Raw genomic sequence first — 115343 nt, forward strand, 5'->3', positions numbered from 1 at the left:
GCACCTCATCACAAAAAGGCGCTACTCCCACCAGGGATAGCGCCTTCTGCCCTTGCTTTACCTTACTACTAAATCCATTTGCCTACATACGATTTTAGAAGTGTCCCAAGGAGCAGCAACGTAGTGGAGGGGGCGGAATCGATTCTGAAGAAGCGAAGCGTTCGCCTTTGTATCCTAATTTCAACTTATGAAAAGTTGTTCAAGAAATTAGGATACAACAGCGATCATAAGAACGATCCGCCACCGGAACGCCATCACTGCTCCCATCCAAACTTCTACCCGCCGTACCTAGTCAATAAATCCTTCCATGACAGCCGTTGGCATCATATTGGACTGCCATGCGCCTTTGCCATAGCCGCCGTTGTATCCAGGTGTAGCTTGAGGCTCCCAGTAGAATACACCTTTACCTTTGCCATTCGGCAAATTGCGGATTTGGTTTTTCATCGCCGCAACAAAACTTTTACCTGCCGCAGCCTGATTGTTGTCCATGCCAATTTCGGAGATGATGATCTCTTTACCATAACGGTTGATCAGATCCTTGGCGTTGTTTACCGTATTCGTGACAGCGGTGTTCCAGCCGGAAGCGGAAGGATAGAGGGACATGGCGATCATGTCAAAGTTAGCTCCGTTATTGATCAGACCACCAATATTCCATACATAAAGGGCATTATCATCTCCACCGGCCAGATGCACAATGGTTTTGGTGCCGCTGCTTAGGGATTTCACTGCGTTATGGCCTGTGTTCACCAGCCACGCATAGTTTTTCATGTTGGTGGATGCTTTGCCATCTTCCCATAACATGCCGTTGCTTGTTTCATTACCGATCTGTACCCAGTCAGGGGTAACGCCTTTGCTTTGCATCGCCGTCATCACATCACGAGTATGGTTCCATACCGCATCCATGAGCTGTTGGAACGTGTAATTTTTCCAGGCAGCAGGTTTGGTTTGTTGACCCGGGTCTGCCCAGGAATCGCTGTAGTGCAGGGTAAGCATTACGCTCATGCCAGCATTCTTGGCACGTTGGGCGAGTGTAGCTGCACGATCCTTATTCATGTAACCGTTCCCATAATCATTCGAAGGATTAACGAATACCCGAATACGAACGGAGTTAATTTGATAGTCTTTTTTCAAAATATCAATGATGTCGCGCTGAACCCCGTTTTTATCTTTCCATTTGTAACCTTGCGCTTCCATGCCGGGTACCCAACTGATGTCGGCTCCTTTGGCGAAACTTGGTGCTGCGCTGGCATGCTGACCTGCGGGCAACATGATGGAGGTGAATAACAAAACAAAAGCCAACATGATCGATGTCTTGAAACCCCTTACATTTTTGAACATTACAAGATGCCTCCTCGGATTTTGGTTGAGTTGCATCTTCATTATAGTCATCTTGGTTTGCGCTACTAAAGGGTCTATTTCCAATATTTTGGGTGTTTTCTCAACCTCTCTACAGAAAAAAAGACAAAACAAAAAGCCGTCCGAAGACGGCTTTTCTACCCGTGGCGCTTTTTGAAACAGTGATCCGTATCCCGCGCCTCCACCAGACTCTTTTAATTTGAGCTAGTGGATCGGGTAAGGGACACGTTCAACATGACATTAGAAATGTTGACGCACCTCCTTTCCTTGTGGCAAGAGTATACAACACCTTGTTTCGGAAAGCTAGTCTTTTTTACGTATTTATGCAAAATTATTTTTCAGTCTGGAACATCGTGATATCTCGTGCATAATGGCTCTTTGTTCCGTCATTATTTCGGATGCGTACACTGTCTTCACTGATCCGTTCCACAATGCCACAACCGACTTCGCAATAGACGCCTGCCGGGTCTTCCTGCCATGCGCTTACCATACATTGCGATAGTGCAGCCGTGAAAAACTCTATATTTTTTTGTAACGTTCTAGGTTTGTTGGATTTCATTATATACTCCTTTAATTCAATATATTTGGATTGAGAACAAGCAACCGGACCAAATCACACTGTACTTCACTTTACTCTGTCTATTGACCTTTGTAAAGGGATGGAAAAAGTTGCGGCCATGAGGTATCATTTACATAAATTTTACGTAGCGTTTACACTGCGCTGACGCTTGATGTTGATTACGAATAGTACAATTATAGGAGAACTTCTAACGAAGAATAGATATGCAACACATTCGGAGGCCATACATGCATAGAGACGTAAAAACAGGCAACTACGTTAATCGTGATTTGAGTTGGGTTGAATTTAATCGGCGCGTACTTCAGGAGGCCCAGGATCCAACAACGCCTCTGCTGGAACGCATGAGATTTCTCGGCATTGTCGCTAGTAATCTGGACGAGTTCGTCAGTGTCAGGGTGGCGGAGACCAAAGAGAAGATCAAGGCCGGATTCACGCAAAAAGATTTTACAGGATACACGCCTTCGGGATTGTATCGCAGACTGATCAAACGAACCGGGGCCATGGTCGCCGAACAGTATAAAACGTATCGTGAACTCATTCGTTTACTCGCCAAAAAAGGCGTGAACATTCAGGAATATACCGATCTCAATGTGACACAGCAGCGTGCAATGGACCAGTACTTTCATGAGATTATTTTTCCGGTACTCACACCGATGGCGATTGACCAGAGTCGTCCGTTCCCGTTAGTACACAACAAGTCTGTCTATTTGTCCGTGATGCTTCAGAAGGAAGGGGAGCAGGAGGGCGAACCGTTTATGGCTATTGTGCAGGTGCCTTCCAATCTGCCGCGAGTCGTGCAGGCTCCCATTCGGGCGAATAGCAAAAAGAAAACATTCATCCTGATTGAAGACCTCATCAAACATCATATTCATACGCTTTTCAGTGGATATGTCTCACTTGCTGCGCAGGAATTCCGGGTGACCCGCAATGCGGATCTGTTCATTAATGAGGAAGAAGCGGAAGACCTGCTTGAGGCCATTGAAAAAGAATTGCGACGCAGACGCCGAGGGGCACCTGTACGACTGGAAGTCTGCAAGGATTTTCGTCCGGATGCCTTATTGGAATTGCAGGAGGAATTCGATATCCAGGACCCGGTGTACGAAATTGATGGACCGCTCGATCTGAGTTTTCTGGCTGGATTCGTGGATAGTCTGGAAGGTTTCTCGCATCTGAAATACAGTCCGGTGAAGCCGGTGTATCCACTTGAATTTTTGCCACGAGAAAGTCATTTCGAATTACTGCGCAAACGAGATGTATTGGTGCATCATCCATACGAATCATTTGAACCGGTCACCGATTTTATATTGGAGGCTTCGGAAGATCCCAGAGTGCTGGCCATCAAGATGACATTATATCGGGTTAATGGCGATTCACGCCTTATCCCGGCACTTGCACATGCGGCTGAGAGTGGCAAGCAGGTCACGGTGGTGGTGGAACTGAAAGCCCGGTTTGATGAAGAGCGTAACATTGCTTGGGCCCGTAAGCTGGAGAAGGCGGGCTGCCACGTGGTTTATGGTTTGGTCGGGCTCAAGACCCATGCCAAGATTATTCTTGTCGTACGCAGGGAACAGCAGGGGTTGAGACGTTATGTTCATGTAGGAACCGGCAACTATAATGAGAGTACAGCCAAAGTGTACACGGACGTGGGACTGTTCACCTCCAATCCGGTTATCGGGGAAGACGCATCCGAGTTGTTCAATGAGATTACCGGATATTCCGGGCCGAAGGCATTGCAGGCGTTCCGCGTAGCTCCAGATGGTATGAAGGATGAACTGTTTGCCCTGATTCGTCGAGAAACGGAGCATGCGCTGAAAGGCAAACCTTCCAGAATCATTGCCAAGATCAACTCCTTATCCCATCAGGATATGATTGACGAGTTGTACGAGGCTTCTCAAGCCGGCGTGCAGATCGACCTGATTGTGCGAGGCGTATGCTGCCTGCGTCCGGGGGTAGAGGGGCTGAGTGAGAATATTCGGGTCATTAGCATTGTGGATCGTTTTCTGGAGCATTCACGGTTGTTTTATTTTGAAAATAGCGGCAACCCGGATGTATTCATCTCCAGTGCAGACTGGATGACACGTAACCTGAATCGAAGAATTGAACTGATGTGTCCCGTATTTGATCCAGAGCTGAAGAAGATGCTGGTCGATATTCTTAATCTGTCCCTGATGGATAATGTCAAAGCCAGAGAGCTCATGCCTGGTGGCAATTATGTATTTGTAAAAAATGAAAAGCCCCCGCTGAGAAGTCAGACGGAGGCCATGGGAATTATCCCTTGGAAGCCTGCTGAATGGAGTACGATAACGTAACTCCCCAGGCTTCCTGCAGATCCTTGACGGCCTCTTCCAGGCCGTCAAGTTCCAGTAACGGCTCGGCTGTACAGGTGAATAGCACCTGCAGCGAGTCGTTTTCTTTTGTTGCTTCGATCGCAGCGATGCTCTCGGATCGATTCATGGCTTCGGCTACGCGCAGCAGAGAGCCGATACGATGAGCATGTCGCTCATCCGAGTTTTTTAGAATGTCCCGATGCTTATTCAGCAGTTGGGGCGTTCTTTTTTTCGGATGATAATCGGCCGCACTGGCACTAAGGATCGTCTCCCGGTGAGAAAGTCCATAGATGCTTGCATTCATAATCCAATAGGCCGAGTGTTGCGTATAACGGAAATAGTTAATCTGCTTGCCTGCCATATGCAGCATGGAGGACGCATACAGGATTCGGGCATCTGCTTGATCAGGCGCAGTACCTTGCAGTGCAGTGTACAGGATAACCGCATCCTGATGAATCCGTTGCAGACGTTTCTCTGGAATAGGCGGACCAAAATGGATAAAGTTGCGGATACTGTCCTTCAGTGCGTCTGGAACGACCGGCTGCCCTCCAGCCAAGTAATCACGCAACAACCCGTCTCGCAGACCCGCACCACTAACCACATATCGATCTCCCTGTATTAACTGGAAGACGGTTCGCAGGATCAGTACGCCGGGCACAATGATGTCTGCGCGATCTTTGGCGAGCCCAGGTACCTTTTTACGCTGTGCGGAGGTGAGATGTGGCAAGGAACGAGCGATGTTCTCCATCGCTTCTTTACTGATCTCGTAATGATGAGTGACGGGCAGCGAATACTGGGTACGTTTCTGTTCCACTTTGGCGAGTGTACGCATTGTGCCGCCAAGTCCGATGAGTGGCAGGTCAGGATGCTCACGAATCCAATCCTGTCCACGGAGAGCTTCGATGACTTCGTTGCACAGCGCATTTGCATTCGCCTCAGTCCACTGATCTTCACCCCCATAACGGGCGTGTGAATTCACTGCACCAATAGGAAGGGAAATGCTATGTAACCTCTTCCGATCCCGAAAGACGGTGATTTCCGTGCTGCCGCCTCCGATATCTACGACGTAACCGTCTGCCAGATCAATGGATTGAGTGACACCAAGGAAACCATAATAGGCCTCCAGATCGCCGGATACACATTCAATGGTAAGCCCCGTCTCTGTCTCCAGCCATTCTATAATTTGCGAGACATTGCTTGCATTGCGAATGGCCGCCGTAGCTGCTGCACGGATCAGTTTGGTCTGATACGCTTCACAGGTCGCTTTGAATTGACGCAAGATGGTGATGGCTTTATCCAGAGAATGACGAAGGATGGTTCCATCCGGTTCAACAACGCTGCTCAGACGAGCGGCGTATTTGTCTTCATGAATGATACGATAGGCTGCGTCCTGATCCAGTTGATAGATAACCAGACGAATGGAGTTTGAGCCGATATCAATAATTCCTATGGTTTCATTAGTACGTGTCATAAGCATCTCCTTCTACAGAGGTTCAACTACCCGAAGTGAAGAAGGGCAGCCATGGCTTCCGGTGAACCCGGCGGTGTGGCAGAGAAGGGCGTAGTTAACATAACAACAATGATAAAAACGATGAAACAGGCAAATATAAGACAACTCACGGCAAAGCCGCGATTGCGCTTTTGAATAAACAGTCGAATACCTGTGACAAAGAGAAGTACCGTAACGGCTACCAGAACGATCGACATTGCAAAATAGGCTACGCCATACAGTGATTTGAAAAATGCTTCCATTTCTTCTGAACGCTCCTTAGATCCTCATATTTAAAACCCTTCCAAGCCATTCCTTAGTAGCATACGACAGATTGACTTGTTTGAAAAGCAAACTGGGCGCTTGTTCCCGTTTCCGCCGTCACCCTGGGACAGGTTACATGGAAAAGGGGCCCCTGCCGCGGACAAACATCCAAGAAAGCAAGGCTTCTGTTGAGTATGTATAAGGAAGGACTATTGTTTCAAGGAAGGAGATCAACCCATGTCGAGACAACTTGCAAGCAAATGGCGGAAGACAGCGGCACTGATGAAGTACCCGGTAGCGGCTGTCCATATTCCACAAACCAAAGCATTCAACTCGGGTAATCTGCTGCACATGCTCAGTCGTTATGGAATGGTGTATGTCAAACCTATTGTAGGAGGCGGAGGTTACGGTGTCATCCGGGTATCGGCGAGCGGTGGGGCTTATCGATACACCCATATGAAAACGACACGTTCTTTCGCCAGTTTCAGCCAGATGTATCGCTCTCTGGTGCGTGTGAAGGCTAGACGTAAATATTTGATCCAGCAAGGCATTCATCTGGCAACGATTCAAGGCAGACCTGTTGATTACAGAGTCAAGGTCGTCAAAACCGAACGAGGCTGGGTATTCCGTTCCTTGGTTGGACGACTCGCTCGTCCCGGATTATGTGTGACCAATCTGAGCAAGGGTGGCACCATGTTATCGGGAAGGCAAGCTCTTGGTTTATCCCTGCCCCATATATCCGGTCGGCACAAACGCAGGGAGATGCGTTCACTTACACTGACATGCACGCACATTATGGAACGTCAGTTCCCTGGTGTAGGCCAGCTTGGTTTTGATTATGGACTGGATTATTCAGGAAAGATCTGGATTTTGGAAGTGAATACCAGACCGCAATAGAAAATGAATGGGAAAGCTCAAGGAAATCCAAGAAAAACCGATAATATATAGAAGAAAACGTTATGAAAAACGTTTGAAATTTTACATTACTGGGTAATTTACTCGCAACAAGTCTTGAAACTATGAATTTATTCCAAAAAAAATATGCTGATAAACGTTCTGTACGTAGTACAACAATCCTGTGCATAAATATTGTCCACACTATACACGTTGGTTACTCAACATTTTTTCCATTTATCAACAAACTATGCACAGGATTTCCACATATCATTGTGGATAACAAGAACGCTTGTTCTCTATATGAATCTCTGATATGATAGTTTTGAGGAAAAAAAAGGAAAGGTTGTGGCGGGAAATGGCTATGTTATCCGATGAGATGTTGTTGGATTCCTACCATAAAGCGATTGAGTTGAATCTCGAACGAGATTTCATCGCACTGCTGTTGGCAGAAATCCATAAGCGCAAACTGGGTACCGACGTATCTGCCATTCTTCACTAGAGATCCTCATTGCAGGCAATGTTACAGGTTTCCGGACAAGTCCCACAGTGAGACAGGCCATGGCGTGCTCGTCTGACAATGGGAACAATACATCACATGATTGCAAACGTTTTCGGCTTCGTCTGCCGTGTCAGAGGAAGATTGGAATACGTAGGGGCTGTATGGTCCGGTGTAGTCGTCCAATTTGCCGCATTCTAACAGTCCCTGAAGGCAGTGGGGGCAAGCCTGCTCCGGTACAACCAGACCGTTACACAGCGGGCATATATAAGACAAGGGTATCCCTCCTGATATGGATTCACTCAGGAGTAAGATACCCTTTTTTGTATCAATATATGTTAAATCAGCGAAACTAGCGTTTCATGTTACTGCTGTGTCCTGGGGACAACTTGGCGTCTGGATCGAAGTATACCTTCGCATTGTTGACGGCTGTTGGAGCTTCGCCGAATCCGACAGCGATCAGCTTCAATTTACCCGGGTATGTTGTGATATCCCCAGCAGCGAAGATTCCTGGAATGGATGTTTCCATGCGGGAATCAACAACGATGGAGTTGCTGTCAATTTCGATGCCCCACTCGGCAATGGGTCCGAGAGAAGAGACGAATCCGAAGTTAACGATCACGTCATCTACTTCGATTTCCTGAGTTTCTTTCGTTTTCACATGGGAAAGGGTTACCTTGGTAATGGTATCATCCCCATGAAGTTCGGTAATTTCGGTTGGTGTAACGACATTCACCTTGGAATTCATCAGGTTTTCGACACTGTGTTCATGCGCACGGAACTTGTCCCGGCGATGGATCAGCGTCACTTGCTCAGCGATAGGCTCCAGCATGAGTGCCCAGTCTACCGCAGAGTCACCGCCGCCACTGATCAGTACTTTTTTGCCAGCGAAGGCATTCAGATCACTGATGAAATAATGCAGGTTGCTCTTCTCGAACTTGGCAGCACCTTCAAGCTCCAGGCGACGTGGTTCGAATGCACCTACACCAGCTGTAATAATGACAGCTTTGGCATGATATTCATTCTCATCCGTCTTTACGATGAAATGTTGTTCATCCTTTTTCTCAACCGATACAACCTTTTCTTCAAGACGGATGTTCGGGTTAAAATGACTCATTTGCTCAACCAGGTTATTCACCAGTTCCTGAGCGGTTACTTTCGGGAATCCGGCTACATCATAGATGTATTTCTCCGGGTAAAGAGCGGCAAGTTGTCCGCCAAGCTGAGGCATGCTTTCGACCAGTGTAACGGATGCCTGACGCATCCCACCGTAAAACGCGGCGAACAGACCCGCAGGGCCTCCACCGATAATAAGCAAATCAGTCATATCATGACTGGAATTCTGTGCAGTCAAGAATCAACAACACCTTTCATATTTTAATAGGTAGTTAACAGGAAGAATGTGCAGGCTACGGATCATAACCGGCATGGGTGCTGAACTGTCTTTCCTATTATAAACGGTGTATTCGGGGTTGCAAAGTTAGCTGCATCACGAATCTGAGAATAATTGATGAAGATCAGATGAGAATAGGATGAAATTGGAAATGAAAGGTTATGAAAAATAACAAAAAAAACCTTGATCTTTGCTAGAAATACAGATATCCTTGACCTGTACTATGTGTTTTTTTTGTCTAATTTAGAGTCAATATGTAATCTGAAGGCAGATCCCGTATTTTGTATAATCTTGTGGTTAATTTCACAACTTGAAACGATAACTTGCGTGGCAAACGAATCAATGGAATGAGCTATGAAATTGATGCAAACGTTTAAATAAATTCGCGAAGTTAACATTTGTCGTCATAATGGGCAAGACCTCATCAATATTTGTAAGTATGTGCATTTTGCATCTCACCCAGGATCGGACTGATGCAAGTGAAACCGGAAGGGGTATAGACATGAGCAGTATTCCCAAAATCGTCATCCTCGGCGCGGGCTATGGCGGGATTCTGACAGCCCAGCGGCTGCAGAAGGAATTGAACTATAACGAGGCCGACGTCACACTGGTGAATCGGCATGATTATCATTATATTACAACACATCTACATATGCCGGCAGCCGGCACGGATACCATTGAGCATGCAAGAGTTCCCATATCGAAGCTGATTGATGAGTTCAAGATTGATCTGGTCAAGTCTTCCGTGAAAGAGATTCGTCTGCAGGATCGGAAGATCATTCTGGAGGACGGCACGTTATCCTATGATTACCTGATTATTGGACTGGGCGGCGAGCCTGAGACCTTCGGTATTCCGGGTATGCTTGATCACGCCATGACAATTCGCAGTATTAACTCGGTCAGACTGATTCGGGAGCACATCGAATATCAATTTGCGATGTACAAAAACGATAACAAACGAAATCGTATTCGCTTTGTCGTAGGTGGAGCGGGTTTCAGCGGTGTTGAATTCGTAGCTGAACTTGCAGATCGTATTCCACAACTGTGCAAGGAATTCGACGTGAATCCAAAACATGTACACATCTACAATGTAGAAGCAGCGCCTTCGGCCTTGCCTGGATTTGACCCGGAACTGGTAGAACATGCGATGAACGTGCTGAAGAAGAAGGGCGTTACTTTCAAAATTGGTGTTCCGATCAAACAATGTCTCCCGGACGGGGTTATTGTGGGTGAGGGTGAAAAGCTTGATGCTGCCACAGTGGTGTGGACCGGCGGTATTCGTGGTAACTCCCTGCTGGAACAGGCAGGTCTAGAAGTAATGCGTGGACGTGTGAAGGTAGATGACTATCTGCGTGCTCCTGGACATGAGCATGTTTATGTCATTGGTGATAATTCACTTGTCTTCAACGCGGAAGGACGACCTTATCCGCCAACAGCCCAGATTGCGATGCAACAGGGTGTGAACTGCGCCAAGAACGTCGTGGCATCCATACGCAAAAAACAGCCGCAACCTTTTGTATTTACGAGTAAAGGCACGGTTGCCTCATTGGGTAAAGGTGAAGCAATTGGCATTGTTGGCGGCAAGAAATACAAGGGATGGAAAGCGGCTCAATTGAAGAAGCTGGTTGATCTGCGTTATCTGTTCATCATTGGTGGTATTCCGCTAGTCCTGAAGAAAGGGCGGTTTTTCGGATGAGACATTGCAGTGTGCAGGTCCGGGGATTATTAACGCGTGACGAACTGGATCGATACAACGCCCTGATGCAGGTCGGTGGTTATCTGGAGGAACAGGATCAATATGATCTGGCCTACATCGTGCAGAAAGAAGTGGATATTCTCATTATGCCAGCCATTGAGCGGCTTAAAGAGAAAGGTCGTGACCGTGACCGGGCCACAGCCGAATTCCTCGAATCACTGAAAGCGGTTGATGAAGAGCAAGATTAGAGACATAACCTTCCAATCGCTGTTATCCCCAGATTTTTTTGATTCCCTTTTGTTAAAGGGAAAATCCGGTGATAGCATATGCTTCCGATGCTGCTTTCTTGCAGAAAGCTTGTAGCTTCGCTTTTTCAGGTTTTTTCTGTCCTTTCCGTTTTTGTGTAAATAAATAGTTCAAACTATATAGATCTAAATCAAGCTTGAGGTAGTAGAATATTGATAAATAATAAAGCACCGCTGACAATATCCCTTACAGGAGATGTCGCGGTGCTTTTTTGTGCGGTGTACTATTTTACAGCTTGAGCATGTCTTCCAAAGTTTCTTCGTTCAACAGACTTCCCACGTAGAAGGACCCAAATTCACCGTATCGTGCACTTACTTCATCAAAACGCATCTCATAGACGAGTTTCTTGAACTGGAGTGCATCATCTGCAAACAGCGTAACGCCCCATTCCCAATCGTCGAAACCGACAGAGCCGGTAATAATCTGTTTCACTTTACCCGCATAGCTGCGACCAATCATGCCGTGACTGCGCATCATGGTACGACGCTCATCCATGGACAGCATGTACCAGTTGTCATTCAGCTCACGCTTTTTGTTCATTGGATAGAAGCAGATGTATTGCCGTTGTGGCAGAACAGGTTTCAGGCGAGCGATAATCTCCGGATTTTGCATCGGGTCTTCGCCTTCTTTGCCAAGGTAGTTACTCAGTTCCACTACACTGACGTAGGAATACGATTTGGTTGTATATTGAGCAAACATCGTTTTGTTAAACGCGTTCTCAACAGCCTTCAGATCTTCCAGCGTTTCACGCAGGTGCATCATGACAAGATCTGCTTTTTGACCTACAACCGTATACACGACCGTACTTCCTTTGGAAGAATTCTCGACTTCTTTCCATTCCTTCCAGAATTCCTCCAACTCGTCCAGTGCTACAGCTCGTTCTTCATCATCTGCTGCTTTCCAGGCGGCCCAGTTAATCGAGCGAAAATCATGCAGGGCATACCAGCCCTCCAGTGTTGATGCGGCTTCGTTCATTGGTTTTGTTCCTCCTGCAAGGTATATTTCCAAATCCCTATAAGAGGTTGTTCAAAAAGCTAACTTTTTGAACATGCATTATAAGGGACGGGTGAGTGCTTTATCGTTTACATTGTATCCCAACATGAAGCAGAAGGGCAAATGAACAGTGCATGAATATAGGGGAATTTGTCCAGAAAGTTCGTTGCTTCGCCACATTTTTTGCGGTACACTAACTACTATCCAGAAGTGAAACCCGAAAGTGTGAAAGAAGAGGTGAATGTCGCCCGATGCAATTTATACCTGTGTTGGTATTAATGGTATTATTTTTTGTTATGATGTTTGGTATCGGTTTCATTCTGAACATGTTGATGAAGACCACCTGGTTTCCTTCCTATCTGTTCATCATTGTAATTCTGCCTGTTGTTGTATACTCTCTATGGGATCATTCGTCGTCTCTGATGTCACATCTGGGTTCTTTCCAGCTTGTGGATTATATGACAGGCGTAGCGGGACTGGCTGGTGCGGTAATTAGTGGCTGGACGATCCAGAAGTTACGTTTGGGTGGGTACAGAATGTTTTAGATTGTTGGAACGAGGTAACACATGCCATGTAATCGCGTGAAAGTCTTGTCTTTGTCGTAAACGCTTACGAGTACAAAGGGAAGGCTTTTTTGCTATTCTTTTATATTGGAAGGATTATTGTACACTTGTACTTCATATACATCTGGAGAACATTCTCTTCAGATATTCCCTTGTATTCTGGGGCTATAGCTTTTATAGTATTCTAGCGGCTCTCGACATTTTTTTTTTACAAATTTGCTGAATTCGGCGAAAACGTGAATGATGTCGACCTAGGACGAAACGGAGCGAGAACGGGCCATCTTTTTACCTGTTTTTGAGCATTTGAGGATCAGACATTTATGATAGAATAGATAAACATACTTTTGGGGAGAAGGAGATCAGGCTATGCGCATGAAGAATCTGCACCATTATACTGAACATCATCGCTACTGCGTATACAGGGAGTTTGGACTTAGCGCCCTGGATGACCGCATGCTTACAGGAGCATATCAGCCCATGGTAGGTGCTTTTGCGGTTGGCTTGTATCGGCTGTTGTTTCAGCATCTTCCCGGTGAACAGGTCGGTTATTCGCCGCTTGAACAGCAACGGAGGTTGTTCATGACGCTTGGCTTGGAGCCAAGCGAAAAAGGGCGTAAATATCTGGTAGAGCAGGCATCCAAGCTTGAGGCAGTGGGGCTTCTTCAGACTTCACGGCTATATATACCGGAGAATGATGATTACATCTACGAATATGAGCTGCAGCCGCCGCTCTCTCCGGCAGAATTTTTCCGGACACAGCATTTGACACTGCTGCTTCGTGACAAGATAGGCAAATTCGCCGTGCTTTCCCTGCGTTCCGGTTTCTCGGCAGTGGAGAATGGGGATGCACCTTATCCGGCAGCCAATAAAGAAAATATTTCCGTTCCATTTTACGATATATTTGAATTGAATACCCATGTCATTGATTACGAGTTGGAGCAAGCTTTGTCGGAAGTATCCACTACGGCCCAGCGGACAGGCACGAACGATGCAGCGGAAGAAAACAGTTTGAACTATGCCGACATTATTTTGCGTTTCCCGCGTGAGTCGGTCAATCGCCGTCATGTAGAGCAGCTTCGGTTCGATCATGAACAACTGGGCATTGTGAATTATGTCGTGAACAAGTTTAACCTCAGTGTGCAGGATGTATGCCGTCTTCTGGATGAAGATGATATCTTCAGTCCACAGGGTCAGCTGATTCTGGATGATCTCCAGCATAAAGCGAGTATGCAGTTCAGACAGACGAAGAAGCGTCATGAGCAACAGACCGTACAGGCGGCAAAAGTCGTGGCACTGAGACAGCATATGGAGGAGCCTGAACGGAAAGAGAAAGAGGACTCGGGTGAACCACCTCTTGAACATGGGGTGCAGATGGAATACTACGTCGAAGTACCTCCACAATTTATGACCAAATGTGATATTCATCAATACAACATGATGTTGCGTAATGAGCCATATACGCGTCTGCTGCAGACGTTCTTCCCTGGTGCAGTACCGGACAATCTGATCGATATATTTGAGAAAATTGATCTGAGCTACAAGTTGCCTGGTGAAGTCATCAATGTATTGATTCATTATTTGATGGCATTGCTTGTATCCGGCGGGGAGCAGCGTATTAACCGTAACTTCGTTGAGGCCATTGCCTCCAACATGTTACTCAAGCAGGTAAATTCCTACGAGAAAGCCGTCCAATATATTCGTGATCAGGCCAAGGTCAAAGGCAAACAGGCTGCTGGTGCAGCTGGAACCCGTACCCGTACATACGGCAAAGGAACCAAAGCCAAGCCCGAAATTCCGATTGTACAAGACATAAGCACCGATGGAGATGCCGTATCTGAGGAAGAGTTCGAAGAGATGATGCGATTTGCCCAGCAGATGCAGGCGAGTAAACAAAAAGGAACTTCGTAACTTCCTGACAAAGAAGAAGGACAAGTCTACCTTTTACCGAAAAAATAAGATCCATTCGCCTAATTACTTTGCGAATGGATCTTATTTTTGAATCATGCATTTTATGTTGTGGCATTCTTACACTCCAAACAGAGAATGTTTTTTCCGATGGATCTATTCACGGGTTAGTGGATGTTCTAATTCTGCATGACCCATTAAACTGTCGGTTGCTTCTCCGTCCACAAGCAAGTCAATACTGGTTACTTCATCAAACTGAAAAAAGGTTCCTTTCAAAGCATCAATTGCTAAAATCTCTCCGCCAGACCCCAATCTGGCTTCATCCGGAATATGCACATCCAGCGTTAATTTCCCTTGATCAAAAGTAGCAGAAAGTAGTTCAATATTACTCCACAATGGAATTAGTTCGGTTTGATCACTACTTTGAAGGGCTGCATACGTCTTACTGTATTTTTCGGAGTCATCTATGAATGTAATTTCCTTCTGATGTCGCTCTATTTTTAACAGTTGATCATCCGCGTAAAAAACCCCAATGTCTTGAGATTCTTCATTTTCTTCGCTCGGATTAACGATTGGCGCTGGTGTCGTACTTGCCGGATCGGAACCCTGCAATGGACTGGTAGAAGCAGGTTTGGTACCACAACCTACCGCTAGTATGCTTATGGCACAAATGGTGATAGCCCAATAGATTCTTTTTTTCATAGAAGCACATCCTCTTAAATTATTCTCTAACCTATAGCTGCAAATACTCTTTTATCCCATCCACAATGGCTTGTGCCGCTTTATTTAGATTGGTTTCCGACATCATGGCCTCTTCTTCAATCTGGTTACTTAGGAATCCGATTTCTAGAAGAACGGCAGACATCGTGGTTTCTCTGATGACCTGGTAGTTTCCGTTCTTAACGCCACGATCTTTAAATCCCAAGGCATCGATCAGATTTTTATGAATGAGGGTCGCTAGTGCTTTGCTGCTCTCCCGTTGATAATAATATGTTTCCGTTCCCGATATCTGAGGAGCAGCAGGGACACTATTACCGTGTATAGATACAAACACATCTGCATTGAGATCGTTGGCGAGTTTAACACGTTCCGGTCTTGTAGGGTAGATGTCCGTTTCCCGAGTCATCATTAGTTCTATGTCAGGTTCCTTTTCCAAAAGAGCTTGCACTTTTAGGCCTAGAGCAAGGGCAAAATGCTTCTCTTGTTTTTTGGTAAAACTTATTGTACCTGGATCACTTCCTCCATGTCCCGGATCAATAACAACTATTTTTTTGCCGCTGTTCACAGGGATTGCAGGCGCAGGTTCATTGGCCATACTTAGATCAAGGATAAATTTGCCGGCGATATTCTGTTGTTTGTAATTCACCGAACTTATATTGTTTAATTCGATTACGATTCGAACTTGAGGAGGATTATTTTTGAAAAGAGAATACCGTATCTCAGTCACACTTGGAAATTCGTTAACATCCAATCTTCCCATGGATCCTCCAGAGGGGACTTGTCCCATATTTCCGAAATTGGTGGATGGGAAATCCACGATAATTCGTTCTGGATTTTTAAGGGTAGATATGACTGGAGCAACTTCACGGTCTAATGAGACGACGAGTTGATTATTGGCATAACTTATATCATGAACCAGGTTAGTGGCTACATCATTCCCATTCGAGGGGAGAGTTGGTTGCGAACCATTATTGCTGGTTAGCGTAACAATCTTGTCTTTGTTATTCCAGCCGACGCTCAGACCCATTTCTTCACTAACAAAACGCAGAGGAACAACAACCGTATTCTTGATCATTTGTGGAGCGATATTAAGTTGTACGGTGTTGTTTTGAACGGTAGCTTGATCTTTCCCAACGGTCAAAGAAATTGCATTGGAAGCTTGTTCGATATTTACATTTTGTGTCTTTTGGTCCCATTTCACGTTGAATTTTAAATTCTCGGCGACGACTCGAATAGGAATCATAATATTGCTTCTTACATTGACGACTTCAACATCATTAGGTAAAACTAGCTCCTGGCCATCTAAAATAATTTTAGTTTGATGACTAGCTGCATGGGTATGCATGGGAATTAGCATGAGTAGCAGCGTACTGAAAAGTAACAGGATTATGGATTTCTTCATTTTACACCTCGGTTTTAATTTGCGTAGTACTAAACTTCTAACAGGGAAAGACCATTCACCTCCTGTTTTTTTTATGAAAACCCAAATCTACAATAATATTCTGTTCATTAATATGAACGCTGCAAACGACATGAAAGTCGTAAAGAAAATGTGTTTTTTATTTATCTAACCTAAACCACTGCTGGAATTCTTTCTGGCCCATTTTTTTAACCGGTTTAACTTTGCTGCTTGCTGTATTGTATCTAAAAAATGCCCAAGGGAGATGAACAAAACGGTCTTTCTTAGTATGTATATTGCTAAAATGCTCTTCTCCGTATTTCCATAAGCAAATGCAATGATGTCTTCTTTTGGTGACCAATTATATTTAGCAGTCCCAACGTTCGAACAATTAGATAATGATACGCGGGATTTCGGTACGATGAAAGGTTTTGGTTCTCGTTCCTATTCGTGGAGTTTGTTGTTCAACAATATGGAATAGATTCGTTAAATCAATTGATCCGTAACTCTCAGGAGTTTAATGGTATCTTTCATGTTCAGAGGAGGAATTGCATCAGAAGATGGTAGAGTTTATAAGTAAGTGATCTATACAAAAGTGTATGTTTGCCCGGGTTTGAACCGGGCTTTTTTTACATGATTAGATATGTGTTTTTCTAATGTTTTTCAATACTCCAATTCATTCAGCTAACTAACTTCAATCTTTAACTTTAGAAAACGGAGAATTGATTTTAAAGAATTCCTTATATGACATTGGTTTTCGGCCAATCAGACGTTCAAGATCTCCAGACGTTTCCGAGAATTCTCCAGTGTTGATTGCTCGCATCCAACCTAATAAGAAATCATTCGTACCAGTAGGCCAGCCCATGACTTCAAGATAATCATCTTCGCTAATGGTCGCATAAGTGATGTTTTCCTCACTAATCTCCGAGAGGGTTTCAGCGATGTCTGCAAAAGAACTTGCCTCGCTGCCACTAAGATGATACGTATTATTTTCGTGCCCGTTTTGGGTGAGAACAGCCACGTTGGCTGCCGCCAAATCATCCAGAGATGCAGCGGCTACTTTACCGGAACCCTCGGGTACTCTCACACCTCCAAATTTAAGTGCATCTCCAGAGAACGAATTGAGGACTTCAAGATATGGTGGATTCCGCAGGATGGTATAGTCTAATCCGGATGCTTTAAGCGTTTGTTCAGCAAACAAGTCTGACATCGTTACTTCGGGCAAAATAAGATTTGAATTTTCTTTTCGTATGATCGACGTGAAGATCACTTGCTTAACCCCAGCTTGCTTTGCAGCAGCGATAACGTTGAAATGTTGTGTATTGCGATCGGTAAATGCTACCGCGGAAATGAGCATCACTTTTTCAACACCATCAAAAGCTCGTAGAAGAGAGTTATAATCAAAATAGTCACCCTGATGCGCTTCCACACCTTCTTTAATAAATCTTGCCACTTTATCAGATTCCGGATCACGGACTAATATAGCGACCTGACTTGACGGAACTTTTTTGAGAAGAAGTTCTAGCGTTCTGCTACCGAGATTACCTGTTGCTCCAGTAATAAGTATTTTCCCCATATTAACAACTCCTTTGAACGTCTATAAATACATGAAAATAGTTGTTTTACATTCTCATCTTGAAAAATTACCGTCTTACATTCGTCAGTGTACTACCCCATTCACCGACTGATTCACGCCAGCTTACGATTCTTACACACTCCTATTCTCAATTCTTTAGATTTTCTTTATATTACAAGGCTCATTATGTACCATGTAGCACTTTTAAAATAGTACGTACTTTTTGGTTATATAGTAACCAAAAAGTGATAATTGTGATGAATCAGATCATAAATTGATTTTTGAAATTACTCTATTCTACATTTAATCTCTGATATTCATCCTTGCTCAACGTCTTCTCTGCATAGATCTGACCCCAATCACAAAGAGTTCGCAAAGCGGGTTCAAGTGACATCCCCATTTCTGATATGGAATATTCCACTTTTGGTGGTACCTGATTGTACATTTTTCTTATGATTAAATTATTGCTCTCCAACTCCCGCAACGACTGGACTAGCATTTTCTGAGAAATGGTTGGTATGAGCCTTTTCAATTCACCCGTCCGTTTAGGACCTTTTATTAAGTAATACAGAATAAGAGGTCTCCACTTTCCGCCAATAACATCTAAGGTAATTTCAAGATCACAATAAAAAGTTTTCAATTAAGAAACACCATCCCTCATTTAATTCCCATTATTATAGTACATCTGTTATGAAGGCATCAAAATGCCTAATTATGCTACCAAGTAGGTAACGGTAAGGATCTTCTGTTGGCAGAAATGTAGTATCAGGAAAATTTATGGTTTTAATAGGGGATAGTGATTACTTATTATTCCAGATATATGCTACTCTCTCTTTATTCCATAGTTTTCTTAATGGAAAAAGTGGGAATTTAAATGTGGGGGTAATTTACTTGCTTCTATCCGAACGATTGCCGATTGCAGCAAGTCTATACCCTGAGGAACCTGCGTTAATACGACACGGCCAAACAATGAGTTATGGAGAACTTTACGGTCTAGTCGAAAGACTGGGTCACGCCCTGTATGTTGAAGGTCTCCGAGCGGGCGATCGGTTTGCCCTTTTAGGTGATCCAGATCCCCAACTTGTTATTGCGTTTTATGCAGCAATTGGAATCGGTGCTATACCGCTCGTGCCTTCTCCTTTGTTAACAGTGCATGAACTCACCGCCATATTTCAGGATGCAGAACCCCGAATGGTTATTCATGATGACCAACATGCTGAAGCCGCGTTAGCCACGGTAAAGCTTCTTGGGTATTGTCCAAAACTGTTCACGACAGACGGAAAAGGGACTAATGCCAGTTCGCTCGCTACTCTTTTACAGCAGGAATCCGCGTTCTCTCCAAAAGATCATCCCAAACGAAGTGTAGACGATACGGCAGTCCTGATTTATACGGGTGGGACAACCGGTCGGCCAAAAGGGGTGATGCATTCGCATCGTGGTATGGCTGCCTGGAATCAACTTACGCCTTCTGCAGGCTTCGGTCATGATCTCAAGCGTCGTGTGTTAGTGCTCAACCTATCCCATCTGGTGGGTCAGTTCCAGTTGTGGGCGACCATGGCTGCCGGAGGCTGTCTTGTATTCCTAGACGAATACCCGGCGGATGTACACCGCATTATGGAAGCTGTTGAACGTGATCAGATTACGCAACTCAGCACAGTAGGTCAACTGCTTCGTGATCTTACTCGTGAGGCATCCGTAGGGGAGAGAAACTTGAAGAGCCTAACACTTATTGGCTGCGGAGGGTCCATTATTTCTCCGGATACACTACTGGAGGTTGTATCGCAATTCCCTGAAGTTTTAATTGTTAACAACTACTCACAAGCAGAATGTGGAATGTCCATAAGCCGCCTATTTCCTGCTCAGCATGTGGGCAATCCTCATCGCCTTCGATCTGTAGGTCGTCCCGCCGACCTGGCTGCCCAGGGTGAGCAGGCCTTTGAAGTTCGGATATTAAATACGGACGGAAGTGAGACAATGACGGGTGAGGCTGGAGAAATCGTTGTTCGAGGTGCACAGATCATGATGGGGTATTGGCGCCAGTTGGAGGCTTCTGCCGAGACCATGCAGGATGGCTGGATCCGCACTGGGGATGTCGGTTGCCTGGATGTCGAAGGTTATCTTTATGTGTTTGATCGCTTGAAGGATATGGTTATTGTGGGCGGTTCCAATGTATTTTGTGCCGAAGTGGAGCATGTCATTATGAGCCATGAGACGGTAAGCGAAGCGGCTGTAATTGGACATTCTCTGCCCGACGAAGGAGAGGAACTCGTCGCTTTCATAGTGTTACGGGAGGGTGAAAGTTTAGATCTGACACAGGTGCGGGCGTTTTGTGAGCCAAGCCTTGCTCCGTACAAATGGCCGACTCAACTGTTCATTGTGGATGCTTTGCCCAGAACAACTGTGGATAAAATAGACAAAAAGCAGTTGCGGAAGTATCTATCCTCAATGTTATCCAACGGGGGAGAAATACGTTAGTTCAAAAAGCAATGAATGTTCAGCAGGTGGATGCGTTCCTATAAGAACAAACAGCCCTTCAACTTCCTTTGGGAAGTGAAGGGCTGTACATATCTCAACTAGCATACAGGCGTGCACGAAAATTAGAATTACCTCAGAATTGTCGTGGCTTGATTGCCTGCATAATCTTCAATGACCAATTTCAATGAGCTGTTGCTGGACGCAGGTGTGAAGGTCAGTTCACTCAGCTTCGTTCTTCCCCGAATGATATACGGGAATTTCTGCGAAACGTAAGTGACGCCGAATTCACGTGCTACCCCATTTTCATAAACATAGATCTTATACCAGTCCTCCAGATCAGGCAGGGCAAGGGTATATTTCCCATCTTTTTCCGTGACCTTTTCCTTGGCGTATGGTGTAATCTGAAGATCTGCGAGCTGTCCGGTATGGGTTACCGGATTCTGCGCGCCAATGGCAATGTTCAGTACGTAATGCTCACCATTGGTCGGAAGTCCGGTCAGAACGGCAGATGTTTTTCCTTTTTTGACCTGAAGCGACTTGGTGAAGGGCTCTTTCGTATATTCGGTTTCCAGTGTGAGCTGAATAGACTCATTGCCCTTACCCTTGTCTTTATCTTTACCGGTATTCTTATCTTTGTCTTTGCCCGTATCTTTCGCTTTCTTCGGGTTTTGCCAGCTTACGATAGCATCGCCATTCTTTTTGAATTTCACATCAATATTCTGAACGGCTGCATTCAGATCATAAGGCAGGACGGTTGCTTCGCTCTCGGTACCATCTGCACCAACAGCACGGATGGACAGTTCACCAGACGGCTGTTTCAGCGATTTGATATAAAAAGTGGAATCATACACACCGCCAACATAGGCACCATTTTCATATAAATTGTATTGCTTGACCTCTGAATAGTCCTTCATGTCCCATGCGACAACCAGTTCATTGGTGTTGGTCAGTGCTTTGGCAATATGGAACCCTGTCGGTGCATCCGGCACAGCCGCTGAACCATCGAACATGCGGATCTCACCAATATTCATCTGATAGTTCTCAATTTCCGCACCATTCGGGTCAAAGGATAATCCCATGGCGGCAATGGTCTTGCCTTGATAGGCACTCAAATCCAGTGTAGCTGTCTTCCAGCCTTCCGTATGCTGACCTGACTGAGGTACTTCTACGTTGACCACGTTAGATGGATCATTTTCAAAGATTAACCCAACATGCAGGGAGGAAGCATCGCTGGTGGACGGTTTGTTATACGTCAGTTCCATTTTGGAATGTCCATTGACGGACAGGTCGGTCTTGTACAGGCGCAGGAAGTTGTCCGCGTTCAATGTACCGTTGACCACGAGTGAGCTGCCGCCATTGAACGCACCAATGGAATCGTAGCTGTATCTTGCGCCTTTCTCATAAGAGGGGCCATAATCAAAATCAACACTTAATTTGTCGCCTTCGCTATCCATCCACCATTGCCAGGTGACAGGGATGTCCTGAATGTTGATATTGGACCATTCCTTGTCGTTCGAGACGGCGCCGTCTTCGTAATATTTCAGACCGTGGCCGGTATTGAAACTTGTCGCAAAATTGGAGCCGTTGATGACGGATCGCTCGGTAAGATATGCGGCAATCCCATCCCAGTTTGCACCGGAAGCATACACATCCGACAGATCGGCAGAAGCATTACGACGTGCATCTGTCGGGTCTTGATTCGGTCCAGACCACCAGGCACGATCGCGCACAAAGGTCATCCATTGGTACTTATCCTCGGCTCGGTGATTGGTGCTGCCATCGCCCATCTCTTCATCCAGTGCGTTGTGGGTGAAATCAGCACCCAGTGTTGCGATACTATTCATGGGCTGACCGTTCTCATCCAGGTTATGGCGCAGGTCGTAGGATTGCTTCCAGCGGCCGAATTTGTCATGACCACCTTCAACACCAGCAAATACGGTTTCCAGCGGATCAAGTCCCAAGCTAAGGGCATGGTCGCGGGAATCGCGGAGCATCTTGTGGTTCCATACATAGTTCAGGAAGATGGAATCCGAGACTCTGCCGAGAATGGAATCCTGAACAAAGGGGCTATTAAGGCCGTTAAACTGGTTCTGGTATTGAATCTTGCCTGTTGTATTGATGGTGGAATCATACCACTGAACGTACAGGCCTTTATCTCTTAGATATTTCATGAATTTTTTGTAGGAAGCGATATCCTCAGGGGCTACACCCCGGGTAACCTCTTCCTGATTGAAGAAGTATCCATCGTAGTTGTAGTATTCTGCCATCTCGGCAAGTTTCTCGGCTACAGGGAAATTGCCGTTTTCATCCTGAATCAGCATTTGTTTATAGGTTTGAGGCCCACGGTCATTGTCCGAGAAAAAGATGTTGGCAATGGACTTGACGCCATTTTTGTGGGCTGCATTGGTGTAGGCCGGATTCGGAATGTTGAGAATGCCGAACTCGAAGTATTTCTCCGTCCATTCCTTACTCGGGTCATACAGCTTCTCGGGTACTCCAGCAGAAGCCATGCCATGCCAATAGCTGTAGTAGTCCGTATACTGCCAATAATTGAACAGATACTGACTGAATTCATTGGTATATGGTGTGCTATCAAAGAATGCATTGCCGTAATCACCACTCATCGTGAACAGTTGGGTGTCCGGACTAAGCTCAGGATAAGCCTGTGTTGCAGCGAACGCTTCATTACGGGGCTGCAAGGGAACATGGGCACGAAGCAGATCGCCATGAATATCACTTTCGGGTGTCCAGTTCAGAATCTGTGCAGAGGTGTACCCGTGTTGATAGGGCTGATTCACCCCTTTGGCACTTTCACCAGTGTAAGGGAGTGTGTCTCCGGCATAAACGGATGATGCAACAACTTGTCCAAGCAGTGCCGCAGTCAGAACCATGGCAGTAGCCTTGGGAATGATGCCTTTCGGTTTGAGTTTGCGTGTCATGCTGTTCCTCCTTCAAGTGGAATGAATGGTTGGTATTCTTTTACACAAAGATAAAACTTATGGTTAACGATAGTGGATGAAAGCGTTTTTAAATAGGGTGAAATTAAAGAATCACGAGTACAAACTAAAGAAAAGTTACAAGTGACAAGTTAATGTCAGAAGCCTGATGGTATAATTCAAGTCAGGAAAACAGCATCGGAGGGAACATGCGACTTGAAAATTGTTAGCGTTTACAATAATTTCTTCAAAAATAATATGTTTATGAAAATGCTCCTGACCTTCTCGATGATATCGATTGTCACGATCATTACGCTGTCTTATATCATCTTTCTGTCGGTGTCCGACTCCACGATTCGCCGGGAACTGGCAATCCAGAAAGCAGCGATGGAACATGTGGACCGATATATGCATCAGCAGTATGAATCGGTGCAAAACATGGTGAGGGACATGCATCAGAATGAGGCACTGTCTGCCAATATTACGTATCTGATGAATCACTCCTACGCCGAATATGTACAGCACATGACGAATGGATATTACGCCAATCAGGACGACTATTCGGCCGATGTGTTGAAACATTTTCAGAACATTATGGATCGCAATTCGCAGATTAACCAACTCATGTTATATAGCGCTGAGCAGCAGGATCTGTCTACCTTTAACCAACACAAGCAGTTCCGCAAGCTGGACACCAATGTGGCTCATTCCTATATACCGGACGTAATGGCGATGGAAACGCCCAATATCAGTGCACCCAACTACTGGATTCGCAAAGAGATCAATCAATGGGACCCTGCGCTCTATTCCATCCGCGTACCGATTAACAATACACAGACCCTTCGTAATCTGGGGCAGTTTCTTGTGTTTTTCGACTCGCAGGGAATCGGTAATGCGCTGGATAACTACGATAGTAACTTGAAGGGAGAAATCGTGGTGTTATCGGCGAAAGGCACAGTGTTGTTTGACTCCAACAATCATTATTACGGGAAGAAATACCCCTACGTGAATGTGGCCGATTCCCTGTTTGATCAGACGGATATGGATGCGATGAAAAAGGAGCAGAACATGTATGTGAACAAGTTTGTCTCCGCGGATCAGGGTTATGTGGTTATCGGCACCGTTCCGGTGGAAGAGATGGCTGAAACCTATGCAGGCATTCGTAATACCATCATCTCGATCAGTATCGTATGTATTTTGTTTGCCGTGTTGGTCCCCGCGTTTTTCATTATTAATTTTGCCAAACGAACCCGTCGGATCATTCGATTCACGCAGAAAGTGAAATACGGCAACCTGACGGCTCGCATCGACGATCCGCGTGATGATGAACTGGGGCAGATCTCACACAGCTTCAACGATATGCTGGACGAGTTGAACCTGTATATTGAACGCGTCTACAAAGCCGAGATCAAACAGAAGGAGACCGAACTGGTTGCGTTACAGGCGCGGATCAACCCTCACTTTCTCTACAATACGCTTGAAGTGATTCGGATGAGGGCCATATCCCAGGGGGCGAGAGATGTCGGTGAGATGATCTATAGCTTATCTGTATTGTTCAAGAGCCTGGTGCAACAGAAGAAAAACTATACGTTGAAGGATGAGATGGAAGCTTGCCGGTTATATCTGGAGTTATTCCGAATCCGCTACAAGGATATTTTCATATATACGATCCAGATCGATGCTGCCTATTATCAACACCCTGTGGTGAAACTTTCGTTGCAACCCATCATTGAGAACTATGTGGTGCATGGCATTCAGACGGAACGTTCGGATAACCGCTTATCCATCATTGTAGAAGAGACCGATGATGTAGTGCAGGTGGAGGTCAGAGATAATGGCAAAGGCATTGAGCCGGCACGTCTGAGTGAAATCCTTGAAGAGCTCGAACGTCCCGAAGAGTCTGGTCAGATGTTCGGGCTGCGCAGTGTTCATAGTCGATTGCGCTTCCTGTATGGGCCAGAGTTCGGCATCACCATAGAAAGCACTCTCGGAGAAGGAACACGGATCAGGGTGCGTTATCCACATACAGAAGGGGCAGGTGTTTAATATGTACAAAGTGTTTATTGTGGACGATGAGCCGTTCATCATAGAAGGCTTATACGATATTGTGGATTGGTCTTCATTTGGTATGGAAATTGTGAACCATGCAGGTAATGGGCAGGCGGCTTTACAAGCGCTCTCCTCTCAGCCTGTGGATATCCTGATCACGGATATATCCATGCCACTCATGAATGGTCTGGACCTGATTCGGGAAGCAAGGCAATTGCAACCTGAGGTTAAGGTCATTATCCTGAGTGGTTTCAATGAGTTCGAATATCTGAAGGAAGGCATGCAGCTGGGGATCGAAAACTATTTGCTCAAACCGATTAATGTGGAGGAACTGGAATCCACGCTGAGTAACACGGCATCCAAGCTGGATCATACGGTGTCACCTCAAGCCGATGATGCCTATGGCATTCAGATTCTGAAAGATAACATTCTTCATCGATGGCTTACGGGACAGATTGCAGCTACAGAATTCGAAGAACGTGCCCAGTTTATGAACCTCTCGTTGGATGCACCCGACGTTGCTGTGGCCGTCTTGCGTGACAAAGAGCAGACAGCTGGCATGTTTGAACGCGTAGAAGAGATGCTGAGCGACAGACGCCATCTGAACGTATTTCATGATATCGATGGAGACATCGTCATTATTGCCAATATTCATGGTTCACGCGACGAAGAACAGGAGTTAATGGATGGCCTTCAGGCGTTATCTGATGCGATAACAGTAACTCATCCTATGGCACGCATTGGAGCAGGCAGGTTGATGAAAGGGCTGTACCAAGCGCCGACGAGTTATGCTGAGGCCAAAAAAGCACTCCAGTATGTGATGATTTATCCTGATCTTAAAGTCATCGACCATGCCATACTGGATAAGTGTGGAAGTTCAACGGCGACCTTTTTTATTGATTGGAGGGAATACGCCAAACTCATTCTGTCCCGCAATCCAGAACAACTTGCTGACCGGATTCGCATGGATTTTGAACAGCATCGGGATGGGCTTACGCCTGCAGAGCTGCAGAATACCGCATTGGAAGTTGTGATTCGCTTCAAGATGGAACTGGAGAGCATCAAACATTCGGATGAGTCTGCCATATACCAACAAGGGCTTCAACTTGTCCTGGACAGTGGCACTTTTGATGAACTCGTACAGGCACTTCAGCAAGTGGGGGCGCAGACGATCCAATCCTTATTGCAGGATCTGAAGAATCCGATTGTGAACCAGGTGCTCCAACATATCGACAACCATTACGCAGAAGAACTTTCCCTGAAGCTGCTTGGTGCTCACTATCATCTGCATCCGGTGTATTTGGGACAATTGTTCCATAAGGAGACTGGGGAGACGTTTGCCGAATATATCAACAAATACCGGATTGAACGTGCGAAGGAGCAACTGCGCAATACCAATCTGAAGGTACATGAGATCGCCCGAAATGTGGGGTATTGGGAGACAGGGTATTTCTATAAGCAGTTCCGCAAATATGTGGGGATTTCGCCGACCGATTTCAAGGTGTTTGGTTAATGCGGTGACGGGGAGATCCAACTGTGCGGTCGGAAATCCATGAGACATATCGGGAACAGGAAGGCATGGATGAAGATCATGCCATACGTTACCCGGCATGTCTCTTTCATGTAAGCGATTTATTTAAACAGGTACAAAATAGATGCTGAAGGATGATTTCTCTTTAATTTGTACCTCGAAAACTTAAGTTTATCTTCTTTTTGTAAATGCTTTCATTCGATAAGGTTAAAGCAGTTAGTAAGTAGAGCCTAAGGGAACACGAAAAGGGAGGATCAAAGAAATGAGTAAACAAAGAAAACGCTTCTCACTCGTTCTTGCATTGTTAATGGCCGTTACACTTGTACTTAGTGCCTGTGGAGGAAGCAAAAATGCTTCGGAATCCGGAGGAACAGGAGATGACGCGGTAGAGTTGATCTGGTATACCATCGGTACCCCTCAGAAAGACGTCAACAAAGTGATGGAAGAAGTCAGCAAGTATACCAAAGAGAAAATCAATGCCACTGTGACCATGAAGATGGTGGACTGGGGTGACTACCCGCAGAAGATGCAGGTTAACGTAGCCTCCGGTGAGCCAATGGACATTCTGTTCACTTCTTCTGGTGGATTCGATTATGTACAAAATGCCAGAAAAGGCGCATTCCTTGAACTGGATGACCTGCTTGCTGAATACGGTCAGGATCTTACCAAGACCATTGACCCTGCATTCCTCAGTGGTTCGAAGGTAGACGGACACAATTACGGAATTCCAGCCAACAAAGAGCTACCTCAACAAGAGGTATGGCGCTTTAACCAAATGCTGGTTGATAAATACAAGCTGGATATCTCTGGCGTTCGTACGTTAGACAGTCTGGAGCCTTTACTGAAAACTATCAAGGAAAACGAGGCAAGTGTAACACCTTTTGCCATGGATAAGAACTATGTTCCTTACGTGCCGTATGACTATGTCATTCAGAACCTGCCCATGGCAATCAAGCTGGATACAACGGACTACAAACTCGTAAACATCCTGGAAACACCTGAAATGAAAGAAGCACTTACGACGATGCACAAATACTACAAAGCCGGTTATGTATCGGCAGAAGCAGCTACAACAGGTTCCACGAACGACCTGACTACATCGGGCAACTGGTTCCTGGATCGTGCACAGACACAGCCGCTCGCGGACAACCAATGGTCTGCAAGTTACGGTTATCAAGTTGTTTCAACACCTGCAAGTGAAGCCATTATAACGAATACATCGGTACAAGGTTCCATTATGGCCATCTCGGCCAACTCGGAATATCCAGAGAAAGCGATGGAGTTCCTGAACCTGCTGAATACAGACCCGGTGCTGCGCAATATGGTGGACTCCGGTATTGAGGGCACACACTACAAAAAAGTGGATGACACGCATATGGAAAATCTGCCTGAATCGAAAAACTACGATATGCCTTCATACTCCCTTGGGAACAACATGCTGCTCTATCTGAACAGCAATGACCCGGATAACAAATGGGATGAGTTCAAGAAGTTTAACGCTGAAGGTATCAATTCCCCGATCCTGAGCTTTAACTTTGATGCAAGCAATGTATCTGCCGAACTGACGGCGGTACAGAACGTGAAAGAGCAGTATTGGGCAGCACTGATGACAGGTACACTGGACCCGGCAGCCAATCTGGATCAAGTGATTGAGAAATTCAATCAAGCCGGACTGGAGAAAGTAATGGCTGAAGCCCAAAGCCAGCTGGATGCCTGGAGAGCGGAAAACAAGTAACAGTACATCGTAAGGATCGGGCGGCTGCTTATCGCGTCCGGTCCTTTTTCATTCAAGCCTGAAGGAGGAACTCCACAATGACTACATTTTTGAAAAACCTGCTTAGAAACCGGGTCATGCTGCTCATGGTGCTGCCAGGCGCCATCTGGTTCTTCTTCTTCTCCTACTTGCCACTTGTGGGTACAGTGGCTGCCTTTAAGGAATATCGCTTCAGCCGTGAAGGGTTCTGGGCAAGTCTGATGAAGAGCGAATGGGTTGGCTGGGACAATTTCAAATTCCTGTTCAGCACAAGTGACGCTTGGCTCATTACACGCAACACCCTCTTTTATAACATCGCCATTATCTTCCTGGGACTGGTATTCGCTGTAGCATTGGCAATCCTGCTCTCGGAACTCGTGAATAAACGACTCGCCAAACTGTATCAAACCGGTATGTTTCTGCCTTATTTTCTATCCTGGGTTATCGTTGGTTACTTTGCTTTCAGCTTCCTGAGCATGGACCGCGGGATGTTGAATCAGATTATTGGCTGGTTTGGGGTAGAACCGATTCAGTGGTACTCCGAGGCAAAATATTGGCCGTATATTCTGGTGTTTGTAGCCTTATGGAAAACGATTGGTTATAGCAGCGTTGTCTATCTTGCTTCCATTCTGGGGATTGATAAATCGCTGTATGAAGCAGCCATGATCGATGGGGCAAGCAAATGGCAGCAGATTCGCAATATTACGATTCCGTTGTTATCACCCATCATTACAATCATGACCTTGCTGGCTGTAGGCCGTATTTTCTATGCCGACTTTGGACTGTTCTATCAGGTGCCAAGGGATTCGGGTACGCTCTATTCCGTTACCAATGTTATTGATACGTACGTATATCGTGGATTGAAAACAAGTGGTGAGATTGGCATGAGTACAGCTGCGGGATTGTATCAATCCGTCGTAGGCTTTGTACTTGTTATCATCTCCAACTATGTTGTGCGCAAAGTAGATAAAGACAGCAGCCTATTCTAGGACAGGGAAAGGAGTGAACCACCATGGCTCAAGCAGGGCTTGTTAAAAAACGCGACTTCCACCACGTATCCAGCGGTTGGAACGTAATCATGAACATCATTGCAGGTCTATTCGCTCTGATCTGTGTATTTCCTTTTATATTTGTAGTTATCATCTCGTTTACGGACGAGAAAGCACTGGCTCGTGATGGATACCGTCTGATTCCGGCAGAATGGAGTCTGGCGGCATATCAGTTTGTCTGGCAGAGTGGGGACACGCTGTTACGTGCGTACGGGGTTACCATCCTGGTAACGGTACTCGGAACCATCATCAGTCTGATTCTCATGTCGCTGTACGCGTATGCGATTTCCCGCAAGAGCTTCAGATATCGGAGATTTTTCTCCATCTTTGCAATTCTGACCATGTTATTCAACGGCGGAATGATTCCGACCTATATGGTTGTATCCCAGCTGCTTGGATTGAAAGATACGTTATGGGCACTGATTCTGCCGCTGGCGATGAATGCCTTCTACATTATGATCCTGCGTACATTCTACTCCACCAGTGTACCGGATGCAGTCATCGAATCCGCGAAGATTGATGGCGCCGGGGAGTTCTATACCTTTATGAAAATCGTTATTCCACTTTCCTTACCGGGACTGGCAACCATCGGGTTGTTCAGCACACTCGGTTACTGGAATGATTGGTTCAATGCGCTATTATACATCGATAATCCCAATCTGGTGCCTCTGCAATCCATGCTGATGCGGATTGAGTCGAGCATCCAGTTTATCCAGCAGAACTCCGCGAACAGTTCGATGAGTCTGGCAGCCATGCAGTCCATTCCGCAGGATACGTCCCGAATGGCGATGGTTGTGCTTGCCACGTTGCCGATTATATTCGCTTATCCGTTCTTCCAGCGTTATTTTGTACAGGGTCTGACGGTAGGCGCGGTCAAAGAATAGCCTGATCATGCTATAGGATTGGAGAGATGCAGATTGATGACTTACAAGGACCAGAGCAAATCCGTAGAGGAACGGGTACAACACCTGCTGAGTCTGATGACTACAGAAGAAAAGGTAGGTCAACTCACTCAGCCATTTGGCTGGCAGACCTATACGAATGATCAAGGGAACATCACGTTAAATGAATCCTTTAAGCAGCAAGTGGAAAAAGGGGGCATTGGCTCCCTATACGGGGCGCTTCGTGCAGATCCCTGGACTGGCGTTACGCTGGAAAATGGACTATCCGCCAGAGAAGGCGCGGAGGCGGTCAATCTCATTCAACGCTATGCAGTCGAGCATTCCAGACTGGGCATTCCCATCCTGATCGGGGAAGAGTGCTTGCATGGTCACATGGCGATTGACGGAACGGTCTATCCCGTTCCCCTTTTACTGGGGAGTACGTGGAATGTGGATCTATACCGGGAGATGTGCCAGGCAGTAGCAAGGGAGACACGTGCCCAAGGCGGTGCAGTCACCTATTCTCCGGTATTGGATGTTGTGCGTGATCCGCGCTGGGGACGTACGGAGGAATGTTTCGGAGAAGATCCGTATCTCATTGGGGAACTGGCAGTTGCCTCCGTGGAAGGACTTCAGGGTGAAAGTCTGGATCAGGACGTTGCAGTTGCAGCTACGCTGAAGCATTTTGTTGGTTACGGCAGCTCGGAAGGCGGACGCAATGCGGGACCTGTGCATATGGGCTGGCGTGAATTGCTGGAAGTGGATCTGTATCCTTTCCGTAAAGCGGTTGAAGCTGGCGCGGCGTCGATCATGCCAGCGTACAACGAAATTGATGGCACGCCTTGTACGGTAAATACGGAATTGCTGGAAGATGTTTTGCGTAAGGATTGGGGCTTTGACGGTCTGGTCATCACGGATTGCGGTGCAATCAATATGCTGGCAAGTGGGCACGATGTCGCGGCGAATGGACTGGATGCATCGGTGCAGGCGATTGAGGCAGGCATTGATATGGAAATGTCTGGTGAGATGTTTGGGCAATATCTGGTGAAGGCGGTGGCAGAAGGCAAGCTTGATGTGCAGGTTTTGGATCAGGCTGTCTCTCGCGTGCTGACGTTGAAATTGAGACTGGGATTATTCGAACAGCCTTATGTGGACGCTGATCGGGCAGCAGAAGTGATTGGCAGTGAAGCGCACGTTCAGCTGGCACGTCAGTTGGCGGCAGAAGGCGTTGTACTTCTCAAAAATGAGGCTGATACGCTACCTCTATCGATAGCAAATGTGGGCAGGATTGCCGTCATTGGGCCAAATGCGGATCAGGCCTACAATCAACTGGGTGACTACACGTCTCCGCAACCGAAGTCGAAAGTGGCGACGGTACTGGACGGGATTCGCAGTAAACTCGCTAGTCATGTGGATGGTCATACGGAGAAGAGTTCGGTTGGTCCTTTGACTGGTGACCGCAGTACAGATCAGGTACTCTATGCTCCAGGCTGCCGGATCAAAGGTGATTCGAAGGAAGGATTCGAACGTGCAATTGAAGTTGCCAGCCAGGCAGATACCCTCATTATGGTGGTTGGCGGCTCCAGTGCGCGTGACTTTGGAGAAGGAACGATCGATCTGAAGACGGGTGCTTCCAATGTGTCGGATAACTCTTGGAACGATATGGAGTGCGGCGAAGGCATCGACCGGATGACATTGGGTCTTGCCGGAGTGCAGCTGGAACTCATTCAGGAGATTCACAAGCTCGGCAAGAAGCTTGTCGTTGTCTACATCAATGGTCGTCCCATCACGGAACCTTGGGTGGATGAACATGCCGATGCGATTTTGGAGGCGTGGTATCCGGGCCAAGAGGGCGGGCATGCCATTGCAGATATTCTATTCGGTGATGTGAATCCGTCAGGCAAATTGACGATCTCCATTCCGAAGCATGTCGGACAATTACCGATCTATTACAACGGCAAACGTTCCCGCGGCAAACGTTACCTCGAAGAGGATCTGGAGCCACGTTATGCATTTGGATATGGACTGAGTTATACCACATTTGAGTACAGTGAACCGCAGCTGAGTGATGCGTCCATGACATCCGGTCAATCAGTTACGGTATCGGTGAATGTGACCAACACCGGCCGTTATGCAGGTGCAGAAGTAGTACAGATGTACATCTCTGACGTGGTCAGCTCACTGACTCGTCCCGCCAAGGAACTAAAAGGATTTGAGAAAGTGCATCTGGGGCCTGGAGAGACACAGACCGTCGAATTCCGAATTGGAGCGGAGCAGTTGCAGTATATTGGGCGTGATTTGAAGCCTGTCGTTGAACCAGGACAATTCCATATCCATATCGGCAGTAGCGTAAACGATACGCAAATGGCCGAACTGACTGTAAGGGAGGCGTAAAATTTTGGAACGTATCAGACGATTTATTCGCGAGTTGTCCGAACACCAGTGGCTGGAGCAATTGCAGCTGCGCAGCTGGGACATTACCCGTGCTTATTATAACGTACCAGGACAGTATGAGGATCAGGGTGAATACCCGGAAGGACAGGAATTTGAGCGTTTTCCGAGCAAACAGGGAACGACTTATTTCTTCAGAACACGTCTGGAGATCCCTGCGACGTGGCAGCAAGCACCATATGGGCTTGTATTTGAAACCGGCGGAGAAGGCTTGCTGCGGGTGAACGGGCACTCTTATCAGGGTCTGGACCGCAATCACACCTACGTCACGCTTGATCCGTCCAAAGTCGGGACCAATCCGGAACTGGAGATCGAGATGTTCGATCCGGTTCCTGAACCCGTGGACCCCTTGAATCAACAAGCGGTTATTCAGCCGCCAATCACTTCAATTACGAGCTTGCTGGTAAGACCAAATGAAGCCGTTCGCAGTCTCATGTACACGGTTATCATTGTGCGTGATTCGACTGTATTGTTGCCGGAAAGTGATTTCAGACGGGTACGCCTCGTAGAACTGGTGTATCGTGCAATGGATCAATTTGTAGGCATGTCAGCAGAAGAGATCCAGCAGGGAGAAGGTATTCGACAGATTGAGCATAATCTGAAGCATCATGTACGTGAGATTGGCGGTAACACGGAGGGTCTGGAGCATATGGTGGGACAGTCCCACATTGATATTGCGTGGCTGTGGCCTGTGCGCGAGACAGTGCGCAAGACGAGCCGTACCTTCTCCACCGTGGATGCACTCATGAATGAATATCCGGACTATGTTTATTCCCAGAGCCAGCCTTTGTTATATGCATTTCTGAAGGAACATGATCCCGAGTTGTATGCACGAGTGAAGCAGCGGATTACAGAAGGACGTTGGGAACTGGTTGGCGGCATGTGGGTAGAGCCGGATCTGAACATCCCAAGCGGCGAGTCTCTGATTCGACAGATGTTATATGGCCAGCGTTTCTATATGGAGGAGTTCGGGAAAACATCACAGATTGAATGGTTGCCGGATACATTCGGGTACTGTGCCTCCCTGCCGCAGATTTTGAAGCATGGCAACGTAGCGTATTTCATGACGACGAAGCTCGGCTGGAATGATACGAATGTGTTTCCATATGATCTGTTTCACTGGGTGGGCATTGACGGCACGCCAATTCTGTCTTATCTCAATCATGGTGTTAACGAGCACACGCTGCCGAAGGACATCCATGATCACTGGCAATCCTACCGTGAGAAAGCAGCGCATCCGGAGCACATGCTTCTGTACGGACACGGAGATGGCGGCGGTGGAGTAACACGCGAAATGCTGGAGTATGTGGATCGCGCTGACCTGATGGTGGGGCAGCCAGCCAGTCGATACAGCACAGCCGGAGCTTTCTTTGCCGGAGTTGAAAAGGAGCAACCTGTACTTCCGAAGTGGCATGGTGATCTGTATCTGGAGTTACATCGGGGAACCTACACGACACATGCGCGCAATAAGCGCAACAATCGGAAAGCCGAGGTTCTGTATCGTGAGGCTGAGCTGTGGAACACACTCGCTCTGCCAGCTATGGAGGCGAGTACCGAAGCTGAAGTGCGCGCAACACTGCATGACGGCTGGAAATTAATTTTGCTGAATCAATTCCACGATATTATACCGGGATCGGCGATTACGGAGTCCTACGTGACTTCGAATGAGGAATATGTAGAGGTATTTGAATTAGGGAAGAACGGATTGAACCAGGGTGTTACAGCATTGACAACGGGTATCAACACAGAGGGCCCGGAAGGTTCGGTAGCATATGTTGTATTCAATAGCCTGGGCTGGAAACGGATTGCAGTCGTTCAGTTGTCTGTGCAGGATGGTTTGGATCGCTATGCGATTGATGAAGAAGGCCAGCGTCTTCGGATGGATCGGGAGGAGGGCAACATGTCTGTTCTCGTGACAGACATTCCGGCGTTTGGATATAAGACCATTTGGCTGATTCCGGAAAATACAAGGGAAACGAATGTACGGGAAATGAAGAATCTTGCTGCACAACCAATCTTTAATGATACATGGGATACCGCCTTTTATCATGTGCAATTCAACGAACGCGGGGAGATCACCCGTCTATGGGATAAAACTGCGGAGCGTGAGATGCTGAAGCCGGGTGAACGTGGCAATCAACTTCATTTCTTCCACGATCGTCCAACGCTCTGGGATGCATGGGATATCGACAGTCGTTATGAGGAACAGATGGCTGGCGAAGTGGAACTGGTGGAGAAAAAGCTGGTGTTGGCGGGTACAACGAAGGATGTCCTCCGCTTCTACTGGAAGCTTCATCAATCGGTGATTACACAAGATATCGTCTTTTATCACGACTCACGGCGAATTGACTTCCAGACACAGGTGAACTGGAATGAAGATCACAAGCTTCTGAAAGTTGGCTTCCCGATGGATGTGGTGACCTCCAAGGCCACATTCGAGATTCCATTTGGCGCACTGGAACGTCCGACGCATCGCAACACAAGCTGGGAGCAAGCCCAGTATGAAGTCTGTGGACATCGGTTCGTGGATGTATCCGAATATGGATACGGCGTGAGCTTGCTCAATGATTGCAAATACGGGTATGACGTGCAAGGCAGCACGATTCGTTTGTCCTTGTTGCGTGCCCCGAAATGGCCTGACCGCACTGCCGATCTGGGAGAGCATGAATTCACGTATTCATTGTACCCACACGACGGAGACTGGAGAGCAGCACACACCGTACGTCAGGCAGCTGAATTGAACACGGAAGTGGTCGTGCAACAAGTAGAGCAGATGCAACAGTCGCAACAAGTTGAACAGATGGATCAATCACAACAAAGCGCAGGGGCTGAAGTGCATCCAACTGCAGATGCAACGGCAACTGCCGCACAATCTCGTCCAGCAACAGGCTCCTGGATTAACTTGAACAGCAATCACGTCATTCTGGATACCATCAAAATGGCAGAGGATGGACAAGGCACCGTGCTGCGTTTCTATGAATCCTCAGGCAAACGCGAAAGCATCACATTGCAATGGCCACATGCCTTTGAGCAAGCGTACCATTCCAACGCACTGGAAGAACCGATCAAACCACTGGCCCACACGAACGGCCAGATTACACTATCTTTTAAACCTTACCAAATTCAAACCGTGCTACTGCGGTAAACCTTTTTGAAATACTTTTGAGCTATATATGTCCAGCTCTTTATTCACACGTTAACGGAGAGGACAGAAATAACCAGAAGAAGCGAAGCGTTCGCCTCAAAGCTTTCTGAAAGAAAGCTACATCGGAAGCATACGCTATCCCCAGATTTTACCCTTTAGAAAAGGGAAACAAAAAAATCTGGGGATAACAGCGATCAGAAGGTTATTCTGTCATCGTAGTGGACTGGTGTGAATGTTCTCAGCTTGATCTTGTATAGCTACACCATTCAATTTGTTTAAGGAGTTGCACTCATCCATGGAACAGTTCAGATTACCCAAAATACCCATGCCATCGGTTGCTTTGCCGCAATCCATTCAGGCCGTGCTTGAAGAAGCGGAACAAAAGCTGGCTCACCGTCCAAAACTGCTTCAATTATTTAAAAATTGCTTCCCCAATACCATTGAAACAACAACCAAGTTGATGGAGGATGGTACCACTTTTGTCATCACAGGAGATATTCCGGCTTCCTGGCTGCGCGATTCTGTGGAGCAGGTGGTACATTACATTCCGTTTGCGAAGGAAGACGAGGACCTGCAACGCATTATTGGTGGGCTGATCAAACGTCATATCCAGTATGTTCATATCGATCCATATGCCAATGCCTTCAATGAGACGGCCAACGACTGGCACTGGAACACCACGGACGAGACCGACATGTCACCTTGGGTGTGGGAACGCAAATTCGAGATCGATTCATTATGTTTTGTTGTGCGGTTGGCCTATTTATATTGGAAGGAAACCGAGCTGACCGATATTTTCGATTCAAGCTTCAAGGCAGCGATGCGTAAAATCGTGGACCTGTTCAAAGTCGAACAGCATCACATGGAACAATCTCCGTATCGCTTCACTCGCAATAACGGTATACCGACAGATTCCCTGCGCAATCACGGGAAAGGCATGCCAGTCAATTACACAGGAATGATCTGGTCCGGCTTCCGTTCCAGTGATGATGCCTGTGATTTCCACTACAACATTCCAGGCAACATGTTCGCGGTGGTCGCTCTGCGTCAGATGCAGGAGTTTGCCGAGTGGGTGTTCCGGGACATGGAATTTTTGCAGGAATTGAAGGATCTGGAGCAGGACGTGGATCACGGCATTCAGCTGTACGGTATTTATCGCCATCCGGAATTTGGACCGATCTATGCGTACGAGACGGACGGCTATGGCAACCACTGTCTTATGGACGATGCGGGCACACCAGGACTGATGTCCATTCCATATCTGGGTTACGTCACAGCGGATGATCCAATCTACCAGAATACGCGTCGCTTCGCTTTGAGCAAAGAAAACCCGTTCTATTATGAGGGCAAGGTTGCCAAAGGGATCGGTAGCCCGCACACACCGCCGAATTACATCTGGCATATGGGATTGTCCATGCAAGGACTGACTGCGCAGTCTGCCGAGGAGAAACTGGAGATTATTCGCATGCTTGAAGCGACAGATGCAGATACAGGTTATATGCATGAAGGCTTCCACGCCGATGATCCGACGATTTTTACACGAAAATGGTTTGCATGGTCCAACAGCCTGTTCTCCCAGTTGGTCTACAAATCCATGAAGGATGGCCTGTTATGAGTATCCAACCTAATGATAAAAGGCTGATTATCTTCGCTGACCCTGCGTTTCCAGTGGAGGGAGCTTTTCCAACTCATGAGGCTCTAAGTGCATGGAAAGCAGTCGAAGAGATTCGGGTTGTAAACGCGGATGAACTTGCAGAGGCGCTGAAAGCGACGGCTGGCGAAGGATGTTTCATCAATCTGCATGCTCCGTATTTTCCCAAATCGGCTTGGATGGAAATTGCAGCTTATCTGCATCAGGGAGGGAGCCTGATCAGTGTTGGTGGTGCGCCTTTCAAGCGTCCGGTTCGATGTGAGCATGGGGCATGGGTTGTAGAGTCCGAGCAGACCGCATATCACCAGGAGCTCTATATTCATGAGGCGTTATACGTATCTTCTGCCGGGGTGCAATCATACACTTCATCTGAACAGATCCCGCTTCTGGCCGGCAAAGAAGGACTTTTTGAGATTTCAGATACATGGAATCTGGTCCCGCATACGACCAAAAACAGTGATTTGCCGCACCAGATGGGTTCAGCAGGCACGATGAGTACACAGATTCACTCTTTGCTTCGCGGAATCAGCAAAGACGATCGAAGCATTGCCGCTCCAATCGTCCTATGGGAGAACTCCCGCGGGACTTTCGTTGGTTCGCGTTGGATGTTCGTACATCTGCCGTTGACACCTGCATTCTGGAAGCAGGATGGTGCTGCTGAGATTGTGAAGTGGGCACTATTCTGTGCGCAAGGTGTAACCGAGTTATCCCTGAAAACGAATTATGCTTCGTATGAGCCAGATGAGCGGGCAGTACTCACACTTCAAGGTCAGATTGTACAGCGAGCAGGCAACAGGTGTACAGCGTCTGAACTGTGGACATTCGACGTAACAGTGGAGCATGAGGATCGCACAAGTGGCACGGCGGAGAAGGTATGGACCCATCGACTGGAGATGGAACTTTCCGGTGAACAGCGTTTCGAACGAATCCTTCTCCCGGTTTCCATTGAAAGTGGATTGTATCGGATCGTATGCCGCGCACAGGCACCTGACGGGGAAGTTCGGACCTTGCGCCAAGGCTTCTGGGGACAGGATGCCGTATTGCTGGCAGAAGGGGAAGTGATTACCCGCAGCAGAGATTATTTTGTTAAAGATGGACGACCTCTCCCTGTTGTGGGCATGACCTACATGACCTCGGATGTGGCACGGAAATTTCTGTTTCTGCCGAATGCAGATGTCTGGGATCGAGACATGGCTCAGATGGCGAAAGCCGGAATTAACTGGATTCGGACGGGAATCTGGACGGCCTATCGCAACATGATGCAGGTGGACGGACATATGGCAGAGGATGTACTCCGTGCCATTGATGCATTTATTCTAACGGCGAAGCGTCATGGGTTACAGGTCACGTTCACCTTTTTCTCCTTTACACCGGAGACATGGGAAGGAACGAATCCGTATCTGGACCCGCAGAGTGTGGAAGCGCAGAAACGTTTCATCCGCAGCATCGTCAGTCGTCACACGCATACAACACATGTGGATTGGGACCTGATTAATGAGCCGTCGATGTTCGATCCAGTGCGTATTTTCTCGGCTGGCCCACGCTCCGCGAGGGATTCGTATGAACAGCAAGCTTTTGTCGAGTGGCTTCAGCAGCGTCATGAGACGATTGAAGCATTGCAGGAGGCATGGAACATGTCACCGAAGCAGCTTCCCGACTTTGCAGCCGCGGTCATTCCGGAGGCGGAAGAGATTAATTTTGATGTACAGGATATGCACAAGGCCAAAAAAGGAACACGCTGGCTCGATTACTGTCTCTTCTCTATGGAGATGCACAATGTTTGGGCGAGAGAACTTGTAGGTACGATCAAGGATCTGGTTCCCGATCATCTGGTCACCGTGGGTCAGGATGAAGCCCTTGGGGCGCAGCGCCCTTCGCCGTTCTTCTATGAACGTGAAGTGGATTATACAACGGTGCATTCCTGGTGGTTGAACGATGATCTGATCTGGGACGGTATTTTTGCCAAAACGCCACATAAGCCCAATCTCATCCAGGAGACGGGTATCATGTATGTGGAAACCCCGGATGGACGAGCCAAACGTACGGAAGAAGAGCTGCGCGGCATTCTCGAACGTAAATACGCCTATGCCTTCTCGACAGGCGGTGCAGGTGCTGTGCAATGGATCTGGAACACCAACTTCTATATGGATAATGCCAATGAGTCTCATATCGGAGCTCTTCGTGCAGATGGTACGGAGAAGCCAGAGGCGGATGTATCTTATGATTTTGGCCGATTCATGCATGGCATTCGTGATCTTTTTGAAGACCGCGAGCTGGAGGATATTGCAGTGGTATTCCCGTATTCCAATGATTTCTCCAACCGTGCGCTTGCCTATGATGCCACAACGAGGCTGACTCGCGTGATGTCCTATGATCTGAAACTGCCATTCCGTGCATTATCCGAATATCATCTGGAAGCGCTGGAGCAGCAACCACCCAAGCTGATTATCGTGCCGAGTCCACATAATATGGACAGCGACGCACTGCATCAATTGCTCACGTTTGCAGAGAAGGAAGGCACGAGCCTGCTCATTACAGGGCCGCTAGGGCTGGACGCATATTGGAAAGCAACTGACCGAGCTGATCATCTCGTAGGCCAACGCAGTTTGGGTAACGTGCAGCGGGAAGAACTGCTGAATATTAATGGCGTGAATCACCGGGTGACCTATGGACGGCGTCGGATCGCCGAGGTGGCGAAGGAGACGTTGCTTCACAAGGATAAAGATACACCAGATGAAGTAACTGTTTTGCCTTTGGGTAAAGGGAAATTGATCTGGACCCCACTGCCGCTCGAGTTAAACGGACGGGATGAACCACTTGCTGAATTGTATCGTTATGCCACTGAAATTTCGGGCGTCGAACAGGAGCTGGAATGGCTATCCGGTGGGGATATCGCAGGGATTTATGGCCGGAAGTTGAGTTTTCCAAAAGGCAATCTGTATGTATTTGTATCGGAATTTGCCTTGAACCATGAGGTTCATGTGAGAGATCAACGTACAGGTGTATCGTATGCGTTCCAATTGGAGAAAAATCGTTCGGTGCTGTTTGCGACAGATGCTTCCGGAAAGCTAAATGGCGTGTATCGCCCGGATGAGGTTGAGATTGTACAACATGAGGAAAGAGGTGGCGTAAAACGATGACCAAACGGACAAACAAGTCGAAGAGAGCGCACATTATTTCGCATACCCACTGGGATCGGGAATGGTACTTGCCGTATGAGAAGCATCATATGCGGCTCGTTCAGCTCGTCGATTCACTGTTGGATCAGCTGGATGAAGGATCAGACTATAAAAGCTTTTATCTGGATGGACAAACGATTATCATCGATGACTATCTTCAGGTCCGCCCGGAACAGAAGGAACGACTGGAGAAGCATATCCGCAATGGCCGGATTGTGATTGGACCATGGTACATTCTGCAGGATGCCTTTCTGACGAGTGGAGAAGCCAATGTGCGCAACATGCAGGTTGGACATAAGGATGCCAAACGTTACGGCACCCCTTCGAAAATCGGTTATTTTCCCGATACATTCGGATTGGTCGGACAGACTCCGCAGTTGATGCAGCAATCCGGCATTGATAATGTGTTCTTTGGACGGGGTGTGAAGCCCACGGGATTCAACAATACGGTATCGGATGCCGGATATGAATCGAGTTTCTCGGAGCTGATGTGGGAAGGGCCAGATGGGTCGAAAGTGCTCGGCGTCTTGTTCGCGAACTGGTATTCCAACGGAAATGAAGTTCCGGTAGATGAGGCTCCAGCCCGCAAGTTCTGGGAAACCAAACTTGCCGACGCGGAGAAATATGCATCCACGAATGAGTTGCTGTATATGAACGGATGTGATCACCAGCCGATTCAGCGAGACCTGCCAGAAGCGATTCGTATGGCTGAGCAATTATATCCTGATGTGGAGTTCATTCACTCGAATTTTCCGGATTATTTGACCGCCCTGAGAGCATCGGCTGAACATGAGCTGTCCACGGTCAAAGGCGAACTGCGCAGCCAACGTACCGATGGGTGGGGAACTCTGGTGAACACCGCCTCGGCTCGTGTGTATCTGAAACAGATGAACCAGTTAGGCCAGACCATGCTGGAAAAAGTGGCTGAACCCCTGGCATCCTACGCCTATCTGCTTGGACATGCCTATCCACATGATCAACTGACATATGCCTGGAAAACGCTAATGCAGAATCACCCCCATGACAGCATCTGTGGATGCAGTGTGGATGAGGTGCATCGCGAGATGGTAACACGATTTGATAAGAGCCGTCATGTGGCAGAGGCCCTGATTGAAGAGAGTACAAGCCAGATTGCCACAGCCGTCGATACCTCCATATTCGAGCGTTACGGCGAAAGTGCCCGGCCTGTTGTGGTGTTTAATACAACGGGCTGGGAACGTAGTGGTGTGGTTCAGATAGAACTGGACGCGGCTCGGTTGTATTTCCGCGAAGGATATACGCTGGAAGAGATGGCGGCGCAGATGAACGCTGTTAACCTGTCAGGTCGCATACTGGTTGATGAAGAAGGTACGCAGATTCCATGTACGGTGGAGGATCTGGGCCTGCAATTTGGCTATGATCTGCCGGATGATCGCTTCCGTCAGCCGTATAGCTGTCGGCGAGTGCGTATTCGTTTTGAAACAGAGCATGTAGCTGCATTTGGTCTGAAAACCTATGCCTGGGTCAAGTTTATGGATGCGGCTACGAGCACTAATGCATCGAAAAAGACTACGCTATTGCGTGGTGAACGTGGTATGGAAAATCAACATATGATCGTTACGATTGCAGACAATGGTTCATTCACCCTCACGGATAAACGGACAGGCCGGACTTACAAGGACCTTGGCGTGTACGAAAATGTGGGCGATATCGGCAATGAATACATGTTCAAGCAACCAGAGAACGAAGTGGCACGGACAACTGAAGCGCTTCAGGCTGAGATTCGGGTCCTTGAGGACACATCATACTTGGCTTCGTTCGAAGTGGTTCACCATTGGGAGATACCGGAGTCAGCGGATGAGATGCTGGATCGGGAACAACGGGAGCTGATTTATTATCCACACCGCAAAGCCCAGCGTTCAGCGAAAATGATTCCGCTGCAGATTCGTACCGTGATATCACTCAGTCGTAGTGGAAAAGGCGTCCACTTGAAAACGACCTTCAACAATCAGGCGAAGGATCATCGGGTGCGAACACTCTTCCCAACGGATATTGTATCTGCAGTTCATCATGTGGATTCCATGTTCGAAATTGCAACGCGTGATAACACACCTGCACCAGAGTGGCAGAATCCAAGCAATACACAGCATCAACAGAGTTTTGTGGATGTGAATGAACAAGATGCGGGACTGGTCGTAGCCAATCTGGGTCTGAATGAATATGAAGTTCTTCAGGATGAACGCAACACCATAGCCGTTACGTTGCTTCGTGCTGTGGGTGAACTCGGAGACTGGGGATTGTTCCCGACACCGGAAGCACAATGCCTTGGTGAACATACATTTCAGATCGAGATTATCCCTCACGATGGCAATGGTGCAACGTCTGGTGCGTATATTGAAGCCTATCAGTTCCAGGTTCCTTGGACGCTGGCACAGACCGAAGTACACCCGGGTTATCTGACACCTAGCAACACACCGTTTGCATGGCAAGGGGACGGCTTGGCTTTTTCTTCACTCAAGGTGAATGAAGATTCCGGTGATGTGATGCTCCGCTGGTTCAATATGACTACCGACTCTGCGCCGTTGATGCTTGCAACATCGCAAGCAAATCCACAGCCATTCGAAACGGCATATAAGAGCAACATCCTCGAGGAAGAGGGTGAGGTGCTTCAAACCAACAGCATAGAAGAGGCATCGACATTATCATTTGCCAGCAAGGAATGGAACATACCAACAGGTTCATGTGAGATTATTACTGTGGGGTTGCGTCGCGAATAGAGGTTGAAGAACAGACTTTTGAACACGCACTAAAAGGTACAGGACTGTAAGTGTACTTTGCACGAGGCATTATGTACGGCGGTGGAAAGGTTACGCTATTTACCAGATGTATCTGTTGAGTTATTGGTTGTTTTTCTATAGAATGGACAGTAGAATTGCTAATGATCGAAAGTACCTATGCCATCAAGATGGCCATGGGTACACTTCAATTGTTCATTCTATATTGAAACATAAGGGGGCTTGAAGCCATGGAATCCTTGGGAGGACTGCTTCAGCAGCTGAACCCTGCCTTTCGTGAGCAATCGCGGCGGATTGCGGCGGAATTGATGGAAAATCCGTACGTACGCGAATTCCGTGCAGGTCATCCTGAACTGCAAGATGCACAGCTCATGACCGATCTGAGCAAGCTGTTTCAGTATGCCAAAGACTCTAAGAATTGTGCGAATTGTCCGGGACTCGACAACTGTCCTAACGATTTTCAGGGCCACTTTTGCAAACTGGAAGTAGAACATTTTAACGGTAAACCCGAAATTATAGATATAAAAGCACCTTGTTCCAAACATGTCGCCCGGCAAAATGAACATATCATTAAGCAACGCATTCGCAGTTTCTATGTGGATGAGCGTGCGCTCAGTGCCGGATACAACGATGTGGAGATCATGGGCAAGGATCGCATGCGTGCTCCGGCAGTGAATCAGGTGCTTCGTTATATTAGGGAGACCAAGGAGAACGGATTATCTCCGCAAGGACTGTTTCTGGAAGGGACATTCGGGACAGGCAAGACGTTTCTGATGTGTTACCTGCTGCATGAACTGGCGGTTGCAGGCCACACGGGTGTCATTATTTATATGCCTGACTTTGTGGAGGATCTGAAATCCATGATCAGTGAAGGGCAGAAGCTGAAAGAAATGACAGATGTTTTGAAAAGTTGTGATCTGCTTATCTTTGACGATATCGGGGCAGAAAATCTGAACCCCTGGGTTCGGGATCATGTGATGGGGTCCATTCTGAACTATCGGATGAATCGCAAACCCACGTTCTACACGTCCAATTACAATCTGGAGGGGCTTGAAAAACATCTTAGCTTCACCAATCGGGACGGCGAGGAAATGAACAAAGGCCAGCGTCTCATGGACCGGATTCGTCCATTCGTGGATGTCATCTCCGTTCGGGGTGAGAATCAGCGCGGCAAACGTTAATCGGTTCGTCTAGGGTCTGATCGTCAACATGTACTTTTTTTCAATCATTAAGTAGTCCCAAAAAAAGCCTGGCTTTCGCATTGTCGCGAAAACCGGGCTTTTCTGGTCCTGCGTGAGACCTGTGAGTGTCCTATTCGGTGATGAATTTGAAGATAACCATACCGAAAAAGATCACAGTCATCAGGCCGCCCATGCCGGCAACACCCGCGATCAGATCAAACAGATCGTTGCGGGGTTCCTCGTTCACATGTTCACGCGGGTCGCTGATCCGCACATTTGCATCCATGTTATTGCCTCCTTATAAGGAATGACAGCTTGCCCGTATGGGGGCTGAAACCCGGAGTAATTTTAGTATACTTGGAAAAGAAAGCGTTTGTAAAGATTTTGAAGTGGGCATGCCACATCCTGTAATTGTGAAGATTTGATGTTGGGAAGATGAACATTGCAGCGTTCAATTCACAAGTTTGACCTACCTGTGTTATACTGGAAGTGTCGTTCACGACGTTACAGGTTAAAATAAACCGTAAGTATATATAAGGAGGACAATTTCATGGCTATTGTTAACGTATCCGATCAATCCTTCAACGCTGAAGTAGAAAGCGAAGGAACGGTTCTTGTTGATTTCTGGGCGCCTTGGTGTGGTCCTTGTAAAATGCTCGCTCCAATCCTGGAAGAGCTGTCCACAGAAGTTGGCGATGCAGTGAAAATTGCTAAAGTTAACGTGGATGAAAATCCGGAATCTGCTTCCCGCTTTGGCGTAATGAGCATTCCAACTTTGATCTTCTTCAAAGATGGTCAACCGGTAGATAAAGTGGTTGGTCTGAACTCGAAAGATGCGCTCAAAGGAATTATCGCAAAACACCAATAATCTACAGGCTTACACATACGCCTCCGGTTTACATGCCGGGGGCGTTTTGCGTCGAATACCTTTATATAGGACAATATAAAGTGAAAATATTTTTTACACTTAAATGTAGAGTGCGGAACCGATTTGGAGAAGCGCTGTGCTCGCGTTTATCTATTTACACAGTAACGGAGAGGACAGAAAAAACCTGAAAAAGCAAAGCGTTCCCCTAAAAGCTTTCTGAAAGAAAGCTGCATCGGAAGCATACGCTATCAACAGATTTTTCCCTTGAGAAAAGGGAATAAAAAAAATCTGAGGATAACAGGGATTGGAAGGTTGTTCTGGCATCGTAGTGTCGGTGTGAATTGTTTAACGGATCGGAAGACGGTACTGTAATCGGAATGGCTTAGTGTAACCTTTTATTTATACTTTTTTCGGAAAGGAGGATTCACTGAAATATGGATCAATTCATGAATGAATTGCAGGATCAGGAGAAGGCATTGGAGCAGATTCGCCACAAGCTCGCTCTGTTGCCAGACATGTCTGGTTGTTACCTGATGAAGAACAGTGAAGGCACGATTATCTATGTAGGTAAGGCCAAAGTGCTAAAGAACCGCGTACGCTCTTATTTTATCGGCAGTCATAACGGAAAGACCCAGCGTCTGGTGTCCGAAATCCGTGATTTTGAATACATCGTGACAGGCAGTAACATGGAAGCACTCATTCTGGAATGTAACTTGATCAAGAAACATATGCCACGTTACAACGTGTTGCTCAAAGATGACAAGACATTTCCGTATCTAAAAATTACAAATGAAAAGCACCCCCGGTTGGAAGTAACCCGGCGAGTGCTGAAAGATAAAGCCAAATACTTCGGACCTTATCCGAACTCGTATGCGGCACACCAAACCAAAAAGCTGCTTGACCGGATGTATCCCCTGCGCAAATGCGGTGTAATGCCCAAAGAAGTGTGCCTGTATTACCATATGGGACAGTGTCTTGCCCCTTGCGTGAAGGAAGTGGGGAAGGAGCAGTACGACGAGATCTCACAAGAGATTGGTTCCTTTCTGAGTGGTGGTCACGAAGAGATCAAGAAGGATTTGCAGCGTAAGATGCAAGAGGCTGCGGAGGATCTTTATTTTGAACGTGCCAAGGAACTGCGTGACCAGGTTATCGCCATCGATGCGATGATGGAAAAACAGAAAATTACGATGGCCGATGCCAGAGACCGGGATGTATTTGGTTTTGCCATTGATAAAGGCTGGATGTGTGTCCAGATTCTATATATGCGTCAGGGTAAAATGATTGAACGTCACGTATCAACCTTCCCGTTTTATGGTGAGGCGTATAGTGATTTTATGTCCTACGTAACACAGTATTACAGTGATAATCCGGCATTGCCACAAGAGATTTTGTTGCCGGAAATGCCCAAGGAACTTGCAACGGATAACGACAGCTTGGATACGGGTTCTGATGCTGATGGAACAATATCTGCTGCGGTCACGGTGGAGTTCGAACAGACAGGGCAGGTAGAGCATGGCATCGCTTCCCAGCCACTGGTTGCGGAGTCACGTGCAGCATATGGAAGTTCCACTGAGGCAGTTGGTGAACAATCTGAGCGTATGCAGGAGGATGCTCCAGCAACGGATACAACTGCATCGGCTGAGAAACTCCCTACAGGTCTGGAAGACCCAACTCAGGTTGCGGCTGCTCTACAGGAGTGGCTGGAGATCAAAGTGCTCATCCCGCAACGTGGATTGAAACGCCAGATGATCACCATGGCCGTGGATAATGCACGTGTGGCATTGGAAGAGAAGTTCCGCCTAATTGAGCGAAATGAAGAACGTACATCCAAAGCTGCCGAAGGGTTAGGCCGATATATTGGACTGGATCAGCTTCACCGTATTGAAGCATTCGATAACTCGAACATCCAGGGGACGAACCCGGTATCTGCCATGATCGTATTTACGGATGGTAAACCGGATAAGAAGGAATATCGGAAATACAAGGTCCGTTCAGTTGAAGGACCGGATGATTATGAAACGATGCGAGAAGTCATCCGTCGCCGTTATGAGCGGGTGCTGAAAGAAAACCTGACCCAGCCTGACCTGATCGTAGTGGATGGTGGTAAAGGACAGATTTCGGCTGCGGTAGATATTTTGGAAAATGAGCTGGGGCTGTTTATCCCGGTATGCGGCTTGGTGAAGGATGCGAAGCATAAGACTTCACAGTTGATGATCGGTAATCCACCGGAAGTCATCTCCCTGCCTCGGGATAGTCAGGAATTCTACCTGTTGCAGCGGATACAGGAAGAGGTCCACCGTTTTGCCATCTCGTTCCACCGCGAGCAGCGCGGCAAATCGATGGTGACGTCACGTTTGGATGCCATTCCTGGGATCGGAGAGAAGCGGCGTAAGCTGCTGCTGAAGCATTTTGGCTCTTTGCGCAAAATAAAAGAGGCCAGCGTCGAAGACTTCCGGCCTCTATCTATTGGTGACAAACTGGCAAATCAGATTATTGCAGCACTTCGTGATGAGGAGTCGTAACATACGGCTTCTCTTTTTGTTTTGGATTGAATTTGTAGACCAGATAACCAACAATGGCCGGCAGTATAATCCAGAAGAGTCCGGCAGCCATATTCAGGGCATCCCCCATAAAGACCAGGCTGAGTCCCATCAGCAAGCTGTCGAAGATCACATGCGCGAATACAACGGCAATGAAGCCGTGACGCAGCATGATCAGACTGAACAGCAATCCAATCACCATTAACTCAATGGGACGGGTGATCACTGGATAGATTGGATACAATGTGTGTCCAAGTGCCCAAATGATGGTTGGGATCAGACAGGCAATAAACGTGTTCCGTACAATCTTCTGCATCATGCGAATGCCGAACAGTCGATAGACCGTTTCTTCACCAATACCGGCCATCCAGGCCATGATCGGGAAGAGCCAGGCATAGGTCATATTAAATGTAGATTGATCTGCTGACGTTGTTGACCATGTACCGATGCTGCGCTCCAGAATGAAGAACAGGATGGATTGCACACCCAGTAGAATGAATGCCCACAGGTAACCAGCAACCATGCTGTGAAGTACATATTTTCCGTATCCCGGTTCTTTGGCACGAGGCCACGGGTTCAGACCTATTTTACGCCACATGCCGTCACCTGCAACGAGGGACAGATAGATGGTTGCACTCATAACCAGTGTTATACCCGCCTGCATTAACATCAGGAATGCTAACATGAAGCTGGAGAGCCCTTGTGCCTGGAAAAGTGGAATCATGTTCAGTGTACCAATGACCGAAGCTGCGAAATACACCAAGGAGAGAATAATCCCTCGTTTGAAAGACGTATGTGCCCGGGTCAGGATGCTATAGATGATGGCCAGTACGCCCAGAACAAAGGTCAGGAATGCGTAGCCGCCATAAGTCATCCAGTTGGCTTGGCGTGTTTGAGCTTTCACATAGTCGGTATGGGATTCAGGGACCGAAAAGCCAGGATCGAACGATCGTACCGCGCCCTCTTCAAACGTGAAATTCAGTTCAAGCTTGGAGTCTCCGATGGCTTTTGCAGAATCTGTATACTTCAGTCCCGCTTCACCATCGCGAGTATCCAGTTGAAGTGTTGGCACGTCATAACCGAATTCGGTCAGAACGCCAGCCGCCAGCCGTTCTTTCTCTTCTAGGGACATATTGCCTTCGGCAAGCACTTGTGATGTGGTCGCTTTCCCCGTGCTTTGTTCCGCCTCAATGGCGGTATATAGAGAAGAAGGCAGTTCCCGTTTGAAGCCAACCACTTTTCCTGTTTTCATATGTACGTCAACGTTAAAGTAACCGCCCTTGTCCTGATCAGGCAAACGGACGCGGAATACATCGTAAGGATAGCTTGTTTCCCATTTCTGGTTATAGGTGTCCAATTGTTTGGTTTTGGCCATATATCCGTAGATATCGGAATGTGTCTGGTAGGTTACCAGGGGTTTTCCGCCATCATTTGGCAGTGTATAGTCATCCACAGACGCTGCGAATGATCGTGCGGATTGCGTCGCTTCTTCCTTGCTTATGAAGGACGTGGACGAAATTTCTGTCGTTTGCGATGAGGTAGCAGGAAAGATCTGAAATACAAAAAATAGAATCAGGCCAATCGCCGCAAGCAACCCCAGACGCTTGAAGTTAGCCTTGAGTAGCAAAGGCTGCCCTAAGGGATTCATATAATGGTGTTCCTCCTTATTAAATATGGATATTAAAATTAACATAGCACAGGGTAAGTATGGAATGCCAATTATGTAACGAAAACGGGTGTAAATCCTTGAAAATGAATGAAAAGGAACGAAAGAATCTGATCCATCCGTCGCCATATCTGAGTTTTTCCCTATTTGGCTGAATTCGATGCTTTTTACACAAAAAACGTTTTGTTTGTAAACGCCGTAACGCTTATAATTTTGAAGCAAATGTGCAATGATTCGCATGTCTTTCGCCCAACAAGGGAACGAATAGAATATATTCCAACTTCATTATATATGTCGTTTTGATCTGGATCATACATGTTTAACCGTTTGGTAACAGCATTTCAAATGAAGAAGGCTCCACGGGGTGTGGAGTTATTTTCATTTTAGAAGAGGTGGAAGATACTCAAGTGAAACTGAATGTTCAATGGATGCGATTATCGCCACCCCGTATTCTAGTGTTAGGGTTCGCTGGCATCATATTGGTAGGCACACTGCTCTTAATGCTTCCGGCATCCAGCCGTAACGGCGACAGTCTTGCATTTATTGATGCGCTCTTTACAGCAACTTCGGCTGTTTGTGTCACCGGTTTGGTTGTGGTGGATACAGGGACTCATTTCTCGGTACTGGGTCAGATTGTGATTGCGATTCTGATTCAGATCGGCGGACTGGGCTTCATGACGATGTCCACATTGGTTGCCATTGCGTTCAAACGGCGTATCTCGCTTAGAGAACGGTTGATTCTACAGGAAGCGATGAACCAGAGCACGATGGAGGGCATCGTCCGGCTGATTCGTAAAGTGGTGATCTACTCACTCATTATCGAAGGCATATGTGGCACGTTGTTTGCCATTCGCTGGTCATTCGACATGCCAGTCGGACAGGCGATTTATTATGGGTATTGGCATGCGATCTCCATGTTCAACAATGCGGGCTTTGATATGTTTGGGGATTTCCGCAGTCTGACCGGTTATGTGTATGACCCGTTGGTTAATTTTACAGCGATGTTCCTGATTGTCTCTGGCGGTATCGGTTTTGTGGTGTTGTCAGACCTGGTGGATTACCGCAAAACGCGGAAGCTGTCTCTGCACTCCAAAGTGGTATTATTGATGACCGGATTGTTAATTGTGTTTGGTGCACTCGTTATTTTCGTATTCGAATTCAGCAATCCCCGTACACTGGGTGGCCTAAACTGGGGTGGCAAAATTCTCGGTTCATTCTTCCAGTCTGTTACGCCCAGAACAGCAGGAGCCAATACGGTAGATATTGCCGGGCTTAGACAGGCAACACAGTTCTTTATGATCATCCTGATGTTCATTGGCGCATCACCAGGCTCTACCGGAGGCGGAATCAAAACAACGACATTTATGATTATGGCAGGAGCGGTCATCGCCATGATGCGTGGACGGGAAGACATCGTGTTTTTCCGCTATCGGCTTGTACAGGAACGGATTTTCAAGGCACTAACCATTACATTGCTGGCCCTCTTATTCATCATAGCCGTAACGATGGCGCTGAGTACCACAGAAGAAGCCAGTTTTATGATGATTTTATTTGAAACGACATCGGCCTTTGGCACCGTGGGATTATCGCTCGGACTGACGTTGAAGCTGACCACCATCGGGAAGCTCCTGATTTGTTTTACCATGTTTGCAGGAAGGCTTGGACCCATTACGTTAGCGTATGCACTTGGGCAGAAAAAGGGTAAAGAATTATACAGGTATCCGGAAGGCAAAATGATTATTGGATAAAATGTAGTGAGATATGAATTTGATTTGGATAAGGGGTTCGTGAAGAACAATGAAAACACAGCAGTTTGCGGTGATTGGACTTGGGCGGTTTGGCTCCAGTTTGGCACAGGAATTAATGGAACTCGGCTACGAGGTGCTTGGGATCGATAAAAATGAAGAAGTCGTCGAAGACATGAGTGAATTGGTCACCCATGCTGTTGTCGCCGATGCCACAGATGAGGAAGTGTTGCGCTCTCTGGGGATTCGCAATTTCGATTGTGGGATCGTAGCCATCGGGGATGATATCCAGACGAGCATTCTCACCGCGATTCTGTTAAAAGAGCTGGGCGTTAAGACGGTCGTGGCCAAGGCCATATCTGTCCTTCACGGACGAGCATTGGATAAACTGGGGATCGATCGTGTCGTTTATCCGGAGCGGGATATGGGCATTCGCGTTGCCCACCAATTGGTAACCCCGAACTTGCTGGATTACATTGAATTATCCAACGATTACAGTATTGTCGAGATGAAGGTTCCCGCCTGTCTGCACAACAAAACACTCTCAACCCTCAATGCACGTGTACGCTTTGGGTGCAGCATTGTGGCGTTACAGAAAGAAGCCGGGGTCATTATCGCTCCGACAGCGCTGGACTCGCTTCAGATGGGGGATATCATGGTCATTATTGGTAATAATGCAGATATCGACCGGTTTGAAGAAGAGGTTATCAGCCAGGAGAGCTGATCATTACAAGAAGTGAAAATGGAAGCCAGACGTTGTAGCCTGGCCGATTCAGATCAATGCTAAGGCGTCGTAGTCCTCCGTGAGGGCAATGGCGCCTTTGCTGTAAACAGCGCAGCCGTCTCCTTGATCCATTGTCTCGAGGTCTCGCTGAGGTCTTCCTTTTCCCCATAGATCATGCAGGTTGTTCTTCGGGTCTGCTGCAGTTGCGGCAAATGAACAGAAACAAGATCATTGTCTGCAAGCAATTGTGGACGAAGGTATGACTTGGGCAACAGTGCAGCAGCTTTGGCGGAAGGCAGAAGGCGGATGATTGCTTCAAAGGAATCGATCTCCATGCGAATATCCGGCATTACGGCACAGCGCTGGAAGAGGTCGTCCGTTAATTTGCGGTACCAGGTGCCTTTGGAGAACGTGATCATCGGCAGATCCTGCAAATGCTCCATTCCGGCTTCCTTGCCAGACAAGGGATGTGTGAGCGGCACAACCAGTTCCAGGTGATCGTCAAAGAGCGGTACACAGTTAAGCCCTACTTCGCTTATGGAGGAGGCGACAATGCCCACATCTGCTTTTTTGTCCCGCACAAACGAGACAATCTCATGTGTTTTTCCGGTCAACAGTTTCAGTTCGGCATTTGGATGTTTCTCCATAAAAGCATTGACGAGCGGTGGTAATGTGGTTTGAAGCGTCGTCAAACTGGCTCCAAGTGTAATGGTGCTCTGTTCTTCATCTTTATACTGGGCGAGCATGGTGAGGAATTTCTGTTGCTGCTGCTTCTGTTCTATCGCAAAGGTATAGGCGAACTGGCCCACGCTCGTCAGCTCCAGCCGTTTGCCACGGCGGTGGAACAGGGCAACCCCAAGTTCATCCTCCAATTTGGCAATTTTGCGTGAGAGTGCAGGTTGGGACAAGTTCAATAACTTGGATGCACGGTTCAAGCTGGACTGCTCCACAATCGCTGCAAATGCATTTAACTCCTCAAACATGAACAATGACCTCTTTTCCATGAATGTGATTCTTGCCCTTGCTTAATCGTTTTCCATGTTGTATAGCCTGTAAACCCAATGTTTCACTGCTTATACCTATAGGTTATAACATTTAATAATTATATTGCAATTCCATTATAAGAAAAAAAGGAGTAACATGAATCGTGACACAAGTTGTTCACACCTGGGGAAAACGGAACAATTTGTCGAACCTTTTCATGGAAAAGGATTCGTGTCATGATAAGTGAAATTATTTATGAAAACGTTGTATTTAGCGAAAGGGGATCGACATTTTATGAAAGGGTTTTACTCCAGAAAGCTGCACTCCTTGCTTGGCGTCATTCCGCTCAGTCTGTTCTTTGCTGAGCATTTGGTGACAAACTTCACAGCAGTTGAAGGCGGCAAAGAAGCTTTTTACGGTGCCGTTGCATTTCTGAACGGTTTGCCTCTTGTTATTGTGATTGAGGCGTTACTTATCTGGCTGCCGTTGTTCTATCACGGTGTTTATGGTCTTTATATTGCCTATCAGGCCAAGCCTAACGTGGGCCGTTTTGGCAATGAGCGCAACTGGCGTTACACGCTGCAGAGGATAAGCGGTATCATTACGTTTGTATTCGTCATCTGGCACGTATGGGAAACGCGTGTACAGATTGCGCTGGGTAATGTATCACATGAAGAGATTGGCGGCGTCATACATGATGCGGTGACGAATCCGATAACCTTTGCGATATATATGATCAGTGTGGTTGCGGCGTCATATCACTTTGCCAATGGTCTGTGGTCGTTCCTCGTTAGCTGGGGAATTACAGTTGGTCCGCGTGCGCAGCGTATATCCTCTTACGTATGTATGAGCTTGTTCGCGATTGTTTCCATCATGTTTATTGCTTCACTATTTGCTTTCCGGAGCATTGATTTCCAGGTAGCAACTTCAATGATTGACGCAGTAAAAACAGTTCTAATTTAAGCATTTAGTGTATAAATGCTGACTTATAAGGGAGTGAACAGCAATGGCATCATCGAATGTAATTATTGTGGGCGGCGGTCTCGCAGGATTGATGGCGGCGATCAAATCGGCTGAAGCCGGAGTCCATGTTCATTTATTTTCACTGGTTCCGGTTAAACGATCCCACTCTGTATGCGCACAAGGCGGCATTAACGGAGCGGTGAATACCAAGGGTGAGGGCGACTCCCCATGGGTACACTTTGACGATACGGTATATGGCGGTGACTTCCTCGCGAACCAACCTCCCGTTAAAGCGATGTGCGAAGCAGCACCTGGCATCATTCACCTGATGGACCGTATGGGTGTCATGTTCAACCGGACACCGGAAGGTTTGCTTGATTTCCGTCGTTTCGGGGGAACAAAGCATCACCGTACGGCGTTTGCCGGAGCAACAACAGGACAACAACTGCTCTATGCATTAGACGAGCAGGTACGTCGCTGGGAAGCAGCGGGCCTGGTTACGAAATATGAGAACTGGGAGTTCCTGCAGGCCGTTTTGGATGATGAAGGCGTATGTCGCGGGATCGTGGCTCAGGATTTGAAAACGATGAAGGTACAGACCTTCCCCGCAGAAGCAGTTATTCTGGCGAGCGGTGGTCCGGGGATCATCTTCGGTAAAACGACCAACTCGGTCATTAACACAGGTACAGCGGCAAGTGCGGTGTATCAGCAAGGTGTAAATTACGCCAACGGCGAGTTCATTCAGATTCACCCGACAGCGATTCCGGGGGATGACAAGCTACGTCTGATGTCCGAATCCGCGCGTGGTGAAGGTGGACGGATCTGGACGTACAAAGACGGCAAGCCGTGGTACTTCCTTGAAGAAAAATATCCTTCCTACGGAAACCTGGTTCCACGTGATATTGCAACACGTGAGATCTTCAGCGTCTGCGTGGATATGGGACTTGGCGTGAACGGCGAGAACATGGTTTATCTCGACTTGTCTCATAAAGATCCGAAGGAACTGGACGTTAAACTGGGCGGAATCATTGAGATCTATGAGAAGTTCATGGGCGATGATCCGCGTAAAATCCCAATGAAAATCTTCCCGGCAGTCCATTATTCCATGGGCGGCATGTGGGTAGATTACAATCAAATGACTAACATTCCGGGGCTGTTCGCAGCTGGTGAATGTGAATATCAATACCATGGTGCGAACCGTCTGGGTGCCAACTCATTGGTATCCGCGATCTATGGTGGGATGGTGGCTGGACCAAAAGCGGCTGAATATATCAAAGGACTCAAAAAGTCGTCCGCAGATATTCCTTCTTCCGTATTTGAGAAACACACCAAACAACAAAGCGACAAATACGAAGGCATCATGAAAATGCAGGGTACAGAAAATGCCTATGTTATTCATAAAGAGCTTGGAGAGTGGATGACAGCCAACATGACGGTTGTACGTTACAACGACAAGCTTGAAGCCACGATTGGCAAGATCAAGGAATTGAAAGAGCGTTATGGCAAAATCAACATGTACGACAGCTCTGGCTGGAATAATCCGGGTGCAGCGTTCACTCGCCAACTCTGGAACATGATTGAACTGGCAGAAGCAATGACTCTCGGCGCTCTGCTCCGTAACGAAAGCCGCGGCGCGCATTACAAACCGGAATTCACGGAACGTAATGACGAAGAGTTCCTGAAAACGACCATCGCAAGCTGGTCGAAGGAAGGCCCGAAAATCTCGTACGAGCCAGTAGACGTATCCCTGATCCCACCACGTATCCGGGATTACTCCAAGGATTAAGAAGTATCACACGATTCATGCAATGAATCGTTAAACACCTGAACGGAGAGGCAGGAGAACTTTGGAGAAGCAAAGCTTCTTCAAAGTTACTGCCATCAGAAATTGATCACAGTTTGAAGCAAAGTGACCACGTGCACAACGTAGCGGATAAAACAGAAATGCGCAGAAGAAGCAAAGCGCCTAGCGATGCTTCAGAACTTGAATACTGCCATCCAGCATGAATGGAGTGCAGTTTCCAGCAAAGTTACCTTGTGTGCACGACGTAGCGTAGGAAGTGGAAATGACCTGAAGAAGCGAAGCGCCCGCCTTTGATACCCCATTTTATTCAATACAGATTCATTCCTTAAAATGGGGGAGCAACAGCGGTCAGAAGGTCATTCCACTAACGAAACGTCTCCCGTGCACCCAAACAGTAACTTCGCGCATCAGCAACACCAATCATCGTCACCAGAGGAGGGGACAACGATATGGCGGAACAAGCTACAGCCAACAAAACCGTCAAGTTTATCATCACCCGTCAGGATAGCCCGGAGTCATCTTCGTACAATGAAGAATTTGAGCTTCCGTACCGTCCCAACATGAATGTGATCAGCGCCCTGATGGAGATTCAGCGTAACCCGGTCAATACAGATGGCAAAGCCATTGCTCCCGTGTGCTGGGATTCCAACTGTCTCGAAGAAGTCTGCGGTGCCTGCTCAATGGTCATCAACGGCAAACCACGTCAAGCATGTGCAGCCCTGATCGACAAGCTCGAACAGCCTGTTCGTATCGAACCAATGAAGACCTTCCCGGTGGTTCGTGACTTGGTCATCGACCGTAGCCGGATGTTTAGCGCCCTGAAACGCGTAAAAGCATGGATTCCGATCGATGGTACTTATGACCTCGGTCCAGGTCCACGGATGCCTGAGAAGAAGCGTCAGTGGGCATATGAGCTGTCCAAATGCATGACATGTGGTGTGTGTCTGGAAGCATGCCCGAACGTCAATGAGAAAACAGACTTTATCGGTCCGGCAGCACTCTCCCAAGTGCGCTTGTTCAATGCTCACCCAACTGGGGAGATGAATGCCGAAGATCGTCTGGAAGCGTTGATGGAAGATGGAGGCATTGAGGGTTGTGGTAACTCACAGAACTGTGTGCAATCCTGTCCAAAAGGTATTCCACTGACAACATCCATTGCCGAAATGAACAAACAAACGACCAAGCATATGTTCAAACGCTGGTTGGGTGTATAATCTCGTCATAATATGCGCAGAAGTGTAATCTGCAACTTAGAAGAAGTCGTGATCCCGTGCAGCAACAAGCCGGAGATCCCGGCTTTTTTTAATGAAGAAGCAGAGGAACCGGGCTACCCATGCAGAATATGGTATACTAAGGGGATGGATTAAGAGCGCAGAAGGAGGGGGAGAGATGGCAGAGACACCGCGGCAGGGCAGCAATAACTCGCCGTCCGAGCGCAAGCACAAGAGACCAGGTGCAGCAGAGTCTGTGTTTCCTGGAGAAGAAAAGGATCATGATCCCTCTCGCCGAAGTTTCCTATTGCGCATGATTTTGATGACGGCGGGTGCCAGTCTGCTCACAGGAGGTTATGCCTGGCTCTGGGAGCCGCGTCGTTTGGAAATCAAGCAAGTGGAGCTGAACCTTCCGAAGTTCCCAACGGCATTCGACGGTCTGCGTGTAGTTCAATTTAGCGATGCCCATCTTGGTTTTCATACCGGGGTGAAAGAGATGAAGAAGCTGGCAGCAACGATTGAGGAACAGCAACCGGACTTGATCTGTTTTACCGGAGATATCGTCGAGAGGGAAGCAGAGCCGATGCGCGAATGTATTCCGGTACTCGCCTCCATGCAAGCCAAGTTTGGCAAATTTGCAGTTTTGGGGAATCATGATTATCGGGGCGGACAGCAGAATGAAGTAGCAACCATGTTCCGTGAAGCTGGATTCACTTTGTTACGAAACGAACATGTCGTAATTGAACATGGGGGCGAACGTCTGGCCATAGCTGGTCTGGATGACGCACTTACAGGCAGCCCTGATCCTGCTCAAGCCATCAAGGGACTGGATCATGATGTGTGGAAATTACTGCTCATGCATGAACCGGATTATGCAGACATTGCCACTCCTTATGGTTTCGGATTGCAACTTTCCGGTCATAGCCATGGAGGACAGGTACGTTTCCCCTGGATCGGGGCAGTAACAACTCCGCGAGGCTCACACAAGTATGTGCAGGGATTGTATTACACGGATGTCCAGGGGGTATATTACACCACCCAGACACAGATGCCCGTGTATGTGAATCGTGGTTTTGGCATGACCCAACTGCCCATTCGATTTCTGTGCAGACCAGAACTAACAGTTTTAGAGCTTAAAGGATCAACCACATAAAAGTATAAGAGAAGAATGCAAAACATAAAGGATACAACATGAATGGAGGTTGTCCAGATGGAACGAATTGCGATTGTATCCGACATTCATGGCAACATGACTGCCTGGGAAGCAGTGCTGGAAGATATTCGAAATCGTGGTGTGGAGCGAATCTTTTGTCTTGGTGACCTCGTTGGCAAGGGGCCAGATCCGGTACAGGTTGTGGATCAGGTAAGAGCGACGTGCGAACTTGTCATACGGGGGAACTGGGATGAACTGGTTGCGGTTAACCAGGATAACGAGAACTTTACGTGGCAAGCAGAACGTCTGGGTGAGGAACGATTGGCATACTTGGCGAACCTGCCCTTCAGTCATCAATTTCAACTGAGTGGTCGCACCATCCGTCTGGTCCATGCTTCTCCTCAAAGTGTATACCATCGTGTGCAGCCATGGGACGGGATGGAAAAGAGGTTGGCGATGTTTGATCCGCCGGCGGATCAACCTGAACAAGGTGTTGCGGATGTTGTAGGTTATGGAGATGTGCATAATGCATACCTGCAGTACATGAATGGCAAGTTGCTGTTTAATGCGGGCAGTGTTGGTAATCCACTGGATCTTCCCCAGGCTTCCTACTGTATTCTGGAGGGTGAAGACAGCAACGATAACGATACCCCGTTCAATGTTCAATTTGTGCGGGTGCCGTATGATATTGAACAGGAAGTAAAGGTTGCACAGTCCGCGAATGTTCCTGCATTGGATTTGTATATCCGTGAGATTCGTACGGGCATTTATCGCGGGTTGCAGGAATAGTCAGCATCCAGGTTTTTAGCGTCAGGAATGGAATGATGCAATATATACACACTAAAATGCGAATACTACATTTCGTGGTTCAATTCAAATGGTATTACGCCGGATCACCTTCAGAGCATGCTTGTCTTACCGGACACAAGCCCGTTAGGCAAAAGGAGCGATTGTCATGCTTACCCGAAAAATGCTGGGTCAAGGTCTGCCAGCTTTGTGGACAGAGCGTCTAGTCCTGCGATCCTTGCGTCAAAGTGATTACAGCACATTATCGGAACTCTTTTCCGATCCTCAAGTCATACGATATGTGAACAGGGGCAGCCATCCAACGCCGATTAGGGCGAGACGGTTATTGAACCAGATTCGGAGCAGCAGTGCCAAGCTGGATTCGTTACATTATGGTATCTGCTGGAGAGGTAAGGAGCAGGTCATTGGGATAACCTCATTCCAGCACTGGAATGATCAGAGTGGTACCGCACAGATCGGTTATATTCTGAACAGGGCCTGTTGGGGCATGGGTGTGGCTACCGAGGCGGTACAGCGGCTGCTGCAGTTTGGATTTGACGATCTTCATCTGTGTAGGGTGGAAGCGCGTTGTTATGAGGCCAATGTTTCTTCAGAACGGGTGCTAAGCAAGATAGGAATGTCCTATGAGCGGAGTCTTCCCTCATTCGGACTGCATGACGAGGGTGACGAGGGATCAGAATCTCTGATGGATGTTAAGGTGTATAGCATGTATCGGGAGCAATACGTACGCCCGCTTCAGGAGAAAGACTTGCAAACAATGGTATCTGACAAGCCGCAATAACATAGAGTAAGAATAGGAAGACGTGAATGAATCGAACTTCAATCATTTGTTACACAATTGAAATATAGCTGCAATTGAACTCTAACAGACAGGGGGTAAACTTATCTCATGACCCCCTTTTTGATAATAGATAATGCTGTTGGGACCCGCGCGAGCGGGTTCATTTTTTTGCCTAAAAGGCCCCCACGGCGTGAACAAGCGCGCTGTGAGGGCCTTTGTGTTGCTCTATTTTACAGTGACACAATCTGCATCTGTTTCTGCTTGAAATACACCCAGTCGGTGAATCCGATCTCCAGCAGGCGTGTACGAACGTCATCCAGCTCATCTGCAACCCGCTGTGGTTTATGAGCGTCCGATCCAAATGTCACCTTCACTCCATAATGATGGGCGCGTTCCAGGATGGCATCCGAGGGATACCAGCCACCACTGAGTTTGGTTTTGCCAGATGTGTTAATTTCGATCGCTATGTTGGCTTCTGCAATGACCTGCAACGTTTCATCAATGGCCTGATCAGCGATAATTTCGGAGAACGGTGGATAATTTCCTTTCATCGCATCAATGTGTCCAAGAATTTGGAACATACCGCTGCGAGCCGATTGCCGGATTAATGAATAGTAGCTTTCTTTCACTTCAACTTTGCGAGCATCGCTCAATCCGTTCCACCGGGTTTTGTTGAAGATGCTTACATCCTCGGTATGATGAACGGAACCAATAATATAGTCAAAAGGATACTGTCCCAGCGTGGTACGGTACAATTCCGCATGAGCAGGGAAGTAGTCCGATTCAATGCCGAGCAGCACATCGATTTTACCAGCGTACTCCTCTTTCAGAGCAAGGACCTCTTCCACATAATGCTGCAATTCAGACTTGCCCATTGCGATCCGTGGAAATGCCTGTTCAAGTTCACTGCCAAAGTATGGCGTATGATCCGAGATACCGATGGCCTGAAGCCCTGCCTTCATACCTGCCTCTATATAATCGCGGATGTTGCCGTCTGCGTGACCACAACGAAAATGATGTGTATGAAGATCAAATTTCATATGGAATCCTTCCTTTCTCATGGCTCATTGTCATTCTGAACTGATGAATTGGGTTTCCGGCATGCCTTTGAGGTCACTTATGAATTGCTGCATCGCTGAGTTGAGGTACCGACTCGACTTATAGATGACACCAACAGGGTGACTGACCTCCAGCTCACTTAAGGGTATCATTCGCAATGTACCTTGACGCAACTCATGCGCAACCGATTGTTTGGAAATTACAGCTGCCCCGAGATCAATCTCGACCATCCGTTTCACTTCTTCGCTGCTCGACAACTCCATTACAATATTAGGTTCAATATTATGTTTCTTGAATATGGTTTCCGTAAACCGTCTCCCTACGGTATCAGGGGACAGCAGAATCAATGGGGTGCTCCGGAGCACATCCACTGCAGCATGTTTTTTCTTCGCCAGTGGATGGGAAGGCGATACCACGAGTTCAAATGTGTCATAGTACAGCACCGAAGTATTCAGGTTGGGATTACGCTCCGTGAGATAACCGATACCAATATCAACCAGACCATTTTCGACTTGGGTATAGATCTGTGATGACGGAAGGGATTGAATACTGGTTTTGATCAGCGGGAATTGATCCTGGAAATAGGATAACACCCTTGGCAGGATCTGAATAGCAATGGAAGTCGTTGTACCCAGCACGATCCGTCCCTGAGGCGTTTCATCGAGATCGGACAATTTTTGTTTCAGTTCATCGACGATGTCGAGCATGCGTTCGGCGTGCTCCAGAAATACCTGTCCACGATCTGTCAGGGTAACGGGTTGGTTACGATCTACAAGAACAGTGCTGAATTCGTCCTCCAGACTTTTGATCTGGGCCGAGACGGCAGGCTGAGTCAAGTTTAGAAGTTCACCCGCTTTGCGGAAGCTCATCGTTTTGGAAATGGTAATTAGTGTCTCCAGTTGGCTTATGTTCATAGGTGACCTCCTTGCAGGAAAAGTATCTTCGATATGTAGATGTGATGCGATGAACTCCCGTAACTGGTTATTGTTCCTTTATCTTAAATTATAGGTGATTCAGGACAGCAGAGCAATGAAGGTAATTGTCTGGAGTAAAAGTAGTTCAAGAGACTGTGAAAAAAATGCGAACACAAGAATTTGATTTTTTTAACAGTTGTGAGAAAGCAGTAATAAAGTCCTAAATAACTTTTGTCACGCACAATGATCGAAATCCGTTCTTCAAAAGAAGTGAAAAGCTCTGTTTATTCGCTAGAATCAGCTATAAACATTTGCCCCATGGATGACGATAAATTATAGTACACATGATTTAACGAATTCTTAATGAATTCTTGTACGTGATAAAGTATAATAAATTTAATGAATATGGGACTTTTGGTGTGTGACCAATAACCCAGTGTGAGGGGGACATAGACAGTGAAAGCGGAAGTGATTAATCCTTTCCTGGAATCGGCACGGAACGTATTCGAACAGCTCATCCAGGTTTCGCCTTCCACCGGGAGTCTTGGCGTGAAAAATGTAGAGTTCATTGCAGACCATGTCTGGATCGTGATTGGAATGACTGGACAACTTAGCGGAAACATTGTATTTGGAATCAATGAACAAGTTGCATTGAAAATTGTGTCTGCGATGATGGGTGGTTTTGTCATTACAGAAATGGATGAAATGAGCAAAAGCGCGATTTCTGAACTGGGTAACATGATCAGTGGTAATGCCAGTACTATCCTGTCGAACCAGGGTGTTGTAGTTGATATTACACCTCCACAAGTGATGAAGTCCGAACATCTGACTACATTCAGTGCAACGAAAGCATTAAGCATTCCTTTGCTGATGGACGGCATTGGTGAGATGGATATTCAGGTCATGATCTCGTAGAATAGAGCCATACGCCTCAAGAGGCAATATGTGTTCAATACGGGAGGACATCGGGTATGCTGAAAGATCAGGTAGTGTTTATCACAGGTGCATCGAGTGGTATCGGTGCGCTGTGTGCGCAGATGCTGATAGAAGAAGGAGCCATCCCAATTCTGGCTGCCCGTTCACGGGACAAGCTGGAAGAGATTGGTGCCTCGCTGAAAGGGCCGCATGAATTACTCACGCTTGATGTTACGGATAGTGAGCAGGTTCAGGCAGCTGTGGAGGCAATATTGCATAAATACGGACGAATCGATATCTTGTTGAACAACGCAGGTTATGGAAAATTCGCAGCGATGACAGAGATGTCTGTGCAGGAATTCGATGAGATGATGGACGTGAATTACATGGGCATTGTCCGCTGCACCAAAGCAGTGCTTCCGCAAATGCTGGAACGTGGCAAAGGCCAGATTGTAAACGTGGCCTCCATGGCAGGCAAAATCGGGACAGCCAAATCCGCTTCCTATACAGCTACCAAACATGCTGTACTCGGATTTAGTAATGCGCTGCGTCAAGAGCTTCGTAAGACCGGAGTCATGGTGACTACGATTAATCCAGGTCCGATTGATACACCATTTTTCCATCGGGCTGACCCATCTGGCAATTATGTGAATAATGTACGTTGGATGATGTTGAAACCGGAAGACGTTGCGGGTCATATGATTCGGGCGATGAAAAAGCGCAAGGAAGAAGTAAATCTACCGAGACTTGCTTCTGCTGGCATATGGCTGTATCAGCTATTCCCGCGTCTTGCAGATCGATTGTCGCACGGTGTCATGAATCAGAAGTAAATGTGATACGAGGCATCATATACGGATGAAAGAAAGGCTCCGCCGAGGGGCTTTTCTTTTTTTTGGCGTGTATACATACAATTCTGGAATAAGATTTGGTACGTGGGCTTTTTTCGCATATAATGAAAGGTAATGTGATGACAGGCTTCGGTTATATTAAGTGCAAGCAGGGCTAGCATCAAAATGAATAAACTAAAAGGATGGACATACATGACGAATCAAACATTTGCTTCAATTGGCGTGGAACAGGATCTGGAGGCCGTTTTGGCGAAACATGGCATTAACGAACCTTCACCTGTACAGGCTCAGACGATCCCGGTTATTTTGGAAGGCCGGGATGTTGTATCCAAATCCCAGACGGGAACAGGGAAAACCCTGGCATATCTGCTGCCAATGCTACAATCCATCAAAATGGATGTCAAAGGTACGCAGAAACTCGTTATTGCACCTACACAAGAACTGGCGATGCAGATTGTACGTGAGGCACAGCGCTACGGGGAAGAACGCAAGATCGGCGTATTGGGTCTGATTGGTGGCGCAGCAGCTAAACGTCAGATCGAAAAATTGCGTGAGCATCCACAATTGGTTGTGGGCACACCGGGACGACTGAAGGAATTAATTACACTAAAAAAATTGAAAATGCACAATGTTTCCACTATCGTCATTGATGAAGCGGATCAGGTATTCCAGCTTGGCGGTGTAAGTGACGTGAACTTTGTACTCAAGAGCGCATTGCGTGATCGTCAGCTGATCTTCCTGTCAGCAACAATTGATGAGCATACGGCTGGACTCGCGAAGCGTGAGATGAAAGAGCCTGTTCAGATCGGAATTGAGCCGGATCGAGCTACGGCTGCGGGCTTGGAGCATTATTACTTTGTGGAAGAAAACCGTAATAAAATTGACATGCTGCGTCGTCTGGTCAGACAGTACAATCCGGACCGGGCAATCGTATTTGTGAATGCAACTGAAGATATTGGTGAAGTGGAAGCCAAAATGAATCATCTGGGATTGTCCGCTGCTGCATTGTATGGGGATGCTGACAAAGTGACCCGCAGTAACGTATTGTCTGCCTTCCGTAACGGCAAACTGCAATTGCTGATCGCCAGCGAAGTTGCTGCCAGAGGACTGGATATCGAAGGACTTCCAATGGTTATTAACTATGACCCTGCCTTTGACTCGGAGCACTATGTTCACCGCGCAGGCCGTACAGGCCGCATGGGACGTTCCGGTATTGTACTGTCCATTGTGGATGAGACGCAGATCTTCATTATGCGCAAATTCGCGCGTGAACTCGGCATCGAGTTGCAGGAACGTGTACTCTTCGGCGGTAAAGTATTGGAAGCAGATCCGCGTCCGGACACGCGCCCGGAGGGGCATTCTTTCTCCAGAAAACCGGGACAAAACAGAGATCGAAAACCAGGTCAGGGCAGCCGCAATGGCGGTACCCGAGCTACCATCTCCAATTCGCGTCCAGGGGGTAGCAAACCAACTGGCAATACAGGCCGCACGGAGCGTGATCAGGATCGTAAGAACAAGGGAGCACCCAAGTGGAGTAAAGACAAAACGCCACGCTCCGAAGAATAGAATCTGACGAAAGGGGTGCAGGGATAGATGGAAAACGTTCAATCACCTGTTCTGCAAATCAGCGGACTAAGCGGAGGTTATAGTGCCAAACGACCGGTCCTTCACGGCATCGATCTGGAAGTCGGACGTGGGGAGATGGTCGGACTAATCGGCTTAAACGGTGCTGGCAAAAGTACAACGATGAAACATATTCTCGGCCTGATGACTCCTCAACAGGGCGAAGTGAGGGTAATGGGCAAGAAGCGTGACGAGGATGCACAGACCTACCAATCGGCCATGGCATTCGTGCCGGAATCACCAGAACTGTATGATGAGATGACGGTGATGGAACATCTGGAGTTTACGGCAAGAGCGTACAATGTGTCGGAAGCTGATTTCAAGCAACGGACGGAGAAACTGCTGGAACTGTTCCGTATGAATGAGAAAAGTACAAGTCTGTCGACTCACCTGTCCAAGGGGATGCGGCAAAAGGTCATGATCATGTGTGCTTTTGTGGCAGGACCGCCACTGTACATCATTGATGAGCCTTTCCTGGGGCTGGACCCGCTGGGTATCCGCTCTTTGCTTGATTTTATGCTCGAGATGAAAGCTTCGGGATCATCCATCCTGCTCAGTTCACACATCCTGTCCACGATTGAAAATTACTGTGACCGTTTTATCGTTCTGCACCGCGGGCAGGTTATTGCTCAAGGGACGCTGAATGAATTGCGCTCCCAATTTGGGGAATCGGATGCCACGCTGGAGCACATGTTCTATTCCCTCGTACAAGGCAGGGATTGAGCATGGATCTCAAGCTGCTATGGAAGCAAAGACGCACAGGATTCTGGAACGAAATCCTTCCTTATCTGGGATATGTAATCCAGAGCGGTGTAGCTATGGTCTTTTTATTTCTCGTCATTGCGTTCTCCGCCTGGTATACATCGTTTGTTCAGAACATTCCCGCCGAATTCCCGATTCGCTGGATTGCATTGTTACTGCTCGCGCCACTGGTGATGTTTAGCAGTTATCGTACATATCTGCTTCCGGCGGATATTGTATTTCTGCGACCTCAGGAATACCGGATGCAGGAATATTTGAAGAACAGCTTTGCCCGGGGCATCGTTTATAAAAGTCTGGGTTTGCTGCTTGTGTTTGTGACACTGTGGCCCCTGTATGTCAGAGCAGATCTGGATGCACGGCCGTTTGGCGGGTTCATCGTATTCCTGCTGCTGTGGAAAGGACTGTCCAGTTATGGAGCATGGCAAGAGCTAAGAATGGTTCAGGTCGGGGCAGCGAGAGGATATCGTCTCTTGCGATGGGCACTGGCTGTGCTGGCGGTTGGTGCATGGCTATGGCAGCCACCTCAGCGCAGCGTATGGTTCCTGCTGTTACTGGCTGTAGTATACATCGTCGCTTTGCGTGTACCAGTGAAACATCGGGTGGCGTGGGAGCGTCTGATTCAGGTGGAGCAGGGACAGGCTGGCAGGGTTATGCGCACGCTCGGCTGGTTCGTGGACGTACCTTCATCCGGACAGAAAGTAAGTTCGCGTCGTTGGCTTAGCAAATGGGGGAGCGGTCTCCCATGGAATGCGGGGAAAGCTTACCGTTATTTGATAACCAAAACGTTTATTCGAACCGAAGTGTTCTCCATCGTGTTACGCCTAGTTGTACTGGGCATGTTACTATCCTGGTGGACAGCAGGCAGCTACTTTGGTGTTGGTGTGTATCTGTTCTTCCTGTTGCTTGCAGGTGTTCAGCTTGGTGCGCTGCGTCGCAGTCATAGTGAATCGTTCTGGATTATGATCTATCCGATCTCGGGAGAGAGTCGTCGTTCTCAGGTGTTGGGATTCATATTCCATCTGCATGCGCTGGCTGCGTTGCTTATGTGGCTGCCTATGCTGGCTGCAGGGGCAAGTGGACTGACTGTCACAGGAGTAGCGCTTATTTTGGGCATACTGGTGATTGTGATCATGCGCCGTTCGCAAGGCAACAAGTGGTTGAAGGAAGAAGAAGACGAGTAAACGAGTGATTGAACTTGCGTAACTCTCTCCAGCCCGGATGGTCGTTCGAGTTGGACGGTGATCATTGTTATACAAACAACAAGAAGGGTATTCCGGGCTGTGTCCCGGAATACCCTTCTTCATGTTGCAATCAGATCACTTGGTACCCCGCGCATGTGTGTGCATTTAGTACTAACAGAGGAATGATTTCGTGATAATGACGAGCAAGATGAACAAAACGAGAATGGCACCTGTGTTAGTAAATCCTCCGTAACCGCCGCATCCATAACCGCCTCTTGTATCTTCAACTCCAGACATGGTCATTCCCCTTTCAAGTGGTTGTTTGGCACGCCCTTGCGTACATCGTATACTATGTGCGATGGGGGTGGGCTGATTGGGCCGATGCCCGGTAAAGCAGGATTTTGGAGGTTTTGGGCAGCTGTCCCGGTGAGGTGCGGGGTATCAGGCGTGTTGTGGAATACAAAAGAACCCTCTGTATAATCGGAGACATGTAACGTCGCCGGTAATACAAAGGGTTCTTATATCATTCAGGCTTCAAGTCTGTTTTAATTAAGTCGTCCGCAGATCCTGAACCCCACGATAGATGGTTTCATACAGATCTTCCAATCCGGCTTCTTCGATACAGGAGAAGGCGATCCGCAGATCCGATTCACCCAGCGCGATGGTACCCACACCATATTGGTGCAGCAAATGGCTTCGAAGTTCTTCAGCGCCAACTTCCTTCAGCTTCAGGCACATGAAGTAACCGGAGTTAAACGGATAATAGTCCCATGCATCTTCATACTTGCCACTATCGAGAATGGCCTTCACTTTGTTGGCGCGGCCTTTCATAATCTCGAACTTCTCCAGTTTCTGTGCTTCAAACTCCGGTGCTTTGAGCGCATCCAGTACAAAAGTCTGGGAAGGATGCGGGCCACTGGAGATCGTTGCCCGGATGATACCAAGAGTTTTCTGTTCCAAAGCGTGCAGAACAGCTGCATCTTCATGGGCATACGTAATGAAGCCAACGCGGAAGCCCCATACGAACTCTTCCTTCGTTGCACCATCCACTTTTACGGTCAATACACGTGGATGAATATTGGCAAGCTTGCCAAACAGGGATTCATGAATGGAATCTTCGAAGAACAGCCCGAAGTATGCATCATCTGTTACAGCAACCACGTTAACGCCTGCTTCAGCAGCCTGACGAATCGTGTTTACAATGGCATCTGCTTCTTCGGCTCCAGGCGTATAACCGGTAGGGTTATTCGGGAAGTTGAGCAGCACGATGGCTTTACCTTTGTCCTTTTGATCAAGCAACGCCTGAAGCAGACCGTCACTGTTAAAGTTCAACTGATCATCGAACAGGGGATAATGAACCAACTGGCCATGACGACGGATTCCGAAGGTCAGCTCGTAATTTTCCCAGTTTTTATCCGGATATATGACAGCGTCCCCTTCATCGGCGAACAGGTCGGCTACGATACTTAGTCCATGGGTTAATGCATTGGTTACAATCGGATTGCCGAACGTTTTGCCTTCCAGGGAAGGCGTTTCCTTCAGCATCTTGTCTCTCCAGACGGTCCGCAATTCTGGTTTGCCTGCAGGTGGAGCGTAAGGATACAGATCCTTTGGCTGGAATGCAGACAGCTTCTCCTGAATAACCTGAAGATGCATCGGCACACCGCCCTCCAGGGCGATACCAATTGTGGCATTATGGGTCTTGGCCAAGCTTGCTGCTTCAGCAGATTGACTCAAAATCCCCTCTTTAGGAAAATAAATTTCTTTGCCAAGCTGTGACAGCATGGAGTAGACGTGACTGCTGCCTGTCTGAATACTTTCGTTCAACTGTTCAGCCAGTGGATTCATTCTTTTCATCCTTCCAAGTCTTTGTGATTCAACTGCCTAACATTATATCACCTTGACATGCCCCCGTCACGGAAATTACGCAATATGACAGTTATATCGCTTTACCGCGTTGTTGCAGAGGGTTTTCAGGTAGGAATTAGCTGAATTTATCCTTGGCTGAATCCTCTGAAAATGAAATTTATTGCTGATGAAATGGACAATATTTCCGCATCATCTCAGCGGTTTCAGCATCTCGTCCCTCATTGCGCTGTTCCAACTGCCCACTGAGATGATCGAATCGTTCACTGGAGAGGTTTTGTCCAAATTTGAACTTGGCGCTGACCCGTTCTGGAATAATACGGACTACGGCTACAGCTTTGAGGTTGCCTATGTAACGCGAGTCAGTAGCATCAATGGGTACATATCCGCCTTGCGGCTGGAGTTTTTCCATAAATCGCTGCAGTACCTTGCCTTTTGTGTCCGGATCTTTAACCGGTTCAGCCTGACCGAAGGCCATAACACTCTTGAAGAATGAAGTCGCCGGACAAGCAAGCTCGGGATCACTGAAATAGGAGGGAATCAGGGAGAACTCTTCAGCTACCGTGAAACTAACCGAGGAATCCTGTTTGATCTGTTTCATCTTCTCTCCAGCCAGACTGCCGTGGAAGTAAAAGCAACCATCCATATAAACGAAATTCAGCGGTGTAACCCGTGGCTGTCCATCCGGGCTGACCGTTCCCAGAAACCCGAAGGAGCACTGATCCAGAAATGCCGTAATCTCTTGTTCTTCATCTACTGTGAATTCTTTCCGTCTCATGTGTATTCCCCCATCATTGAATGTATAATAGAACGCCATATCTTATGCATAACAATAGTTCATACATTGACAATGAAATAGATCCAATTTAGATTCACTTTAGTAGGCCAATTTGTCAGGATCACATAATGAAGACGAATGAAGAAGAGAGGTGCATGATGGAATTGTGGCTACCGATGGATACCTATGAACTTCAGCATCGATACAAGTATGAGGCATTGTACCATGCGTTACGTGATGCCATTCATGCAGGAACATTGGTGGGAGGCACGAGACTTCCTTCCACCCGTGAGTTGGCAAGACAATATGAGATGTCACGTGGTTCGGTAGCTCAGGTATACGACATGCTGCTTGCGGATGGTTATGTTCATGCACATCGGGGAAGAGGTACCTTTGTAACCGAAACATTATCCACTCATGAAAATGAGAAACAGGAAGCCATTCTCAGGCTGTCTCCCTGGGGCGAGCGGGTGCAGAGGTTGAACACGCAACATGATGTCCTGCGGACCCAGATGTCTTCACCGAACCCGTCTGTCATTAATTTTCAGATGCAGCGCATGCCTGCAGAACATTTCCCGCTGGGGGAGTGGAAGAGTGCACTCGCTGCGGTTCATCGCAGTGGTTGGCGAGAATCGAGCGGTGCAGCGGGGGATCCGGAGCTGCGGGAGGCCATCGCCTCCCATCTCAGATGGACACGCGGCATCCAGGCAGAAGCATCCCAGATTGTATTGTTCAGTGGTTCCATGCAAGGCATCACTCTCCTATCTCAATTGCTGATTACGGAGAATACAGCAGTTGTATTGGAGAATCCGGGTTATCCGGGTATTGCCCATGCCGTCAAGTCCTGTGGTGGGCATATCATCCCGGCAGAGGTGGATACTGCAGGCATTATACCTCAGCCTTGGGAGGCACAGACGTTATTTGTCACGCCTACCCGTCAGTTTCCAACAGGTGCCGTATTGGGATTGGACAGAAGACGAGCCTTGCTTGCGTGGGCCTCAAAGCGGAATGCGGTCATTATTGAAGATGATTATGACAGTGAATTCCGATGGGGCGGAAGACCAATTGAACCCCTCAAAGTGCTTGATCGTGAGCAGCGTGTCATCTATGTCGGTTCATTCTCACAAACGATGGTTGCTTCGTTCCGACTTGGTTATGCTGTACTGCCACCTGGTCTGGTGGAACCTCTGCTTGCAGCCAAAGCGCTGTATGAACCGGTACCTCCTGCGCTGTTGGAACAGCGCGCACTGGCCAAATTCATGACCAGAGGAGGTTACCTGAGGCACTTGCGGCGGTTAACCCGGTTATACGGGGAACGGCATGATTTTTTTGTCCGAGAGATGGAGTTACAGTTGCCGGAAGCATTCACCATGCAGATTGGTGATGCAGGACTGCATATCTATGCTACCTGGAATGGCGATGCAGACAGCTACCAGCGGTTTAAAACGCTCGCTCAGGCGGATGGCGTACTGTTTCGAGATGCAGAGCGATATTGGCTGACTTCAGCTCATCCGGCGGTCTGTTTTGGGTTTGCACATCTGGAGAAAGAAGAGATGACAGAGGGAATCCGGCGAATGCGGCTAGCCTGGGAGAAGTGCACATTTTCGTTTCGGTGAATTCCGCTGTATAATAGGATAAGACCATTTCGCTCCTATTGGAGCAGAGATCATATATGAGCAAGTTGTATTGAATGATGCTAGATGCTGAAATACATATGGCTTTGATTGAAGATGTGAGATTCAGATCAGAATGATGCCATATGCAGAGAGATTAACTATCAAGGGGGAGTGGCGACATGCTGCAGGCATCGCCGTCATCATTTGTTATTTTGCCCGCTGTCGCCAAAATTGTCTGTGAACCGGGCTGGAAGTGGCAGAAGCGGGAAAAACCGATGCAAAACTATGATTTATTTTATGTATGGAGTGGTGAAGGAACGCTTGTATTGAATGACCAGTCGTATGAGGTTGGCAAGGGTAGTTGTTTTCTATTCAGGCCGGGAGATCATCCTACTGCAACACATAATAAGCAAAAGCCGTTGGTACTTACGTATATTCATTTTGATGTGGACGTGCCTGTTACTGACGTTCCCCAGTCCTATCGCGAGGTACAGGAAACAGTGGAGTTTGAGCACTTACTGGCACGTTATGTAAGACTGTTCTTATCGGATGTGTACGGACGTGACGAAGAGAGTCGATTGATTCTGAAGCAATTGATGATTCATTTGCTGCGCGCCGATACGGAAGAACCTGTGGAGAAAAAGGTAAGCAACCAGTTGTCCGATGTCATCCAGGAGGTCGCCAATTATGTGCGTCAGCATCCGGGGATTACACATCGGGTGGAAGATCTGGCTGCCCGGGCTGGCTTGTCGCCCCGATATTTCTCGATCAAGTTCAAGGAACTGGTCGGATCATCGGTGCAATCTTATATTATCCGCATGCGTATTGAACGGGCAGAACATCTGCTGGTACATACCGGCATGAATGTGACCGAAGTGGCTGATGCCCTGGGGTACCGGGATATTTTTTTCTTCAGTCGTCAGTTCAAGCAGTATACAGGCAAAAGCCCGTCCGAGATTCGTTAACATTCGGATGGGAAGAACATGACAACGTTTCAAGTCTGGAACGCAAGGGTAAATATCTAGCATTCCAGATGACCAAAAGGGGGAACTTGTGATGAACGGAAAACGTCGGGTCCGCAACCGGGGATGCTCTACGAAGGGATGCAATATTTTCCGGAACCGTCTCCGCCGATTCAAACCGGCAGAGGACTTGCAGGATGTATGGTTTTGAGGAGAACTCAGCAGACCACTAACGACGAAGCGAAGCTTCGTATTGCATGTATACATGGATGAATATGAATGCATAAAGAGGATGGCGCAATACCTGGTTACAGGTGCTGCGCCATCCTCTTTATTTGCGTATGAGCCCTATTTCTTCGGTTTCAAACGACCCAGCAAAGCGCCCATTTTGACCGAATCGCCTGGCTGCAAGCCTGGTGTTGGTTCGAATGTACCGCTCTGTGTCAGTAGAACAACAGTGGAACCGAATTCAAAATAGGCCAGATCATCGCCTTGTGCCCAGCTACTTGTGTCTGCGTTAGCATATTGTATGCTACTCACGTTCATCGCACCTACTTTGACAACCGCCACTTCACCGTAATCGTGTGCGATATAGGTAATGAGTCGTTCGTTTCGACTAAGCACGGATTTCATATGGGTCAGCCCAAAGTCATTCACGGGATAAACTTTGCCCTTGATGTGCTCACTTTCTATTTTGCGGCCGCTAACAGGTGCATGAATGCGGTGATAGTCGCGAGGGCTGAGATAGAGAACGAACCCGTACCCGTGCTTGTACTTCTCCAGATGGGGAGAATGGTTTAATAATTCAGCAAGTGTATAATTTTGTCCCTTAACATTCAGGAGTGTCCCTGCAGATATTGGACCGGCTGCCGTAATCTTGGCATCTACCGGGCTGATCAGTGCATGCTCTGAAAGTTCCAACGGGCGCATGCCCGGCTTTAATTTGCGGGTAAAGAAGTCGTTCAGTGAACGGTACTCTTTCCAATCTTTCTCGGCCTCCTGAACAGGGATGTCGTAGGTCCGGACAAAATAAGGGATAAATGCCTTGCTTCCTCGGCTTTTGGAGAAGGCTCCCACAGTCCGGGAGATCCATTTGCGCGAAGAAAGCTCGGTCATTAATCGCAACAGCGTTTTTGCCATGAATATCCCCCTTAGGGTTAATGCGAACTTCAAGGCCGGCAAGACCGGCCGTTCTGCATAATATTGACACAGAATGCACACGAAATCAATATGATCTCCTATCGTATGTCTGCGGTTGTCTCGGAATTCTCGAATTCTGTTCCAGCAGCAGCCGTCCATAAGCCATGGGTTTGCTGTACGTTGACTTCCAGTGTTCCGACATTCCTGCCTTGCGAAAACCGTAACGCTGATCGCGTCCATTGCATTCAATGAAATAGATCTGGCCGCTGCGCGTTATCCCGAGATCAAGGCCCAGATCAGCCAGATGTGGCAGACTGGCCGCTAAGATCTGGGCAATTCGAAGAGCAACGAGTCCGATTCTGTGTTCCAGTCGAGCCAGATCGAAGCCAGATTCTCCTGATCCAAGGGCCTCCTCGAGCTTCATGACTTTACCACCCTGGGCGATGTTGGTGACAAACGTATGGGCAGGAGCTGCTTTGGCAAACATGCCTGTAATTCCCCAAAGACCATCGCTGCCACGTTGTACAGATACCCGCAGATCTACGGGTCTGCCCTCATAACGCAGCAGTGGGATACGCTCTTCAATAAGGTAGGCATGGCGAAAAATCCGCCTCAGGGTGGAGGAAGGAAGCTGTCCTTTGCTCAATCGGAAGGTTGCCCACCCTCTGCGTGCAGCCTTTGTCTCACAAGTCAGTTTCCACTGTCCATCTCGCTGAAAGACTCGCATTATGCCATGACCGATACTTCCACTGCACGGTTTGATGACGAGGTCATCATAATGTTCCATCATATAGGCCAGAGATTCTGGCGTAGCTTTAACGGCATGGGGCAGGTGTTCTCTTAAGATGAGATCCTGATGAAGCATGTCATGAATATGATCTTTACGGTACCGATTGCGAACGTTGAATACTTGGATACCCTGCAACATCAGCTTGGTGATCTGATGCTGTTCCGTCCGGCGAAGCTGAAGTGATCGGTTATGAATGACGGATGGCAACTTCATACGCTCGCGAACATATGAGCCTTCTTTCTTTACATAGGCAAGACATGTTTTTTGATCCGAATCAATATCTTCCAGCCGCAAAAAGCAGGGGGTTAATCCATAACTGGCCGCTGCCTGTTCATAATTCGCGAGTGATTCCTGACCGGTCCTTCCGGCCGGTATCCCCCGGTACATGCGTGAATCGAACATAATGCCGATCGTTTCTTGGAGCATGACCGTTCCTCCTTCGATGTTATCGCGACCATGGATCGTCCATTCATGGAATGCCGGCCTGTCACCGCATGGCTCAGACATCGCGACAACGCAGACCGGTGTGTACAATGCATCGCTATGCACGACCTAGACATCATATCCTATGACATGACTGGGACGGGGGCGTGGACAGCCGCCTTTCCTCTGCTGCCCTGACACGCCTATTTCCACGAAGATCATGGAACCTTCCTGTCCTAATGACTATACATTCGTGCTCTGGAATCCGTGAAAGTCATAAATGAAGTGGCAGATGCCCATATGGAAGCATATGATGCCGGAGACGAACGTTTGAGGAAGGAGCAAGCTGCATGAGTAAAAATGGCAAAAAGAAGGTCCCAACGCCGAAACTGCGGCATGTGAGCCCGAAATTCAAGGAATTGGAACTGACTGATCGCCGGGCAGACAAGATGAATTCAGGTTTCACTACGAATAGGGACGAACGCTTGAATACGAATAAAAGGGATTCGAAGGCTGTTCCGGCATCGGAAGAATTCCTATTGGAATCAACAGAACTACCTGCTTCAACGAACGAACTGGAAGAGCTGGAGAGCACAGCCAAAATCAAGCCGGAACCTGTAGAGTCTGATGGTAAGGAAGCGGAGACGCAAGATAGCTTGGAAAAGCAGATTCAGGTTAGCAGCGTGGCTCCGCCTGCTCTGGTAGAAGAGCAGGACATCAACAAGCAGGAGATCGCAAGCAGGGATCGACTGCAGATCCTGAACCAGAACCAGATGCCGGGTCACACCGGACATTACATCTACACGGATGACTTGAGTGAATTTGCTGTTACAGAGAGCAAACTGGCTCCTTTCTCCGTGGATGCCTCCAAGCTGAAACCGGATGCGGTCGGCAGTGAAGCGTTGCAGGATTATGCGGTGACCAGCATTCACATTGCAGACGGGGCCATTGTTTCCGCGAAACTTGCAGAAGCGTCTGTATCGGAAGAGCACCTGATTGACGGCTCTGTGTCTGGTCACAAAATACGAAATGCTTCCATCGCCGGTGAGAAAATTAGAGATGGCAGTATTACCTCTCAGAAGCTTGGCAACCAGGTCATCGATTCAAGCAAAATTGCCGATGGTTCCATCGGTACAAGGCATCTCAGCCGGATGCTGGTAACGGAAGAGTTAATCAAGAATCATGCCGTTACTGGAGACAAGATTGCGATTAGCGGCGTGGATACAAGGCACCTCACCGGAGGAGCTGTGCATACTTCCAAACTGGCTGACGATGCAGTGACTACCTCCAAAATTCGTGAAGCTGCTGTCACAGGCAGCAAAATCGATGAACTATCCATCGAATCTCACCATATTCAGGCAGGTGCTGTTAAACAGACACATCTGGCAGAAGGGGTTGTCGGTCGTTCACACCTGTCCAATGGCAGTATTGGAAGTGACCAGATTGAGGATGGGTCCATACAAACAAGACATTTGGCCGAGGGTTCACTAAGTGGAAGACATCTATTGGACGGTTCGATCGGTTCAAGCCAGATTCGCGCTCATGCCGTTGGCAAGGAGCAGATTGGCAATGGAGAAGTGGGCAGTGAGCATTTGACGGAAGGTGCAGTAACCAGCAGCAAGCTGGCAGACCAGTCTGTTGGAACAGCAAAATTGCTGGAGCAGTCCATTACAGCCTCCAAGATTGCTGATCAGAGTGTCATTTCTTCCAAAATTGCGGATGAAGCCGTACAGGGTAAACATCTTGCCAAAGGCTCCATTCGTGCGGAGCACATTGCAAATCGGGGAATCACGCCAGTACATGTGGATAATGCTGCAATTCACTCCATTCACATTGCAAGTGGAAGCATCGAGGCAACACATCTGTCTACCGGAAGTGTGTCCGGAGATGCACTCGCAGATAATGTGGTGTCTGAGCGGCATCTTGCAGAGTCCGCCGTAGGTACGTATGAACTGCAGGATGCTGCCGTTACAGATGTTAAGCTCGCAGATGAAAGTGTGACAGCAGAGAAGCTTGGAACGGCATCGGTGAGCAGCAGAGCGCTTGCCCCGGGAAGTGTCATATCCTCGCATCTTGCGAATGGTGGAGTCACGGGTACACATCTGGCTCCAGGGAGTGTGGGTTCCGAGGCCCTGAGACCTTATGCAGTGAAATCAGATCACCTGACAGAACATGCCGTAGGCACACCTCATCTTCAACCAGGCAGTGTTGAAACGGATGCTATTGCACGGGCCGCGGTCACAACAGACAAATTGGCTCCGGGTAGTATCACTTCAGCCCAGCTGGCTGGCGGGTCCATTTTTCCGCCTCATCTAACAGATCATGCGGTTACCTCCCCGAAGCTCTCACCAGAAAGTGTTGCCACAGATAAACTGGCGGATTCTGCTGTTACGTCAGCTAAACTGGCAGACGGGAGCGTGACTTCTTCCAAAATTATGGCAGAAAGTATTAACGCCAAACATATTCCAGCAGGAACGATTCGCGGGTATCACTTGAAGCAGCATGCTGTTTCCCTGGAACATTTGTCGGAAGAAATACGCTCACCGGAATTATTTGCTGATGGCAGTATTTCGGGCAACAAACTTCGGCACGGGTCTGTAAGCGCGGACCATTTGACAGCGGACTCGGTATCCGGGACAGAACTTCAACAGGCTGCTGTAGGTAGCGAGCACTTGCAACCATCCGTTGTACAATCCGTGCATCTGGCTGAAGGCAGTGTGAAATCCGAACACTTGGGAACGCAAGTAGTAAACTCACAGCATCTGAAGGCAGACATCATTCATGAGGAGCATATCGCTGAACAGGTGGTTACATCACATCACTTGGCACCTGGAGCTGTCGGAACAGATAATCTGGCCCCTTTATCCATTACTGCGGCTCATCTTCAGCCGGGGTTGATCAGTGGTTTGCATCTTCAGGCAGAGTCGACAAGTGCTGTTCACTTACAGCAAGGAGCCGTGCATTCCCGTCATATTCAGGATGGTGAAATTCTTCCTCATCATATCCATGAACGCAGCATCGGAACGTCTCATCTGGAAGAAGAAGCGGTAAGTACAATTATTTTGCAGGATGAATCCGTAACACGCTCCAAACTAGCGAGTGGTAGTGTTGATGGCAGCAAATTGGCCGCTGGGGCAGTATCAGCTACTCACATTGCCAACGAAAGTGTGCAAAGCCGTCATATCCAGGAAGGAGCGATCCTTGCTGATCATATTCAAGAGTACAGTATTGGCTCAATGCATCTGGATGAGGACTCCGTAAGTGCGGTTCATTTGCAAAATGGATCTGTAACGAGTGCCAAACTGGCGGACGGCAGTATAAATGGCAACAAGTTACTCGAAGGTACGGTCTCGGGGATTCATCTTGCATCCGAAAGCGTGCAATCCGAACATATTCAGGCAGACGCTATTCATGCTGACCATATTCAGGAGCGAAGCATAGGCACAATCCATCTGGAAGAGGAAGCAGTAAGTGCCATTCATCTGCAAAATGGGTCCGTCATCAGTGCCAAACTGGCAGACGGCAGTGTAACCGGCAGCAAGTTGCTTGAAGATGCGGTGTCGGGAATTCATATCGCGTCCGAAAGTGTGCAATCCCGCCATATCCAGGAAGGAGCAATCCTTGCTGACCATATTCAGGAGCACAGCATCGGCATGTTTCACTTGGAAGAGGAAGCGGTAAGTGCCATTCATCTGCAAAATGGATCCGTAACAAGTACCAAGTTGGCCGACGGCAGTGTAACCGGCAGCAAGTTGCTTGAAGGAGCGGTATCGGATATCCACTTGGCAGACGATAGTGTGCAATCCCGTCAGATTCAGGCAGGAGCCATTCATGCTGATCATATTCAGGAACGGAGTGTCGGCACAGCACATTTGGAAGAGGAAGCAGTAAGTGCAGTTCATCTGCAGAATGGATCTGTAACGAGTGCCAAACTGGCGGATAGCAGTATAACCGGCAGCAAGTTACTCGAAGGTACGGTATCCGGGATTCATATCGCATCGGAAAGTGTGCAATCCGGGCATATTCAGGCAGGAGCCATTCAAGCTGATCATATTCAGGAGCGAAGCATCGGCACAGCACATTTGGAAGAGGAAGCAGTAAGTGCAGTTCATCTGCAAAATGGGTCTGTCACAAGTGCCAAGCTGGCTGACGGTAGCATTAACGGCAGCAAATTGCTCGAAGACACTGTACTGGGGAGCCATATCGCATCTGAAAGTGTGCAAACTCGCCATATCCAGGCAGGAGCGATCCTTGCTGATCATATTCAGGAGCATAGTATTGGTACGTCCCATCTGGAAGAGGAAGCAATAAGTGAGGTTCATCTGCAAAATGGGTCCGTAACAGAGGCTAAACTGGCCGATGGTAGCGTGAGCAGCAGCAAACTGCTTGAAGACGCGGTGTCGGATGTGCATATTGCCAATGGAAGTGTGCAATCCCGTCATATCCAAGAGAGAGCCATACAGGCTGACCACATTCAGGAACGCAGCATTGGAATCTCCCACCTCAAAGCGGAATCGGTAAGTGCGATTCACCTGCACAATGGTTCCATAACAAGCGCCAAAATGGCGGACGGCAGTGTGAACGGTAATAAATTGCTTGAAGGTGCGGTATCGGCTATCCACATGGCAGATAAAAGTGTGCAGTCCCGGCATATTCAGGATGGAACGATTCATGCGGATCATATTCAAGAACGCAGTATTCGCACAACCCACCTGGAAGAGGAATCAGTAAGCGGGGTTCATCTGCAAAATGGGTCCGTCACAAGTGCCAAATTGGCCGATGGCAGCGTGAACGGCAGCAAACTGAGTGCGCAGAGTATTACCTCTAATCACTTGAATGCGGGGATTGTAGGTCCGGCGCATTTGAGCGAAGAGATATGGAATGCAATTCGTCAGTTCAGTGGAGAAACGTTGGAGCAACTGGCAGCGATCCGAAGACAAGAGGGATTAATTCAAACAGAAAATGAGGTTGTACAGCAATCAGGGCATACAATTGTCGAGGTATTACCGAGTGCTGGTCAGGAGCAACAGCAAGAGCTGATATCCCAAACAGATCAGATTGGCGGACCAGAGGCAGCTTTGTTCACGACAGAACAGGCAGATCAGGCTCAGCAACCGCAGCTTGAACAATCACAGGAGAACGCTGAAACAACGGAGTTTGTGTTAAGCGAACAATCGGTTACACAGGAGCATCTTGGTAATGATGCCGTAGGCAGCAGCCAGTTGCAATCGGGTGCAGTTCAGGCCAAACATCTGGCGTTCCAACCCGTTCGCAGCGTAAGCAAGCAACCGGTTGTACAGCAATTCGGCATGGAAGCTTTTGTCCTGCCAGAGAGTGAAGCAAGCACAGAGGTAACCGTTGTTTTTGAAGAGTCATTTGCTTCAGAACATTATGTGATTGTGGGTATGAGCAATGATCGGGGCTTCCAGATTTCCCTGCTCTCGCAAAGTGAGGATGAAGCAGTACTTGAGGTGTCGCGTACGGCAGATTGCAAGCACACGTACGGATTGTTATCATGGATTGCTGCGGGGCCTTCGCAAGAATAGTGCAGGTTGTTGCATGGGTAATACACAAATGACAAAAGCGGTGTCCAGAGTTGTCCGGGACACCGCTTTTGGTTGAACCAAGCTTATTCCGTTCGGACAGTGTGAGGGATGTCTGAACGTTTAATGCAATTAGGATGTGGGATGATTACATGATAAGTTCAATCACGGTAAAGTAAGATGTTACAGGCCTACAGCTTGATATGCTTTGGTAATCGCAGTAGCTTCAGCAGAATTCGCTCCGTACAGATCTTTGGCTGCTTGAATGGTAGCTGTTTTGGCAGCGGCAAATTTGGACGTTGGGGTCAGGTAGTTCACCAGTGTGCTGTAGAAAATCTGAATTGCTTTATCCCGACCGATTCCGGTAACGGTCACACCATTATGCGTTCCGCCTTGAGCAGCAAGGTAATAGGCTTTGTTGATGATACCACTATTGATATGAACACCGCCGTTGTCTTGTGTGCCTGTGTAACGATCGCTGTATTTGTCAGGTTGACCATACAAGGTAGGGTTAGAAAGGGAGCGCAGCGCATCTCCTGGAATGTTGGGTGTGTAGATATCATCACCGAGCAGCCAGTTTTTGCTCTGGATCGTATTGCCGAAAATATCGGCAAAGGCTTCGTTAAGTGCACCTGGTTCATTACGATATTCCAGATTGGCTGTATATTCAATGACACCATGCGTCAATTCATGACCGACAACATCCAGATCACCAGACAGGGATCGGAACGTCGTTCCGTCTCCGTCACCAAAGACAATCTGTGCGCCGTTCCAGAAGGCATTATTGTAATTGGAGCCGTAGTGCACGGTGGATCTGATCAACAATCCGTTACCGTTAATACCGTTACGATTGAATTTGTTTTTGTAAAAATCATACGTAGCAGCAGCATGGGCATGAGCATCTACACCTGCACGATCGGTCCATACATTATCCGAATCCGTGAGCAAGGTACCAGGCAGCGATGAGCCATTGTTCGCTGTGTACGTTTGGATGCCATTACCGCGAGTGGTGTCTTTCAGTTGGAAGGTACTGCCGGATTGAGTGGTTGTCAGGGTCTTGGTATCACCGAGTACACCTGTACCTGTTCCAGTGGCAAAGTTAATGAGGTCAAACTGGGATACGATACTGCCGTCCACTGCGTTGATGAAATATTTGGTCCGTAGAGGGGCAGGTTCAAGTACGTTTACTTCCGTAATGTAAACCAGATATGTCTGACCATCTTCTTCATGATGATAGATGTTCAATTCAGCTTGAGGTGTGATTTCCGCGGCACCAAGTTCTCCGATCCGTGAGGTTGCTTCTTCGGTTGCAATACGGATTGCGTCTTCTCCGCTGATCTCGGCTACACCATCATTCGGAATGGCCTGCTCTTCAATCGGTGGAAGATCGCCAAGTGCGGAGCTCACGGCTCCGGTCTTGTCCAGGTGGACCGTCTGTTCTGCGCCATATACCGGGATAGCTTTAATATATTGTTTCAGGCGGAAGTGTCTTACACCGGATGTATCTGTGTTTCTTTTGACAATTTTGAGCTGGGATTTCACATCGGAATTCAGGAATTGTTCCTGCTGTCCAAGGTAGTTGTAGATGGTGTCATCTGTTCCATTGTTCAATGGAATACCCTCCTCGGAGGCATAAGGGGCCTGAAGTGGAATGGATTGATCGGACAATGGAGCTGCAGCAGCAGAGGATACGGAAGCGAGCAAAAGAGCTCCTCCAAGAATTGTTGGCATAACTTTGGCGAATTTCATAGTAAACTCTCCCATTCATAAATTATTTTTGGTTGGAAAATGATCATGCCAATCTCGGTTGGAATTCCGTCTGCAACTTGGGCAGCGCGGAGCGTGGGGCTGAACCTGAAGCGTGGAATGAGACAAGAAACGATTGGAATAAAATCGGCTTGGGCTTTAGCTCGGGAAGTGTTAAACACGACACCAAACGAAAGGATAACCGTATATTCAGTTCAGCCCGAAGGTTTAATCGTCTATTGTGTTCCTCTTTCAGAAAGCCGGGGGTTGTCCAATTGCGCGGGTAGAAGATTTGTTCACGAAAAACTGGGGTGTTCAATCCGGGTTTGCGTAAATGACGAAGGCAGGTGTTATGAACGGCATCACCCCTCTCAAGAGTAAAATGAATCTGTTTAACAGGATCTGTGAATGAGGTCATAATTTAATCAACCTAAGGTCAATAAATGAATCCAGAAAGATGAATGGGAACTCATGTTCATCACTAGGTTATTTTTGTAAATAAAACTGCTTGGAACGTATATTATCACAGTGTAAAACTTTGGAAAAGATGCAATTTTAAAATTTTTCTAAAATTGTGTCTGAAGTAGGGGAGAGGTAGCGTTTTTCACATATTTTGACGTATTTTGTCTAAAATCAAGGCCTGTACCCTCGTGTTCACAGGGAGAACCTGCTTTGTGCAAGGACATACGCCGTTTCCACTGCTCCACGAATACATAGAATAACGTGTACTCCCTTGGCATGCCGATGATTGAATGCGGGAGGTGAAACTGTTGCGCAAAACCCGTACTACAGCACGTTATGCAACCCAGTCAAATGGGACACGCAGAAAAACAGTGCTGAAGAAACGAAGAGGGAAGTCTGGAAACAAAAAGGGTACAAAGGCCTATTCATTCGTTATTCCATCCAGACAGCTGATGTCACAGGTTAAAGATGGAGTAGAGAATGGAGCGGTAAATGGCATGAGTGATGCTCCTGTACACAAGGAGGGTTCTCAGGGACCGGTGCTCTCGGTCATTATCCCTGCCATGAATGAGGAGAAAACGATTGGTGCAGTTGTACGTGAAGCGCTGCGGATATGTCATGATGCTGAAGTGCTTGTCATTGTGAATGGTTCAACAGACGGTACGGCTAACGCTGCCAAACGGGCTGGAGCACGCGTGCTCACGTATGCCGAAGCGCTGGGACATGATGGAGGACGAAAAGTAGGCGCAGAGGCGGCCTGTGGTCAGGTATTGCTGTTTACTGATGCAGATATCGCCATTCCTGCAGAGCACTTTGCACCTTACGTGAAGGCCGTGCTGAAGGGAACGGATGTGGCGCTTAACGACTACCATGGGCCTGTCACGCATCGTCCCGTTCATCCGGTTGTGGAGGCCAAACACATGTTGAACAGCATACTCGCGAGATCTGATCTCCGGGGGGCATCCATGACAGCTATTCCACATGCAATAAGCCGAAAAGCACTTGAGGTCATGGGGATATCCTCGCTGGAAGTTCCGCCACTCGCACAAGCCAAGGCCGTGATCGGCGGACTTCGGGTACGCGCTGTTCATCACGTACCTGTAGGCAGAATGAATGCAGTACGAATCAAGAAGCGAAACGGACCTGATCCGCTAAGTCAAGTGGTGCTGAATGATCATATGGCAGCGATCAAGTGGATTACGGATACGCTCGGTCCCCGCGGAGGTTATACCGATCTGAAACGTGTTCGCAATCTGGCGAGGTAAGCATGTCGCGTCTGATGATGCAGCATGCTGGAGGTGAGGAAATGAAGGGACGTTCAGGGGTTGTACGCCGCAGGCGGACAACAAATAGACGAACGACAACAGGAAGAACAGTGATTAACAAGCGTCATGGGAACAAAAAGCATGTAGAACTTCAAAAAAAAAGAAAAAGCCGCTCAACGTCTGACCAAGTGGATCTGCACTCGATGTGGAGAGCAGGGCAAGTTGCAGGAAGCGAGGCGAAGGCGCACAACACAGTCTCGGAAGAACACGCACGTCTCGTGTGGAATGCACACGCGTCGAACGCTGCGGAGCTAAGCAGCTTCGAGCTGACCCTGAAGGCAGGTAAGGCATTTATGCTGGGTTATGCTCATGCTTCGGGACATTCTTTCCAGATCGTGCCGCTCCCCCTTCGTCATTCGGCTGCTGCCGTAGTCTGTGCCTGTAATGAGGAACACACACTGGGGCAGGTGTTACTGCAACTTAAGCGGTTGCCTCTGACGGATATTATTGTCGTACTGAATGGAACGACAGATGACAGTTTGAAACAGGTACTCAGGCAGCCGGGACTTACCCTAGTTTATGAACCGGATCGGGCAGGACATGATGTGGGCCGGGCACTTGGAGCCAAGATGACGGATGCGGAGACAGTGCTTTTTGTGGATGGAGACATGGTCATCTCGGCTGAAGAACTTGCACCATTTCTGTTTGCGGTTGATCGCGGACAGGATGTGGCGTTGAATAATCTGACGTCTTTGCTTCCTTCGTTTGCAGGGCAGGATGAGGTGAGCCGAATCAAGGCATATCTGAACCGAACATTAGGCAGGGCAGATCTTGGTTCCAATTCCATGACAGCCGTGCCTCATGCCTTGTCTCGTCGTATGATTCAGACCGTGAAGCCGGCATCACTGGCCGTTCCGCCCAAGGCACAAAGTCTGGCTATTCAGCATGGAATGAGCGTATCGGCACCAAGTCAAGTGGATGTTATTCGTTCCAATCGTTTGCGTCCTGGTAACACGGGAAGTGGGAATGATGTCGCCAGATTAATCATTGGTGACCATCTGGAGGCCCTGGCTACATTGCTGGGTACGGGTTGGAGTTCAGCTCAGGCACATACACTCTCCCGTGCAGAAGTGGCTTACAGGAGGAACGCCAGATGACACTGACGAGTATCATTATCCCAACGTACAACGGTCTGGATCTGATCAGGCCCTGCATCGATGCCATACGTCAATACTCAGGCGATCCTTCGTCCTATGAAATTATCGTTGTAGATAACGGTTCAACAGACGGAACAGCTGAATATTGCGCGCTGGAGCGAATTCGATTTGTCAGGTTCCCGGACAATCGGGGGTTTCCGGCAGCGTGTAACGCTGGACTTCGTGCCGCTTGCGGGGATGAGCTACTGCTGTTGAACAATGATGTTACGGTCACGCACCATTGGCTGGAGAACCTGCGAACGGCTCTGTACAGTGACGCAAGTATTGGCATCACGGGTCCTGTTACGAATTATGCAAGCGGCATCCAGCAGGTTGAACTGGCGTTTCGGAATATGGAACATTTTCAAGAGTTGGCCCAATCCAATAATGTAGCGGATTCTTCAAGGTGGAAGGAAGTACGCCGAATCGTCGGTCTGTGCATGCTGATGAAACGAAATGTAGTGGAATCGGTTGGACTGCTTGACGAGGCATATTCTCCGGGACACTATGAGGATGACGATTATTGTTATAGAGCAAGGTTGCAGGGATATCGCTTGCTGGTATGCGGAGATGTTCTTGTGCATCATCAGGGAAGTGCCAGCTTCCAGAAGACCGATCCGGTAGCATGGAAACAGCTGCTTGAGCGTAATCGTTCGATTTTTATGAACAAATGGCATGTCGATCCGCTTGAATATATGGACATATCCGATGAAGGAGGGAACGTGGAATGAAAGGTGTAATTCTTGCCGGCGGAACAGGAACTAGACTGTATCCGCTGACCCGGCTCATTAATAAACATCTGCTTCCAGTCGGTAAACATCCGATGATTATGTATGGCATCGACAGGCTCCGCCAGGCAGGCATTGATGAACTATTGATTGTCATTAACAAACATTCCGCCGGTCTGTATACAGAGTATCTTGGTGGCGGAGCGGATCATGGGGTCAAGTTGACGTATCGCATTCAGGAAAAGGCAGGCGGGATTGCGGAAGCATTGGATCTGGCAACCTCCTTTATTCTTCCCGGCGAAAGATTTGTTGTGCTTCTCGGGGATAATCTCTTCAGCGACGATCTGAAGCCTTATGTGGACCGCTACATGCAGCAACCTGCGGGTACAGCGCGAGTGCTGCTCAAAGAGGTGGATGATGCACGACGTTATGGGGTGCCTGTCTTCGATCCCAATCATCCAGAGCGAATCTCGTACATTGAGGAGAAACCAAGCCAGCCGAAAACCTCTTATTGTGTAACGGGAATATATATGTATGATGATCATGTATTTAACCTGATTCGCAACATCGCACCGTCTGCACGGGGAGAATTGGAAATTACGGATGTAAATAATCACTATGCGTCTGCTGGCGGACTGGAATACGACATTTTGCAGAAATACTGGAGTGATGCAGGTACATTTGATTCGCTCCAGGAAGCAGCTGTCCGCATGAAAGGACAATTGCCCTAAAATATATGCGCCTGATGCTGCCGCTGTGCGGTGCCCCACGGGAGCAGAACACTCTGCGCCGGAGCTGGAAGGATGCTCCGGCGCTTTGCGCAGCGACAATCCTCGTGCATGCCAAAGGAGGGAATGGCGTGAGAGTAGTGACACGCACCGGGTCGGCAGTGGCCACCGTGTCAGGTAAGCCCCGGGGCATCCACCCGGCCGTATATATGGGCAGTGGCACTCCGGCAGAAGCAGGTGCAGAACCTGCTGGCGTCAGAGCTGTGAAGTCAGGGAAACGCAGTACCCCGACCAAAGCAGGTACATCTGCCGGCGCAGCGCATAAGGCCCGTGCAGGTAAAGCGAGCAGTACACGCAGTGGTGTGGGCAGAGCAGGCAAAGCTGGCCGTGCGAGCGCGAGCCAAGCGGCAAGAGCCAGCCGTCCCGGCAAAGACAAAGCCGGCCTGCGCCAGGCTACTGCTGGGCGCAGGTCTGCACCCGCGCGGGGCGGGCGTGCCGCTGCCCGCGCCAAGCAGCGCACGGCGATGCGCCGTGCGCCCATGCCAGCACCGCAAGCCAGCACGCCACAGGCGATGCCTGCCAGCGGTGCTGGCCCCGCCCCGCGCCAGGCGACACTCCCGAAGGGTGTCGCCCCCGCGGGGCGGGGAGGCGCTGCCGCCGCGCATGCGGGCAGCGCGAAGGGCTTGCCTGCGCCTGCCCCGCTCGCGGAGCAAGCAGTGCAGGCGCAGGCCGTGCCCGGCGGCTACGCCGAGGGCTACCGCGACGGCGTATTCGCCGGCGGGGAGGCGCTGGTGGCGCAGCACATCCCGCCGGATCATATCCTGCCAGCCGTGGCGGCAGCAGATCTGATCGCGGCGGGCTTCCGCCAATACGCGCCCAGCCTGACCAGGCTGTCCAGCCCCCATGAGATGGCTGGACACATCGTGGCGGCGCTGGATGCGCAGCGCCCCTTGTCTGTCGTTCGCCTCGGAGATGGCGAACTGCTTACCCTGGCAGCCGATACGGTGCTGCCCGGCCAGGAAGTGCAGGAGCTGGCACCGTTTCTGCCTTATGCAGGGGTGCCATGCTCCACGCCAGACATCCGCGCGATGCTTGCGGAAGCCATACAGGCCGCCGACTGGGTTGGCGTCCCGATCTCACGGGCGCCCACATTCCAGGGGCTGCTCTTCCCTGTACTGCGCCACTTCGGGATCGACTGGTCCCGGCTGAAGTTGACCAGCTCCACGATCAATTACAGTCTGCACCAGTCCGGGTTGTTGCTGCCGGTGCTGCAAGGACGGCGGGTTCTGCTTATCGGCAGTCAGGCTGCCGAGCTTGGGGCACTGCTGCATAACCGGGGGATTCATGTCACAGGCATCATTGGTTCTATGGCGGGAGTGATGGACATTCCGAGAGTGATGCAGCTCACCGCAGAACATGCCTTTGATATCGCATTGGTGGCAGCGGGTATTCCGGCGGTCATTCTGTGTCGGCGAATCGCAGGTGAACTCGGCAAAGTCGCTCTTGATTTTGGACATTTGGCTGACAAACTGGTAACAGGAGAGCTTCAACTCTAGTGGACCGTCCGGGGGCTGGTCATGTGCCGTGATGGCCTCGCGGACGAGTGGAAATGGAGGGAGCAATATGAGCACACCCGATCAACAGCGTGGGGAAGAACGTCATGGCCGCAGCAACAACAGCCGCAGTGAAAAAAATCGGAATGGCAGTATAGGCAGCGAAAAAAAATCAGCCCGCCGTACCACACAGCGCGATAACTCGCGACCTGTCATGGCAGTCCTGCATGCAGCAGGTCGTCGCTCAACGCGGAAATCCAGACGCAAAGGCAAAAGTAGCCGTGCCAGAGCCAGGCTGTACAAACAGGGATATCATAGAGGATATGACGAAGGTGTCCGCCAAGGACAGAGTTCGTTTGGACTTGTATTTGAAGGAGTCAGCATCATTATTCCCACGTACAATCAGCGGGAGTATGTGCTGCAATGTGTGTCCAGTATCGAAAAGCATACACCCGCTCCCTTCGAAATCATTGTCGTGGATAATGCCTCCAAGGATGGAACTGCCAAGGCATTGCTCCGTAAAGGCGGCATGGTGAGGGTTGCTGCCCTGGATCAGAATCGGGGGTTTGCCGGAGGTGTCAACCATGGGCTGATGATGGCGAGAGGGCGACATATCGTTGTACTGAACAACGATACACTGGTTACCCCGGGCTGGCTGGATAACATGATGACTTGTCTTGCCAGCGATCCGAAGATTGGTGTGGTGGGTCCGGTGACCAACTATATTGGCGGGGATCAGCAGATTGAGGTTCCGTATCGTGAGGTAGAAGAGATGTGGCCTTTTGCCGCCACACATAATCGCCCGGATGCAGACAAACATCGAATAACCGATCGCCTGGTCGGATTTTGCTGGCTATTCTCACGGGAACTGCTTGAACGGGTAGGTTATCTGGACGAAGGCTATGCGGTGGGCAATTTCGAAGATGATGACTGGATCATCCGGGTGAAACTGGCAGGATACCAGCTTGCGGTAGCCGGGGATGCCTTCATCCATCACTTCGGAAGTGTCAGCATGAAAGCGTTGGGAGAACAGGATTTTGCTATAGTGAACAAGGATAACGAGCAGTTTTATAGTCAAAAGTGGGGCGATCCCCATTCACTGGTTGCCGTAACCTCCCGCTTGGCAAGACAACAAACCTCTGACACCTCTTCGGGCCAACCAGAGGATAGAGACACAAGCCCAATCGATCCCCGTCAGCGAATCTCAGCGCAGGGTAGCCAAGATCCGACACTTCAGTTCAGACACAGCAGTGAATTCTACCCGGAAGGCTCGTTCGTGTCCGATGCCAACGGTGATGTATATACGTTAACTGGCGGTCGGCGCCGTAAACTGAACATCCCTGTACCGCGTGGAATATCGCCTGTTCAGGTTGCCAAACCTGATCTGCTCGCCATTCCCTCAGGAGAAGCACTGATAATAGCGGGTGAAGTGCACGGCTGGCCGATGGAGGCACATCAGGTGCAGCATAAAGGGGTTCAGGGTTCTTCCGATGCCTGGGCAGAGGGAAGTATTGTTGCCGCCGTGGATGCACCCGAGACACGATATCAGATCAGTGGAGGCAAACGGAGACGATTTGTATCGGTCTATGCCGCAGAACGTTGGGGTGTACATTCCGGGCATATTATCAGCGTGTCTGCGGACCAACTGAATTCGATCGAAGAAGGCTGGCCGATTATCGCCCCACCACAGCTCTTGAATCCGGATCTGTAATGTCAGGCGATCTGTATATGCGAAACAGCAGCATGATGCGGAATGAAAGATGCAGCGGTATCCTGTGGAATCGCTCTAACTCATTCCGCATCCGAATCATTGAAAGATCAGCGATTTCCTTTTACACTATGTCCAACAACAACGATCACCAAGCATAACTTGGAATCATGAGATAGGTATAGGGAGGAAGCACGGTGAAAAATTCTGTAGTCAACCAAGCCGAACAGATTGCCAGTAATTTTTTGCTGGAAAAAGTAACAAGCTCACATCATATCATCGGTAAAGGTTTTGTTAATCAGGTCTGCCTCGTGGAGACGGCAAGTCATAAAGTGGTTGTACGCATGAACGATCCAGATACATATTCCACCTTTGTAAAAGAAAAATGGTGCATCGAACAAGCGGCGAGTGTCGGTATTCCTAGTCCACAGACATTGTCCGTGGGGCGTACCGCTGGACATGCGTATATGATTCAAACGTATATCGAAGGAGACAACGGATTAGATACGACCGTGCCTGCCTCCGTAATCTGGAGGAAACTTGGAGAGTACACAAAACAGTTTCAATCCATCCCGGTGAATGGTTTTGGAAGGGAAATGCACGATGTGGTACAAAATCAATTTTATTCTCCTCCTCATGCGGGGTCGGATGGCAGTTGGCACGGATATGTGCAATACAATATCAATAGTCTCACGGAACAAGATCCATTGATTGAGCTTGGTGTCATTACGATGAAGCAATCACAAGTCGTAAGGCAATGGTTCGAACAATTGAAATTGCAAAAGTTCCGATTTGGCTTATGTCACGGCGATCTCTCTTTGAAGAATACAATCGTAAGTTCAACAGGTGAGATTACCCTTCTGGACTGGGGGAATGCAGAGGTCACCGTCGTACCGTATGGCGATATCATTCAACTCATACAATGCCAGGGGCGAGGCGAGGGACCTGACAAGGAAGAATTGAAAGCGTTCTTAAGAGGCAGTGGGACAAGTATACAAGAGCAAGAGCGTGAACTGAATCAAGCGAGTCATATATTGCTTTTAAAAGCTTTTGACACCCTGAGGTGGGCCATAGATCGAAGTCCGGATCAGATTGAGCTCTACACCGGATTAGCGAAGCAAGCTTTGGACCAGGTTTGGAGGTATCAATAGAGAGTAAAATCATGCATCTTTCAAATTTAAAATTTAATCTTTCTATTTGGTTATAGGTTTATTCTATTAGCAGATCCATTGACTCAGGAAAGGCACAGGAGTACATTTAGAGCCATAATTCTTATTTAACAGATGGGAATTGAGGGTCTAGGGCGTTCATAGTTACGCGTTCAGACCTTGATCTTAAAACCAATCAGGAGGTATGTCGATGTCATCATCAACCAAAAAAGTCGTGCTGTGGAGCAAAACAGGCTGTCATTTCTGCGGAGAAGTAAAAGCATTTCTGACAGAGCGAAACCAGCCTTTTGAGAACATTGAAGTGCAGGGTAATGACGTGCTCCGAGATGTGCTTGAAGCAAAATATGGCATTCGGCATGTACCCGTTATTGAAGTGGGCGGGGACGGCAAGTTTGAAGCTTTGCTGGAACCTGATCTGGAGAAGCTGGCTGAACTTCTGGCACGAGCGGACGAAGCGGCAGCGGTCTGACTGGAGTCGATATGTCCTTTTGGAACAACTCGTTCCGGCTGCTGTATGTTGCAAGATCGCATTAGTACAGCAGTTTGGAACGTTCATAACTGAGCACTCGATGAGATGTAAAAGCTTCTGATTCACATCTTCAATACTCATATAGAAAAAATCTATTAGTCGCGCTGTTGACCCTTTTACGGGGCAGTGATAAGATTTGTGAAATTAAAACAAACCAAACTCATAGGAATAGTTAACTTTTAAGTTATTTCGCATATGTAATCAGTTCAGAATGTCCCTTGATCATTCATTTGAAGATTATAATCCAAGGAAGGCGGAATGCACATGACAGCGAAACGCAGTTTGAAATTCGGAGCGATTGTACACGGCGTTGGAGGCAGCAATACCACATGGAGACACCCGGAGGTTCAGGCAGATGCCAGTGTTAACTTTGAGTTCTACAAGCGACAGACACTGAAAGCGGAAGAAGGCAAGTTCGATCTTGTATTTATCGCAGACGGTCTGTATATTACCGAGAAATCCATTCCCCATTTCCTGAATCGCTTCGAACCGATCAGTATCCTGTCCGCTTTGGCTGCCGTTACTTCACGGATTGGACTGGTGGGTACTCTATCGACATCCTATAGTGATCCGTTCACCGTAGCCAGACAGTTCGGTTCCCTTGATCAGATCAGTGATGGCCGTGCAGGCTGGAACGTTGTGACTTCCCCGCTGGAAGGTACGGCGAAGAACTACAGCAAGAGTCATCATCCAACGCATCCGGAACGTTATCGCATCGCCACGGAATATCTGCAGGTAACCAAAGGGTTGTGGGACTCGTGGGAAGATGATGCCTTTGTAAGAGACAAGGAGAGCGGTGTATTCTTCGACCCATCCAAGCTGCACACGCTTAATCATGAAGGGGAGTTTTTCTCCGTACAAGGTCCGCTCAATATTGCCCGTTCACGGCAAGGACAGCCGGTGATTTTCCAGGCAGGTTCTTCGGAAGATGGCAAAAACCTGGCTGCACAAGAAGCGGATGCTGTCTTTACCGGACACGATACAATTGAAGATGCTCAGGCATTCTATAAGGATGTCAAAACACGGGCAGCTTCCTATGGACGCTCTTCACAGGATATTGTCATTCTGCCGGGCATCAATCCTATTGTTGGACGGACAGAGGAAGAAGCTGAACAGAAATATCAGGAGATTGCAAGTCTGGTTACCATTGATAAAGCGCTGGATTATCTGGGACGTTTCTTCGAACATCATGATTTCTCCCAATATCCGCTGGATGAACCGTTCCCGGAGCTGAACGGAATTGGAAGCAACAGTTTCCGCAGTGGCACGGACAAAATCAAGAAGGATGCCAAGGAGCAGGGATTGACCTTGCGTGAAGTGGCTCTGCGGGCAGCAACACCACGCAGCAAATTTCTGGGCACACCTGAGCAGGTCGCTGACAAAATTCAGGAATGGTTTGAGACGGAGGCGGCAGATGGCTTCATTATTGCTTCCGAGCTGCCAAGTGGATTGTCTGATTTCGTGGAACTGGTAGTTCCGATTCTGCAAGAGCGGGGCCTGTATCGTACGGAATATGAACACGATACATTGCGAGGTAACCTTGGGGTGCAAATTCCGGTTAACCGTTATACGGCTGCCAGGGAGCAAGTGGTATCTGATTTGGCATAACAGATCGGGAACGAACGCGCATCTGATTATGAATGACTTTTTCCCTAACGAGTCTCAATTCATGTTCCAAATCAATGACAACGTTTCGTACTATCTTAAAACCGACTTAACTCATAGGATATATCAAGTATTGGGTATAAACATCAATTAAATGACACCTGTATACACAGAGGGGGAAGCGATATGAACAGGTCTATCTCATGGATGAAATATATGGCATTGGCAGCATTATTGGTGATGGTATTATCCGGTTGCGGAGCAGCGGGAGGCAGCACGAACGGTGCAGCACAGGCGTCAGGCGGGAATCAGGCCGGGCAAGCGGAAGGTGGCAACCTGACTTTTGCACTCGCGACTTCCCCGGATACGCTGGACCCTCATCGCAGTGGGCTTGCCGTAACGGTACGTGCCATCCGGACGATTTACGACAATCTGGTCGTACAGCTGCCGGACGGTTCCATCAAACCTTGGCTTGCCACAGAATGGAGCGTGTCCGAGGACGGCAAGAGTTATACGTTCAAGCTGCGTGAGGGCGTGAAATTCCATGATGGCACACCGTTTAATGCGGAAGCCGTGAAATACAACCTGGACCGGGTGATCGACCCAGCCACCAAAGCTGCCAATTCTCTGGCCCTGATTAGACCCTATAGCTCCTCAGAAGTCATTGATGAATATACCATCAAGGTAAATCTGGATTCACCATCGCAAGCTTTTCTCGGCAACTTGAGTCAGGCACTTCTGGGGATCGTATCCCCTGCAGCTGCCAAAAAATATGGTGATCAACTGGGTAAAAATCCGGTGGGTACAGGTCCGTATACCTTTGTGAAATGGGATGAAAATGCGGATATCGTCGTTGCCAAAAACAAGGATTACAACTGGGGACCTGAGACGGTTGAAAATAAAGCCGCACCCCATGTGGATACGATCACATTCAAAATTGTACCGGAAGAAGCGACGCGCATCGGAAGTGTACAGAGTAGTCAGGTACTCGCTGCGGAGACCGTTCCGCCGCAAAATATCGCTGCATTGAAAAACGATCCGAACCAGCAATTGTTGCAGGCCAATACAGTTGGACTGCCGTACACACTCTTTTTCAATTTGCGCAAAGCGCCTTGGGATGATGTGAAAGTAAGACAGGCGGTACAATCTGCCGTAGATGTGGAATCGATTGTGAAAACATTGTATCTGGGCAACTACGAACGCGCGTGGTCTGCACTGTCTCCTGGAATCCTGGGTTATGATGCATCGCTGGAAGGAAGCATTAACCCGGACATCAACAAAGCTAATCAGTTGCTGGACGAACAAGGCTGGGTGAAAGGTGCTGACGGTATTCGTGCCAAAGACGGCCAGAATCTGACCCTGCGTTATGTCGATGGTTCGCCCAATCGGGAGAAACGCAATGACATTGCTGCAATTATCCAGCAACAGCTTAAGCAGGTGGGCATCGCCGTTGAAGTGGAGATTACCAAAGATGTAGCAACGGTCATCTATCAGAACTGGGATTATGATCTCTATGGCAACAGTCAGGTCAACTCCGACCCGAATGCATTGTATGCCTTCTATCATACAAGTGCAGAGGGGCAGCGTCCGACCTTATCCGGGTTGTCTGATCCGAAGATCGATGAACTGCTGGAGCAGGGGGCCGTTGAGAGTGACGCGGATAAACGTGTCGAGATCTACAACCAGATTCAACAATACCTGATTGAGCAAGCGGTCATTCTGCCGATCTATGTATTCCCGTATACTGTCGCAGCATCCAAAAAGGTCGAAGGCATCAAGTTCGATTCACTGGGTTATCCACTTTTTAACGACGTCCGCATTCAGCCCTGACATGAAGGGTCAATCCAGATACAGGAAGGAGATATCCCGGTATGGTTCAAACGATACTGTCGAGACTTGCAACATCGCTGCTGGTTATATTCGGAGCTTCGGTGCTGGTGTACTGCATCATGTATCTCCTGCCGGGTGATCCGGTTCTGCTCATGCTGGACCCATCCTCGGCTACCCCGGAGATGATCGAGAATCTGCGGGCGCAGCTTGGATTGGATCAGCCGTTTTACATCCAGTTTGCGAACTATTTCGGTGATATGCTGCGTGGAGATTTTGGCAAATCCATGATCAATTCGGATCCGGTTTTGCCGAAAATACTGGAACATTTTCCAGCTACACTGGCTTTGACTGCACTCAGCTCCATCATTGCCATTACGATTGGAATTACACTTGGTGTATTGTCTGCGATTCACCGCAATGGCGTGATTGATTTCGTCGCACGGCTCGTTGGACTATTCGGTATCTCCATGCCAACCTTCTGGACGGGGATCCTGCTCATCCTGTTATTCTCGGTACAGCTTGGATGGTTCCCGGCCATGGGTTCCGACGGTTTCAGTTCACTGGTTCTTCCCGCGGCTACACTGGGTCTCGTGGGTGCAGGATTTATTGTACGGATGGTAAGGAACAGTATGCTGGAAGTCATCAACGAACCGTTTATCGTGGCCTTACGGGCCAAAGGCCTTTCGGAACGAGCTATCATGTATGGGCATGCACTTCGTAATGCACTGATCCCTGCCGTAACAGTAATCGGCATGCTGATCGGTGATCTGCTTGCTGGAACCGTTGTGGTGGAGACCGTCTTCTCCAGACAAGGAATCGGCCGAATTATTGCAGATGCACTAATGGCCAAGGATTTGCCCGTGGTACAAGGCGTTGTTTTCTTTACATCCATTATCTATGTGGTCCTGAACCTGCTGGTGGATATCTCGTATTCGTATATTGATCCCCGGGTTCGGCGTGCAGTCCGAACATGATGACGGATGGAACAGTCGAAATATCCTGACACGGAGTATGGAAGGAGGAGTTGTTGCTCATGAGCATGAAACCTTTGGTTAGTGACAAAAAAGCATGGGCAGGCGGTGCAGGACGTATACGTCTGTGGAATCGCCGCCCTTGGCGCTATCGGGTCTCATTCGCGGTATCCCGATTATTCTTTTATGCAGCATTGCTGGTGGTGGTATTCACCGTGGCATGTGCGATTGTACCAGGCTGGATTGCACCCTATGATCCAACTCAGATGGTGACGGATGCCATTCTGCAGGCTCCCTCTGCTGCGCACCTGTTCGGGACGGACTATTTTGGCAGGGATATCTTCAGTGTGGTTGTGCATGGAAGCAGGGATTCGTTGCTCATTGGATTCGCTTCGGTTCTTGTGGGCGGTATTGTCGGTAGTGCGCTTGGAATTATCTCCGGTTATGCCGGAGGCCTTGTTGATACGATCACCATGCGGGCTGTTGATATTCTGATGGCTGTACCCGGCGTGCTCCTGGCATTGTCTGTTGCAGCTGCTCTCGGGCCAGGACTGATGAATATTGCACTGGCTGTTGCCGTTTCCTCCATTCCGGGGTACGCACGGGTCATGCGGGGGCAGGTCATATCGGTTAAAGGGTTGCCTTTCATTACAGCGACACGTTCACTGGGCGGTTCCAATACCCGTATTTTCTGGAAACATGTACTTCCATATTCATTGTCACCGTTGCTGGTTATGGCTACGCTTGGCGTAGGTACATCGATCTTGACAGGCTCCGGGCTGAGTTTTCTTGGACTTGGGGTATTGAAAGAAATTCCAGACTGGGGTGCATTGCTCTCACAAGGTAGAGGTTATCTGACGGTTGCCTGGTGGATTTGTACGTTCCCGGGGCTGGCAATCACGTTGTTTGTACTGGCGGTTAATCTGATTGGAGACGATATTCGCGATCGGTTGGACCCCAAAGTAAAAGGAGCGGCCTGACCGCCATACCAAAATATAAAAATTTATAAGTTTCACCCTATCCATTTTTATATTTCACTGCGAAACGGTAGCTGTGCCACCAGAGGACGGCGACAGCCGTTTACGCTTGAGGAGGAATATTTGATGTCACATGTTGTCATTATTGCCGGATCACCGTCCAAACGTTCGCGTTTGACAGGTCTGACAGATTACAGTAGTCAGAAATTAACGGAAGCAGGCATCACCGTTGAAGTCATTCATGTTGCGGATCTACCCGCTGAGGATCTGGTGCAAGCCCGGTTCGACAGCTCATTCATTCGTGATGCACTGGCTGTCGTGGAAGCCGCGGATGCAGTCATTGTAGGTACACCGGTATACAAGGCATCGTACTCGGGAGTGCTTAAACTGTTCCTGGATCTGATTCCGCAAGAAGGTCTGCGGGGCAAGTTGACACTTCCACTCGTTATCGGTGGCTCCATTGCTCATCTGCTCGCCATTGATTATGCATTGAAGCCTGTACTGGCAGCCCTTGGTGGAAGACATATCCTGGGTGGTGTGTATGCTGTGGATCAGGGAATCGAACGACTGGATGATGGACAATTCGTACTCTCGGCGGATGTTACTACACGTCTGGAACGCTCGCTGGATGAATTGATATTGACACTGGAAAAGGATGGGATTACGATATCATAAAACCAAGTAAGTATATTGGATAAATTAGTATAAGATCAAACGTCTGCGGACGTGGATACGGAGGCGCTCATGAATATCGAGAATATTGAAGCATTTGTATATATCAATCATTATGGAAGCTTCAATAAGGCTGCCGAAGTACTCTTCTTGTCCCAACCTTCGGTCACAGCTCGCATTCAGTCACTGGAAAGGGAGCTGGGCTGCAAGTTGTTTGATCGGCTTGGCAAGCAAATCGTGCTGACAGAAGAAGGTCGGAAATTCCTGCCGTATGCGCAGCAGGTGCTGCAGGTCATTCAGAAAGGCAAGCAGAAGATTCAGCAACGCCGGACAACACCGGATGCGCTTCGACTGGGTAGTACAGTATCGGTATCGAATTATGTCATTCCCGATTTTCTACCCAAGATCAAGGAAGCTTACCCCGAAATTAATATCAAACTGACGACTGCAACGACGGATCAGCTGATTGCCAAATTGCTTGGTCAGGAGATCGATCTTGCTTTTGTACGCAAGGTGATGCATCCTGCGATCCGTACGGTTGCTTTTTATGAAGATCCGATCCAGCTCTATGTGTACAAAGGACATCCATTCATTGAGAGCGGGCATGTCAGCATGGAAGCGATCCGGCATGAGCAACTGGTCTTTTTCGAATGTGGTTCGCTGGACTGGCTTCGCATTCACCGGGCTTTCGACTCGCTGGAACATCCGCCGAATATTACATATCATGTCGATAATTCGGAGACAGCGAAGAAACTGGTTATGCAAGGGGCAGGCATTGCCTTTCTCCCGGGACTTACCGTGAAGAAGGAAGTGCAGAATCAGGAGTTATTCCCCATTCAGGTACATGAGGTGGCAGGTGTATCGTTGCAGATCAGCGTTGTCACGTTAAAGGAAGAATATTCGCCATTGGCAGAGCCCTTCGGGGAACTGCTGCGACAATTATAGAGCATCTAGAGTGCAGAGAGCGATCGGAAGATGGTACTGCAATCGGAGTGATAACGTGTAACCTCTCTAGTTCAACTTAATAGTGATCAAGAACAGCGGTTCAGCACAATCAAGGAGGAGAAGGATATGAGTATTCGTGTTGGCATTTTGGATCAGACCCCCATCTATGAAGGGGAAACGGCAGTGGATGCTTTTCGGCATACGATTGAGCTGGCACAGCGGGCAGAGCAGCTTGGATTCCATCGGTTCTGGGTATCGGAGCACCATGATTCCGGGCATGTTGCAGGTTCCTCCCCGGAGGTACTCATCTCCCACTTGCTTGCACATACGAAGCGGATTCGTCTGGGGTCTGGCGGAGTGATGCTCCAGCATTACAGTCCATACAAAGTCGCCGAGAATTTCAATATCCTCGCAGCACTCGGACCGGGAAGAGTTGACCTGGGAATTGGTCGTGCTCCAGGTGGATTACCGCGTTCGACTCAGGCGTTACAGGAAGGTATTCAGGATGCGGCATCTCTTCAAGAGAAAATCGTTCAGGTGAAGCGATACATCCACAATGAACCACATGCAGATTCATCCCATGCACTTGCGGGGCTCACTGCTTCGCCTGTGTCCGACATTCCAGCGGAGCTGTACGTACTTGGAGCCAGTGTTGACAGTGCAGGTATGGCTGCGGAACTGGGACTTCCATATGTCTTTTCACTGTTCATTAACAGTAATATCGAGGTAGCGCTTGAGGCCATCCGTGTATATCGTGAACAATTCGATCGTTCCCAGGGACGAGAGCCCTACGCTGCACTGGCTTTATCCCTGATTGTGGCTGAGAGTGAGGAAGAAGCGGAAGGGCTTGCGAGTGAACATAAGCTGGTGAAAATTCACATGGAGAGTGGCAAAGTGTTAACGGTCGGTTCTGTGGAGCAGGCGGAAGAATTCGGACGTCAATCCAACGAAAAATACCGACTTGAAATTCTTGAACCAAGCGTGACCCGGGGCACGAAAGAGACCGTAGGTCAGGCGCTGTTGAAGTTCCAGCAGGATTTTGCCGTGGAAGAGTTCATTGTGACTACAGCGACACGGGACTTTGCCAAGCGAATTCGTTCATTCGAATTATTGCGTGAAATTCTGGCAGAGCAGGGACTAAGCGAATTTGCACTGGAATCCAAGGAACAGGAAGCAGCAATTGGATAGAAGCAGGACAGTGAATATATACGAATGGGGGGCCATGGGATGAAAAGTGATCTGGAACAGCCCAAACAGCAGGCTGAAGAGCAACTACAGGGACGCGAGTATGAGCTTCACGGTGCACAGGCGGAAGCATTCGAGGAACGTTTAATCACCATTCGGCGACACCTGCATAGTAACCCGGAATTGTCCGGCGAGGAAAGGGAGACGACGGCTGCCATTCGCAGTTGGCTGGAAGAGGAAGGCGTTCGTATTGCAGACGAATATGTGTTGCGGACAGGGCTTGTCGCTGAAGTTGGCCAAGGAGACGGTCCTGTTGTTGCCCTAAGAGCGGATATTGATGCGCTGCCCATTCAGGAAGAGACGAAGCTGGATTTTGCCTCCCAGGTGGATGGAAAGATGCATGCTTGTGGACACGACGCACATACCGCTATTCTGATTGGTGCCGCACGATTACTTAAACAGCGCGAGTCCACACTCCCGGGGAAAGTACGCTTGTTGTTCCAGCCATCGGAGGAAAAAGCAACGGGTGCACGGCAAGTGATTCAGAGCGGTGCATTATCCGATGTTCGGGCCGTATTTGGGCTGCATAACAAACCGGATCTTCAGGTGGGCACGGTAGGCATTCGGGAGGGCGCATTGATGGCAGCAGCGGACGGTTTTGTGGTCAAAGTGGAAGGGGTAGGCACCCATGCAGCCGTGCCTGAAGCCGGCATTGATCCGATTGTGGTAGCCGCACATATCGTCACGGCTCTACAGGCGATTGTGAGTCGTAATGTGGGCGCACAGGAGAGTGCCGTCATCAGCGTCACCAAGCTCCACAGCGGCACAGCCTGGAACGTCATTCCGGATGAAGCCATACTCGATGGCACAGTGCGGACCTTTGATGAGAAAGTGCGTGCCCGGATTCGCGAGCGTTTCAATCAGGTGGTCGCCGGTGTGGCGGCGGCCTATGGCACACGGGCTACGGTTCGCTGGATTCAGGGACCACCTGCCGTGGTCAACGATGCGTCTCTCGCATCTGCGGCGGAGCAGGTTGCAAGTGAGATTGGGCTGAATAGTGTAAGACCGCTACCTTCTCCGGCAGGGGAGGACTTCTCTTTTTATCAAAAAGAAGTTCCGGGCCTGTTCCTCTTCCTGGGCACCTCTGGCCCGAACGAGTGGCATCATCCTGGCTTTGATGTGGATGAACGAGCGCTGCCGCTGGGCGCATATCTTCTGGCTGCATTGGCTGAACAGGCACTGCATAATGTCCAAGCACAACAGGAGGGATAGGTTCAGTGAGTCTCTGGATCATATCCATTATCGGAACGGTTCCGTTCTGCGGCAATCGTTATTCGTATTCCTTTCCAGCAAGAGCATGGTAGGACAAAGAGTCGTTGAATATTATCCGATGGTGTAGTTATGGCTAGGGCTGGCGCAGAAGCGTCAGCCCTGTTTGGGTTTTCTTACAGGAGTGGAATGAAGGCGCGAATGAGGTTCATTTTTTTGAAATGGAAATATTTGTTGACGCTACTCAAACGGATGTGCTATATTTTTCTCGACCTTTAATCGTAATAATTACTATTAGTAAAAAAGAAGAACAGGAGTAGTCGCTGCGATGAAACAGGAGATCGAATTTATCAAGTTCAGTCCCACCCAAAACATGACGATTCTGGTTAAAACGGATCATGCAGCCGAGCATTACAGTCATATTGCTACCCGGCTAATGTCGTATGACAACGTTTATGCTGAACAAGTGGGATTCATTGAACCAACGAGTAGACCGGAAGCTGTGGCTCGTCTAGAAATGGCCGGAGGCGAGTTCTGTGGCAATGCCTGTATGGCACTTGCAGCACACCACGCATTTGAAGCAGGACTGGCACAAGAGGAATCTATGGACATCGTGCTGGAAGTTTCCGGAACAGATCAACTGATCATGTGCCATGTGAAGAAGCAGCAGAATGAATATGACTGCAAGGTAACCATGCCGGTTCCGAAGCAGATTGAGCAACGAACAATCCGGTACGAAGGTATTGAGCTGGATATGGTGATCATCCGGTACGCTGAGTTCATCCATATCGTAATTGAAGTCGATGACTTCGACGATCCGATGAAGAAGAGGGCACAGAGCCTTGCAAGGTTACTGGGACTAACACTGGGAGATAAGCTGATCGGCATCTTGTTATATCAGCCGCACTTGGCTGAAATGGCCCCGCTCATCTATGTTCCGGAGCTGGATAGTCTGATCTGGGAGAGAGGGTGTGGTTCGGGCACAGCCTCCGTGGGAGCCTATCTCGCATGGAGTCAGCAGAGGCAGATTACGCAGTACATCAAGCAACCGGGTGGTGCGATTAAAGTGGAAGCGCAGTGGAATGGCGCAGAACTTGGGGACATTGCGATTGAGGGATTGGTTGGCATCGTGGCACAGGGCAAAGCCTTTATTAATGCTCCAGCAGAATGGAGCTTTGTAAACGCATGAGGTACATGAACCATGATCGAGACAAGTATGGAGGGACAAAGAAATGATCACATTGGTCCATTTTCAGAAATGTATGAGTGAATTTGAAGAGAAATTTGACCAGCTCGCGAGCAAGTATGATCATACGATTCAACATAGTGCGGAGCTGGAGGCTGCAATCAATGACTATTCCCGCTTTGTAACCGATCAGGAGAATAAGGCAGCCTGGGAACAGTTGAAGCCTTCGGAGCTGGAAGAACTGGATTCGCTTATAAGGCAGTTACGAAATAGATCCGCCCAGTGTGTGGCGATCATGGAGAAATATCGTGCATTGAAGTTGGAGAACGGGGATGTGCAGATTGCTGATTACTTCAAAAATATCGAAGAGTGTATCGATAAAGAATTCGGCAGCTTCCATGTCACCTCCGATTCCAAAGTATTGTTGGTAGGTTCCGGTTCCTTCCCCATGACACCATTACTCATTGCCAAGCGAACAGGTGCAGATGTCGTCGGGATCGATATTGATGAAGAATCCATCACACTCGGGCGAAAAGTGGTGGAGTTACTGGGCACGGGTTTGAAGATTCGTTTGGAGTCAACATTGCTGGAGAATCTGGATTATACCAGGGAAGCAACCCATATCATTTTCAGCTCTACCGTGGCTCCTAAATATGAGTTGCTCGATCAACTGCATGCACTGACGAATAAACAGGTCGTTGTAGCCATGAGATATGGGGACCAGTTGAAGTCCTTATTCAATTATCCCATGGAAGAGACGGACCGTAGCAAATGGAAGCTGGTGGACCAGATTCTGCGTCCGGATGATGTGTTCGATATTGCGTTGTACCAGAAAGCATAGGATGCAAGTGCATCCAAGTACGTCCCAAATACATCCAAATGGATTCCAGGTTGAACTCTGAATATAGGAGGTTAATATGAACAATCTTCAGCGAATTCTGATCCTCGGAACCGGACCTGCATCCATTCAGCTTGCGGTAACGCTCAAAAATCATCTTAACTGCTGCATAGGCATTGCGGGGAGACAAACGGTTCGATCAGCGTCCGTATTCGCAGCCCTCGAACAGAGCAATGGGCATGTTCAGGTCAGCATTCAAAATGAGAAACATCAGCCACTCGCAGGTGAGTGTTTCATTGATCATGTGTTCAAGGGATATGACACCACCCAGGGGGAATGGGATACACTCATTTTGGCGGTTACCACCGATGCGTATATCGATGTTTTGGAACACATGAATGAACAATTCATCAAACAACTAAAATGTATCATTTTGGTTTCGCCAACGTTCGGTTCGAATCGTCTAGTGAGCCATTATATGAGAGAGCGGAATGCTGCGCCGGAAGTGATCAGTTTCTCTACCTACCTCGGAGATACCCGTTGGATGCACGAATATCCGTCCAATCATGTGCTCACAACAGGGGTTAAGAAAAAGGTCTATATCGGTTCCACTCAATACCAATCTAAACAGGTTAGCAGGCTATGCCAAGTGTATGAGCGTTTGGAGGTTGCGCTGGAAGTAATGCGATCTCCACTGGAGGCGGAAACGAGAAATATTTCGTTGTACGTGCACCCGCCTTTGTTTCTGAACGACTTCTCATTAGAAGCCATCTTTGGAGCATCGAATATTCAGAAATATGTATACAAGATGTATCCTGAAGGTCCGATTACACAGGAGTTAATACGTGAAATGCGGGCGCAGTGGCAGGAGATTATGCATATTACGGACCGACTCCACATCCAGGGAGTAAACCTGCTTCAATTCATGACGGATGACAATTATCCGGTTCGATTAGAGAGTATATCACGCCAGGATATCGATAATTTTAATCATTTGCAGGTCATTCATCAAGAGTATCTATTATACATACGGTACACCTCGCTGTTGATTGATCCATTCTCGGAACCCGATTCGGAAGGCAAATATTTTGATTTTTCAGCGGTGCCATTTCGTAAAACATTCATGAACAGAGAAGGAGAGCTGGACATCCCGCGGATGCCCAAGGAAGATTACTATCGCATCAAAATTATTCAAGGCATCGCCAGACACCTGGATGTGAGCTGTCCAACGATTAATCTATTCATCGCCAGATATGAGGCGAAGCTTCAGGAAGTGGCTGACGCACATCCGCATCAACACTTGTCCGAAGCCTTTGTCATCCAATCCTTTGAAGAGGATATCCGCATGATCTGCACCGGACTTTTAAGTTGACGGGTCTAGTTATATTAATTTAAGTAAGTTGAATTTAGTTTTACACAATAACGAAGAGGACAGAAAAAACCTGAAGAAGCGAAGCGCTCGCCTTTATCCCCGAAATGCTACCTTTAGGAGATAGATTCAAGAAATTCGGGGATAACAGCGATCGGAAGGTTGTTCTGTCATCGAAGTGGCAAGTGTAAATTTTTAGTTTTGCTTACTAGTCGGGAGGAAATGTTGTGAGAAAAGGTCTTACTTTTACATCTATATTATTGCTGGTATCTGCCATTACGGTGCTGGCAGGATGCGCTCAGAGCACAAAAGAGAAAGAGAGCACCCAAACGGAGCCTGTCAATAGCCAGGTACAAACGGAGCTTATCTATGCTTCTGCCAAAGATATCAATGATATGAACCCCCATCTATACACAGGCTCCATGCCTGCACAAGGAATGGTATATGAGTCACTGGTGGAAAACACGCCCGACGGCATCAAGCCATTGCTGGCTGAATCATGGGATATCTCGGAGGATGGCAAGACCTACACCTTTCATCTGCGACAAGATGTGAAATTTCATGATGGTGAGCCGTTCAACGCTGAGGCTGTCAAACAAAATATCGATGCAGTACAAGCCAATGCAGCAAAACACGCCTGGATCAAGCTGTCTACCAAAATCACGAGTGTAAAGGTAATCGATGAGCATACAGTGGAGCTAGTGCTGTCGGAAGCCTACTATCCCGCACTGGTGGAATTGTCCATGACAAGACCTTACGTCTTCATATCACCCAAAGATTTCAAGGATGGTGGAACCAAAGACGGGGTGAGTGGTTTCCACGGCACAGGACCTTACAAGCTAATTGCTCATAAAGTTGAAGAGAATGCCACATTTGAAGCCAATGAAGACTATTGGGGCGGTGCACCTGCAATTAAGTCAATCACATCCAAGGTTCTTCCGGCAGGGGAAACGACATTCCTGGCATTACAAAAGGGAGAAATCAACTTTGTGTTCACGGATGACCGGGGGGCAGACAGTATTGATGTCGAGGCCATGGACCAACTGGCTGAATCCGGGAATTATCAAGTGGTGCGAAGTGAAGCAATGAATACGAATATGATCGTAGCCAATAGCAGTCACGAGAGTAGTCCGGTTCAGGAAACGGCAGTGCGGGAAGCGCTATGGGTTGGCATTGATCGGGAAACGATCAGTAAAGATATTTTCAATGGTACACAAACCGTAGCTGACACGCTATTTTCGGCCAATGTCAATTACGCCAAGGTGGACCTGAAGAAACGGGAGTATGATCCGGAAATGGCTAAAAAGCTTCTGGACCAAGCTGGCTGGACATTGGCAGACGGTGATGTGGTGAGAACGAAGAGCGGTCAGCCTTTAGCTATGAAACTATACTATGACAGCAACTCGTCTTCACAGAAAATACAGGCCGAATTGATCCAGTATTCCATGAAAGAACTGGGTGTTCAACTGGAGATTGTAGGCGAAGAGTCCACTTCCATCGCGAATCGGAGAGCAACCGGGGAATATGATCTGCTCTTTAATCAAACCTGGGGACTGGCCTACGATCCACAGAGTACCATCGCTGCATTTACGTCAGATTCAGCATACAAGCATACGACAAGTGGAATTACAGAAGCAGATGAACTATATCAGAAAATTGATGCGGTCATGGTCTCCACGGATGAGGCTTCCCGCCAATCCCTGTATGCCGACATTATGAAGATCGTCCATGATGAGGCGGTATTCATCCCCATTACCAACGGACGTGTCACCGTAGTCGCTCCTGATAATCTCGATGGAATCTCATTCAAGCAGACCCAATATGAACTACCTTTTGAACAAATGAATTTTAAATAGAGCGGAGATGGATATGGGAAGTTATATCGTCAAAAGGATTCTGTTAACCATCCCTTTACTGATTATCATTTCATTTATAACGTTTGTTCTGATTAATCTATCTCCCTTGGACCCGGCGGTTGTTGTGTTACAGGCACAGGAAGTTCCGCAAATTACGGATGAACTGATCACCCAGACCAACAAGGCATTAGGGTTCGATCAGCCGTTCATGATCCAGTATGCGAAATGGGTCATGGCTGTTGTGCAGTTGGATTTCGGCAACTCATATGTATCAGGTGAACCCGTGTGGTCATTGATGGGGCCTGCCTTTATGAACACATTAAAGTTAACGCTCGTCTCATCTGTATTCATTATTTCGCTATCCATCCTGCTCGGTGTGATCTGTGCGATGAGAGAGGGCAAGCTGCTGGATCGATCGGTCAGAGGTATTTCCTTTTTCCTCACAGCTATGCCATCCTACTGGCTTGCAGCCATAATGATCTGGTATTTTTCCGTCAAGCTGGATCTGCTGCCTACCAGTGGTATGGACTCATATCGAAGCTACATTCTACCAGTGATTGTGATCACTGTGAGCTATACAGGTATTTATTTTCGAACGGTTCGAAGTTCCATGCTGAGTAATATGAATGAAGACTATGTGTTATATGCACGGGCAAGCGGTCTGAGCGAGAAGAAAGTTACCCTGCATATTCTAAGAAATTCATTACAGGTGGCGGTGTCCATCTTTTGCATGGCGATCCCGATTGTGCTTGGCAGTACGGTAGTCATCGAAAATGTATTTGCCTGGCCGGGGCTCGGGAGGCTCAGCGTGAAATCCATTTTAAGCAGGGATTTCCCAATTATTCAGGCGTATGTTCTGATGCTGGCTGTCACTTTTGTATTGTTTAACACATTATCCGACATCATTAACGCGGCGATGAATCCCCGGTTGAGAAAGGAATTCTGATGCGAATACTGAAAAATTGGAGCAAAGACAAGCTGGCCATGACCTCTTTGGTGGTGATTATCACCACGCTTATGGCGGGAATTCTCGCCCCTCTTATTGCGCCGCATGACCCTGGGCAAGTGAATATGAAGCTTCGTTATGCCTCCTCGTCCTGGGAGTATCTATTAGGCAATGATCATCTGGGCAGATGTGTATTATCCCGTCTTATTTATGGCATCCGTCCAAGTGTATTATGGGTTCTGGTTGCGCTCAGTCTGTCTGTTCTGATCGGAGCTGTTGTCGGATTCGTCGCAGGTTACTTCAAGGGGAAAGTGGATGCGTGGATCATGAGGGTCTGTGACATGATGCTGTCTTTTCCCGGATACGTGATGACACTGGCAGTGGTGGGCATATTGGGCGCAGGACTGGAGAATATTTTGATTGCCTTTGTATGGATGAAATGGGCCTGGTTTGCCCGCGTTATCCGCACATCTGTGATGCAGTTCTCTGATATGGATTATGTGAAATTCGCCAAAGCCTCCGGCACGCCCAATCTGAGAATCATAACCAAACATATTGTTCCGGTTACCTTTGCCGATATTGCCGTCATTGCCAGTGGTTCCATGTGTTCAATGATGTTGCAGATCTCCGGTCTCTCCTTCCTGGGGCTTGGCATTCAGGCTCCGCATGCGGAGTGGGGGATGATGCTCAATGAGGCGAGGGAAGTCATGTTCTCCAGACCTGAATTGATGTTGGCACCGGGACTGGCTATTGTGGTGGTCGTGTCTGCTTTTAATTTTCTATCGGATGCCCTTCAAGTGGCTCTGGACCCCAAATTGATGACCTCTCAAGGGAAGTCTGACAAGTCTTACGAAAGTGAGGTGAGAAAGACCGCTTATGAATATAGTCGAGGTTGAACATCTGAAAGTATGGGACACCAACACAGATAAAGTGATTATTCATAACAGTTCATTCGAAGTCAGGCAGGGAAGCTGCATGGCCATCGTGGGGGAAAGTGGAAGCGGGAAGTCTGTCACGTGCAGAGCCATCATGCGACTGAACAAGCCATGGATTCGTCAATCGGGCACGATGTTATTCCAGGGCGAAGACCTGAACCAGCTTTCGGAACCGGCGATGCGGCGTAAGCGGGGCAAGCAGCTCTGTATGATTTTGCAAAATGGCATGAGTGCATTTGATCCTTCCTGTGTTATGGGTGTGCATATCCGGGAGACACTTCGGCAGCATTTTGGCTGGAACACCCGCGAGATTGAACGAAAAATCATCCATGCCATGGAAAGTGTCATGCTCAGACATCCACGCGAGATTCTGAATCAATACCCGTATCAACTGTCCGGTGGCATGCTGCAACGAATCATGATTGCACTGGCATTGGTGCTTGAGCCCGATCTGATCATTGCGGATGAGCCAACAACGGCGCTGGATACGATCTCCCAATATGAAGTGGTGGAGCAATTGATTCAATTACGTGAACGCATGGGCTGTTCCATGATGTTCATCTCCCATGATCTCGGTGTCGTTCAGAAAATTGCAGATGACGTGATGGTCATGAAGGAAGGAAGCATTGTGGAGCGCGGCAGCATGCATTCTGTTTTGACAGAGCCGAAGCATGCCTATACGCAGTATCTGGTCTCTACCCGACTGGAGCTGAGCAATCATTTTAAGGCGTTGATGCAGGGGGACGTATAGATGCTAAAGGTGGAAGGTATCGAAAAATCATACAACCAAGGCGGACTGTTCTCCAAGCGCAGACAACAGGTACTGAAACAGGTAACCTTTAAATGCCACCAGGGCGAATGTCTGGGTATCATCGGCGAAAGTGGAAGCGGTAAATCCACATTGGCTCGTCTGATGCTGGGCATTGAACGACCGGATCGTGGAACAATCTCGCTGGATGGTAAAGACGTACAGGATCGTCGTATACGGATGGGTAATCTCAGCGCCGTTTTTCAAAATTATACATCCTCCATCAATCCGTTTCTTACGGTGGAAGCTGCCATTATGGAACCTATGCAAACGCAGCAAAAGCTGCGAAACAAGGATCAAGGAAACGTAGAAAAGGTGGATTTGTTGTTGCAGCAAGTAGGACTGAACCCTGCTTATAGATCCAAATATCCGCATGAACTATCCGGCGGCGAGGCTCAGAGAGTGTGCATTGCAAGAGCAATCTCCACCGCCCCTAAACTCATCGTGTTTGATGAAGCGATTAGCTCACTGGATGTATCTGTTCAGATTCAGGTGCTGCGATTGTTGAAAGAGCTGAAGGAATTGTACAAACTGAGCTATGTCTTCATCACACATGATATACAGGCTGCAGCCTATATTTGCGACAGGCTTATCATTTTCAGAGAGGGTCAGATTGAAGAGATTGTTGCTATTGAGCAGTTAAAGGATGTTCAATCCGACTATGCAAAGAAATTATTGAAGCATTTAATACCATTTTAGGGGGAGTACCCATTGTGAGTGGAGCGATGTCTTGGCCTTTTCTGCGCTTGTACATATTGGTTCTTCTATATTTCAGTGCCAATGCCATTCTTAACGTGATCATCCCATTGCAAGGGGAGTCCTTGGGTGCGAGTAGTACCACCATTGGTCTGATCATGGGCGCTTATATGTTCACAACGATGTTTTTCAGACCATGGGCAGGTCGAATTATTCAAAAGCACGGGCCGATTAAAATATTACGTCTGATCTTGATTATCAATGGATTTGCGCTGATCTTATATCCCTTTACGGGACTCGGTGGTTATTTGCTTGCTCGTATTTTGCAGGGGGTATCGACAGCGTTCTTCTCCATGGCTTTACAGATTGGCATTATTGACGCCCTTCCAGAGAAGGATCGCTCTCAGGGGATTTCCTATTATTCGCTATTCAGTTATATACCAGGCATCATGGGGCCAGTGCTCGCATTAGGGATATGGCAGGCGGGAGGCATGGATTATTTTACAGTGGTTCTGATCGGTATTGCCGTCTGTACGGGTATCTTCGGATACACCGCCAAAATGGAACCAAACAAGGAGCAACCTGCTGAGAACCTTTCGGAGCAGAACGTGAGTATGTGGGAATCCTTTGCTCAGTTGGTGAAGAATCCATATTTATTTCGTTGCAGTGTGTTAATGCTTGCTGCTTCCGTTGTATTTGGCGCGATTACCACCTTTATTCCGCTGTATGCAAGCCAAGTACCAAGCGGGAATGCCGGCGTCTATCTGATGCTTCAGGCAGGAACGGTGGTGCTGGCTCGAATTATGCTCCGAAAAAGAATTCCTTCCGATGGCAGTTGGCATTCTCCTTTTATCATGGGTACCATGTGTCTGCTCGCCGTGGCCGCGCAATGTGTCAGTTATGCCGTGACAGGCGGGGTGGTCTTTTTCTATGTGGGCGCTGTACTCATGGGAATCGGTCAGGCCATCCTGTATCCAACACTCACGACCTATTTATCTTTTGTGTTGCCTAAGTTGAATCGAAACGTCCTGATCGGGTTATTTATCGCAATGGCGGATCTGGGTATTTCTCTGGGTGGTGTAATTATGGGACCCGTCGCTGACTTCTCTTCCTATTCATTTATGTACATGATATGTGCTATCCTAGGAGCGGTAATGATCGTTTTTGCCTATGAACGGCGAAGACCCGTGACAGGTACATCTGTGAGTTGACTGCCAGAAGAGAAAGTGGTGACGAACGTTTGAAGTCTTCGATGACGGCAACATCCAATGGGAAATTAAATCCGGTATCCTTTTCGTTTATCCGGTTTTATATGCTGGCCTTTTTATTTTTTGCGGCGAATTCGGCTTTGACGATTATTCTGCCTTTGCGAAGCGAGGCTGCCGGATTGAACCAGGCTGAGATCGGTCTGATGATGGGGGCATATATGTTCACCTGCATGCTCTTGAGACCTTTCGCAGCGCAGCTGCTGGGTAAGCATGGCCCACTTCGTGTGATGCAATGGCTGTTGCTTTTGCATGCCGGAACGCTGTTGCTATTTGTTGTTTTTGGTGTGGAGACGTATCTGTGGTTGCGAGCCCTGCAAGGGGTGGCTACGGCTTTTTTCTCCATGACCATGCAGGCAGGCATTGTGGAAAAGCTGGAGGACAAAGACCGGGCACAAGGGCTGTCCATGTACACCCTGTTTACGATGGTTCCTTCTCTCGTCATTCCGATCCTTGCCATACAGATCTGGGAAAATGCCAGTGATCTGGCGTTTACGCTGCTGATGATCGGACTGGCGGCTTTGCCACTTCTGATCGGGTACAGCGTGGATCTGCCACGGAGTACCGTGCAGAACAAATCGTTCACCTTGGGTGACATGCTGCGTTCATTCGGCGGCATCTGGCGCAGTACGCCACTACTGATCAGCAGTGTGGTGATGCTATTTGCTTCATGCGTTTTTGGGGCAACAGCGACCTTTCTTCCCCTGTATATGGTATCTACCGGAATGGCGAGTGCAGGCGTATTTCTGACGATTCAGGGATTGGTTGTCATTCTGTGCAGGTTTATTTTGCGTAAAAAAATTCCGTCTGACGGCAGCTGGAATACCTGGCTGATGGCAGGACTGATGCTGTGTGCAGCACTGGGAACCCAGTTGCTCAGTCTAATGGATATTATCGGGCCACTGGTTTATCTTTCTGCGGTGTTCAGCGGCTTTGCCCTGGCATTGTTGTACCCTACATTAACCACATATCTGTCTTTTGTGCTGCCTGCGGATTCCAGATATGTACTCATGGGGATCTTCATGTCCTCGTATGACCTCGGATTCTCTATGGGTGGACTGGCAATGGGGCTTATTGTGCAGGTGAGTTCGTATTCGACCATGTTTATGATCTGCACGCTCTTCTCTATTGCAGCGATGATTCTGGTGCTGGTGTTCAGGCAACGGATGGAAGCGGGGAATAAGGCCAGATCTGAGGTTTCTGTATAGATTGAGCGAAAGAACATTTACACGGATCACTCCGATGACAGAACAACCTTCCGATCGCTGTTATCCCCAGATTTTTTTGATTCCTTTTTATAAAGGTTAAATCCGGGGGATAGCGTATGCTTCCGATGTAGCTTTCTTGCAGAAAGCTTGTAGGCGAACGCTCCGCTTCTTCAGGTTCTTTCTGTCCTCTCCGTTTCGTGTAAATGTTCAGTTCAATTTATATAGCTTTGTTGAATATGTCGCGGTACAGGCGTATTTCTAATGTATATTGATATAGTCTGCTTTCTAGCCTATCGCGCATGTAATGCAAACATTTACAGAGAAGGTTGATGACTCACTTCTTGCCAGAGCGCATCCTTAGGATGCGAAAGAGCGGGGGAAGTCATCGGCCTTTTATTGTTTTTTTACAGGCTGAATCAAAAAAAAGTTTGACAACGACCGTCCAACAGGATTATAGTCATTGTTGTTAATCGTAATAATTACTATTAAAGTCTGAATCTCACAGACTGCATATACAAGGAGTAGAGAAATATGACACAAAAGCAAGTTCCGGTAACCGTACTGAGTGGTTACCTCGGTTCAGGGAAAACGACGGTTTTAAATCATGTGTTGAACAACAGACAGGGGCTCAAAGTTGCTGTGATCGTCAACGACATGAGTGAGGTGAACATTGATGCTGCACTGGTTAAGGGGGAGGCAACCTTGTCTCGAACTGAAGAGAAGCTGGTGGAGTTGTCGAACGGCTGTATCTGCTGCACCTTGCGGGATGATCTGATGCAGGAGATTGAGAAGCTGGTGAACGAAGGCAAGTACGACTATATTTTGATCGAATCCACCGGGATCAGTGAACCTGTTCCCGTTGCACAGACCTTTACATACGCCGATGAGGAGTCGGGGATTGACCTGACTAACCTGGCCAGACTGGACTGTCTGGTAACGGTAGTGGATGCCAATCGTTTCTGGCATGATTTTGGATCAGGGCAGAGTCTATTGGATCGTAACCAGGCGACTGGAGATGAGGACACTCGTGATGTCGTAGATTTGTTGATCGATCAGATTGAGACGTGTGATGTGTTGTTGCTCAACAAGTGTGATCTGGTTGATGAAACCGAGCTGAACAAGCTCGAAGGGGTCATCCGTAAGCTACAGCCTAATGCCAAAATCATTCGGACTGAGAATGGTCAGGTGAATCCGTCTGAGATTCTGAATACAGGCCGCTTTGATTTCGAGAAAGTGAGCATGTCTGCTGGCTGGATTCAGGAGCTGGAGAAGGAGTCGCATACACCGGAAACTGAGGAATATGGTATTGGTTCCTTCGTCTATCGCCGCAGAAAGCCATTCCATCCTTCCCGTCTGGCTGAGTTCATGAGTTACTGGCCGGAAGAAGTAGTGCGTGCCAAAGGATTGGTATGGCTCGCGGCTGAAGGAGATGTTGCTGCAAGTCTCAGTCAGGCAGGGCCATCCATTCAGTTCGGTCCTGCGGGACATTGGGTTGCGGCGTTGCCGGAAGCGGACAAGGAAGAGATTTTACGTAACGAGCCGGATGTGCTGGAGAAATGGGATGCCCAGTGGGGAGATCGCCAGACGGAGCTGGTCATGATTGGGATCGAAATGGAACGTGCGAGCATTGAAGACGAGCTGGACCAGTGCCTGCTTAGTGATGAAGAGATGTTGGCCGACTGGGGCCATTTCGACAACCCGCTGCCATGGCCTGTGGAGGCCGTATAAGTCGGAAGATGATGTTCTGTATTTGGAGTAGAGCGGTATAACCACGTAAACATAAATTCAAGGGATAAAGGAGCTGGATTTCATGGCTAAAAAATCAAAAGTGGTACGTGAGAAGCAACGCCAAGCGATCGTGGCGAAATATGCGGATCTGCGCCGGGAATTGAAGGAAAAAGGGGATTACGAAGCCTTGCAGAAATTGCCGCGTAATGCATCTCCGACCAGACTGAAGAACCGTTGCGAAGTGACGGGCCGCCCGCGGGGTTATCTACGCAAGTTCAAAGTGTCACGGATTAAGTTCAGAGAATTGGCACATCAAGGGCAGATTCCAGGTGTAACTAAATCCAGTTGGTAAATGGGATCAAGGCGTGTATTTTGCTGAAAGGATGTGCATCTTCATGCTGGACTTGTTTACACTCAAAAGAATTCAGTCGGTGATGAACGGCTATATTCAGGAGAAAGTACCTGCGCCACTGCGTACGATGGTGAAGTTAACATATGAGATGAATGACAATGAATTGATCCTGACCGAAGAAAGACCTGCCGAAGAACGGTATCACTGGGACAAGATGCATATTGCCCGATTTTACTGGGAAGAAAATCATTGGAAAGTGTATGCCAGAGATGAACAGAGCAGCTGGAATCCGGTAGATGTGATTATCCCTTGTTCTGATTTTGAGGATGTACTCGAACAGGTTGAACGGGATGATGCCGGTCTGTTCTGGCGTACTTGAGTGAGATCAAACCGAGTCCAAAGAAAACCACATTCAGTGGCTATCTTTGGGCTTTTTTTGTGTGCAAGAAGAACTGAAGCAAGGAGGGGACGATCTTTTGGTTAACCTTTTTTTAAAAAGAAAGAAACTGTTTTACAATAAAAATTTATTGTAAAACGATAAAATATATGATAAATTCATATCACTTAAAACAAGTGAGGTGCTTTTTGTGAAGCGAGGTACAACCATCTTTTTGAAATTGGCTGTGTTGCTTATTGGAGTTCCCATTCTTGCCTTATGTCTATTCGGCATACCCTGGTTAGCGAACAATCCGGTGAATCCGAAATATGCAGGTGCGCTGTATCCCATAGTGATTATAATGTATGTATCAGTGATTCCGTTTATCGTTGCACTGTACCAGGCATTCCGTCTCCTGAGCTACATCGACAAGAATGAAGCGTTCTCTCTAATATCCGTGATATCCTTAAAAACCATAAAATATTGTGCTATTGTTATCAGTAGTCTCTATTTCGTGATGTTGCCATTCGTTTATGTTGTAGCAGAGAAAGATGATGCCCC

The 115343-nt window shown here is 48.1% G+C and carries 90 protein-coding genes (1 of these 90 only partly in view); 67 read left to right on the plus strand and 23 right to left on the minus strand.

The window, feature by feature from the left end; translation table 11 throughout:
- Nucleotides 1-288: 288 nt before the first annotated feature.
- Nucleotides 289-1302: a glycoside hydrolase family 53 protein gene (locus ACTHPG_RS21680; RefSeq protein ID WP_440391650.1), complete on the minus strand. Its 1014-nt coding sequence runs from the start codon at nucleotides 1300-1302 to the stop codon at nucleotides 289-291.
- Nucleotides 1303-1687: 385 nt separating this feature from the next.
- Nucleotides 1688-1915 (minus strand): hypothetical protein, encoded by a 228-nt coding sequence (locus ACTHPG_RS21685; protein ID WP_017692425.1) that lies wholly within the window; start codon nucleotides 1913-1915, stop codon nucleotides 1688-1690.
- A 248-nt stretch (nucleotides 1916-2163) separates the two neighbouring features.
- Between ACTHPG_RS21685 and ppk1 the strand changes: the two genes are divergently transcribed.
- Nucleotides 2164-4245 carry a polyphosphate kinase 1 gene (gene ppk1, locus ACTHPG_RS21690; RefSeq protein WP_440391483.1) on the plus strand — a complete coding sequence of 694 codons (2082 nt, stop codon included), beginning with the start codon at nucleotides 2164-2166 and terminating at the stop codon, nucleotides 4243-4245.
- Here the strand turns inward: ppk1 and ACTHPG_RS21695 are convergent.
- Together ACTHPG_RS21695 and ACTHPG_RS21700 are read right to left on the minus strand one after the other, a co-directional pair.
- Entirely contained in the window at nucleotides 4205-5734 is a 1530-nt protein-coding gene (locus ACTHPG_RS21695) for a Ppx/GppA phosphatase family protein (RefSeq protein ID WP_440391484.1), read from the minus strand. The two genes, ppk1 and ACTHPG_RS21695, sit on opposite strands and share 41 nt — an antisense overlap.
- 26 nt (nucleotides 5735-5760) lie before the next feature.
- Nucleotides 5761-6015 (minus strand): hypothetical protein, encoded by a 255-nt coding sequence (locus ACTHPG_RS21700; protein WP_062837940.1) that lies wholly within the window; start codon nucleotides 6013-6015, stop codon nucleotides 5761-5763.
- A 238-nt stretch (nucleotides 6016-6253) separates the two neighbouring features.
- On the opposite strand from ACTHPG_RS21700, the gene ACTHPG_RS21705 reads away from it, so the two are divergent.
- Entirely contained in the window at nucleotides 6254-6913 is a 660-nt protein-coding gene (locus ACTHPG_RS21705; RefSeq protein WP_440391485.1) for a YheC/YheD family protein, read from the plus strand.
- Nucleotides 6914-7268: 355 nt separating this feature from the next.
- Nucleotides 7269-7412, plus strand: a complete 144-nt coding sequence (locus tag ACTHPG_RS21710) for a sporulation histidine kinase inhibitor Sda (protein WP_017692430.1) — start codon at nucleotides 7269-7271, stop codon at nucleotides 7410-7412.
- Between the two features lie 21 nt (nucleotides 7413-7433).
- Here ACTHPG_RS21710 and ACTHPG_RS21715 read toward each other — a convergent pair whose 3' ends face one another.
- Together ACTHPG_RS21715 and ACTHPG_RS21720 are read right to left on the minus strand one after the other, a co-directional pair.
- Nucleotides 7434-7685 (minus strand): hypothetical protein, encoded by a 252-nt coding sequence (locus ACTHPG_RS21715; RefSeq protein ID WP_440391486.1) that lies wholly within the window; start codon nucleotides 7683-7685, stop codon nucleotides 7434-7436.
- Nucleotides 7686-7761: 76 nt separating this feature from the next.
- Nucleotides 7762-8736, minus strand: coding sequence for an NAD(P)/FAD-dependent oxidoreductase (locus ACTHPG_RS21720; protein ID WP_240768303.1), 975 nt, complete (start codon nucleotides 8734-8736; stop codon nucleotides 7762-7764).
- Between the two features lie 568 nt (nucleotides 8737-9304).
- Between ACTHPG_RS21720 and ACTHPG_RS21725 the strand changes: the two genes are divergently transcribed.
- Together ACTHPG_RS21725 and ACTHPG_RS21730 are read left to right on the plus strand one after the other, a co-directional pair.
- Nucleotides 9305-10498, plus strand: coding sequence for an NAD(P)/FAD-dependent oxidoreductase (locus tag ACTHPG_RS21725; protein WP_440391487.1), 1194 nt, complete (start codon nucleotides 9305-9307; stop codon nucleotides 10496-10498).
- Nucleotides 10495-10746 (plus strand): hypothetical protein, encoded by a 252-nt coding sequence (locus tag ACTHPG_RS21730; protein WP_440391488.1) that lies wholly within the window; start codon nucleotides 10495-10497, stop codon nucleotides 10744-10746. The genes ACTHPG_RS21725 and ACTHPG_RS21730 overlap by 4 nt, the downstream gene beginning before the upstream one ends.
- Before the next feature lie 286 nt (nucleotides 10747-11032).
- Here the strand turns inward: ACTHPG_RS21730 and hemQ are convergent, their stop codons facing one another.
- Nucleotides 11033-11779, minus strand: coding sequence for a hydrogen peroxide-dependent heme synthase (gene hemQ / locus ACTHPG_RS21735; protein WP_440391489.1), 747 nt, complete (start codon nucleotides 11777-11779; stop codon nucleotides 11033-11035).
- 269 nt (nucleotides 11780-12048) lie between these two features.
- On the opposite strand from hemQ, the gene ACTHPG_RS21740 reads away from it, so the two are divergent.
- Together ACTHPG_RS21740 and ACTHPG_RS21745 are read left to right on the plus strand one after the other, a co-directional pair.
- Nucleotides 12049-12342, plus strand: coding sequence for a YuiB family protein (locus ACTHPG_RS21740; RefSeq protein WP_124117510.1), 294 nt, complete (start codon nucleotides 12049-12051; stop codon nucleotides 12340-12342).
- A gap of 384 nt (nucleotides 12343-12726) precedes the next feature.
- On the plus strand, nucleotides 12727-14268 hold the full coding sequence (locus ACTHPG_RS21745; RefSeq protein ID WP_440391491.1) for a helicase DnaB: 1542 nt from the start codon (nucleotides 12727-12729) through the stop codon (nucleotides 14266-14268).
- 153 nt (nucleotides 14269-14421) lie between these two features.
- Here ACTHPG_RS21745 and ACTHPG_RS21750 read toward each other — a convergent pair whose 3' ends face one another.
- The 4 genes from ACTHPG_RS21750 to ACTHPG_RS21765 form a co-directional block, all read right to left on the minus strand.
- Nucleotides 14422-14967: a GerMN domain-containing protein gene (locus ACTHPG_RS21750; RefSeq protein ID WP_440391492.1), complete on the minus strand. Its 546-nt coding sequence runs from the start codon at nucleotides 14965-14967 to the stop codon at nucleotides 14422-14424.
- Between the two features lie 31 nt (nucleotides 14968-14998).
- A complete protein-coding gene (locus tag ACTHPG_RS21755; RefSeq protein ID WP_440391493.1) occupies nucleotides 14999-16387 on the minus strand; it encodes an N-acetylmuramoyl-L-alanine amidase in 1389 nt (462 codons plus the stop codon).
- A 691-nt stretch (nucleotides 16388-17078) separates the two neighbouring features.
- On the minus strand, nucleotides 17079-17960 hold the full coding sequence (locus ACTHPG_RS21760) for an SDR family oxidoreductase (protein WP_440391494.1): 882 nt from the start codon (nucleotides 17958-17960) through the stop codon (nucleotides 17079-17081).
- Between the two features lie 292 nt (nucleotides 17961-18252).
- Nucleotides 18253-18600 (minus strand): winged helix-turn-helix transcriptional regulator, encoded by a 348-nt coding sequence (locus ACTHPG_RS21765; RefSeq protein WP_124117520.1) that lies wholly within the window; start codon nucleotides 18598-18600, stop codon nucleotides 18253-18255.
- A 251-nt stretch (nucleotides 18601-18851) separates the two neighbouring features.
- Between ACTHPG_RS21765 and ACTHPG_RS21770 the strand changes: the two genes are divergently transcribed.
- Nucleotides 18852-20435: a class I adenylate-forming enzyme family protein gene (locus ACTHPG_RS21770; RefSeq protein ID WP_440391495.1), complete on the plus strand. Its 1584-nt coding sequence runs from the start codon at nucleotides 18852-18854 to the stop codon at nucleotides 20433-20435.
- Between the two features lie 128 nt (nucleotides 20436-20563).
- Here the strand turns inward: ACTHPG_RS21770 and ACTHPG_RS21775 are convergent, their stop codons facing one another.
- Nucleotides 20564-23374 carry an endo-beta-N-acetylglucosaminidase gene (locus tag ACTHPG_RS21775; protein WP_440391496.1) on the minus strand — a complete coding sequence of 937 codons (2811 nt, stop codon included), beginning with the start codon at nucleotides 23372-23374 and terminating at the stop codon, nucleotides 20564-20566.
- Nucleotides 23375-23587: 213 nt separating this feature from the next.
- Here ACTHPG_RS21775 and ACTHPG_RS21780 point away from each other — a divergent pair, with 213 nt between their 5' ends.
- From ACTHPG_RS21780 to dnaI, 11 genes are all read left to right on the plus strand, one after another.
- Nucleotides 23588-25417 carry a sensor histidine kinase gene (locus ACTHPG_RS21780; protein WP_440391497.1) on the plus strand — a complete coding sequence of 610 codons (1830 nt, stop codon included), beginning with the start codon at nucleotides 23588-23590 and terminating at the stop codon, nucleotides 25415-25417.
- Between the two features lies 1 nt (nucleotide 25418).
- The gene (locus tag ACTHPG_RS21785; protein ID WP_440391498.1) at nucleotides 25419-26933 is read left to right on the plus strand and encodes a response regulator; all 1515 of its coding nucleotides are present in this window, start codon (nucleotides 25419-25421) and stop codon (nucleotides 26931-26933) included.
- A gap of 280 nt (nucleotides 26934-27213) precedes the next feature.
- Nucleotides 27214-28686, plus strand: a complete 1473-nt coding sequence (locus ACTHPG_RS21790; protein WP_440391499.1) for an ABC transporter substrate-binding protein — start codon at nucleotides 27214-27216, stop codon at nucleotides 28684-28686.
- Between the two features lie 77 nt (nucleotides 28687-28763).
- Nucleotides 28764-29693: an ABC transporter permease gene (locus ACTHPG_RS21795; protein ID WP_411735410.1), complete on the plus strand. Its 930-nt coding sequence runs from the start codon at nucleotides 28764-28766 to the stop codon at nucleotides 29691-29693.
- Between the two features lie 23 nt (nucleotides 29694-29716).
- Complete coding sequence (locus ACTHPG_RS21800; RefSeq protein WP_062837930.1) at nucleotides 29717-30637, plus strand: carbohydrate ABC transporter permease; 921 nt, start codon at nucleotides 29717-29719, stop codon at nucleotides 30635-30637.
- Between the two features lie 36 nt (nucleotides 30638-30673).
- Nucleotides 30674-33028, plus strand: a complete 2355-nt coding sequence (locus ACTHPG_RS21805) for a glycoside hydrolase family 3 N-terminal domain-containing protein (protein WP_440391651.1) — start codon at nucleotides 30674-30676, stop codon at nucleotides 33026-33028.
- 4 nt (nucleotides 33029-33032) lie between these two features.
- Nucleotides 33033-36230, plus strand: coding sequence for an alpha-mannosidase (locus tag ACTHPG_RS21810; RefSeq protein ID WP_440391500.1), 3198 nt, complete (start codon nucleotides 33033-33035; stop codon nucleotides 36228-36230).
- A 295-nt stretch (nucleotides 36231-36525) separates the two neighbouring features.
- Nucleotides 36526-37845 carry a glycoside hydrolase family 125 protein gene (locus tag ACTHPG_RS21815; protein ID WP_440391501.1) on the plus strand — a complete coding sequence of 440 codons (1320 nt, stop codon included), beginning with the start codon at nucleotides 36526-36528 and terminating at the stop codon, nucleotides 37843-37845.
- Nucleotides 37842-41021 (plus strand): beta-galactosidase, encoded by a 3180-nt coding sequence (locus ACTHPG_RS21820; protein WP_440391502.1) that lies wholly within the window; start codon nucleotides 37842-37844, stop codon nucleotides 41019-41021. Before ACTHPG_RS21815 ends, ACTHPG_RS21820 begins: the two co-directional genes overlap by 4 nt.
- Nucleotides 41018-43816: an alpha-mannosidase gene (locus ACTHPG_RS21825; RefSeq protein WP_440391503.1), complete on the plus strand. Its 2799-nt coding sequence runs from the start codon at nucleotides 41018-41020 to the stop codon at nucleotides 43814-43816. The genes ACTHPG_RS21820 and ACTHPG_RS21825 overlap by 4 nt, the downstream gene beginning before the upstream one ends.
- Nucleotides 43817-44064: 248 nt before the next feature.
- Nucleotides 44065-45015: a primosomal protein DnaI gene (gene dnaI, locus ACTHPG_RS21830; RefSeq protein WP_440391504.1), complete on the plus strand. Its 951-nt coding sequence runs from the start codon at nucleotides 44065-44067 to the stop codon at nucleotides 45013-45015.
- 130 nt (nucleotides 45016-45145) lie between these two features.
- Here dnaI and ACTHPG_RS21835 read toward each other — a convergent pair whose 3' ends face one another.
- Nucleotides 45146-45301, minus strand: a complete 156-nt coding sequence (locus ACTHPG_RS21835) for a YqzM family protein (RefSeq protein ID WP_440391505.1) — start codon at nucleotides 45299-45301, stop codon at nucleotides 45146-45148.
- Nucleotides 45302-45565: 264 nt separating this feature from the next.
- Here ACTHPG_RS21835 and trxA point away from each other — a divergent pair, with 264 nt between their 5' ends.
- Both trxA and uvrC read left to right on the plus strand, forming a co-directional pair.
- Nucleotides 45566-45883, plus strand: coding sequence for a thioredoxin (gene trxA / locus ACTHPG_RS21840; RefSeq protein WP_278298389.1), 318 nt, complete (start codon nucleotides 45566-45568; stop codon nucleotides 45881-45883).
- Nucleotides 45884-46317: 434 nt separating this feature from the next.
- Nucleotides 46318-48405, plus strand: coding sequence for an excinuclease ABC subunit UvrC (uvrC, locus tag ACTHPG_RS21845; RefSeq protein WP_440391506.1), 2088 nt, complete (start codon nucleotides 46318-46320; stop codon nucleotides 48403-48405).
- Here uvrC and ACTHPG_RS21850 read toward each other — a convergent pair.
- Complete coding sequence (locus tag ACTHPG_RS21850) at nucleotides 48374-50071, minus strand: CPBP family intramembrane glutamic endopeptidase (RefSeq protein ID WP_440391507.1); 1698 nt, start codon at nucleotides 50069-50071, stop codon at nucleotides 48374-48376. The two genes, uvrC and ACTHPG_RS21850, sit on opposite strands and share 32 nt — an antisense overlap.
- A gap of 446 nt (nucleotides 50072-50517) precedes the next feature.
- Here ACTHPG_RS21850 and ACTHPG_RS21855 point away from each other — a divergent pair, with 446 nt between their 5' ends.
- Complete coding sequence (locus tag ACTHPG_RS21855; RefSeq protein ID WP_440391652.1) at nucleotides 50518-51837, plus strand: TrkH family potassium uptake protein; 1320 nt, start codon at nucleotides 50518-50520, stop codon at nucleotides 51835-51837.
- A gap of 49 nt (nucleotides 51838-51886) precedes the next feature.
- Entirely contained in the window at nucleotides 51887-52558 is a 672-nt protein-coding gene (locus ACTHPG_RS21860) for a potassium channel family protein (RefSeq protein ID WP_091020848.1), read from the plus strand.
- A gap of 59 nt (nucleotides 52559-52617) precedes the next feature.
- Here ACTHPG_RS21860 and ACTHPG_RS21865 read toward each other — a convergent pair whose 3' ends face one another.
- Complete coding sequence (locus tag ACTHPG_RS21865; RefSeq protein WP_440391508.1) at nucleotides 52618-53541, minus strand: LysR family transcriptional regulator; 924 nt, start codon at nucleotides 53539-53541, stop codon at nucleotides 52618-52620.
- A gap of 295 nt (nucleotides 53542-53836) precedes the next feature.
- Between ACTHPG_RS21865 and ACTHPG_RS21870 the strand changes: the two genes are divergently transcribed.
- The 6 genes from ACTHPG_RS21870 (at nucleotide 53837) to ACTHPG_RS21895 (ending at nucleotide 60261) form a co-directional block, all read left to right on the plus strand.
- Nucleotides 53837-54505 carry a succinate dehydrogenase cytochrome b558 subunit gene (locus tag ACTHPG_RS21870; protein ID WP_440391509.1) on the plus strand — a complete coding sequence of 223 codons (669 nt, stop codon included), beginning with the start codon at nucleotides 53837-53839 and terminating at the stop codon, nucleotides 54503-54505.
- Between the two features lie 43 nt (nucleotides 54506-54548).
- Entirely contained in the window at nucleotides 54549-56291 is a 1743-nt protein-coding gene (gene sdhA / locus ACTHPG_RS21875) for a succinate dehydrogenase flavoprotein subunit (protein ID WP_440391510.1), read from the plus strand.
- Nucleotides 56292-56758: 467 nt separating this feature from the next.
- Complete coding sequence (gene sdhB, locus ACTHPG_RS21880; RefSeq protein ID WP_278298395.1) at nucleotides 56759-57523, plus strand: succinate dehydrogenase iron-sulfur subunit; 765 nt, start codon at nucleotides 56759-56761, stop codon at nucleotides 57521-57523.
- Nucleotides 57524-57698: 175 nt separating this feature from the next.
- Nucleotides 57699-58673, plus strand: a complete 975-nt coding sequence (locus ACTHPG_RS21885) for a metallophosphoesterase (RefSeq protein ID WP_440391511.1) — start codon at nucleotides 57699-57701, stop codon at nucleotides 58671-58673.
- A 57-nt stretch (nucleotides 58674-58730) separates the two neighbouring features.
- Nucleotides 58731-59462: a metallophosphoesterase family protein gene (locus tag ACTHPG_RS21890; protein WP_440391512.1), complete on the plus strand. Its 732-nt coding sequence runs from the start codon at nucleotides 58731-58733 to the stop codon at nucleotides 59460-59462.
- Between the two features lie 166 nt (nucleotides 59463-59628).
- The gene (locus tag ACTHPG_RS21895) at nucleotides 59629-60261 is read left to right on the plus strand and encodes a GNAT family N-acetyltransferase (protein ID WP_440391513.1); all 633 of its coding nucleotides are present in this window, start codon (nucleotides 59629-59631) and stop codon (nucleotides 60259-60261) included.
- A 230-nt stretch (nucleotides 60262-60491) separates the two neighbouring features.
- Here the strand turns inward: ACTHPG_RS21895 and ACTHPG_RS21900 are convergent, their stop codons facing one another.
- The gene (locus ACTHPG_RS21900; RefSeq protein WP_440391514.1) at nucleotides 60492-61301 is read right to left on the minus strand and encodes a histidinol-phosphatase; all 810 of its coding nucleotides are present in this window, start codon (nucleotides 61299-61301) and stop codon (nucleotides 60492-60494) included.
- A gap of 30 nt (nucleotides 61302-61331) precedes the next feature.
- Entirely contained in the window at nucleotides 61332-62234 is a 903-nt protein-coding gene (locus ACTHPG_RS21905; RefSeq protein ID WP_036605798.1) for a LysR family transcriptional regulator, read from the minus strand.
- Between the two features lie 456 nt (nucleotides 62235-62690).
- Between ACTHPG_RS21905 and ACTHPG_RS21910 the strand changes: the two genes are divergently transcribed.
- From ACTHPG_RS21910 to ACTHPG_RS21930, 5 genes are all read left to right on the plus strand, one after another.
- The gene (locus ACTHPG_RS21910) at nucleotides 62691-63149 is read left to right on the plus strand and encodes a chemotaxis protein CheX (protein ID WP_062837913.1); all 459 of its coding nucleotides are present in this window, start codon (nucleotides 62691-62693) and stop codon (nucleotides 63147-63149) included.
- Between the two features lie 56 nt (nucleotides 63150-63205).
- Nucleotides 63206-63979, plus strand: coding sequence for an SDR family NAD(P)-dependent oxidoreductase (locus tag ACTHPG_RS21915; protein WP_017692466.1), 774 nt, complete (start codon nucleotides 63206-63208; stop codon nucleotides 63977-63979).
- Nucleotides 63980-64189: 210 nt separating this feature from the next.
- Nucleotides 64190-65563 carry a DEAD/DEAH box helicase gene (locus tag ACTHPG_RS21920; protein ID WP_440391515.1) on the plus strand — a complete coding sequence of 458 codons (1374 nt, stop codon included), beginning with the start codon at nucleotides 64190-64192 and terminating at the stop codon, nucleotides 65561-65563.
- A gap of 27 nt (nucleotides 65564-65590) precedes the next feature.
- Nucleotides 65591-66343, plus strand: coding sequence for an ABC transporter ATP-binding protein (locus ACTHPG_RS21925; protein ID WP_440391516.1), 753 nt, complete (start codon nucleotides 65591-65593; stop codon nucleotides 66341-66343).
- A 2-nt stretch (nucleotides 66344-66345) separates the two neighbouring features.
- Entirely contained in the window at nucleotides 66346-67563 is a 1218-nt protein-coding gene (locus ACTHPG_RS21930; protein WP_440391517.1) for an ABC transporter permease, read from the plus strand.
- A gap of 171 nt (nucleotides 67564-67734) precedes the next feature.
- On the opposite strand, the gene ACTHPG_RS21935 is transcribed toward ACTHPG_RS21930, so the two are convergent.
- From ACTHPG_RS21935 to ACTHPG_RS21945, 3 genes are all read right to left on the minus strand, one after another.
- Nucleotides 67735-67860, minus strand: coding sequence for a YjcZ family sporulation protein (locus ACTHPG_RS21935; RefSeq protein ID WP_206759599.1), 126 nt, complete (start codon nucleotides 67858-67860; stop codon nucleotides 67735-67737).
- A 252-nt stretch (nucleotides 67861-68112) separates the two neighbouring features.
- The gene (locus tag ACTHPG_RS21940; RefSeq protein WP_440391518.1) at nucleotides 68113-69411 is read right to left on the minus strand and encodes an aminotransferase class I/II-fold pyridoxal phosphate-dependent enzyme; all 1299 of its coding nucleotides are present in this window, start codon (nucleotides 69409-69411) and stop codon (nucleotides 68113-68115) included.
- A gap of 178 nt (nucleotides 69412-69589) precedes the next feature.
- Nucleotides 69590-70207, minus strand: coding sequence for a pyridoxamine 5'-phosphate oxidase family protein (locus ACTHPG_RS21945; RefSeq protein WP_440391519.1), 618 nt, complete (start codon nucleotides 70205-70207; stop codon nucleotides 69590-69592).
- Nucleotides 70208-70362: 155 nt separating this feature from the next.
- Here ACTHPG_RS21945 and pdxR point away from each other — a divergent pair, with 155 nt between their 5' ends.
- Both pdxR and ACTHPG_RS21955 read left to right on the plus strand, forming a co-directional pair.
- Nucleotides 70363-71823 carry a MocR-like pyridoxine biosynthesis transcription factor PdxR gene (gene pdxR / locus ACTHPG_RS21950; RefSeq protein WP_440391520.1) on the plus strand — a complete coding sequence of 487 codons (1461 nt, stop codon included), beginning with the start codon at nucleotides 70363-70365 and terminating at the stop codon, nucleotides 71821-71823.
- Between the two features lie 179 nt (nucleotides 71824-72002).
- Nucleotides 72003-72788 (plus strand): AraC family transcriptional regulator, encoded by a 786-nt coding sequence (locus tag ACTHPG_RS21955; protein WP_278298407.1) that lies wholly within the window; start codon nucleotides 72003-72005, stop codon nucleotides 72786-72788.
- 345 nt (nucleotides 72789-73133) lie between these two features.
- Here ACTHPG_RS21955 and asd read toward each other — a convergent pair whose 3' ends face one another.
- A complete protein-coding gene (gene asd / locus ACTHPG_RS21960) occupies nucleotides 73134-73925 on the minus strand; it encodes an archaetidylserine decarboxylase (RefSeq protein ID WP_440391521.1) in 792 nt (263 codons plus the stop codon).
- An 85-nt stretch (nucleotides 73926-74010) separates the two neighbouring features.
- A complete protein-coding gene (locus ACTHPG_RS21965; RefSeq protein ID WP_440391522.1) occupies nucleotides 74011-75141 on the minus strand; it encodes a YheC/YheD family endospore coat-associated protein in 1131 nt (376 codons plus the stop codon).
- Nucleotides 75142-75488: 347 nt separating this feature from the next.
- On the opposite strand from ACTHPG_RS21965, the gene ACTHPG_RS21970 reads away from it, so the two are divergent.
- The gene (locus ACTHPG_RS21970; protein ID WP_440391523.1) at nucleotides 75489-80684 is read left to right on the plus strand and encodes a WIAG-tail domain; all 5196 of its coding nucleotides are present in this window, start codon (nucleotides 75489-75491) and stop codon (nucleotides 80682-80684) included.
- A 180-nt stretch (nucleotides 80685-80864) separates the two neighbouring features.
- On the opposite strand, the gene ACTHPG_RS21975 is transcribed toward ACTHPG_RS21970, so the two are convergent.
- Complete coding sequence (locus ACTHPG_RS21975) at nucleotides 80865-82430, minus strand: M4 family metallopeptidase (protein ID WP_440391524.1); 1566 nt, start codon at nucleotides 82428-82430, stop codon at nucleotides 80865-80867.
- Nucleotides 82431-83188: 758 nt separating this feature from the next.
- Between ACTHPG_RS21975 and ACTHPG_RS21980 the strand changes: the two genes are divergently transcribed.
- The 30 genes from ACTHPG_RS21980 to ACTHPG_RS22125 form a co-directional block, all read left to right on the plus strand.
- Nucleotides 83189-84154, plus strand: coding sequence for a glycosyltransferase family 2 protein (locus tag ACTHPG_RS21980; RefSeq protein ID WP_440391653.1), 966 nt, complete (start codon nucleotides 83189-83191; stop codon nucleotides 84152-84154).
- Between the two features lie 41 nt (nucleotides 84155-84195).
- Complete coding sequence (locus ACTHPG_RS21985; protein ID WP_440391525.1) at nucleotides 84196-85311, plus strand: glycosyltransferase family A protein; 1116 nt, start codon at nucleotides 84196-84198, stop codon at nucleotides 85309-85311.
- On the plus strand, nucleotides 85308-86081 hold the full coding sequence (locus tag ACTHPG_RS21990) for a glycosyltransferase family 2 protein (protein WP_440391526.1): 774 nt from the start codon (nucleotides 85308-85310) through the stop codon (nucleotides 86079-86081). Before ACTHPG_RS21985 ends, ACTHPG_RS21990 begins: the two co-directional genes overlap by 4 nt.
- On the plus strand, nucleotides 86078-86809 hold the full coding sequence (locus tag ACTHPG_RS21995; RefSeq protein WP_440391527.1) for a sugar phosphate nucleotidyltransferase: 732 nt from the start codon (nucleotides 86078-86080) through the stop codon (nucleotides 86807-86809). The genes ACTHPG_RS21990 and ACTHPG_RS21995 overlap by 4 nt, the downstream gene beginning before the upstream one ends.
- 905 nt (nucleotides 86810-87714) lie before the next feature.
- Complete coding sequence (locus ACTHPG_RS22000) at nucleotides 87715-88362, plus strand: GT-D fold domain-containing protein (protein WP_440391528.1); 648 nt, start codon at nucleotides 87715-87717, stop codon at nucleotides 88360-88362.
- A 67-nt stretch (nucleotides 88363-88429) separates the two neighbouring features.
- Nucleotides 88430-90070 carry a glycosyltransferase family 2 protein gene (locus ACTHPG_RS22005; protein ID WP_440391529.1) on the plus strand — a complete coding sequence of 547 codons (1641 nt, stop codon included), beginning with the start codon at nucleotides 88430-88432 and terminating at the stop codon, nucleotides 90068-90070.
- A 194-nt stretch (nucleotides 90071-90264) separates the two neighbouring features.
- Nucleotides 90265-91218, plus strand: a complete 954-nt coding sequence (locus tag ACTHPG_RS22010; protein ID WP_440391530.1) for an aminoglycoside phosphotransferase family protein — start codon at nucleotides 90265-90267, stop codon at nucleotides 91216-91218.
- A gap of 208 nt (nucleotides 91219-91426) precedes the next feature.
- Nucleotides 91427-91705, plus strand: a complete 279-nt coding sequence (locus ACTHPG_RS22015) for a glutaredoxin family protein (RefSeq protein WP_036605813.1) — start codon at nucleotides 91427-91429, stop codon at nucleotides 91703-91705.
- A gap of 324 nt (nucleotides 91706-92029) precedes the next feature.
- The gene (locus ACTHPG_RS22020; protein ID WP_440391531.1) at nucleotides 92030-93373 is read left to right on the plus strand and encodes an LLM class flavin-dependent oxidoreductase; all 1344 of its coding nucleotides are present in this window, start codon (nucleotides 92030-92032) and stop codon (nucleotides 93371-93373) included.
- 183 nt (nucleotides 93374-93556) lie between these two features.
- Nucleotides 93557-95200 (plus strand): ABC transporter substrate-binding protein, encoded by a 1644-nt coding sequence (locus ACTHPG_RS22025; protein ID WP_440391532.1) that lies wholly within the window; start codon nucleotides 93557-93559, stop codon nucleotides 95198-95200.
- Nucleotides 95201-95241: 41 nt separating this feature from the next.
- Nucleotides 95242-96174 (plus strand): ABC transporter permease, encoded by a 933-nt coding sequence (locus ACTHPG_RS22030; protein WP_440391533.1) that lies wholly within the window; start codon nucleotides 95242-95244, stop codon nucleotides 96172-96174.
- Between the two features lie 59 nt (nucleotides 96175-96233).
- Nucleotides 96234-97151 (plus strand): ABC transporter permease, encoded by a 918-nt coding sequence (locus ACTHPG_RS22035; RefSeq protein ID WP_440391534.1) that lies wholly within the window; start codon nucleotides 96234-96236, stop codon nucleotides 97149-97151.
- Nucleotides 97152-97274: 123 nt separating this feature from the next.
- The gene (gene ssuE, locus ACTHPG_RS22040) at nucleotides 97275-97823 is read left to right on the plus strand and encodes an NADPH-dependent FMN reductase (RefSeq protein WP_440391535.1); all 549 of its coding nucleotides are present in this window, start codon (nucleotides 97275-97277) and stop codon (nucleotides 97821-97823) included.
- 69 nt (nucleotides 97824-97892) lie between these two features.
- Nucleotides 97893-98765, plus strand: a complete 873-nt coding sequence (locus tag ACTHPG_RS22045; RefSeq protein ID WP_339305856.1) for a LysR family transcriptional regulator — start codon at nucleotides 97893-97895, stop codon at nucleotides 98763-98765.
- A gap of 126 nt (nucleotides 98766-98891) precedes the next feature.
- Nucleotides 98892-99953, plus strand: a complete 1062-nt coding sequence (locus tag ACTHPG_RS22050; protein WP_440391536.1) for an LLM class flavin-dependent oxidoreductase — start codon at nucleotides 98892-98894, stop codon at nucleotides 99951-99953.
- Nucleotides 99954-99992: 39 nt separating this feature from the next.
- Nucleotides 99993-101222, plus strand: a complete 1230-nt coding sequence (locus ACTHPG_RS22055) for an amidohydrolase (RefSeq protein ID WP_440391537.1) — start codon at nucleotides 99993-99995, stop codon at nucleotides 101220-101222.
- Between the two features lie 325 nt (nucleotides 101223-101547).
- Nucleotides 101548-102408: a diaminopimelate epimerase gene (locus tag ACTHPG_RS22060; RefSeq protein WP_440391538.1), complete on the plus strand. Its 861-nt coding sequence runs from the start codon at nucleotides 101548-101550 to the stop codon at nucleotides 102406-102408.
- A 43-nt stretch (nucleotides 102409-102451) separates the two neighbouring features.
- Nucleotides 102452-103246 carry an SAM-dependent methyltransferase gene (locus ACTHPG_RS22065; protein ID WP_440391539.1) on the plus strand — a complete coding sequence of 265 codons (795 nt, stop codon included), beginning with the start codon at nucleotides 102452-102454 and terminating at the stop codon, nucleotides 103244-103246.
- Between the two features lie 76 nt (nucleotides 103247-103322).
- On the plus strand, nucleotides 103323-104615 hold the full coding sequence (locus ACTHPG_RS22070; protein ID WP_440391540.1) for an opine metallophore biosynthesis dehydrogenase: 1293 nt from the start codon (nucleotides 103323-103325) through the stop codon (nucleotides 104613-104615).
- 224 nt (nucleotides 104616-104839) lie between these two features.
- Nucleotides 104840-106468: a staphylopine-dependent metal ABC transporter substrate-binding lipoprotein gene (cntA, locus tag ACTHPG_RS22075; protein ID WP_440391541.1), complete on the plus strand. Its 1629-nt coding sequence runs from the start codon at nucleotides 104840-104842 to the stop codon at nucleotides 106466-106468.
- 13 nt (nucleotides 106469-106481) lie between these two features.
- Nucleotides 106482-107414, plus strand: coding sequence for a nickel/cobalt ABC transporter permease (gene opp1B / locus ACTHPG_RS22080; protein WP_440391542.1), 933 nt, complete (start codon nucleotides 106482-106484; stop codon nucleotides 107412-107414).
- Entirely contained in the window at nucleotides 107414-108310 is an 897-nt protein-coding gene (gene cntC, locus ACTHPG_RS22085; RefSeq protein WP_440391543.1) for a staphylopine uptake ABC transporter permease subunit CntC, read from the plus strand. The genes opp1B and cntC overlap by 1 nt, the downstream gene beginning before the upstream one ends.
- A complete protein-coding gene (gene cntD / locus ACTHPG_RS22090; RefSeq protein ID WP_440391544.1) occupies nucleotides 108291-109100 on the plus strand; it encodes a staphylopine uptake ABC transporter ATP-binding protein CntD in 810 nt (269 codons plus the stop codon). Before cntC ends, cntD begins: the two co-directional genes overlap by 20 nt.
- The gene (locus ACTHPG_RS22095) at nucleotides 109101-109856 is read left to right on the plus strand and encodes an ABC transporter ATP-binding protein (RefSeq protein ID WP_440391545.1); all 756 of its coding nucleotides are present in this window, start codon (nucleotides 109101-109103) and stop codon (nucleotides 109854-109856) included.
- A 14-nt stretch (nucleotides 109857-109870) separates the two neighbouring features.
- Nucleotides 109871-111064, plus strand: a complete 1194-nt coding sequence (gene cntE, locus ACTHPG_RS22100; RefSeq protein ID WP_440391546.1) for a staphylopine family metallophore export MFS transporter CntE — start codon at nucleotides 109871-109873, stop codon at nucleotides 111062-111064.
- Nucleotides 111061-112326 (plus strand): staphylopine family metallophore export MFS transporter CntE, encoded by a 1266-nt coding sequence (gene cntE, locus ACTHPG_RS22105; RefSeq protein WP_440391547.1) that lies wholly within the window; start codon nucleotides 111061-111063, stop codon nucleotides 112324-112326. The genes cntE (ACTHPG_RS22100) and cntE (ACTHPG_RS22105) overlap by 4 nt, the downstream gene beginning before the upstream one ends.
- 531 nt (nucleotides 112327-112857) lie before the next feature.
- A complete protein-coding gene (locus ACTHPG_RS22110) occupies nucleotides 112858-114054 on the plus strand; it encodes a GTP-binding protein (RefSeq protein WP_440391548.1) in 1197 nt (398 codons plus the stop codon).
- 82 nt (nucleotides 114055-114136) lie between these two features.
- Nucleotides 114137-114406, plus strand: coding sequence for a 30S ribosomal protein S14 (gene rpsN, locus ACTHPG_RS22115; RefSeq protein WP_036605831.1), 270 nt, complete (start codon nucleotides 114137-114139; stop codon nucleotides 114404-114406).
- A 43-nt stretch (nucleotides 114407-114449) separates the two neighbouring features.
- Entirely contained in the window at nucleotides 114450-114785 is a 336-nt protein-coding gene (locus ACTHPG_RS22120) for a DUF3024 domain-containing protein (protein ID WP_440391549.1), read from the plus strand.
- A gap of 208 nt (nucleotides 114786-114993) precedes the next feature.
- Nucleotides 114994-115343: the 5' portion of a DUF2975 domain-containing protein gene (locus ACTHPG_RS22125; protein ID WP_440391550.1), read on the plus strand. 127 nt of this gene lie beyond the right edge of the window; only the first 350 of its 477 coding nucleotides appear in the window; its start codon is at nucleotides 114994-114996; its stop codon lies off the right edge, out of view.

Origin of the sequence: Paenibacillus sp. SAF-068, assembly GCF_051967555.1 — a bacterium.
Lineage (GTDB): Bacteria > Bacillota > Bacilli > Paenibacillales > Paenibacillaceae > Paenibacillus.

Bases quoted from the DNA above. Each gene is read 5' to 3' on its own strand.
- ACTHPG_RS21680 (WP_440391650.1), bottom strand. From the start codon at position 1,302: ATGTTGGCTTTTGTTTTGTTATTCACCTCCATCATGTTGCCCGCAGGT.
- ACTHPG_RS21685 (WP_017692425.1), bottom strand. From the start codon at position 1,915: ATGAAATCCAACAAACCTAGAACGTTACAAAAAAATATAGAGTTTTTC.
- ppk1 (WP_440391483.1), top strand. From the start codon at position 2,164: ATGCATAGAGACGTAAAAACAGGCAACTACGTTAATCGTGATTTGAGT.
- ACTHPG_RS21695 (WP_440391484.1), bottom strand. From the start codon at position 5,734: ATGACACGTACTAATGAAACCATAGGAATTATTGATATCGGCTCAAAC.
- ACTHPG_RS21700 (WP_062837940.1), bottom strand. From the start codon at position 6,015: ATGGAAGCATTTTTCAAATCACTGTATGGCGTAGCCTATTTTGCAATG.
- ACTHPG_RS21705 (WP_440391485.1), top strand. From the start codon at position 6,254: ATGTCGAGACAACTTGCAAGCAAATGGCGGAAGACAGCGGCACTGATG.
- ACTHPG_RS21710 (WP_017692430.1), top strand. From the start codon at position 7,269: ATGGCTATGTTATCCGATGAGATGTTGTTGGATTCCTACCATAAAGCG.
- ACTHPG_RS21720 (WP_240768303.1), bottom strand. From the start codon at position 8,736: ATGACTGATTTGCTTATTATCGGTGGAGGCCCTGCGGGTCTGTTCGCC.
- ACTHPG_RS21725 (WP_440391487.1), top strand. From the start codon at position 9,305: ATGAGCAGTATTCCCAAAATCGTCATCCTCGGCGCGGGCTATGGCGGG.
- ACTHPG_RS21730 (WP_440391488.1), top strand. From the start codon at position 10,495: ATGAGACATTGCAGTGTGCAGGTCCGGGGATTATTAACGCGTGACGAA.
- hemQ (WP_440391489.1), bottom strand. From the start codon at position 11,779: ATGAACGAAGCCGCATCAACACTGGAGGGCTGGTATGCCCTGCATGAT.
- ACTHPG_RS21740 (WP_124117510.1), top strand. From the start codon at position 12,049: ATGCAATTTATACCTGTGTTGGTATTAATGGTATTATTTTTTGTTATG.
- ACTHPG_RS21745 (WP_440391491.1), top strand. From the start codon at position 12,727: ATGCGCATGAAGAATCTGCACCATTATACTGAACATCATCGCTACTGC.
- ACTHPG_RS21750 (WP_440391492.1), bottom strand. From the start codon at position 14,967: ATGAAAAAAAGAATCTATTGGGCTATCACCATTTGTGCCATAAGCATA.
- ACTHPG_RS21755 (WP_440391493.1), bottom strand. From the start codon at position 16,387: ATGAAGAAATCCATAATCCTGTTACTTTTCAGTACGCTGCTACTCATG.
- ACTHPG_RS21760 (WP_440391494.1), bottom strand. From the start codon at position 17,960: ATGGGGAAAATACTTATTACTGGAGCAACAGGTAATCTCGGTAGCAGA.
- ACTHPG_RS21775 (WP_440391496.1), bottom strand. From the start codon at position 23,374: ATGACACGCAAACTCAAACCGAAAGGCATCATTCCCAAGGCTACTGCC.
- ACTHPG_RS21785 (WP_440391498.1), top strand. From the start codon at position 25,419: ATGTACAAAGTGTTTATTGTGGACGATGAGCCGTTCATCATAGAAGGC.
- ACTHPG_RS21790 (WP_440391499.1), top strand. From the start codon at position 27,214: ATGAGTAAACAAAGAAAACGCTTCTCACTCGTTCTTGCATTGTTAATG.
- ACTHPG_RS21795 (WP_411735410.1), top strand. From the start codon at position 28,764: ATGACTACATTTTTGAAAAACCTGCTTAGAAACCGGGTCATGCTGCTC.
- ACTHPG_RS21800 (WP_062837930.1), top strand. From the start codon at position 29,717: ATGGCTCAAGCAGGGCTTGTTAAAAAACGCGACTTCCACCACGTATCC.
- ACTHPG_RS21805 (WP_440391651.1), top strand. From the start codon at position 30,674: ATGACTTACAAGGACCAGAGCAAATCCGTAGAGGAACGGGTACAACAC.
- ACTHPG_RS21815 (WP_440391501.1), top strand. From the start codon at position 36,526: ATGGAACAGTTCAGATTACCCAAAATACCCATGCCATCGGTTGCTTTG.
- ACTHPG_RS21820 (WP_440391502.1), top strand. From the start codon at position 37,842: ATGAGTATCCAACCTAATGATAAAAGGCTGATTATCTTCGCTGACCCT.
- ACTHPG_RS21825 (WP_440391503.1), top strand. From the start codon at position 41,018: ATGACCAAACGGACAAACAAGTCGAAGAGAGCGCACATTATTTCGCAT.
- dnaI (WP_440391504.1), top strand. From the start codon at position 44,065: ATGGAATCCTTGGGAGGACTGCTTCAGCAGCTGAACCCTGCCTTTCGT.
- ACTHPG_RS21835 (WP_440391505.1), bottom strand. From the start codon at position 45,301: ATGGATGCAAATGTGCGGATCAGCGACCCGCGTGAACATGTGAACGAG.
- trxA (WP_278298389.1), top strand. From the start codon at position 45,566: ATGGCTATTGTTAACGTATCCGATCAATCCTTCAACGCTGAAGTAGAA.
- uvrC (WP_440391506.1), top strand. From the start codon at position 46,318: ATGGATCAATTCATGAATGAATTGCAGGATCAGGAGAAGGCATTGGAG.
- ACTHPG_RS21850 (WP_440391507.1), bottom strand. From the start codon at position 50,071: ATGAATCCCTTAGGGCAGCCTTTGCTACTCAAGGCTAACTTCAAGCGT.
- ACTHPG_RS21855 (WP_440391652.1), top strand. From the start codon at position 50,518: ATGCGATTATCGCCACCCCGTATTCTAGTGTTAGGGTTCGCTGGCATC.
- ACTHPG_RS21860 (WP_091020848.1), top strand. From the start codon at position 51,887: ATGAAAACACAGCAGTTTGCGGTGATTGGACTTGGGCGGTTTGGCTCC.
- ACTHPG_RS21865 (WP_440391508.1), bottom strand. From the start codon at position 53,541: ATGTTTGAGGAGTTAAATGCATTTGCAGCGATTGTGGAGCAGTCCAGC.
- ACTHPG_RS21870 (WP_440391509.1), top strand. From the start codon at position 53,837: ATGAAAGGGTTTTACTCCAGAAAGCTGCACTCCTTGCTTGGCGTCATT.
- sdhA (WP_440391510.1), top strand. From the start codon at position 54,549: ATGGCATCATCGAATGTAATTATTGTGGGCGGCGGTCTCGCAGGATTG.
- sdhB (WP_278298395.1), top strand. From the start codon at position 56,759: ATGGCGGAACAAGCTACAGCCAACAAAACCGTCAAGTTTATCATCACC.
- ACTHPG_RS21885 (WP_440391511.1), top strand. From the start codon at position 57,699: ATGGCAGAGACACCGCGGCAGGGCAGCAATAACTCGCCGTCCGAGCGC.
- ACTHPG_RS21890 (WP_440391512.1), top strand. From the start codon at position 58,731: ATGGAACGAATTGCGATTGTATCCGACATTCATGGCAACATGACTGCC.
- ACTHPG_RS21895 (WP_440391513.1), top strand. From the start codon at position 59,629: ATGCTTACCCGAAAAATGCTGGGTCAAGGTCTGCCAGCTTTGTGGACA.
- ACTHPG_RS21900 (WP_440391514.1), bottom strand. From the start codon at position 61,301: ATGAAATTTGATCTTCATACACATCATTTTCGTTGTGGTCACGCAGAC.
- ACTHPG_RS21905 (WP_036605798.1), bottom strand. From the start codon at position 62,234: ATGAACATAAGCCAACTGGAGACACTAATTACCATTTCCAAAACGATG.
- ACTHPG_RS21915 (WP_017692466.1), top strand. From the start codon at position 63,206: ATGCTGAAAGATCAGGTAGTGTTTATCACAGGTGCATCGAGTGGTATC.
- ACTHPG_RS21920 (WP_440391515.1), top strand. From the start codon at position 64,190: ATGACGAATCAAACATTTGCTTCAATTGGCGTGGAACAGGATCTGGAG.
- ACTHPG_RS21925 (WP_440391516.1), top strand. From the start codon at position 65,591: ATGGAAAACGTTCAATCACCTGTTCTGCAAATCAGCGGACTAAGCGGA.
- ACTHPG_RS21930 (WP_440391517.1), top strand. From the start codon at position 66,346: ATGGATCTCAAGCTGCTATGGAAGCAAAGACGCACAGGATTCTGGAAC.
- ACTHPG_RS21935 (WP_206759599.1), bottom strand. From the start codon at position 67,860: ATGTCTGGAGTTGAAGATACAAGAGGCGGTTATGGATGCGGCGGTTAC.
- ACTHPG_RS21940 (WP_440391518.1), bottom strand. From the start codon at position 69,411: ATGAATCCACTGGCTGAACAGTTGAACGAAAGTATTCAGACAGGCAGC.
- ACTHPG_RS21945 (WP_440391519.1), bottom strand. From the start codon at position 70,207: ATGAGACGGAAAGAATTCACAGTAGATGAAGAACAAGAGATTACGGCA.
- pdxR (WP_440391520.1), top strand. From the start codon at position 70,363: ATGATGGAATTGTGGCTACCGATGGATACCTATGAACTTCAGCATCGA.
- ACTHPG_RS21955 (WP_278298407.1), top strand. From the start codon at position 72,003: ATGCTGCAGGCATCGCCGTCATCATTTGTTATTTTGCCCGCTGTCGCC.
- asd (WP_440391521.1), bottom strand. From the start codon at position 73,925: ATGGCAAAAACGCTGTTGCGATTAATGACCGAGCTTTCTTCGCGCAAA.
- ACTHPG_RS21965 (WP_440391522.1), bottom strand. From the start codon at position 75,141: ATGCTCCAAGAAACGATCGGCATTATGTTCGATTCACGCATGTACCGG.
- ACTHPG_RS21970 (WP_440391523.1), top strand. From the start codon at position 75,489: ATGAGTAAAAATGGCAAAAAGAAGGTCCCAACGCCGAAACTGCGGCAT.
- ACTHPG_RS21975 (WP_440391524.1), bottom strand. From the start codon at position 82,430: ATGAAATTCGCCAAAGTTATGCCAACAATTCTTGGAGGAGCTCTTTTG.
- ACTHPG_RS21985 (WP_440391525.1), top strand. From the start codon at position 84,196: ATGAAGGGACGTTCAGGGGTTGTACGCCGCAGGCGGACAACAAATAGA.
- ACTHPG_RS21990 (WP_440391526.1), top strand. From the start codon at position 85,308: ATGACACTGACGAGTATCATTATCCCAACGTACAACGGTCTGGATCTG.
- ACTHPG_RS21995 (WP_440391527.1), top strand. From the start codon at position 86,078: ATGAAAGGTGTAATTCTTGCCGGCGGAACAGGAACTAGACTGTATCCG.
- ACTHPG_RS22000 (WP_440391528.1), top strand. From the start codon at position 87,715: ATGGCTGGACACATCGTGGCGGCGCTGGATGCGCAGCGCCCCTTGTCT.
- ACTHPG_RS22005 (WP_440391529.1), top strand. From the start codon at position 88,430: ATGAGCACACCCGATCAACAGCGTGGGGAAGAACGTCATGGCCGCAGC.
- ACTHPG_RS22015 (WP_036605813.1), top strand. From the start codon at position 91,427: ATGTCATCATCAACCAAAAAAGTCGTGCTGTGGAGCAAAACAGGCTGT.
- ACTHPG_RS22020 (WP_440391531.1), top strand. From the start codon at position 92,030: ATGACAGCGAAACGCAGTTTGAAATTCGGAGCGATTGTACACGGCGTT.
- ACTHPG_RS22025 (WP_440391532.1), top strand. From the start codon at position 93,557: ATGAACAGGTCTATCTCATGGATGAAATATATGGCATTGGCAGCATTA.
- ACTHPG_RS22030 (WP_440391533.1), top strand. From the start codon at position 95,242: ATGGTTCAAACGATACTGTCGAGACTTGCAACATCGCTGCTGGTTATA.
- ACTHPG_RS22035 (WP_440391534.1), top strand. From the start codon at position 96,234: ATGAGCATGAAACCTTTGGTTAGTGACAAAAAAGCATGGGCAGGCGGT.
- ssuE (WP_440391535.1), top strand. From the start codon at position 97,275: ATGTCACATGTTGTCATTATTGCCGGATCACCGTCCAAACGTTCGCGT.
- ACTHPG_RS22045 (WP_339305856.1), top strand. From the start codon at position 97,893: ATGAATATCGAGAATATTGAAGCATTTGTATATATCAATCATTATGGA.
- ACTHPG_RS22050 (WP_440391536.1), top strand. From the start codon at position 98,892: ATGAGTATTCGTGTTGGCATTTTGGATCAGACCCCCATCTATGAAGGG.
- ACTHPG_RS22055 (WP_440391537.1), top strand. From the start codon at position 99,993: ATGAAAAGTGATCTGGAACAGCCCAAACAGCAGGCTGAAGAGCAACTA.
- ACTHPG_RS22060 (WP_440391538.1), top strand. From the start codon at position 101,548: ATGAAACAGGAGATCGAATTTATCAAGTTCAGTCCCACCCAAAACATG.
- ACTHPG_RS22065 (WP_440391539.1), top strand. From the start codon at position 102,452: ATGATCACATTGGTCCATTTTCAGAAATGTATGAGTGAATTTGAAGAG.
- ACTHPG_RS22070 (WP_440391540.1), top strand. From the start codon at position 103,323: ATGAACAATCTTCAGCGAATTCTGATCCTCGGAACCGGACCTGCATCC.
- opp1B (WP_440391542.1), top strand. From the start codon at position 106,482: ATGGGAAGTTATATCGTCAAAAGGATTCTGTTAACCATCCCTTTACTG.
- cntC (WP_440391543.1), top strand. From the start codon at position 107,414: ATGCGAATACTGAAAAATTGGAGCAAAGACAAGCTGGCCATGACCTCT.
- cntD (WP_440391544.1), top strand. From the start codon at position 108,291: ATGAATATAGTCGAGGTTGAACATCTGAAAGTATGGGACACCAACACA.
- ACTHPG_RS22095 (WP_440391545.1), top strand. From the start codon at position 109,101: ATGCTAAAGGTGGAAGGTATCGAAAAATCATACAACCAAGGCGGACTG.
- ACTHPG_RS22110 (WP_440391548.1), top strand. From the start codon at position 112,858: ATGACACAAAAGCAAGTTCCGGTAACCGTACTGAGTGGTTACCTCGGT.
- rpsN (WP_036605831.1), top strand. From the start codon at position 114,137: ATGGCTAAAAAATCAAAAGTGGTACGTGAGAAGCAACGCCAAGCGATC.
- ACTHPG_RS22120 (WP_440391549.1), top strand. From the start codon at position 114,450: ATGCTGGACTTGTTTACACTCAAAAGAATTCAGTCGGTGATGAACGGC.